Below are 113,504 nucleotides of genomic sequence, written 5' to 3' on the forward strand. Positions count from 1 at the left end.
GAGGCAGCAGCGCGCGCAGCACGAGTTCGTCGCCGTCGACCGCGCCGGGCACCCGGATACCGGGGATCGCCTCGACCAGCGGCGCGAGCGCCGGGTCGGCCCCGAGGACCCGCGTGACCGCCTCCGGATCGGCGTCGAGGTCGAGCAGCCGCCGCATCCTGGCCACCGCGCTGCTGAGGTCACGCAGGTCGGTGAGCCGCAGGTCGCAGCGGACGTGGTCGTCCTTCGCCGTCAGCCACACCACACCGGCGCCGTGTGCGAGCCGCAGCGTGCGGGCAAAGGCGGTCACTCCGGAATCGTCGCGCGTCACGTGCTCGACGCCCGGAACGGCCCGGTCGGCCAGGAAGGTCAGCACCCCGTCCGCGTCGAACGGCTTGCGGAACGGCAGCCGCAGGCTCAGCCTGGTCCCGGTCGGTGTTTCGTCCGCCTTACGACGCCCTCGACGCAGACTCGCCGCGCGAAGCTGCGAAGGAGTCGTCGCGAACACCTCGCGGATCGTCTCGTTGAACTGGCGGACGCTGGAGAAGCCCGCCGCGAACGCGACGTCGGTCAGCGGGAGTCCGGACATCTCGATCAGCAGCCGCGCCGAGTGCGCCCGGTGCGCCCTGGCCAGGGCGAGCGGACCGGCGCCGAGTTCCGCGGTGAGGACGCGCCCGAGCTGGCGTTCGGAATAGCCGAGCCGTCGCGCGAGCCCCGGAACGCCGTCGCGCTCGACGGTTCCGTCCGAGATGAGCCGCATCGCCCGCGCGGCGAGGTCGGCCCGGATGTCCCAGTCGGGCGAGCCGGGGACGGCGTCGGGGAGGCAGCGGCGGCAGGCGCGGAAGCCGTTCGACTGCGCGGCGGCCGAGGTGGGGTAGAAGCGGACGTTCTGCTGCTTCGGCGTCGACGCGGGGCAGGACGGGCGGCAGTAGATCCCGGTGGTGGCCACGGCCATGATGAACTGGCCGTCGAACCGGGAGTCACGGGCGGCGACGGCGCGGTAACACCGTTCGGTGTCGCGCCACACGGCCCGTTCGGCCAAGATCTGCTCGGTCATGACACCGATCGTGCCACCAGGTCGGGGGCTCGGCTGGCGGAAATCCGACACGGCGATCAAGGCCTCGGCGGATGGGGTGGCGGGCGGCACGTAGACTTCCGGCCCGTGAGTCTCACCCTCGGCATCGTCGGCCTGCCCAACGTCGGCAAGTCCACCCTGTTCAACGCGCTGACGCGCAACGACGTGCTCGCCGCGAACTATCCGTTCGCGACGATCGAGCCCAACGTCGGCGTCGTCCCGCTGCCGGACCCGCGGCTGGACGAACTCGCCAAGGTCTTCAACTCCGAGCGCACCGTGCCGGCCGTCGTGTCCTTTGTGGACATCGCGGGCATCGTGAAGGGCGCGTCCGAGGGCGCCGGGCTCGGCAACAAGTTCCTCGCGAACATCCGCGAGGCCAACGCGATCTGCCAGGTCGTCCGGGTGTTCGACGACCCGGACGTGATCCACGTCGACGACCGGATCGACCCGGCGAGCGACATCGAGACGATCAACACCGAGCTGATCCTCGCCGACCTCCAGACGCTCGACAAGGCGCTGCACCGGCTCGAGAAGGAAGCGCGGACCAAGAAGGAAGCCAAGCCCGCCCTCGACAACGCGGTCAAGGCCAAGGAGATCCTCGACGAGGGCCGGACCCTGTTCCAGGCGCAGAAGGAGGTCGACTTCGAGGCGCTGCGCGAGCTGAGCCTGCTCACCACGAAGCCGTTCCTCTACGTCTTCAACGCCGACGAAGGCATCCTCACCGACGAGACCCGCCGCGAAGAGCTGGCCAAGATGGTCGCTCCCGCGGACGCGGTGTTCCTCGACGCGAAGGTCGAATTCGAGCTGCTGGAGCTGGACGACGAGGACTCCGTGCGCGAGCTGCTGGAGTCCGTCGGCCAGCACGAGCCTGGCCTGTACTCGCTGGCCCGCGCCGGTTTCCACACCCTCGGCCTGCAGACCTACCTGACCGCCGGCCCCAAGGAGTCACGCGCCTGGACGATCCCGCAGGGCGCGACCGCCCCGCAGGCGGCAGGCGTGATCCACACCGACTTCGAGCGCGGCTTCATCAAGGCCGAGGTCGTCTCGTTCACCGACCTGATCGAGAACGGTTCCATGGCCGCGGCCCGGTCCGCGGGCAAGGTGCGCATGGAGGGCAAGGAATACGTCATGTCCGACGGCGACGTGGTGGAATTCCGCTTCAACGTCTGATTCCGGCGTGCCCGCTCACACCGCAGGACGCTGTGGCCGCAACTGAGCGGGCGAAGCAGGGCAGAGCGGCGCGTCAGTTCTCAAGCAATCGGGTTATGTCTTCGAGTTGAGCGCTGAGGTGCTCCCACGGTCGGTTGAGGTCGAGGGTTTTCGCACTGATTCGGTTACCTTGAACTACGACGTCCAGGTCAGGTTGCTCTGCGGCGTCGGTCCGCGCGTAGAGAAGCAGTCCGCTGACGGATCCGTCGCGCCGGGTGTCCTCGTCCAGTACACCAGCGCGTCGAACTCCCCGGCCTCGTATTCGGAGACCGGTGCGTCGTATCCCGGCCGTTCAACGGTCGGAGTCTTCCCCGCGCGGTTGTCGGCCAGAGGTCCGAGACCGGCGTGCCCCGCGACGGTGGAGGAATGGGGACGCTGACGTTCCCATTCCTCCACCGTCGACTTCGGCGTCCGCTCTAACGCGCCTTACCACTCACGAGCGTCGCTACTTCCGCAGCAGGTTGTACGCCGCCGACCCGATCAGCTCCAGCGAAACCTGAAGTCGTTCAAGGGAAACGTTGTCCTTGATGGTGTCTTCCGGCGTGTGGTAGGTCGGCTCCAGCAGAGCCGGGCCGCTCTCACCGCGCCAGCTGAAGTTGCCCGACGCGATTCCGCGCTCGAAGAACGGCACGTGGTCGCTCGAACCGCGCGCGACCGGGCCTTTGACCCGAGGGTCGTAACCGAGCCGCTTGGCGGCGGCGTTGACGGCCGCGGTCGTGGCGTTGTCGGCACCGTCGACCGAAAGCAGCCAGTAGGTGATCGCCGGGTCCCAGCTGGTGGCGACCATGTCGTTCTGGAAGCAGCCCGCGATCCGCTTGGCCTCCGGGTCGGACAGGTTCGAGACGTAGTGCCGCGAGCCGATCAGCCCGTACTCCTCCGAACCCCACAGCGCGAACCGCAGCGTCTTGTTCGTCGGCAGGTACCGCAGAACCCGTGCCAGCTCCAGGCACAGGACGGTGCCGCTTCCGTCGTCGTTGGCGCCGGGCGAGCCGGGGACGCTGTCGTAGTGCGCGGTCACCATGACCACGCCGTCGTCCTTGCCGGGGAAAGTGGCGGGCCGCTCGGCGATGACGTTGTACGACGTCAGGTTCTTGTGGTGCGTGGCCGTCGCCTTCACCTTGACCGAGCCCTTGGCGAGCCGCTCGCGCAGCCGCTCCACCTGCACCTGCGCCAAGCCGAGCACCGGGATGGTGACCGGCGTGGCGAGGGTCGGGGAGAACGCGGACAGCTTGCGCGCGGGGTCGGCGCCGATCCGGCCGAGCAGCACGGCGTCCGCTCCGCGCTGCGCGGCCGTCAGGTACGCGTCGGCCTTGTTCGTCACGGCCGCGATCAGCACGATCTTGCCGGTCAGGTCATCCGGAAGCGTGGTCCCGTCACCGGCGTCGACGACGACGGCTTCGCGCGTGACGTCCTGCGCGCCCTGCGGCGACGAGCCGGTCTGCCAGCTGTCGCGTCCGATCGACAGGCCGCCGAGGAACTTGTCGGCGATCGGGAACGGCTGCAACGTGACCTGGTAGCGCAGTTCGCGCAGCACCTTCGCGATGTAGTCCCTGGCGCGCAGTTCGCCCTCGGTGCCGGCGATCCGGGGGCCGATCCTGTCGCTGAGCACCCGCAGGTGCTCCAGCGCCCGCCGCGACCGGACCCGCGCGATCACCGGGTAGTCGCCGAAGTCCAGCGACGGCGGGAACTGCGCGCCCGGACGCTGCTGCGTGGCCGCGGCGGCGGTGCCGGGGTTCAGCCCGATCGTCGCCGCGCCCGCCAGAGCCACCGCACCCGCGAGCACTTCACGTCTGCGCAGACCTGCCATGGAACACCCCTCACTTCTCGGAGAATCTTCGTTCGAGTAGCTAAGAGTCACGAGGCCGCCAGAGCAACCTCCGATCGTCCCCTTTTTCCGGTTCAGCCCACGGTCACCCGGCGGTAGGCCTGTGAGACGGCGGCGACAACGCGGAACGGGCCGAAGTCGCCTGGGTCGGCGAGCCGTCCCCGGAACGAACCTTCGAGCAGGGCTCCGACCAGGATGCCCACCGGCGCGACGATGCCGAGGAAGAGGATCCAGAAGCGGCAATCGCGCCTACGCGGCAGAGCGTGCTACCAGAGTGGTATCATCAGGGTATGGCCATGACCTTGAGGTTGAACGATGAGCAGGAGCGCGCCCTCGCCCTGCTGGCCGAAGCCGACGGCGTGAGCAAACACGAGGCGACCGTCCGCGCCATCACCGAGGCGGCCGCGCGCCGCGTCCGTGACGACCGTGTCCGGGCGCTGTCCAAGGACGGCCGGGAGCGCTACGCCGCTCTGCTCGACCGTCTCGCGCAGTGATCGAGTACCTCACCGTCGAAGACCTCCTGGCGCTCGCGGAAGACCTCCGAGTGCCCAAGATCCGCGATCTCGGCCTGCTCGACTCCGCCGCGCACCGGCCACAGGCGTCGTTAATGGGCCGGGACGCTTATCCGACGCTGCACGAGAAGGCGGCGGTGCTGCTGGAGTCGCTGGCGCGCAATCACGCGCTGATCGACGGCAACAAACGCCTCGCCTGGATGGCCACGTTCGTTTTCTACGGGCTGAACGGCCACGATCTCGACGCGCCGGAAGACGACGCGTACGACCTCGTGATCGCGATGTCCATCGGCTCGCAGAGGTACGCCGACGCCGCGGTGAAACTGGCGGTGTGGACCAAGCCGCTCGGGTAGCTTCGAACAGGTGAAGCCACTGAGTCCCGACATGTTCGCGCCAGGGTGCCCGTCGAAGCTGACGCCGTTCCGGATCGGCGACAAGTGGGCGGGTCTGGTCGTGCTGTGCCTGGAAGAAGGCCCGCGCCGGTTCTCCGAACTGCGGGTGCCCTTGAAGGCTGTCACCGCGAAGGTGCTCACAGAGACTCTCCGGGCACTGGAGCGCGACGGCATGATCACGCGGACGGTGTACGACGAGACGCCGCCGCGAGTGGAGTACGAACTCACCTCGCTCGGCCGGACGTTGTTCGAGCCGATGGAGGCATGCCGGGAGTGGGCGGCGAAGCACCTGCCGGAGCTTGTCGCGGCACGCGAGGCCTACGCGGACTAGCCGAGCAGGCCGAGCACGACGATCGTCAGCAGCGTGATCGCGGTGGCGAAGGCGGTCACCCAGGCGCGCTGGGCGGCGGTGATGGAGGCGTTGTTCACGGCGGTCCCCTGGGGAGAGAAGCGACAGGTCCGCCGTGAACAGCGCGTTGATCAGGCTCCGTGTTACTTTGCCGAGGTCACTGTGTCGAAGATCACTGATCGTGCTGATGATGCCGGTCGCGTGCGGTGTACCAAAGCACTCCGGCAGCGGCCGCCACCATCGCGCCGAATGCGGAGAAGCCCACCACGATCGCCTGCGTCATCATTCGTCCTTTTCTCGTCGGTCGTACTGGGTAGACGTCCGGGAAGTGGTCTCGTGGCGCGGTCGAGGCGGAGGTCACACGGCGTCGAGGACCCCGTCGATCTGCGACGCGAGTGAGAAGTCCTTCTCCGTCAGCCCTCCGGCGGAGTGCGTGCTGAGCCGGAACGTCACGGTCCGCCAGCGGATGTCGATGTCGGGATGGTGGTCGGCCGCCTCCGCCAGTTCGGCCACTTCGCCCACCACTTCGATGGCCTTCGGGAAGGTCGGGAGGTTCGCCGTCCGCTCGATCGTGACGCCGTCACGGGTCCAGCCGGAGAGCTTGGTCACGGCCTCGTCGGCCTGCTCGTCGTTCAAGATTTCCGCCATGACTCCATCGTGGTACGTCGTCGGCTACGCTGCACGTTTGCCACGGGTGGTCCCCCCTTGAAAACGCAGGAGGCTAGATGAAACGCGCCCTCCGCACGCTGGTTGCGGCTGGCACGGTGGCGGCCCTCGCCGCGGGCTGCTCGCTCTCCGGGACTCCGGGGAACGACCCGCAGGCACCGGCGACGGTCACGCTCGTGACGCACGACTCGTGGCTCGCCCCGCAGGAGGTCCTCGACGCGTTCGAGCGGCAGTCCGGGATCAAGATCTCCGTGCTCAAGCAGGGTGACGCCGGCGCGCTGACCAACAAGCTGGTGCTGACCAAGGCGAATCCGATCGGCGACGTCGCGTACGGCATCGACTCGACGTTCGCCTCCCGCGCGCTCGCCGAGGGCGTTTTCGAGCAGTACACCAGCCCTGAGGCCGATCGCGGGCCGCAGCGCTACTCCGTCGACCCCGAGCACCGGCTCTCCGCGGTCGACCTCGGCGACGTCTGCGTCAACGTCGACACCCGGTACTTCGCGGAAAAGGGGATCCCGGAGCCGAAGTCGTTCGCGGACCTGGCCGACGCCAAGTACAAGGACCTGATGGTCGCCGAGAGCCCCGCGACGTCGTCGCCGGGGCTGGCGTTCCTGCTCGGCACCGTCGCCCAGTTCGGCGAGCAGGGCTGGCAGGCGTACTGGACGCAGCTGAAGGCGAACGGGCTCAAGACGGTCAGCGGCTGGGAAGAGGCCTACACCAAGGAATTCTCCGGCTCCTCGGGCAAGGGCCCTCGGCCGATCGTCGTCTCCTACGCCTCTTCGCCCGCCGCCGAACTCGGCGACGACGGCAAGCCGCGGACGAAGGCGCTGCTGGACACCTGTTACCGCCAAGTCGAGTACGCGGGCGTGCTGGCGGGTGGCAAGCAGGTCGAAAAGGCCCGCAAAGTGGTGGACTTCCTGCTGTCCCAGCAGTTCCAGGTGACCGTGGCGAGCACCATGTACGTCTACCCTGCCCGCCAGGGTGTCGAACTCCCGCAGGGCTGGGCGCAGGCCGCGCCGCTGCCGCAGCAGCCGAAGACGCTCGAACCGGCCAAGATCCAGGCCGGTCGCGAGCAGTGGATCGCCCAGTGGCGCACGCTACTCGAAGGTTAGGCACCACCAGGCTGACGTACCGGGGAGCCGGGCTGGCCGCACTCGCCGTGCTGCCGCTCGGTTTTCTCGTGGTGTTCTTCGCCTGGCCGGTCGCGGCGATCATCGGCCGGGGTTTCGGGTCCGGCGGGGTCGGCACGGCCATCGGCGACCCGCTGACCTGGAGACTCGCGGGATTCACCGTGGCGAGCGCGGGCGTTTCGACGATCGTCGCGGTGCTCGCGGGCCTGCCGGTCGCGTTCCTGCTCGCGCGGGTGCGGTTGCCGGGTGTCTCGCTGGTCCGGACGCTCGTGCTGGTGCCGTTCGTGCTGCCGACCGTCGTGGTCGGGCTGGCGTTCCGCGCGCTCTGGCCGGACGGCGGACTGCTGCCTTTGGTGCTGGCCAACGCCTTCTTCAACGTCGCCGTCGTCGCGCGCACGGTTTCCGGGCTGTGGAGCCATCTCGACCCGCGCACCGTGGACGCCGCGCGGGCTCTCGGTGCCTCGCCGTGGCGTGCGTTCCGTTCGGTGACGCTGCCCGCGCTCGCGCCGGCCATCGCGTCCTCGGCCGCGGTGGTGTTCCTGTTCTGCGCCACCAGTTTCGGGGTCGTGCTCATTCTCGGCGGGGCGAAGTTCCGGACGCTGGAGACCGAGATCTACCTGCGCACGGTCGAACTGCTCGACCTCTCCGGCGCCGCCGCGCTGTCGCTGGTGCAGTTCGCCGCCGTCGTCGCCGCGCTGGTGGTGGGCGCGCTGGCCAGGCGCCGCCGGGAGAACGCCGTCCGGTTGCGCTCGCGGTCCGAGACCGCGCGGCGGCCGAGAGGCGGTGAGTGGTGGGCCGTTTCCGCCGGTCTCGCGGTGATCGCGCTCCTGATGACTCCGATCGTGGCACTGCTCGTCGAGTCGGTGTCCACTTCGGACGGCTGGAGCCTCGCCGGTTACGCGGCGCTCGGCGGCCAGGGATCCCGTGGCGCGCTGCAGGTCTCAGGCTGGGACGCGGCGTCGATGTCCCTGCGGACGGCGTTCGACGCCACGATCCTGGCGATGATCGTCGGCGTGCTGGCCTCGGTCGTGCTGGTGGCGTTGCGCCGGACACCGGGCAGGCCGGCGCGGGGGCTGGGCGAGACGATGGACGCGGCGCTGATGCTGCCGCTGGGTGTTTCCGCGGTGACCGTCGGTTTCGGCTACCTCATCACGCTCGACGCGCTGCCGGGCGACCTGCGGACGTCGCCCTTGCTGGTGCCGCTCGCGCAGGCACTGGTGATCATCCCGCTGATCGTGCGGATGGTGCTGCCGGTGCTGCGGTCGGTCGACGTCCGGCTGCGGCAGGCCGCCTCGACGCTCGGTGCGAGCCCCGGCCGGGTGTGGCGCGAGATCGACCTTCCGCTGACGGCGCGTTCGCTGGTCGCGGCGGCCGGTTTCGGTTACGTGGTCGCGCTCGGCGAGTTCGGCGCGACGAGCTTCCTGGCCAGGCCGGACGCGCCGACGCTGCCGGTCGCCGTCGCGACGCTGATCTCGCGGCCGGGTGAACTGAACAACCAGATGGCCTACGCGGCCTGCGCGCTGCTCATGATCGTGACCGTGGTGGCGGTGGTGCTGATCGACCGGTTCGGCGCGGTCCGCGGGCAGAATTCGGTAGGGGAGTTCTAGTGTCGCTGTCGGTACGGGATCTGACCGTCCACTATGGATCTTTCGCGGCCGTGAAGGACGCCAGGCTGGACATCGCCGACGGCGAGGTGCTGGCGTTGCTCGGCCCGTCCGGTTCGGGGAAGTCGACGCTGCTGCGGGCGATCACCGGACTGGAACCGCTGACCTCGGGCGCCGTGCGGTGGGACGGTGAGGACCTCGCCGGTGTCCCGGTGCACCGGCGGGGGTTCGGTCTGGTGTTCCAGGACGGGCAACTGTTCCCGCACCAGGACGTCGCTTCGAACATCGCGTTCGGCCTGCGGATGCACGACGTCCCGCGCGGCGAGCACGCGGAGCGGGTCCGCGACCTGCTGGACCTGGTCGGGCTCGAGGGTTACGAGCGGCGGCGGGTGACCGAATTGTCCGGCGGGCAGGCGCAGCGGGTGGCGCTGGCCCGCGCGCTGGCGCCGGAACCGCGGTTGCTGCTGCTGGACGAACCACTGTCCGGTTTGGACGCCGGGCTGCGGGAACAGCTGGCCATCGACCTCGCGGCGTTGTTGCGGCGCGGCAAGATCACCGCGCTGCTGGTCACGCACGACCAGGAAGAGGCGTTCACCCTCGCCGACCGGGTCGCCGTGCTGGACGGCGGCGAGATCCGGCAGGAGGGCGCGGTGCGCCGGGTGTGGCGGCAGCCGGTGGACGAGGGGGTGGCGCGATTCCTCGGCGTCACGACGTTCGTCGACGGCGAGGCGACCGGCGGGGTGGTGCGGACCGCGCTCGGCGAGGTCGCGTTGCCCGACGTCAAGGACGGCGCGGTGCGGCTGGGCCTGCGACCGCACGGTCTGCGGGTCTCCCGGGGCGGCGTCGAGGGTGCGGTCACCGCGGTGGTGCACCGGCGTGAGCACGTCCGGCTCGTGGTCGCGCTCGGCGACGAGTCCACTGTGGACGCCGTCGCGCCGGTCACGGCCGATCTCCGCCCCGGCGACACCGTGCGGCTCGCTCTGGATCCGGATGGCGTCGCCCAACTCCCGCAATTCGTCCTCTAGTTGCGGTAGTTGCGTGTGCAAGTACCGCAACTAGAGGACGAAACGCGGGGTCGGGTGTCACCCGTCGCGGGTGGTGAGGCGTGCGTAGGCGATCGAGAGCCCGATGGCGATGTAGCAGGCGGCGCGGAGAGCGCCTTCGCCGAGCAGCGTCGTGTCCAGCGGGTCCATCAGCACCGACGCCGGCGCCTGCGCCCAGTCCTTGTTGAGCAGGAACGGATGCAGCCACGACACCGCGTCCAGGAAGCCGAGGATGGTGAACACGATCGTCCCGGCCAGCAGCGAGGCGACCACCAGCATCGGATGCTCGGTGAACGACGAGATCGCGAGCGCGACCGCGCCGACCGCCCACAGTTGCAGCGTCACCCACAGCGCCACGAGCAGGAGCCTGCCCAGTGCGTCCCAGACACTCAGCGTCGAACCGGTGAGGGTGAACATCGAGTCGGTGCCGCTGATGATGAGCCCGGTGACGAAACCGGTGAACGTCATGGACAGCACGGCGATCACCGAAACCGTCGCGACGCCGAACGCCTTGATCGTGAGCAGCCTGCCGCGGCCGACGGGGGCGATCAGCCAGCCCCGCAGCGTCCCGTGCGCCGCCTCGCCGGCGATCGCGTCCGCCCCGGCCATCGCCGACGCGAGCGGGAGCAGCAGCGCCAGCGTCATGGTCAGGGCCGCGACCGGCAGGATGAACCCGTTGTTGATCGCGGAGGCGAGCAGTGCGCCGTCCCCGTCGCCGCCACCGTTCGCCTCCGACGGGTCGACCAGCGTCAGCGCGGCCCCGATCACGATCGGGATCAGCGCGAGCAGGCCCAGCACGGCCAGCGTGCGGGGCCGCCGGAAGATCCAGCGCAGTTCGGCGCGATACAGCCGGAGCAGGCCGACGCTGTCCTGGCCGGTCCGTGCCGCGGGAATCGCGGCCGAAGCGTGGGTCACGACTCTCCCTCACCGTCTACAGTGGACTCCGGCTGGGTCAGCCGGGCGAACAGGTCTTCGAGCCCGGTCCGCGCCCGCGCCGCCTCGTGCACGGCCACCCCGGCCGTCACCAGATGACGCAGGACGTCGGGCGCTTCGGCCGCGGTGAGGTCCACCCGGACGCCGTCCGGCGTGAGCCTGCTGCCGATCCTGTTCTCCCGCAGCGTTTCCACCGCGAGTTCGGCGTCAGGCGTCCGCACCAGCAGCGCCGCGTTCCCCGACTCCAGCAGTTCCGCGAGCTCGCCCTGGGCGATCACGTTCCCCGACTGGAGCACCGCGACGTGTGTGCAGGTCGCCTCGACCTCGGCCAGCAGATGCGAGGACACCAGCACGGTGACCCCGTCGGCGTGCAGTTCGGCGATGATCCGGCGGATCTCCCTGGTACCGGCCGGATCGAGGCCGTTGGTCGGCTCGTCGAGCACGACCATCCGCCGCGGCACGAGCAACGCGCTCGCGAGCCCCATCCGCTGCTTCATCCCCAGCGAATAGCCCTTGAAGCGCCGGGTGGCGGCGTCGGTCAGGCCGACCCGCTCGAGCGCCGCGTCGACCGCTCCGGGGATCCCGGCCGAGGCCAGCCTCGGTTCGGCCGCGGCGACGCGCAGCAGGTTGTCCCGTCCGGAAAGAAAAGGGTGGAAACCCGGCCCTTCGACCAGCGCGCCGACGTCGGGCAGCGCGTGCGCCGCCTCGTCCGGCATCTTCTTCCCGAAGAGTTCGACCTCGCCTTCGGTGGGCCGCACGAGACCGAGCAGCATCCGGATGGTCGTCGTCTTACCCGAACCGTTGGGGCCGAGCATCCCCAGCACGGCGCCGTCGGGAACGTCGAGGTCGACGTGGTCCACGGCCACCGTGCGGCCGTAGACCTTGCGCAGGCCCCTGGTGCGGGCCGCCATGGGTACCGCCGGAGCGGACGCCTCCTGAGAGACGCCCGCCCCGGCTTCGAACGTTGTGGTCACTTCGCGGCCAATGCCTCGAAGAGGACCTGCTCCGGCACCGCGCCGACGGCGTAGCGGCCGTCGTCGGTCAGCACGCCGCTGCCGACCTTGGTGGTCACCAGCCAGCCACTGCCCCAGGCACCGCTGACCGGCTTGGCGAACCGCGAAAGCAGCGCCTTCGGGTCGACCGCGCGGCCGTCCTCACCCTTGGCCTCGCCTGCCTTCGCCAGCGCGTCGGCCGGGATCTTGCCGGTGATGGCGGTGTCCCAGCCGTCGCCGACGACCTTGAGGTCGGACTTCGCCTGCTCGGCGAGCTCGCGGCCCTTCGGGTCGACCTCGGCGGTCTTCTCGGTCACCTTCGCGCCCTTCGGCGGGGTGAACTCGAAGTTCGACGCGGGCTGGTTCGCGAAGTTGATCTCACTGAAGGAGACCTCCAACGCCGGCGAGGAGGTGCCGTTGGCCAGCACCGTCAGCCGCAGTGGCATCCGGGTCTGCTCGTCGACCGCGACGCGGATCTCGCGCAGGAGCGTCCGCTCGGCCGGCTTCGGCGTCAGCACCAGTTCGTACGCGGACCGGCCCGCCACCGACGACGTCCCGTCGACGGCGATCGTGCTGGTCTCCCGCACCTTGCCGAGCAGTTCCGAAGCCACCGTCGCCGGGTCGACGGCCTGGCCCTCGACCTTGTTCTGATGCTCCTTGGCCAGTTCGGCCGGGATGGTCACCTTGGTGGCGGAGTTGTCCTTGGAGTTGTACTCCCAGACGGTCTGGCCGTTCCGGACGATGGTCTGCTGGCTCGAGCCCTCGGTGAGCGAGATCTTGCTCTTGCCCGCGCCGTCGGTGGAGACCTGCGCCGAGTCGATGCTGAGCGCCGACACCCCGGGAAGCGTGCTGCCGACCTGGGGCAGGCCGAGGTCGTTGTTGACCTTGACCTTCCCGTCGAACGACGACGGCTTCGCGTTGAGCGTGGACTGCACCAGCTCTTCGGCGCTGATCTGCGGCAAGATCGGCGCGTCACCCGCGGTGGCGGGCATCGCGACGACGGCGAGCCCGCCGACGCCGAGTGCCGTTCCCACCACCGCCGCGGTGATGGCCTTCCTCTTCGGATCCATGCTGTCTCTCCCTGGTTCCCCGAACCCCAGTGTGTTCGGGTCTTGGCGACAACGCTTCCCCGGAAACGCTGAGATACCACTCAGACTCCGCCGCCGGAGCTGAGATGGCGCTGAGAGCCCGCGCGTGAGCTGGTGAAAGCGTGAATGATAAGGAACGTGAAACCTCGAGTACTGGTGGTCGACGACGAGCCCGGCGTGCGCAAGGCGCTGCAGCGCGGGCTGCGCGCCGAGGACATGGACGTGGTCACGGCGGCCGACGGGCCCAGCGGCCTGCGGCTCGCGCAGACGGGCTCCTTCGACGTCGTCCTGCTCGACATCATGCTTCCGGGTCTTTCCGGCTACCGCGTCCTCGAACGGCTGCGCGCGCTCGGCGTCACCACGCCGGTGCTGATGATCTCCGCGAAGGACGGCGAGGTCGACCAAGCCGATGGCCTCGACCTCGGCGCCGACGGCTACCTGGTGAAACCGTTCTCGTTCGTCGTCCTGGTCGCGCAGGTGCGCGCGGTGCTGCGGCGGGCGTCTCCGGACGCGATCCGCGGGCCGCTGCGGATCGGCGCGCTCGAAGTCGACCGGAGCCTGCGCCAGGTCCGCTACGACGGCGTCGAAGTGGCGTTTAGCCCCCGTGAGTTCGCGCTGCTGGAAGTGCTGGCCGGCCGGGCGGGAACGGTGGTCACCAAGGACGAACTGCTGCGCGCCGTCTGGGGAGACGAGCAGGCCGCGACCCGCAACGTCGTCGAGGTCTACGTCGGTTACGTGCGCCGCAAGCTCGACGCCGTCGGCGCGGGCGCGCTGGTCCGTACCGTGCGCGGGCACGGCTACCTGGCCTCGGACGCGCAGCTCGACGAGGTCATCGCCCCGGCGGGACAGGGGTGATCGGGTCGCCGTCTTGGTGGCGCCGCCGTTCGCTCCAGGTCCGGATCACCCTTCTCACGGCCGCCGTCACGCTCGGGTTCTTGCTCGGCCTGGCCGCGGTCGCCGGGGACAACCTCCAGCCGCTGCTCACCGAATCGGTCGACAAGGAACTCGGCGCCCAGCTGGACACCGCGAAGGCCGACGTGGTGGCGGGGCGGCCGCCGACGGCCTCGGCGGTCACCGTCCGGGTGCTCGACACCGGCGGCGGCCCGGTGGACGGCGTGCCGCCCGCGAATCTCGGGCCGCCGGAAGTCCGCGCGCTGAAGGCGGGCGAATCGATCACGACCGGCGGCGAAGCCAGCTGGCGCTGGGTGGGGACCGTGGTCACCGCGCCCGACGGGCAGCAACGGCTGGTCGTCGCCGGTGCGGGCCTGGTCGGTTTCGCCACCGCTGTGCGTTCCGCCGGGCTGTGGCTGTTCGTGGTCGCGTCCGTCGGGGCGGTGGGCGCGGGGATCGCGACGTGGCTGCTGGTGCGGTTCGCGTTGCGGCCGGTGGCCAGGATGCGCGGCTCGGTGCGGGCGCTCCCGCCGGGCGCGCGGCTGCCGCTGCCCGATTCGCACGACGAACTCCGCGCGCTGGCCGAAGAGTTCAACGCCCTGCTGGCGCGTCAGGAAGAGGCCGCCGAGCGGCTGCGGCGGTTCACCGGCGACGCCGCGCACGAACTGCGGTCGCCGGTCGCGTCGATCCGCGTGCAGGCCGAGGTCGCGGTCGCCAACCCCGATCCCGAACTCTCGCAGGAGACGCTGTCCGACGTCCTCGAGGAGGCGGAACGGCTTTCCTCGCTGCTCGACGGGTTGCTGGCGCTGGCGAGGTCGGACGCGGGAGAGGTGCCGCCCGCGGAACCGGTCGAGCTGGTGAGCGAGGTGCGGGCGGCGGTCGCGCGGATGCCCGCCGGCGCGCCGGAGATCCGGGTGAGCGGCACGGTCGGCACGGCGTGGGCGCTGGCGACGCACGCCGAGGTCGAACTGGTGCTGAGCAATCTGCTGCGCAACGCCTGCCGGTACGCGCGCGGGGAGATCGTGGTGTCGGTGCTCGCGGCCCGGTCCACCGTGCGGGTGGTGGTCGACGACGACGGGCCGGGCATCGAGCCGGAACACCGCGAGCGGGTCTTCGACAGGTTCTACCGCGTGTCCGATTCGCGGGCGCGCTCCTCCGGCGGCACCGGACTGGGACTGGCGATGGTCGCGGAGGCCGTCCGGCGGCGCGGGGGGCGGGTGCGTGTCGGCGAATCACCCGATGGCGGGGCACGCTTCCAGATCGTCTGGCAGGCGGCACGGCGGTCGTAGGGTGGGGCGCGTGGTCATCGTGGGCGCCGCCATCGTGCGGAACGGACAAGTGCTGGCACAGCAGCGGGCTTGGCCCGCCGACCACGCCGGGCAATGGGAATTGCCGGGTGGACGGGTCGAGGACGGTGAAAGCGACGAGGCCGCTTTGGCGCGTGAATGCCTGGAGGAGCTGGACGTCGCGGTGACGGTCGGGGGCCGGGTCGGCGAGGACGTCCCGTTGCCGGGCGGGAAGGTGCTGCGGATCTACGTCGCGTCGCTGGTCTCGGCGGGGGACGAGCCGCGGGCGGTGGAACACAAGGACGTCCGGTGGATCTCCACCGCTGAACTCGACGACCTCGACTGGCTGCCCGCGGACCGCGTCCTCCTGCCCGCCCTCCGCGCTCTGTTGCTTCCCGCGTGAAGGCCCCTTTCCCTCGGCTCCCTCGGCGTCGAGCGCGGCCGAGCATGTCGCGAAAGCCACTTTCGGGACATCAGACGTCTCGAAAGTGGCTTTCGCGACACAGCCACCCGCCAGTCGCGAGAAGACCTAGACGCGGTGATGCCCCCAATGTTCATGGGAGACGGTGAGCGCCCCGAATGAGGCATTGGGGCGTCAGCCCCGGGCTGCGGACGGACAGCTAAAACCGCCTGACGCGGCCAACACGTCGGCGGTATCGATGTGTTTCCGGCACGTTCGCCCTGGTTGGGGCCATCATTTACTTGAGGATACGGTCAAACTAGACGCTGGCGGTCATTTCTCCTTGAAGAGCGTCCTCTGCGGCTGAGCCGCGTGAAGGGGGCCTTCACGCGCGTTCAGCCCGCGCCGATGAGCCGCAGTGCGGACCGGAGCCGGTGCTCACCGCGTTCCGCCGCCCGGACGGCACCCGCTTTCCGGACCCGGTCCAGCTCACCGGGGTCGGCGAGCAGCGCCAGCGCGCGTTCCCGGACCGGCCGCAACTCCTCGATGAGTGCCTCGGAGACGGCCTCCTTCACCTGCCCGTAGGAGTCGTACCGGTCGGCAAGGACCTCGGGTTTCTCCTTGACACAGGCCGCGAGGATGTCCAGCAGGTTCGCCATCCCCGGCCGGGTTTCCGGCGCGTAGGCGGGCTTCGACCCGCCGTCGGTCACCGCGCGTTTCACCTTCCGCCTGACCTGGTCGGCCTCGTCGAGGACGAACACGACCCCGGCCTCCTCCCGCGTCGATTTCGACATCTTCCGCGTCGGCACGGCGAGGTCCATGACTCGGGCACCGGCGGGTGGCAGCACCGCCTTCGGCATGGTGAACACGTCGCCGTAGGTGGAGTTGAACCGCTTCGCCAGCGTTCTCGCCAGTTCGACGTGCTGCCGCTGGTCCTCGCCGACGGGGACTTCGTCCGCGCCCTGCAAGAGGATGTCCGCGGCCATCAGCACCGGATAGGTCAGCAGGGACAGCCGGACGCCCGCCTGGCCCTTCGACTTCTCCTTGAACTGGATCATCCTGGCGGCCTCGCCGTAGTTGCAGGTGCATTCGAGGACCCAGTTGAGGGCGCCCAGTTCGCGGGCTATGTCGGATTGCACGAACACGCGGTCCGGCTCGATCCCGGCCGCGATCAGCACGGCCAGCTGTTCGGAAGCCATCGAGCGCAGCTTCGCCGGGTTGTGCGAGTTCGTCATGGCGTGCAGGTCGGAGACGAAGTACAGGTCGTCCGGCCCGCCCTCGTCCGCCCAGCGGGAAATGGCCCCCAGGTGGTTCCCGACGTGGACGTGGCCGGACGGGGTGATCCCGGACAACCTGATCATCTGCCTTCTTCCTTCCGGATTCGGGCCGCCCCGGGGTCCGGGCACGAAAAAGGCCGCCCGGTGGGGCGGCCTGGTGGTGCGCTCGTGTGGTTCAGCGCAGGACTGCGGGGCCGCCGGAGGGCGGCCACCACTGAACGTTCCGCGTGCGCATGCCGACGATGGTACGCGACCCCCGCGAGCAGTCCTCTGGTTGCGGGGGTTCGACGGCGAATGATCGCGACCAGAGGACTACTCGCGGAGAGGAAAAGGCGTGAGTCACTCATTCCGGGCACGTCGCGTCAACACTTCATATCGGCTTCAGTAGTACGCCCGTCACATGGGAGATCCGGGTCTGCCTTCATCTCATGTATGTCGTCCTGCTGGCCTACACGGCGCCCATCGAAGAAATCGACTACGTGCTCCCGGATCACGCCGAATGGCTGACCCGGCAGTACGAACGCGGCAATTTTCTGGCCTCCGGCAGACGCGACCCGCGCATCGGCGTCGTCATCATCGCCAGGCCCATGGCCAGGGGAAAGCTGGACGCGATCCTCGCGACCGACCCCTTCTCGGTCAAGCACATGGCCGCCTACGAGGTGATCGAATTCTCGCCGACCCGGACCGCGCCGGAACTGCGGTCGGTCAACGAGGCGGTGGCGCGCTGACGATCTTCTAAGCCGCTTTCGCGATCTTCGTCTTCGCTTTTTTGAGGGCGAGGACGGGGCATTTCCCGCACCGTGACTTGGACCGGCAGCATTTCTTCTTGACCTTGCCGGACTTCATCCACTTGCGTACGAGTTTGTGCGGATCGTCGGGTTTCTTCTTGCCCACGCGCGCTCCTCGTCGGACTTCGTCGGCGACGCCCGCCACGACCGTCACGCAGGTGAGCCTACCGATCTTGGGGCGTGGGGCTGCTCACAGCCGGGCTACCGGTATCCTGGTGTGGTCCGCGTATGGCCAAAGCCGGTCAAGCGTGTCTCCAATGTGCGAGCGCGGGCACCTCACCCGAACTTGAAACCTTTGGAGCCTTCGCGTGCCCGCAGCCAGCGCCACCGCAGTCGATGCCGGCCGCCCGTCCGGCAAGACCCGGCCCGACCTGCGCAACGTCGCCATCGTCGCACACGTCGACCACGGCAAGACAACCCTCGTCGACGCCATGCTCCGGCAGTCCGGCGCCTTCGAGGAACGCGCCGAACTCGTCGACCGCGTGATGGACTCCGGGGAACTCGAGCGGGAAAAGGGCATCACCATTCTCGCGAAGAACACCTCCATCCACCGCGAGACCGAGAACGGCCCGGTGACGATCAACGTCATCGACACCCCCGGCCACGCCGACTTCGGCGGTGAGGTCGAGCGTGGCCTCGCCATGGTCGACGGCGTCGTCCTGCTGGTGGACGCCAGCGAGGGGCCGCTCCCGCAGACCCGGTTCGTGCTTCGCAAGACCCTCGAAGCCGGTCTTCCGGTCATCCTCGTGGTGAACAAGACCGACCGCCCCGACGCCCGGATCTCCGAGGTCGTCGAGGAGACCCACGACCTGCTCCTCGACCTGGCGGGTGACATCGAGGACGCCGACCTCGACGCGATCCTCGACCTGCCGGTCGTGTTCGCCTCCGCGCGAGCGGGCAAAGCGGGCCTCGAGCAGCCCGCCGACGGCGCGGTGCCCGAGAGCGAGAACCTCGACCCGCTGTTCGAGACCCTGCTGCGTCACGTGCCGCCGCCCTTCGCGGACAAGGAAGGCCCGCTGCGCGCGCTGGTCACCAACCTCGACGCGTCGAACTTCCTCGGCCGGATCGCGCTGATCCGCATCCACTCCGGCAACCTGCGCAAGGGCCAGACCGTGGCGTGGATGCGCGAGGACGGCACCATCCAGAACGTCCGGATCTCCGAGCTGCTGGTCACCGAGGCGCTCACCCGCGTCCCGGCGACCGAGGCGAGCGCGGGCGAACTGGTCGCCATCGCCGGCATCCCCGAGATCACCATCGGCGACACCCTCGCCGACGTCGAGAACCCCGAGGCGCTGCCCCGGATCGCCGTCGACGAGCCCGCCATCTCGATGACCATCGGGGTCAACACCTCGCCGCTGGCCGGCCGCAGCGGCGGCGACAAGGTCACCGCCCGCCTGGTGAAGGCCCGGCTGGACCAGGAGCTCATCGGTAACGTCAGCATCAAGGTGCTGCCGACCGAGCGCCCCGACACCTGGGAGGTCCAGGGCCGTGGCGAGCTGGCGCTGGCCATCCTCGTCGAGCAGATGCGCCGTGAGGGCTTCGAGCTGACCGTCGGCAAGCCGCAGGTGGTCACCCGGATGATCGACGGCAAGCTGCACGAGCCGTTCGAGCGCCTGTCGATCGACGCCCCCGAAGAGCACCTCGGCGGCATCACGCAGCTGCTGGCCGCCCGCAAGGGCCGCATGGAGCACATGGGCGGGCACGGCTCGGGCCGCATCAAGCTCGACTACGTCCTCCCGGCGCGTGGCCTGATCGGTTTCCGCACCGACTTCCTCACCGAGACCCGCGGCACCGGTATCGCGAACCACGTGTTCGAGGGCTACTTCCCGTGGGCCGGCGAGATCCGCACCCGTCACTCCGGTTCCCTGGTCGCCGACCGCTCCGGCCCGATCACCGCGTACGCGATGATCCAGCTGGCCGACCGCGGCACCTTCTTCGTCGAGCCGGGCGCCGAGGTGTACGAGGGCATGGTCGTCGGCGAGAACCCGCGTGCCGAGGACCTCGACATCAACATCACCAAGGAGAAGAAGCTGACCAACATGCGTCAGTCCTCCGCCGACGTGATGGAGACGCTGGCCCGCCCGCGCAAGATGGGCCTGGAGGAGGCGCTGGAGTTCTGCTCCGTCGACGAGTGCGTCGAGGTCGCCCCCGACGTCGTCCGGATCCGCAAGGTCACGCTGGACGTCAACCAGCGCGCCAAGGAGCGCAACCGCAACAAGAACCGCGGCTGATCCACTCAGCGAACGCCGAAGGGCGCCTGGTCACTCATCGTGATCAGGCGCCCTTCGGCGTTTCCGGCCGCGCACTGGTCACGCAGAGTATTCGATCGGGCGTTCTTTGGTGAATAAAGCCTTTCCCGGCAATTCTGCCGGGAAGGCCGTTCTCCTTTTTGGACGGTGTTCACAACGCCGGAACGGCTTCCCGGCGCGGCGAGAGGACGGCCGCGAAGACCGTGCCGAGAACGCCGACACAACCCAGCGCGAAACAAACGATCCTAAATGCGTCCGTATAGGACTCGCCGGAGAGCTTCCCTCCGGTAATCGACGCGAGAACGGCGCCGACAACCGCGATGGCGATCGTTTCCGTCGCCAATCGTGCGGTGGTGAACATTCCGGCCGCCGTTCCGGAATGTTCCGGGCCCGCGGAACCGATTGCCAAACCGTCCAGCAATCCCATCGTCAATCCCGTGCCCGCCCCGACCAGAACGAGCGGGACGAGCAACGAGAGCACCCCCGACGACGAGTTCATGGTCATCAGCAGGAAGGCGCCCGCCCCGCTCACCGCGACCGCGCCCGCGACGAACCAGGACGACGGCAGCCGCCGCGCCAGCGCGGCCCCCACGGCCGGGAACAGGACGGTCGGCGCGGTCAGCATCAGCAGCCACAGCCCGGCTTCCCCGGCGCTGAGCCCGACCACCTCGATCAGGTACGACGGCAGGTGGACCAGCAGCGGCACCAGGATCGTCACCAGCGCGCCCGCCGCGACGGCGAGCGAGGTGAACCCGCGGTTGGCCAGCAGCGCGAGGTCGAACAGCGGGTCCGCGCGGCGGCGTTCCACCAGTGGGAAGGCGACCGCGAACACGACGGCCGCCACCAGGGTGCCCACGACGAGCGGATGACCGAAGCCCAGTTCGCCCGCTTCGACCAGGCCGAAGATCAGCAGCCCGATCGCGCCCGTGAAGAGCGCTGCGCCCGCCCAGTCGATCCGGCGCCCGGCGGTACCGCGAACGTCCGGCAGAAGCGGCGTGAGGGCGAGTACGAGGCACGCGACGGCGGCCGGGGCGCCGAACACGGCCCGCCAGCCCATCAGATCAACGAGCAGGCCGCCGATCGACGGCCCGAAGGCGAGCCCGATCCCGAGCACCGTCCCGACGAAGCCGAACGCCCGCGTCCGCGCCGCGCCCTGGAAGGTTTCGGTGAGGATCGCCAGCCCGCCGGTCACCGCCGCGGCCGCGCCCGTTCCCGCGATGAGCCGGACGACGTCGAGGACGACGATGTTCCCGGCGACCGTCGCCGCGATCCCGCCACCGGCGAACAGCGCGAGACCCGCCACGTAGATCCGCCGTCTACCCACGACGTCGGCCAGAGAGCCCGCGAAGACCAGGAAGCTCGCGAAGCAGGCGTTGTAGCCGTTGACGACCCACTGGGTGGCCGCGAGGCCCGCGTCCAGGTCGTCCGCGATGTCCGTCAGGGCGACGGACGCGCCCGTGATGGTCAGCGGGAAGGTGAACGTGGACATGAGCACGACCACGAGGACGAGCGCGCGTTTGGTCACTCGCGCAAGCTAGCGGCGGTCACTTCGCCGGGCTAAGCGTTTTCCCGGGCCTTGAGCAGGAACCTCACGGGGCTCCCGGACGTCCACCGAACGGGGGACCACCTCCGGTCGCGCGCCGACCGGGCCGATATGGGAATCTCGCTGCGTCGGCACCGGCCCCCGTGGCAGCATGGCGGGGGAAAAAATCGGGAGGATTCAGGCGTGCGGGTAGTGAACACAGCGGCGCCCATACTGGCGTGCGCGGCCGTGCTCCTCGCCGCTTGCAGCAACACCCCGCCCCCACCCGTGGTCAGCTCGTCGGCCTCGCCGGTGAGCACCTCGACCACGAAGGCGCCTTCGCAGGTCGTCGTGGGTGTCGACGACGTGCTCGGCGCCTACAACCCGCACAATCTCGCCGACGCCTCCCAGGTGACGTCGGCGCTTTCGCAGCTGCTGCTCCCGTCGGTGTTCCGCCCGAAGGACGACGGCCGTGTCGAGCTGGACAAGAACCTGATGAAGTCCGCCGAGGTCGTCTCGCAGCAGCCGTTCACGGTCGCGTACACGATCCGGCCGGACGCCTCCTGGTCCGACAGCGCGCCGATCGCCGCCGAGGACTTCGCCTACCTCCGCGAAGCGATGCGCGACCAGCCGGGCGTCATCGGCGCCGCGGGCTACCGGCTGATCTCCGACATCCAGTCGCGTGAAGGCGGCAAGCGCGTGGAGGTCACGTTCAGCAAACCGTATCCGGGCTGGCAGACGCTCTTCGGCAACCTCCTGCCCGCCCACCTGCTCAAGGACGCCCCAAACGGCTGGCAGGGCGCGCTGGCGACGACGTTCCCGGCCGTCGGCGGGCCGTACTCGATCAAGGGACTCGACACCGCGCGCGGAGAGGTCGTCCTGGAGCGCAACGAGCGCTATTGGGAGAAACCCTCCGCGCTGGACCGGATCGTGCTCCGTGCGGCCGATCAGGATGGCACACTGGCCGCCCTGCGCAGCGGCAACGACCAGTTCGTGATGACCAGGGCCGACGGCAACGCCCTCAAACGGCTCGGCGAACTGGGTTCCGCCGTCCAGCTGCACACGGTCGCCCGCCCCACGGTCGCGCAGATCCTGCTGCGGCCGGTGAGTTCGACGCTGTCGGATCCCCAGGTGCGCGAGGGCGTCACCGCGCTGATCGACCGCGGCAAGCTGATCACCGAGGCGGCGGAAGGCGGTCCGTCGGACAAGCTCCGCGCCGACGCACAGGCCCGGGTCCCGTCCACCACCGGTTTCCAGCCGACGATCCCGGCCCCCGGCCCGCCGTCGACGGCCGATCCGGCCAAGGGCGAGGAACTCCTCGAATCCGCCGGGTACACCAAGGAAGCCGGGACCTGGCGCAAGAACGGGAAGAACCTCTCGCTGGTCGTCGCGTCGCCCGCGAAGCAGGAGCCGTACGCGACGATCGCCAAGGAGCTGACGGCGCAACTCGTGGCCGCGGGGATCGAGGTCAACGCGATCGCGCCGCAGCCGAGGGAGCTGTTCTCGACACTGCTGGCCATGCCGGTGCTCAATGGGGTGCAGCAGACGACGCCGGAGGGCGCGGGCAACGTCGGCATCGACATCGCCGTGATCGGCCAGGTCACCGGAGGCGCGGACGTCGCGTCGGCGCTGGCGTCGGCCTTCGGCTGCCGCCCCGATCAGCTCGCCGACAAGACCAAGGCGGTCGTCCCGGGCAACCCGCTGGGCTTCTGCGACCCGGCCCTGCAGCCGTCGATCGACGCCGCGCTGACCGGAACCACGCCGGTCGCCGACACGCTTTCGACCCTGGAACCGGAATTGTGGCGCCGGAATGTGGTCATTCCGTTGTTCCAGCTGGCCGATACCCTCGCCATCGGCTCTGGTATTTCCGGAGTAACCGCTGGTCCTCCTATGGTGGGCCCTTTCGGGTCGGCGGTGAACTGGACGCGGGGTCCGAAGTAGCCGATTCGAGTCCGAGTCGCCCCCTGGAGGGTGACTTCTCCCGGCACGTTCGAGTGGCTGATCGATTCCTCAAGGTAACCACTGTATTTCTCGATGTCAGCCGCAAGTTACCCTTTGGTCACGATCGCCCCGGAACTGGTGACTGTTCGTGCATTTCCTTTCTAGCGTGCACCCGCAGTGCGCCAAATGAGTGTTGCTTGGCGTGTCATAAGCTCCGGGCCATCTCACCGGAGCGGTGTGGGGTCCTGTTCCGATCTCAGGAGCCCAGTGCTAGGAGGGCACACTTCATGAGGAAGTCCAAGGCAGTCTCCGCCTGGTCGCTGGTCGCGGCCTCCGCGCTTGTGCTGAGCGCATGCAGCGGTGGCGACAGCGGCAGTCCCGACCAGAACGGGTCGTCGACCGACATCAAGGCCATGGCGCTCGGCAAGGCGCAGAACGGCGAAAACTTCAAGCTCGCGGACACCCCGGGGTACGAAGGCACCGTCACGGTGGGCATCGACGACGGGTACTCGGGCTACAACAACGACACGCCCGACACCAACACGTCGTACAACAACTACATCCTGACCACTGTGCTCTCTGGCTCCCTGGTGCTCGACGGCAACAACAAGGTCTTGATGAACAACGACGTGCTGGACTCCTGGACTGTCACGTCGAAGTCGCCGCAGGTCGTCGAGTACAAGATCAAGCCGAACGTCAAGTGGTCCGACGGTCAGGCTTGGGACTGTGACGACTTCTACCTGGCCTGGCTGTCCCACAGCGGCAAGGCCAAGACCGCGGACGGCAAGCAGGCCTTCCTGTCCGCCTCGACCACCGGCTACCAGCTGATCGACCAGGCGACCTGCAAGGACGACCTGACGTTCGAGACCAAGTACACCGAGCCGTACCTCGACTACAAGGGCCTCTTCGGCCCGCCGGCCATGATGCCGGCGCACGTCCTCGAGGCGCAGACCGGCATCGCGGACATCACCAAGCTGGCCCCGACCGGCGACGGCGCCGAGTTGAAGAAGGCAGGCGACTTCTGGACGAACGGCTGGAAGGGCTTCAAGGCGGACGTCATGCCCGCCTCCGGCCCGTACAAGATCACCGCGTTCGACGCCAACCAGAAGGCCGTCACGCTCGAGAAGAACCCGAGCTGGATCGGTGGCAAGGGCGGCCCCTCCAAGATCGTCGTGAAGGCGATGGAGGACACCAAGGCCATGGCGACCGCGCTGCAGAACGGTGAGATCGACGTCGCCGCTTCGACCCAGCCCGACGCCACCGCCGCCGGCACCCTGAAGGGCCTTTCCGCTCAGGGCGTCACCTACGGTTCGGCCTCGCAGCTGACCTTTGAGCACATCGACCTGAACTACAAGCGCATGTTCAAGGACAAGAACCTGCGCAAGGCGTTCTTCGAGGTGGTCAACCGCCAGGAGATCACCGACAAGCTGCTCAAGGAGGTCCAGGCCGACGCGACCCCGCTGAACAGTGTCGTGTTCATGCCGGGCGAGCAGGGCTTCAAGGACCTGTACGGCAGCAAGGCCGGTCTCGGCGCCGACGCCGCGGCCAAGACGCTGACCGACGCCGGTTGGGTCAAGGGTGGCGACGGCATCTTCGCCAAGGACGGCCAGCGCGCGTCGTTCAAGATCTCGCACAACCAGAACGCCCGCCGTCAGCAGACCGTCGAGATCATCATCTCGCAGGCCAAGGCCGCCGGTATCGAGATCACGGACGACCAGGACGCCAACTTCCTGAAGGGTGGCCGCCTGGCGGCCAGCGACTACGACGCCGCGCTCTTCGGGTGGTCGCAGCAGCCGTTCAAGGCCGAGGCGAAGTCGATCTACATCACCCGTGTCGACGACAGCAGCCAGAACTACCAGGGGCTGTCCAACTCGACGATCGACTCCTCCTTCGAGGCGGCCGTGAAGGCCACCGACGAGGCTTCGCAGGTGGAGAACTACCAGAAGGCGGACCAGGCGATCGCGGACGAGTACGCGACGCTCCCGCTGTTCCAGACCCCGTCCATGTGGGCGTTCAAGGGCATCGACCGCACTTACATGCAGTCGTACAACGGTGTCCTGTGGAACGCCGGTGAGTGGGAGCAGAAGAAGTAGGGCTTCCGCCCCGCTTTTTCACCACTCGCTTACGCGATCCTGGTGGTAGGGGGCCCGGCCACAAGCCGGGCCCCCGTACCCGCCGGAAGTAGCTGTTGACCGTAGGGTTACCGCCACTACGGTGGACAACCGGGCAGCGGTCCAGCACTTCGGCGGCCAGGCCCGGATGAGGAGCAGTTCGTTGAACCTGGTGATCTACATTCTTCGCCGTCTGGCGATTTCGATTCCCGTCCTGCTGGTCGGGACCTTTCTGTGTTTCATCATGGTCGCCGGCACCGGCGACCCGCTCGCCGAGCTGAAGAGCAACCCGGCCATGAACCCGCAGGTACTCGCGGAAACGGCCTCGCGGCTCGGGCTCGACCAGGGCATCATCCCCCGGTACTTCTCGTGGCTCGGCAACTTCATCACCGGCGACTGGGGCGTTTCCATCGCGCAGGGCAACGCGCAGGCCCCGGTGTTCCCGAAGGTCATCGCCGCGTTCGAGGTCACCTTGAAGCTCGTCGTCGGAGCCGAGATCCTCGCGCTCATCCTCGGCGTTCTCGTCGGCGTGGTCGCGGCGGTCAAGCAGTACTCGATCCTCGACTACGTCGCCACCACGCTGGCCTTCCTGCTGTTCTCGATGCCGATCTTCTGTGTCGCGATCGTGCTGAAGGGCTACGCGATCCAGTTCAACGGCTGGGTACGGGACCTGGGACTGTCCGATGTGCTCGGTAATCCCTGGATTCGCACCACGAGTCCGGAATCGCTGAATTTCGACGGTCCAGGCGGTTTCCTGGCCAGTTATGTCGGCGCGTATCTGCTGCCGACGTTGTCCATCATGGCGATCAGCTTCGCCGCGTACAGCCGGTTCCAGCGCGCTTCGATGCTGGAGACGCTGAACGCGGACTACGTGCGGACGGCGCGCGCCAAGGGACTCGCCAACGGCCGGGTCATCTTCCGCCACGCCTTCCGGAACGCGCTCATCCCGGTGACCACCCTGTTCTCCGTCAACTTCGGTGCCGTGCTCTCGGGCGCGATCATCACCGAGACGGTGTTCAACTGGAACGGCATGGGCAAGCTGCTCGTAGAAGCCGTGATCAAGAGCGATACCCAGGTGATGATGGGGTGGCTGGTGCTCATCGCCGGCAGCATCATCATCGCCAACCTGATCGCCGACCTGATGTACGGCATCCTGGACCCGAGGATTCGCGTTGGCTGACTTGAATTCCCTTATCGCGGCGGATTCCGCCGAAGGCAAGGTCGCACCCGAAGCACTACCGGAGCCCCGGAGCCAGGGCAAGCTGGTCCTGCGTAAGTTCCTGCGTCACAAGCTCGCGATGGTCTGCACGGCGATCCTGCTGCTGCTCGTGCTGACCGTGATCATCATGCCGATCTTCTGGCCGTACAGTTACGAGGACAGCTCCTTCCCGTCCTTCGCCAAGCCCAACGGGGACTACCCGCTCGGGACGACGCAGGTCGGCAAGGAGATGGTGTCGCAGATCCTGCGCGGCACCCAGTACTCGCTCCTGATCGCGCTCATCGTGTCGATCGTCGCCACCACCATCGGCACCGTCTTCGGCGCCATGGCCGGCTACCTGCGCGGCTTCACCGACTCGGCGATCTCGCGCGTGACGGACCTGTTCCTGATCGTCCCGCAGATCGCCGCCGCCGCCATCCTGGCGAAGGTGTTCGGTGGCGGTAGCTGGTACATCGTCGCGATGGTGCTGGCGGCCTTCGGCTGGATGCCGATCGCGCGGATCGCCAGGGCCGAGTCGATGTCGCTGTCCCAGCGTGAATTCGTGGACGCGGCTCGCGCGTCCGGTGCCGGGACGCTGCACATCGTGTTCAAGCACCTGGTGCCGAACATGGTCGGCCTCATCACGGTCAACGCGACCCTCGCGATCGCGCAGGCCGTGCTGATCGAGGCGGCGCTGTCCTTCATCGGGCTGGGGGTGCAGCTGCCGGACACCTCGCTCGGCCGCGTCATCCTCGAGAACTACTCGCAGCTGCAGAACCGGCCGGCGTTGTTCTTCGGCCCGTTCATCGTGCTGGTGCTGATCTCGCTGACGATCAACTTCATCGGTGACGGCCTGCGGGACGCCTTCGACCCGCGGCAGCGGAAGATGAAGGCGTAACACCCGCTTCACGTGTGAAGGCCCCCTTTCCCTCGGCTGTGCCAAGGGAAAGGGGGCCTTCTCACGTCCGCCCGGGGGGGCGTGGCGTCACTTGGGGCCCAGGTGTACAGGAAGGCCCCTTTCCTTGCATCCAGCGCAAGGAAAGGGGCCTTCCTGTACTTCCAGAGGTCAGTCGGCCACGGGGGCGAGCTTGCCCGCCTCCCAGGCCGCGCGCCGCTCGGCCTGCAACACCGGGTCGGCGACCGGGGCGGCCGAGAGCAGACGGCGGGTGTAGTCCTCGCTCGGCGAGTGCAGCACCTGGTCACGCGTGCCGACCTCGACCAGCTTGCCGTACTGCATCACCGCGACGCGGTCGGCCAGCAGGTCGACGACGGCGAGGTCGTGGCTGATGAACAGGCAGGCGAACTGCAACGAGCGCTGCAGGTCCAGGAACAGGTCCAGCACCCGCGCCTGCACCGAGACGTCCAGCGCCGAAGTCGGCTCGTCCGCGATCAGCAGCGCCGGGTCGAGCGACAGCGCCCGCGCGATGGCGACGCGCTGGCGCTGGCCGCCGGACAGCTCGTGCGGGTACCGGTTGCGGTAGTGGCCGCCGAGTTCGACCTTGTCCAAAAGGGACGTCACGCGCTCGTTCAGCGCCTTGCCCGCCAGGAACTTGTGCAGCACCATCGGCTCGGCGATCGACTCGCCGATGGTCATCTTCGGGTCGAGGGTGGACGCCGGGTCCTGGAACACGATGGAGAAGTAGCGGCGCAGCGGGCGCAGGTCCTTGTTGGACATGTTCGTGATGTCCTTGCCCGCGATCGACACGGTGCCCGCGGTCGGGGTCAGCAGGCGGATCGCGCAGCGGCCGACGGTCGACTTGCCGGAACCGGATTCGCCGACCAGGCCGACGATCTCGCCCTTGGCGATGCTCAGCGAGACGTCGTCCACCGCGCGGTTCTTCGCCTGGCCGCGGCGGCCGGGGTACTCCAGCACGAGGTTCTTGATCTCGAGCGCGGGCGCGTTCTCCTCGATCACGGCCGCGAGTTCGCTGTCCTCGAGCCGGATGTCCTCGGCGATCCTCGAGGCTTCTTCACTGTCGGCGGAGATGCCGCTGTCGTCGAGAAGACGGCGTCCCTCGGGACGCTGGCCGAGCACGGGGACCGCGGCGAGCAGCTTGCGGGTGTAGTCCACCTGCGGCGACGCGAACAGGTCGCGCACCGGCGCCTGCTCGACGATGGTGCCCTGGTACATCACGACCACGCGGTCGGCGAGGTCGGCGACCACGCCCATGTCGTGCGTGATCAGCACGATCGCGGTGTTGAGGGTGTCACGCAGCTTGCGCAGCAGGCCGAGGATCTCCGCCTGCACGGTCACGTCGAGCGCCGTGGTCGGCTCGTCGGCGATGATCACCTTCGGGTCGCACGAGATCGCCATCGCGATGACGACGCGCTGGCGCAGACCGCCGGAGAGCTGGTGCGGGTACTGCTTGAAGCGCAGCGGAGGATTCGGGATGCCGACCATCTCCAGCAGCTCGATGGCGCGCTTGTCGGCGGCTTCCTTCGAGATGTCCTGGTGCGAGCGGAGCGCCTCACGCAACTGCCAGCCGATGGTGTAGACCGGGTTCAGCGCGGTCATCGGCTCCTGGAAGATCATCGCGACCTCGTTGCCGCGGATCTTCTGGAGGTCCTTCTCCTTGAGATCGGCGAGGTTGCGCTCGCCGAGGCGGAGCTCACCCGCGATCCGGCTCGTCTTCGGGAGCAGCCCGAGCACCGACATCGAGGTCACCGACTTGCCGGAACCGGACTCGCCGACCACCGCGACGATCTCACCAGGCTTGACGTCGAATCCGATGCCCTTGACGGCGTCGACCACGCCGCCGTCGGTCGGGAACGAGACGCTCAGGTCGGAGATGGACAGAACCGAACCCGACACGCCGCCGAGGTCCGACGATGCTGCTTCAGTGCTCACCAAGATGCCCTTCGTGGGGGTACATATGGTCACGGCACCCGGCCATGACTGTGTCAACGCGCCCTCGGCGTTAAAGAGTGCCTCGGACGTGCGCGAGGATAACCGAGAGTCGCCCGACTAAGGTCGGTGCTCGGGCCTTCCGTTCCCGACACCCTATAAAGGAATGCGCGCCGTGTTCGAATTAGTCTTCAAGCCGTGATCTCCGATCGGCCCAAATTACTCCTAGTACACGCCCATCCGGATGACGAGAGCATCACCACCGGTGGCACCATCGCGCGCTACGCGGCCGAAGGCGCTGACGTGACCGTTGTCACGTGCACACTCGGCGAGGAGGGCGAGATCATCCCGCCGTCCCTCGACGGCCTCGGTTCGTGGGCTTCCGATCAGCTCGGCGGTTACCGCGCGGGCGAAGTTGCGTCGGCGTGCGCCGCGCTCGGCGTCTCCCGGCACCGGTATCTCGGCGGCATCGGCCGCTGGCGCGATTCGGGGATGGCCGGGACGCCTTCCGCGGCCCATCAGCGCGCGTTCTCCGGGGGTGACATCGAGGAGCAGGCGGCCCAGCTCGCGGAGATCCTCGACGAGGTGCGGCCCCAGGTCGTCGTCACCTATGACGCCTTCGGGGGTTATGGCCATCCCGACCACATCCGCGCGCACGAGATCACGATGGCCGCCGCGCCGAAGGCCGAATCGGTCGAGCGGGTGTTCCACACGGTTTCTTCCCGTGACGCCGTCGCGGCCGGGCTCGCCGCCCTGCGCGGGCGTTCGGCGTTCCGGGTACCCGAAGACGGCGAACTGCCGGTGACGCCGGACGAGACGATCACGACCGTCCTCGACGTCGGCGCGCACATCCCGGCGAAAGCCGCCGCGCTGCGGGCGCACGAGACTCAAGTCAGCGTGCCCGCTCCGCCGCGCCTCGCGGACCACTTCGCGCTGAGCAACGACGTCGCGCAGCCGATCACCCCGAACGAGTACTTCGTGCTCGCCCACGGACCGGCCGACGGCGCCGCCGCGGACCTGTTCGGAGGACTCGCGAAGTGACCGTGCCGTCACAACCGCTGACGCCGGGACGGCGCTGGATGCTGGCGCTGCTGTGCTTCGACGCGTTCCTGCTCGGGCTCCTGGAGCTGTTCTTCCTTCCGCTGCGGCTCGACGGGATCGTGCTGCCGGGGCTCGGCGATGCCCCGTTCCCGGTGACCGTCGTACTCGCCGTGATCACGACACCGCTGCTGGTGAGGACGACCGCGAAAGTGGTCCGGCCCTCCTTTTCGGTGATTCCTCTGCTCGTCTGGGTACTCGTCGTACTGGGGATGGGCGTGACGGGCCCGGGTGGTGATCTGGTGCTGGTACAGGACTGGCGGGCGCTGCTGCTGATCGGCGGCGGGGCGTTGCCGGGCGCGCTGGCGCTGGGCGGAGGCCTTGGCACAGCGGCGAAGGCCGCCAAGGGAGGCAAAGATGAGTGAAGCGATTTCGGATCGCCAGGTCGTGGCGGTGCTGCGGCCGTTCGTCCGCGCCTGCGGTCCGATGGTGGACGCGCTGCGTGAAGCGGATCCGTTCGGCCTTCAGGCCAGGGGACGGCGTGAGGACGCGCTGGAAGGCGTCGAGCCCAAACTGAAGGACAAGCTGCTCGACGGCATCACCTCGGTCAAGGTGCCCGGCACCGCGGCCTGGGCGGAGATGACGAACTACCAGCGGACCGCCTGGTGGGTGAACCGGGTCGGCCGGGTCACCGCGCTGGTCACCGCGATTCCCGGGCTCGGCGGCGCGCTCGCCGACAGGCTGCCGGTGCAGGACGCGCTCGGTTCCGCGTCCCAAGGGATCCTGTTGTGCGCGATCGCGGGGGAGTACGGCGTGACCGACGTCGGCGCCCGCGTGCGGCTGATCGCGTGGGTCCTCTTCGAACGCGACATCGACCCGGCGATCGCCGCGGGCAAGCATGCCGAACACGACAAGGCCGCCGAAGACGACGAAGCGGCGAAGCTCACCGAAGAACTCAACGAGTCGAAAAAGAAGCACGGCAAGATCACCCTGAAGGCCGCCGCGGGCACGCTGTGGCGACTCGGCCGGGGGTTGCTGGGCATCGTCGACGAACTGGAGAAGCGGCCTCGTGGCCGTCTTTTCCACCGGGCGCTCGGGAAGCTGCCGGTGGTCGGCATGGCGGGCGACTACCTCGGCGAGCGGTCCGGCCTCAAACGGGTCTGGAAGCGGGCGCACGAGTGGTTCACCGAGCACCCCGACGGCACCTGGACTACCTCCAGAACATGAACGCGTCCTGACCGTACTGCGAGGCGAGCCTGAAACCGCCGACGGAGTCGAAGAGCACGTAGGACACGTCCCACAGCAACGGGGCGGCTCCCGGCACACCGAACAGCACGGCGAACAGGATGAGCGGCGCCCACGGCCGGGCCTTCGCGCCGAACTCGCGCGCGCCGGGCGAAAGATACGGCTCGACCGCGCCCCAGCCGTCGAGACCGGGGATCGGCAGGATGTTTAGGAGGAACGTGACGATCTGAAGCAGCGCAAGGAACGAGAGTCCGATCACGAGCCCGGACGCCATCGGCACCAACCCGACGACGAGGGTCAGCACGACGCCGACGGCGAGGTTGCTCAGCGGCCCGGCGAGCGACACCCACGACTGGACCCCGCGCGACCGCAGGCGCCCGTGTTCGATCCAGACCGCGCCCCCCGGCAGCGGGATGCCGCCGATGACGAGGAATACCAACGGCAGGACGATGGACAGGATCGGATCCGTGTATTTCCGGACGTCCATGGACAGATAGCCCTTGTGGGCGACGCTGTGGTCGCCACCGCGGAACGCCACGATCGCGTGCCCGAACTCGTGCAGCGTCAGAGACGCCACCCAGCCTCCGGCGACGAGCAGGACCACGCCTGCGATGGTCAGCACGTCGTACTTCTGCGTGAAAATCAGGGTCTGGTCGCCGAAAGCCGCCAGTACACCGCCCAGAACGGTGACCGCGAGGATGCCGAGGAAGATCGGGCTTGGCCGCACTGCTGATCTCTGCACCCCACCAGTCTTCCGTATGCCCGATGTGAAGTTCTCGGCGTGTCCCCTTGCGCTCCCGCGCCCGGGTATCCCCCGAACTCGCTACTCCGCTTGACCTGACCGCACTACACGGGTGTAATCACAGTGATGTCATTCGTCGCTGGAAGGGGGCGGCGGATGGTGTTTCAACACCGCCAGCCTGGGGAGTGCGTGGACAGCGAGGAGGCGGACGTGCGGTTGGAAGCAGATGGAAGGGAATGGGGGCAAGTCGTGGGTTGGGGTGAGGTCCCGGAGCAGCAACTGGGCGATCTCACCGAGCTTTTCGACGATGCCTCCGCGGAAGAGCAGGACTGGCAGGAACGGGCCCTCTGCGCGCAGACGGACCCGGAGGCGTTCTTCCCGGAGAAGGGCGGCTCCACCCGCGAAGCCAAGCGGATCTGCCTCGGTTGCGAGGTCAAGGACGAGTGCCTCGAGTACGCCCTCGCGCATGACGAGCGGTTCGGTATTTGGGGCGGGCTCTCCGAACGTGAGCGTAGGAAACTGAAGAAACGAGCCGTGTGACGGCGATCTCCGGCACCGTCAGTGCGCCGGAGATCGCTTCCTGCCCCGCATCCACATAGTGGGGCCACCAACGGGTGACAGGGTCGCGTCGTAGGGTGGCGGCACTCGACGTCGCCGCCACATCTGGAGTGCCCGTTGTCTCGCACTGCCGCGTCACCTGTGCCGCGTACGGTCCCCGTTCTGGCCATTGTGGTCTGTCACAACGGTGAGAACTGGTTGCCACTGGCGCTTTCCGCGCTGCGGCGCAGCGGTGTCCGGCCCCGGCACGTGCTGGCCGTCGACACCGGTTCCACTGACCGGACCGCGCGAATCCTCACCGATGCCGCCGCGGCCGAAAGGGTCGCGGGCGAGGCGCCGGTCCTCGATGGAATCCTCACGCTTTCGAGTGACGTGGGCTTCGGTGCCGCGGTCGGCGAGGCCGTCGAGCACGCCGTCGAACGCTGGGGTGATCCCGGCGGCTGGGTCTGGTTGCTGCACGACGACTGTGCGCCGGAACCCGACTGTCTCGAGAACCTGTTGACAGCGGCCGAAAACGAGCCGGCGGCGACGGTGCTCGGTCCGCTCGCGGTGGACTGGAGCGACCCGCGGCTGATCGTCGAAGCCGGGCTGTCGACCGACGCCATCGGCCACCGGCAGCAGATCTCGCCCGAGGAGACCGTCACCGCGGTGCTCGCCGTGCCGAGCGCGGGATCACTGGTGCGGCGCGAAGTCTGGCACGACCTCGGCGGCTTCGACCCCGGTTTTCCCTTGCTGCGCGAGGATCTCGACTTCGGCTGGCGGGCCAACGCCGCGGGTGGCCGCGTGCTTTCGGTGCCGTCGGCGCGGCTTCGGCACGCCCGCGCGCTCAGCACCGGGCAGCGGGAACCGGACGTGCTCGGCTTTTCGCTCGCGACGGCGAACCGCGTGCACGGGCTCCGGGTGTTCCTCGTCAATTGCTCCCCGTTGTCGTTCTGGTTCGGCTTGATTCGAATCCCGCTCTTCGCGTTGTTGCGCGCGCTCGCGTTCCTGCTGTCGCGCCGCACCGGCGAGGCGGGCGCGGAACTGGCGGCGACCTGGTACCTGCTGCGTGGTCGCGGCGGCCTTCGCACGGCCCGCGCCGAACGCCGGAAGACCGACCGGCCCGGCGACGTCCGTGGTCTCTTCACCGGGCGGATGACGCGCGTGCGCAACGCGGTCCGCGCCGGTGTCGTCGGCCTCGTCCGGCGCGGCGTCGAACGGGACTTCGCCCTCGGGACCGTGCCGGAGAGCGCGGAGCAGGAGGGCGCCTGGATTCCGCCGGAAGCGTTGAAGTCCGGGCAAGATCGCCCGGTCGGCCCCGGCGCGCTGCCCGCGGGGGCGATGCGCGGGGTCGGGTCGCGGGGGACCGGGCTGCGGCGGCCCAGCGCGATCGTCGCGGTCGCCGTTCCCGAGCGTGTCACCGAGAAACCCGCTCCGGGCAGGCCAAAACCGTCGCCGGTACCGCGTGACGGCGGGCGGCGGCCGGAGCCGGAACTCGTCTTCGTCGAGGTCGACCGGAAACGGGTGCTCAGCGCGACCTTGTTCGCGCCGCCGGTGATCGTGCTCGCCGTGCTGACGGCGCTCGCCTTCGCGGTCAACGGGTCCCGGCTCGGGCTGGACCTCTTCGGCGGGAAACTGCTGCCGGTCGGCGGACTCGGCGAGATCTGGTCGTCGTATCTCGCGCCGTGGCACGCGATCGCCGGCGGGACGGCGAGTCCCGCGCCCGCGACGCTGCCGGTGCTGGGCACCCTCGGAGCGATCTTCACCCCGATCGGGGGGCCCGCGGCGCTGGTCGCGATCCTGCTGATCGGTGACATCCCGCTCGCCGCCCTGAGCGCGTACGCGGCCACTCGGCACCTTCGCGTGCGTCGCTGGGTGCGCGCCGTCGTCGCGGCGGCGTACGGCGTGCTGCCCGCGGCCACGGCTTCGGTCGCTCAGGGGCGGCTCGACGTCGTCGTCGTGCATCTGCTGCTGCCGCTGGTGATCGCGGGCATCGTCGGGCTGCTGGTCCGTGTGGATTCGCGCTGGCTGCACGTCTCCGCGCTGAGCGCGATCGGGCTGGCGCTGATCGGTGCCTTCTCGCCGCTGGCGCACGCGCTGGCGTTGGTCGGGCTGGTGATCGGGTTCGTGGTGCTGCCTTCTCCGACCGGGCTCGCGCGGCGGATCGCGTCGGTCGGCATCGTGGTCTTCCTGCCGCTGGCGCTGCTGCTGCCGTGGCCGAGTGTGCTGCTGCGGCATCCGGAACTGGTGCTGCACGGGCTCGGCGGTGGTGCGACGGCCGCGTCCGGCGCCGATCTCGCCGGGCTGGACCCCGGCGGTCCCGGCGCGTGGCCGATCGGGGTGGTCCTGGTCGCGGCCGCGATCGTCGCGCTGGTGGTCCGGCCGTCGAAGGGCGCGGGCGGCGGTGTCGCGGTCGTCGTGCTGGGCGCGCTCGGTCTGGCGGCGGTGCGGTTCGTGGCGGTGACGCCGATGTCGGGCGGCCCGCACGCGACCGGGTTCGCCGGGGTGCCGCTGCTGGTGATCGGCGCGGGGCTGCTCTGGACGGTGCTGGCCACCTGGCAACGTGGCGGGACCGGGGTCGAACCGGCGCCGTGGCTGGCGAAGGTCACCGCCGTCGCCGGGGTGCTCGTGCTGCTGGCGCTGGCGACCGGTGCGGTCGTCGCCGGCCGGGAAGGCCCGCTGCGATCGGGTGAGCGCCCGTCGCTCGCCGCCGACGACCTGGCTTCCAGCGGACGCTCGGTGCTGGTCGTGGGTGAGCCCGTTCGGCAGACCGGGGGCCGATTGCCGCTCTACGGCGACGACGAACTCGCGCCGACACCCGGCAGCGCGGACCGGCTGGCCTCGTGGCGCCGGGACCTGCTGACCGGCACGCCGGACGCGGTGAAGCAGGCCTTCGCGGCCGCCGCGGCCTCCGGTGTGCTGTACGTCGTGCTGCCCACTGGTGCCGATGGCGGCGCTTTCGTCGAAATCGCGCGTGATTCGGTGGTTCCGGCGGCGCCGACCTCGGACGGGCGACCGGTGCTGCGGCTGCTGCCCGCGGGCGGTCAGGTGGCGCTGATCTCGCCGGAACTGGCGCAAGCTGCCGTGACCGGGAAGGTCGCGCCCGGCGTGTCCCCAGGGGTGGTGCCGGTGCAGGCCGGCTTGCCGGACGTGCGGGTGCGCGTCTCGGAAGGCCCGACCGGGCGGCTGCTCGTGCTGGCCGCGGAGTTCGAGGCGGGCTGGCAGGCGAGCGTGGACGGCAAGGCCGTGCCGATCGTGCGGGCCTGGGGCCACCAGGTGGCGGTCTCGGTGCCTCCGACGCCTTCGGAGGTGGTGGTGGAGCACCAGGGCACGACGCGGAACCTGTTGCTGCTGGCGCAGATCGCGGCGGTGCTGTTCACGCTGCTGACCGCTGTGCCTACGCGGCGGCGACCTTCTTGAGGCTTCTTCGGCGCTTTTCGGGTGTTTTGGTGCTTTCCGGTGCTTTCCGGTGGCCTTCAGGACACTGCTGACTTGCCTCTGCTCGGCTGGCTCCCACTTCCTCCGCCCCGCCGCCGCTCCACCCGATCCAGCTTCGCCGCCGCCTCCGCCCCGCGCCCCACCTCTGCCCCCTTGGCGTCGCTCCGCCTTCGCCCGCTGCCCCCTACTCGAGTGCCCCCAATGCCACATTGGGTGCACTCAACGCCCCCAATGCCACATTGGGTGCACACCCGTCTCCCGCGACGCTCCCCTTCACAGCCCCCAGCAGCGAGTTGTCCACAGCCCGACCCACTTGTGGACAACTTCGCCCCCGATGCCCGTTTCCCCAGGTCCCGTCGGTCCTTGCCGATACGCTGGGCTGGGGACGCCCCCCGGGAAGGGCGGGGGCTGCGCGGAGCGCGGCGAGTGGGTGGGGGTCAGTCGCCTTCGATGACGTCGGGTTCGACGCCGAGGTAGCCCGCGACCTGTTCGACGAGGACGTCGTGGACGAGTTCCGCGAGTTCGCCGGGGTCCTTCGCGCGTGCTTCGAGGGGGCGGCGGTAGAGGACGATGCGGGCACGCGTCGGGAGTCCGGCGCGGTCGACGCCGGCGGGCACGAGCCGCGAGAGCGGGACGGCGCCGTCGTGCAGCACGCCGTCCACTCCGGTCGGTGCGCCATCCGAGCGAACTTCGGGGACGTCGTCGACGGCGACGTCGAGCTTCGTCAGCTCGTGCCGCCACCGCGCTTCGATCGGTTCGAGCGCGTCCAAAACCAGTGCGTCGAACCTTTCCGCCCTGCTGGCGGCGGCGGGAAGGGTCGACGGATACAGCGCTCCGCGCAGGCCCCGGCCGTGCCGGTCCCGGCGCATCCGCCGTCGCTGTCGGGAATCACGAGCCGTCGCCACGAACCGAAGGGTACGCGCTCGGCGAGTCGAAGCGCGTGTCGCCGGTACGCCGCGCCCGCGACGCGCTATCGTTCTCGATCGTGCGGAGCGTACGAAAGTGTTCGCGAACGGGTTGCCTCGAACCCGCTGTCGCCACGCTCACGTATGCCTACAGCGATTCGACCGCCGTCGTGGGCCCACTGGCCACCGCGAGCGAGCCGCACTCCTATGACCTCTGCGAAGCCCACGCCCTCCGGCTCACCGTGCCCAAGGGCTGGGAAGTCGTCCGGCACGAAGGGGCCTTCGCCGCTCCCGACCCGTCCGCCGACGAGCTGACCGCGCTGGCCGAGGCCGTGCGCGAAGCGGGCCGCTCCGACAAGCCCGCGCCCGACCCCGAACCCGAGGGACCGTCGGGCAGACGCGGCCACCTGCGCGTCCTGCCCGGCCGAGCCTGACGCGAGGGCCCGCCGGTAGGCTTTCGAGGCGCCAGAGGGCGTTGTAACGAGACTATTGGCGGGGAGCAGGCGTGCCAGACCTTTCGGGCATCGTGAAGGCCTACGACATTCGCGGCGTGGTCGGTGAACAGCTGGACGCGGCGCTTGTCCGCGACCTCGGCTCGGCGTTCGCCCTGTTGATCAAACCCGAGTCGGACGCGATCGTCATCGGTCACGACATGCGCGACTCCTCGCCGGAGCTGTCCGCCGCGTTCGCCGACGGCGTGACCTCGCAGGGCCTCGACGTGGTGACGATCGGCCTCGCCAGCACCGACCAGCTGTACTTCGCGTCCGGCTCGCTGAACCTGCCGGGCGCCATGTTCACCGCCAGCCACAACCCGGCGAAGTACAACGGCATCAAGCTGTGCCGCTCGGGTGCCGCACCGGTCGGCCAGGACTCCGGTCTCGCGGAGATCCGCGACACCGTCGAGCAGGGCGTACCCGCCTTCGTGGGCCAGCGTGGCTCCGTCACCGAGAAGGACGTCCTCACCGACTACGCGGCGTACCTGCGCAAGCTCGTCGACCTGTCGGGCAGCCGTCCGCTGAAGGTCGTCGTCGATGCGGGCAACGGCATGGGCGGCCACACCGTGCCGACCGTCTTCGCGGGCCTGCCCATCGAGGTCGTGCCGATGTACTTCGAGCTCGACGGCACCTTCCCGAACCACGAGGCCAACCCGCTCGACCCGAAGAACATCGTCGACCTCCAGGCGAAGGTGCGCGAGGAAAGCGCCGACGCGGGCTTGGCCTTCGACGGTGACGCGGATCGCTGCTTCGTCGTCGACGAGCGCGGCGAGCCGGTGTCTCCGAGCGCCATCACCGCCCTGGTCGCGGTCCGTGAGCTGGAGAAGGAGCCGGGCGGCACCATCATCCACAACCTGATCACGTCGAAGGGAGTGCCGGAGATTGTCGCCGAACACGGCGGCAAGCCGGTGCGCACCCGGGTCGGGCACTCGTTCATCAAGGGCGAGATGGCCAAAACCGGCGCGATCTTCGGTGGAGAGCACTCCGCGCACTACTACTTCCGCGACTTCTGGCGTGCCGACACCGGCATGCTGGCCGCGCTCCACGTCCTCGCCGCCCTCGGCGAGCAGTCGGGCCCGCTGTCCGAGCTGACCGCCGAGTACTCGCGTTACGCGGCTTCCGGCGAGATCAACTCCACCGTGGACGACCAGGTCGCGCGCATGATGGCGGTCAAGGACGCCTTCGGCGCGCGCGACGGCGTCGAGATCGACGAACTGGACGGGCTCACCGTGCGGCTTCCCGGCGGCGGCTGGTTCAACCTGCGCCCGTCGAACACCGAGCCGCTGCTCCGCCTGAACGTCGAGGCCGCCGACGCCGAGGCCGTCCGGGCGCTGACCGAAGACGTACTGGCGATCGTCCGTGGGTAACGAATGTGTCGTGAAAACACCCATAGAGATGTCCCACAGGTAGGGAGTGAGCATGGCCGTCACGCTTGACGCACAGCTGCTGGAGATCTTGGCCTGCCCGTCCCCCGATCACGCACCGCTGCGGACGGGGACGACGGCCGACCCGGAGGCCGACGCGCTCACTTGCACGGAGTGCGGTCGGGTGTATCCGGTCCGTGATGGAATCCCGGTACTGTTGCTGGACGAAGCCACCGAGCCGACGAACCCGGATGGCGCCCATGCCGACAGTCCCTGACGAGTCCCTGCTCGACGATCCCGCGAGGCTGGCCGAGGCCGACACCGCGGGGCTCCTCCGTGCCGCGGCGATGGCGGGCGCCCAGGTCAGGGCGACCGCCGAAGCCGCGGCCGAACTCGAGCTGAGCGATCGGCTGGACGTCGGGCGCCCGCGCTCGCTCGTGCTGATCGACCGGCCCGGCGTCAGCCGGACGCTGACCAGGCTGGTCGCCGCGCTGCTGACCCCGGCCTGCCCGGTGCCGGTGGTCGTCGCCGAGGTGGTGCCCAGCTGGATCGGCGCCCTCGACGTCGTCTTCGCGCACACCGACGACGCCGGTGACCGTGAGCTGGCCGCTTCGCTGGAGCGTGCCGCCCGGTTCGGCGCGACGGTCGTGCTGTCCGGTCCCGGCGAGGGGCCGGTCGCGGCCGCCGTCGCGGGCAAGGGAGTGCTGCTCGCGCCGAGGATCCCGGTCCCGCCGGAGATGGCCTTCCCTCGCGGGCTCGCCGCCGCCCTGCTGACCGCCAACGCGCTCGGCCTGCTGGTGGCCGATCTGGAGCAACTCGCCGACCATCTCGACGCGGAAGCCGAGAAGGACTACCTGGCCAGGGACTCGTTCGCGAACCCGGCCAAGGCGATGGCGCTGAAGGTGGCCGAGCGCCAGCCGCTGCTGTGGGGGCTGGACCCCGTCGCGGTCGCTGTCGGCGAGCACGCCGCCCACGCGTTCGCCGCCCACGCGGCACTCGTCTGTGACGTGGAGGACTACCGCCAGGCCTTGGCCAGGCCCGCTTTGCGGCGGGCGGCGTTGTCCGGGAGCGTGGATCGCGATATCTTCGCGGACCCGGAGGAGGGGGTCGGCTCGACGCCGAGGGTGCTGCTCCTCTCGGTTCGGACGGGGCCGGCCGCGGAGGCGGCTCGCTACCAGGCGGAAGACCTGCTACCCGGTGCGGATGTGATCGCCCCGGCCGAAGAGATCGAAACGGACGAGATCGTGCGTGCGGCCGTTCTCGCGCTGCGTTTCGAGCTGGCCGCGGTCTATCTGGGGCTGGCCGTCGGCAGCATCGGCGGCGCCGGGAGGTACACGCCCGCAACGGCGTGAGCCCCGCGCGCGACGTGAGGAAATGAGGGCCGGCACCACCCGTGCCCGGCGAGGAGTTGAGGTGACAGTGGAGCTGCTGCGCAATGCCGTGCGGCCCTACGCGTGGGGATCGAGAACGACGATCCCCGAGCTGCTGGGGCGTCCGGTGCCGGCGCCGCATCCGGAGGCGGAGCTGTGGATGGGTGCCCACCCCGGTGACCCGTCCCACGTCATCGGCCCGGACGGCACCGAGCGGAGCCTGCTGGAGCTCGTCGAAGCCGATCCTGTCGGTCAGCTCGGCACGACCTGCGCCGGGCGCTGGGGCGGCAGGCTGCCGTTCCTGCTGAAGATCCTCGCCGCCGAAGAGCCGCTTTCGATGCAGGCGCACCCGTCCGCCGCACAGGCGGCGGAAGGGTACGCGCGCGAGGAGTCGGCCGGGATCCCGCGCGACGCCTCGAACCGCAATTACCCGGATCCGACGGCGAAGCCGGAACTCGTCTGCGCGCTGACCGAGTTCCACGCGCTCGCGGGTTTCCGCGACCCGGAACGCACGATGTCGCTGCTCAAGGCGATCGAGACGCCAGGGCTGGCGAAGTACGCGGTGCTGCTGGAAGCCCAGCCGGATCCAGCCGGGCTGCGCGCCCTGTTCACCACCTGGATCACCCTGCCGCAGGCCGCGCTCGACGAACTGCTGCCCGAGGTCCTCGATTCGTGCGTCAAACACGTCCAGGGACGCGGCGAGTTCGACGTCGAATGCCGGACCATCCTGGAACTCGGCGAGTCGCATCCGCGGGACGCGGGCGTGCTCGCGGCGCTGCTGCTCAACCGCCTCACCCTCAGCGCGGGCGAGGCGATCTACCTGCCCGCCGGGAACCTGCACCTGTACCTGCACGGCACCGCGGTCGAGATCCTGGCGAACTCGGACAACATCCTGCGCTGCGGGCTGACCCCCAAGCACGTCGACGTGCCGGAGTTGCTGCGCGTCGTCGACTTCGCGTGCGGCGAGATGCCGGTGCAGAGCGGCACCGAAGAGGCCAGGATGTCGGTGTATCGCACCGACGCGCCGGAGTTCGAGCTGTCGCGGATCGAGTGGGGGGCCGGTGACGACGGCGAGGTCGCCGTCCACGACATCGGCCCGCAGATCCTGCTGTGCACCGCGGGCGCCCTGCTGGTGACCGCCGACGACGGCGAGCAGGTCGAACTCCGCCGTGGCCAATCGGTGTGGCTCCCGGCCGCCGACCCCGCCGTCCGCGTCCGGCCGCTGTCCGGCGAACGCACCCAGGTCTTCCGCGCCACCGCCGGCACCTGCTGACCTCTCCGCGTTTCGTCCTCTAGTCGCGGTCCTTGCGCATGCAAGGACCGCAACTAGAGGACGAAACGCGTTCTTGGCCGAAGTGTGTGCGTTCCGTGTGGTGGGTTCCGCGACTATCGACCGAAGGGGTGACCCTGCGGTTGTCGTCGGCTCGTCCCGATCCGGGTCGGCGACTCACCGTGGGTGATTTCCGGGAGGTGCTCGTCTGAGGGGTAGGGCACCCCCCGGTCAGGCCGGGGCGGGTTCGGTGAGTGACAACAGCAGCCGGACGAGGGTCGAAGCGTTGGCGTCGTGGGGGACTTCCAATCGCTTCGCCTCTTCGCCCGCCGCCTCGGCCGCTCTCGTTTCCCCGACGGCCTCGTAGGCCCGGCGCAGCACGTGCAGGGTGAGGCCCGTCGCGGGTTTCCCTCCCATGGCACGGAATTCGTCGAGACAGTGGCGCAGGACGGGAATCGCGCGATCGGCCCGGCCGTCGCCGATCCAGCTCGCCGCGATCGCGCGGGTGCAGGAAAGTTCCCGCGGCCGTTCTTCGAGCGCGCCCGCCAGCCGTCGCGCGTTCTCATACGCCTTCACCGCGCCGACGCGCCGCCCGGCACCGGCGAGGATCGCGCCCTGGGTGCGCAACGACTTGGCCAGCGCCGATTTCGCCGTCGTCCGGCGCAGCACCCGGACCGATTCCTCGATCGTCTCCAGCGCCTCCTCCTGGCGGCCGTCGAGCATCAGGGACCACGAAAGTCCTTGCAGGGCGACACCGAGCTGGCGTTCGTCGCCGCATTCCCGCGAGCGCGCGAGGATCCTGCGGTCGATCTCCAATGCCTCGGAGATCTTGCCGAGCCGGTGCAACGCCGCGGACTCCGCGTGCCGCGCGTACGCTCCCGGCCCGGTCGCCTCCACAGTGGACAGTTCGCGGGCCTGAGTGGCCGCGTGCAGGGACTCCCCGGCCCGGCCGAGGCCGACGAGGCAGCGAGCCAGATTCGTCTCGACCCACGCCTGCGTGGAACTGTCGCCCAGCTCCGCCAGTTCCTTCGAGCATGCGCGGTAGCCCTCGACGGCGCGTTCGTACTCGCCGCGCGCGTGCAGCAACACCGTCAGGTTCGCCTCGGCGACGACCGCGATATGCCTGTCGTCCGCTTCGCGAGCGGCGTCGCGCAAGGTCTCGTACGCCGTCCGCATGTCGGTGTAGTGGCTGTGCAGGTACAGGTACGCGCTCAGCCTTTCCAGAATTCGCAACGCTTTCCGCCGCCAGCCGACCGCGCACAGCGACGAGACGGCGGCGACCAGGTTGGCCCGTTCCACGGAGAACCACGTGCCGGGGTCACGCAGCAGCCGCTCGACCAGTTCGGCCGCCAACGGCTGTGTGGGCACTTCGTGATCGGACAACGGCATCGGCACCGTCCTCGGCAGGCGGCGGGCCGCCGTGTCGGCGAGGCACAGTGCCGCATCCGACACCTTCGTGACGCTGGCCACCCGCTCGGCGTGGGTCTCCAGTTCACGGCCGAGTTCCGTGGCGAACACGCGCACGAGGTCGTGCACGCGGAACCGCTGCTCGCCCGTCGGGTCGAGACCGGTGGCTTCGAGCAGGCTGGCCTCGACGAGTTCGTCCAGTGCCTCCTCCGCTTCTTCGTCGGCGGTGTCGTTGATGAGGGTCGACACCGCCCACGCCGGCAGGTCGAGGGTGCGGCAGCGGCCGATCAACCGGAACGCGCGCCGCGCGGGGAGGCTCAGCGCTTGATAGCTCAACGCGATGCTGCCGCGCACCTGGAGATCGCTGACCTGGAGTTCGTCGAGGCGCGAGACCTCGTCCTCCAGCTTCCCGGCGAGTTTCCCGAGCGGCATGCCCGGCCGCATGGCGAGCCTGCTGCCGGCGATCCGCAATGCCAGCGGGAGATTTCCGCAGGCTTTGGCGATCCGCTCCGCGTCCGCGCGTTCGGCGTCCACCCGATCCGGCCCGGCCAGCCGCTCCAGCAGGGTCATCGCTTCGGCGCCGGACAGCGGGGCGAGGTGGAGGCGACTCGCCCCGGCGAGCCCGGAAAGCCGTTGCCTGCTGGTGATCAGGACGGCGCTGCCCGGCGTTCCCGGCAGCAGCGCGCGGGCCTGCTCGGGGCTCGCGGCGTCGTCGAGCACCACGAGGACCCGCCGATCGGCGAGACGGCCGCGATAGACCGCCGCCCGCGCCTCGACGTCGTCCGGGATGGCGGGACCGGTGACCCCCAGCGCGCGCAACAGGTCGCCGAGGACGTCGGCGAGGTCGCGCGGGCTGGAGGCGCCGGCCAGCGGGACGAACAGCTGTCCGTCCGGGAAGGACCGGCGGAGCCGGTGCGCGGTGCTGACCGCGAGGGTGGACTTGCCCGCGCCGGGTTCGCCGGTGATCACCGCGACCGGGACACCCGTGTCTTCACCGAGCAGCCCGGAGAGTTTCACGATCTCGTTCTCGCGGCCGGCGAGATCCGCGATGTCCGGCGGCAACTGGCAGATCGGGAAGATCGCCGCCGCCTTCGTGGACGGCACCGGATCCTCACCGCGCAACACGGCGGCGTGCACGCGGCGGACCTCGGCGCCGGGTTCCACGCCGAGTTCCTCGACGAGGGTGGCGCGCAGTGCGCGGTGGACGGCCAGTGAATCGGCCTGCCGCCCGGCGCGGTGCAACGCGATCATCAGCTGGGCGGCGAGCCGTTCACGCAGGGGATGTTCGGTGATCATCACCTGGAGTTCGCCGGTGAGCTCGCCGTGTCTGCCGTCGGACAGTTCGGCGTCGACACAGTCTTCGAAGGCCGCGAGGCGTTCCGATTCGAGCCGGGCGACGTCCGCGTCGAGCCGGGGGATGTGCAGCCCGGACAGGACCGGCCCGCGCCATTCCGCCAGCGCGCGGCGATAGTGCGCCGAAACACGAGCCGCCGGATCACCCGCCCGCGCCGCCGCCCTCCCCGCCGCGACGGCTTCGCGGAAGGACAGCAGATCGAGGTCTGCGGGCTCGACCACCAGCCGGTAGCCGCGAGGATCCCGCTCGATCTCCAGCCCCTCGAACCGCGCCCGCAGCCGGGAGACGTACGTGTGCAGATTCGAGGCGTACGACTTGGGCGGCGTCTCCGGCCAGAGAGCCTCGACCAGGGCGTCGACCGGGACGGACGAGTTCGCGTTCAGCAGGAGGACGGCCAGCAGGGCACGCTGATGATCGCCGCGCGGCGTCGTGCGCCGCCCGGGCGGGCTTTCGATCGTCAACGGTCCGAGCACGCCGAATCGCGGCACGGGCACCTCCCCAGGTCATGAGAGGGGCGAGACTAGCGAGGGGGGCCGACAATTCTGTGACCTGTCCCGCCCGGCGCGTACGGGCTCATCTGCACTGCTAGCCTTCGAACCCGGCATATCGGGACACCATTCGGGGAGTTGCACGTGTCTGCAGGTGGCGGAACCAAGGCGATCATCGCCGCGCTCGTGGCGAACGCCGGAATCGCGGCCGCGAAATTCACCGGCTACCTCATCACGGGGTCGTCTTCGATGCTCGCCGAGGCCGTGCACTCGCTCGCGGACACCTCGAACCAGGGCCTCCTGCTGTTGGGTCAGAAGACCTCGCAGCGCAAGGCGACCCGCACCCACCCGTTCGGCTTCGGGCGAGACCGGTACTTCTACTCGTTCATCGTCGCGCTGATGCTCTTCAGCCTCGGCTCGGTGTTCGCTCTGTGGGAGGGCGTTCACAAGATCAGCGAGCCGGAGGCCCTGACTTCGCCGCTGGTGGCGGTCGGCATCCTGGTGGTCGCGATCGGGCTGGAGTCGTACTCCTTCTACACCGCGATCCAGGAGTCGAAGAAGATCAAGGGCGACGCGGGCTGGTGGGCCTTCATCCGTCAGGCCAAGACCCCCGAACTGCCGGTGGTGCTGCTGGAGGACGCGGGCGCGCTGCTCGGCCTGGTCTTCGCGCTCGCGGGTGTCGGGCTTTCGGTCATCACCGGCGACCCGGTGTGGGACGGCATCGGCACCGTGACGATCGGTGTGCTGCTCGGCATCATCGCGATCATCCTGATCATCGAGATGAAGAGCCTGCTGATCGGCGAGGGCGCCTCTCCCGCTGACCTCGACACGATCGTCGACGAACTCGCCGCCGGCAAGGTCGAGCGGGTCATCCACATCCGCACCCTCTACATCGGCCCGGACGAGATGCTGGTGGCCGCGAAGCTCGCGCTGGTGCCCGGCCTGGAGACCGCCGATATCGCTCAAGCCATCGATGACGCCGAAGCGCGTGTGCGCGCGAAGGTGCCGACGGCGAAGCTGATCTACCTGGAGCCGGACCTGGACCGCTCGCTGGCCTGAGGCTCTCCCGATGCCATGAACGGCCCGTTACTTGCCTGTGTGGGGTCGTCTCCCCAGGTGCAGGAAGGGCCTTCCTGCACTCCAAGCGACCACCTGGACCGGACGCCCCGGAGCAACTGTCCGTATTCCGCCGATCACCGTCGCGACCTCCGCATACTTCGTTGCTCTCCCACCGCGCTCCCGTCACGGCCGGGCGATAGGGTCCCTTGAACCGCAGTCAGGTGTAGGAGGTCAAGGGTGCCCGGAAACGGTCTGTGGCGTACGAAGTCCATCGAGCAGTCCATCGCGGACACCGACGAACCCGGGACCAAGCTCAGGCGGAACCTGGGCGCGTGGGATCTGACCGTCTTCGGTGTCGCGGTCGTCATCGGCGCCGGGATCTTCACCCTCACCGCCCGCACGGCCGGTGACTTCGCGGGCCCGTCGGTCTCGCTCGCGTTCGTGTTCGCGGCCATCGCCTGCGCGCTGGCCGCCCTCTGTTACGCGGAATTCGCGTCGACCGTCCCGGTGGCCGGGAGCGCGTACACGTTCTCCTACGCCACGTTCGGCGAGTTCATGGCGTGGATCATCGGCTGGGACCTCATCCTGGAACTCGCGGTCGGCGCGGCCGCGGTGTCGAAGGGCTGGTCCGCCTACCTCGAAACCGTGCTCTCCTACATCTTCGGCAAGGGCACGAAGACGACGTTCGAGATCGGGCCCGTCCCGGTCGACTGGGGCGCCTTGCTGGTGGTGCTCGTGCTGGCCACGCTGCTCGCCGTCGGCACGAAACTGTCGTCGCGCTTCTCGATGGTGATCACCGGGATCAAGGTCGCGGTGGTGCTGTTCGTGATCGTGCTCGGCATCTTCTACATCAAGGGGTCGAACTACACCCCGTTCGTCCCGGACGCCCAGCCCGCCGGTGAGTCGGCGGCGACCGGGGTCGACCAGTCGCTGTTCTCCTTGGTCGCCGGTGGCGGCAGCAGCGCGTTCGGCGTCTTCGGTCTGCTGGCCGCGGCGTCGCTGGTGTTCTTCGCGTTCATCGGGTTCGACATCGTCGCGACCACCGCCGAGGAGACCCGCAACCCGCAGAAGGCCGTGCCCCGGGGCATCTTCGGCTCGCTCGCCATCGTGACGGTGCTGTACGTCGCCGTGTCGCTCGTGGTCGTCGGCATGGTCAACTACAAGGATCTCGCCACTTCGGCTGGCGACGGCGGCAAGAAGACGCTCGCGTCCGCGTTCGCGGCCAACGGCGTCGACTGGGCGGCCAACATCATCTCCGTCGGTGCCCTCGCCGGTTTGACGACCGTCGTCATGGTGCTGATGCTCGGCCAGATCCGGATCATCTTCGCGATGTCGCGTGACGGCCTGATGCCGCGTGGGCTGGCGAAGACCGGGGAGAACGGCACTCCGAAGCGGGCGACCATCGTGGTCGGTTCGCTCGTCGCGGTCGCGGCGACGTTCTTCCCGGCGGACAAACTGGAAGAAATGGTCAACGTCGGCACGCTCTTCGCCTTCGTTCTCGTTTCCGCGGGCGTGCTGGTGCTGCGCAAGACCCGGCCGGATCTGCCGCGCGCCTTCCGGGTGCCCTGGGTCCCGGTGATCCCGATCCTGGCGATCATCGCCTGCGTCTGGCTGATGCTGAACCTGACCGTGCTCACGTGGCTGCGGTTCCTGGCCTGGATGGCACTGGGCGTCGTCATCTACTTCGCCTACAGCCGTCGCAATTCGCTGCTCGGCAAGCAGAACAAGGGCGAGGTCCCGACGTCCGTTTCGGACTGATCTCTCTCGTTTCGGCGGCCCACCATTCCTCTGTGGATGGTGGGCCGCTTTGTCGGGGGCCCCGGTTTCGGTGTGAAATCGGTGTGCGATAGCGTCCGGTCTCTGCCTCACCCTGACGGGTGAACGGAACTCGTGTAGAAGCACCGCGAGTTGACCTTCATCCCTCGAATGAGGCACCACGCTTTGCTCGTTTGTCCCCCGATCGGTACAGGAGAGCTCTGAATGCAGATCATGTCCGGACGGCGCGTCCGTTCCGCCGTCACCGTTGTCGCACTGGCGACCGCCGTCCTGCTCGGCACCGCCGGTTCGGCGCTGGCCTGTCACTCCGATGACGACCGCGCCAAGCCGATCCCCGGCAACATCAGCAAGTGCGAGCAGGTCAAGGCCGGCGGCAAGGCCCTGTCCGACGAGGACTTCAAGTTCACCGGTGGCGCCGGTGAGAAGCGGCTCAACATCACCGGCCTCGGTGAGGGCGTCAAGGTGACCGCGATCGTCGTCCTCGGTGGCGACGACGGCTACAACGTCTACGAGCCGGGCAAGCGCAAGCTCGCCGACACCCCGCCGTGGACCGAGTTGCGCGCGCCGTTCAACCGCGACGGCAGCAAGGCGAACATCGACAAGTGGTACGCGTGCGGCGAGAAGGCCAAGCCGACCGAGCAGCCGAAGCCGACCGAGCCGACGAAGACCTCGACGGTCAAGCCGCCGACGACCGCCCCGACCACCACGGACAAGCCGTCCGAGACCTCGGCTCCGTCGAGCACCGCGGTTCCCGCCCCGAACGTCGGCGGTAACGGTGGCAACGGTGGCGGCCTCGCCGACACCGGTTTCGACAACGCCTGGCTGCTGTGGGCCGGTGGCCTGCTGGTCCTGGCCGGTGCCGGTGTCCTGGTCCTGCTGCGTGTGCGCCGCAAGGCCAACTGAAGCTAGCTGATTGCGCGTGAAGGCCCCCTTTCCTCGGCTCAGTCGAGGGAAGGGGGCCTTCACGCGAGTCGAGGGTCAGCGGCCTTCAGCGCATCTGCGGGAAGTCCCCGAACAGCGATCCCTGCTCACCCCGAGGGTTCGTGGGGCGGGGACGGCCGAGTCCGGCGGCCATCGCGACGGCGTTGTCCCATTCGGCGTCGACGACGTAGTCCGTGTGCTTGAGGACGCCCGGCGCCCAGCGGTGCCGCCCGGTCGGTCCGCGCATCGGGTCCGGCAGCCAGTGATCGCCGCCCAGCACCAGGACACCCTGTTCGTCGGCCTCCGCGGCCAGCGGCCCCGTCCCGCCTCCCGGCAGATAGCCGTCGCCCAGCAGTTTCCCGGCCACCACGCGATGCCGCCACGTCGTGACGCCGCCGCCGAAGATGTCCGTGCCGCGGCACAGCGCCCGCCAGCGGCCGTCGAGATCCTTGTACAGGTCCGAGAGTTGCGCCTGCGGCAGCATCGCGGGGAAGGCCCGCTGGTAGCCCCATTGCAGTGGTGAGCCCGCGGTCAGCAGCCCGACGCGGTCGCGGTCCTCCGGCGGGAGGTCGGCGATCACCCGCGCCGCGGCGAGCACGGTCAGCAGGCTGCCTAGGTTGTACCCGGACAGCACGACCCGCGTGCCCGGATCGGCCAGATGTTCCTTGACGCGGTCCGCGAGTTCCGGGACGACCCTGAGCGCGTAGCTCGGCGGAACGGTCGGATGGGCGGCACGCGGCCAGAAGCACACGAGATCCGCCAGCGCGCCGAGGTGACGGCTGCGTTTGGGCGTCGTCGCGGCGGCGAAAACGACCCGCAGCAGCCCCGCCGCCAGCGCGCCGAGCGCGAACACGCCGATCGCCGACAGCGTCGAGAACCAGCCGGGCAGCTGCCCGAAACCGAAGCGCAGCACCAGGAGAGCGCCGCCGCCCGCCGCCATCGCCAGCGCGACCACCAGCGCGAGATGGTGCAGATGCTTGCGTTCCCACGAGGCACGCGCCCAGACGCGGGCGGCCTCCTCTTCCTGCTCCTTGCCGATCTCCATCAGCGCGACGATCTTCGGGACGCCGCGCCGTAGCCGCCGCAGCGGGACGGCCACCGCGAAGCCGAGGATTCCGAGCACCACGGCGAGCGCCAGCCCTGCGCCCCACAGCACGGTCACCAGGACGTAGGTGTCGGGCAGCCGGAGATCGCTCGCGCCGACCAGTTGCCGCAGCGCGACCGCGAGTCCCGCGCCGAAGCCGCCGCCGAGCAGACCGGCGAGCGCGACGACCGGCGCCGCCGCCCAGCCGCCGAGCCAGGGCCGCAGCCGGTGCGGCAGGTGCTTCCAGGTCGACCGGCCGAGCAGGGCCGCCGGGACGAGCATCAGCGCGAACAGCGCGGTCACCACCACCATCGCCGCGCCCAGCGCCTCGACCGTCCCGTCCGCGCCGCCGAGCCCGCCACCCGGAAGTCCCGCGGGCAGCGGCGTGCGGCGGACGACGGCGATCCCGACCAGCGCGACCGCCAACGCGATCAGCCCGCCGCGGATCACCGGGCCCGCCGAGAAACCGACCGTCGACGCCACCAGCGCGGCGAGGACGAGCGTCAGCGCGCAGATCCAGACGACCAGGTCGAACGTCGTCGTCGGCAGCCGGAACGGCCCGCCGAGCAACGGAAGCGCGACACAGGTCAAGGCGGCGACGGTGTGCAGCGTGCGCAGGCCCGGCGTCCGCGGCATGTCCTGCGGTTGCAGCGGGGCCGGACTGTGGACGCGGTGCAGCCTGTTCCGCGACCGCCAGTCCGACGACGGGATCCGGTCGAGCACGAAGATCAGCGCCAGCAGCGGCACCACCCCGATCGCCGTCCGCAGCGGCGCGAAATCCCGCAGGAACGAGGGCGCGCCCGCGAGACACGGTGAACCCGGTGCGAGGCATTGCGCGGCGAACAGGTCGAGCGAGACCACCGCGAGCTGGCTGATCAGCAGCATCGTCAGCAGCAGCGAGGCCACGCGCAGGATCGCCCGGCACGCCGTGCCGAGTATCGCCGCGAACCGCTTGCCCTCCGGGACCGGCGGCAGCATCCAGTGCGCGACGTTCGCCAGTGAGAACGGGAACAGCAGCGCCCAAGTCGCCTTCGCCGCGCCACCGGAGGTCATCCCGCTCCACAGGTAGCCTTCGAGGATGCGCGGGATCGAACGACCGAGCGCGGGCAGCACCGGACCGGGAGCGGGGCGGCGCAGCCGGTCCGACGGCCGGATCAGCCTGCCGATCCCGTCGCCCGCGACGTCCACCACCGACGTCGAATCCAGCAGACTTTCACCGCTCGTGCCCACTAGCCCGGGTACGCGTATTTCGACGACGCGGGTATCGGGACCCGGCATGACCACGGTGAAGGCCTCCAAACTGTTCAGTGGGCTTTGAGCCGACAACGGTACTGTTCTGTTGTCATCCAACCTTGGAGGAAGCGCGCATATGACCCCCGAAAGCGTTGCCAAGCGGCACGACACCCGCAACGGCATCGAGTTCGCCGTCGCCGATCTCGAGGCCGCCGAGTTCGGCCGCAAGGAGATCCGCCTCGCCGAGCACGAGATGCCTGGCCTGATGGCGCTGCGCCGCGAGTACGCCGAGGTGTATCCCCTGCGGGGAGCCCGGGTCTCGGGCTCGCTGCACATGACGGTACAGACCGCGGTCTTGATCGAGACCCTCGTCGCGCTGGGTGCCGAGGTGCGCTGGGCCTCCTGCAACATCTTCTCCACGCAGGACCACGCCGCCGCGGCGGTCGTCGTCGGCCCGCACGGCACCACCGAGGAGCCCAAGGGTGTGCCGGTGTTCGCCTGGAAGGGCGAGTCGCTGGAGGAGTACTGGTGGTGCACCGAGAAGATGCTCACCTGGGACGGCGAGGGCCCGAACATGATCCTCGACGACGGCGGCGACGCCACCATGCTGGTGCACAAGGGAACCGAGTTCGAGAAGGCGGGCGTCGTCCCCTCTCCGGACGAGGACACCTCGGACGAGTTCCGCGTGTTTCTCCAGTTGCTGAGCGCCTCCGTCGCGGCAGACACCGGCAAGTGGACCAAGATCGGCGAAGGCATCCGCGGGGTCACCGAGGAGACCACGACCGGCGTGCTGCGGCTCTACCAGCTCGCCGCGGCCGGTGAACTGCTGTTCCCGGCGATCAACGTGAACGACGCCGTGACCAAGTCGAAGTTCGACAACCGCTACGGCATCCGGCATTCGCTGATCGACGGCATCAACCGCGGCACCGACGTCCTCATCGGCGGCAAGGTCGCGGTCGTCTGCGGTTACGGCGACGTCGGCAAGGGCGCCGCGGAATCGCTGCGCGGCCAGGGCGCGCGGGTGATCGTCACCGAGATCGACCCGATCTGCGCGCTGCAGGCGGTGATGGACGGCTACCAGGTCAAGAAGCTGGAGAACGTCCTCGGCGAGGCCGACATCATCATCACGACCACGGGTAACAAGGACGTCGTGCTCATCGAGCACATGGCGCGTATGAAGCACCAGGCGATCCTCGGCAACATCGGCCACTTCGACAACGAGCTCGACATGGCGGGACTCCAGCGCTACCCGGGCATCCGGCGGATCAACATCAAGCCGCAGGTCGACGAGTGGGTCTTCCCGGACGGCAAGAGCATCATCGTGCTGTCCGAGGGCCGTCTGCTGAACCTGGGCAACGCGACCGGGCACCCGTCATTCGTGATGTCGAACAGCTTCTCCAACCAGGTGATCGCGCAGATCGAGCTGTTCACCAAGCACGAGGAGTACGACAAGGAGGTCTTCCGCCTCCCGAAGAAGCTCGACGAGAAGGTCGCGAAGATCCACCTGGACGCGCTCGGCGGTGAACTCACGAAGCTGACCAAGGACCAGGCGGAGTACATCGACGTGGACGTCGAAGGTCCCTTCAAGACGGACCACTACCGGTACTGACAGCTCGGTCTCGGGAGTGCTCTCTTCTCTCGGCTGAGCCGAGGGAAGAGAGCCTCCACCTGCCTGGGGAGGTGCCGGGAGGGCCGACTCGCGAAGACGACCACGCGCCACGGAGGGCATTGGTCAGGCGGGTCATGAGTGTCCTGAAGGCCACCTTCAGGACAGCCAGACCCGCTCACACCTGTCCACCCACCGCAAGTAGAGGACTACTTGCGGTGGGCCACGCCGGTCTGAAGACCGCCGGCCGCCGCTCGTGAGTGGTAAGGGTTGGGTCAAGGGTGTTTTAGGTACTTGCTGCGGTGCGTGGGTGGCGATGTCGCGTGATCAGCGGGACGACTCGCGTGATGGGTTGGACGACACGCGTGTCCAAAGGGACGACTCACCGCGTAGCCGCACGCGCTAGCGCCACTCGACCTCGATGCCGGCCAGCCCAGGCCCGGCGTCACTGAAGAACCCGCTGGTGACGCCGCCCATGTCGAGCGGCAGCTCTTCGGACTCGACGGGCACGGCGTCGTCGCGCGTCCGGAACTGCCGGGTGCAGCGGGCGGGCAGCGCGCCGAGCGCGAACTTCAGTTGCACCAGGTAGCTCGAGCACTGGTCCCGCAGCATCCGGAAGTACCCGGGCGACGCGGTGCCCGAGTCGTCGCGGACCTCGAAGCAGAACACGTGGATCTCGCCCTCGGCGAGTTTCCGGTCGAAGAGCAGTTCGGTAGCCATCGTCTCGGCCTCGGCGTTGCGGCGGATCCGGCCGACGCGGCAGCCCTCGGCGGTGATCAGCTCGACGTCGCCGATGTCGCAGCCGGGGTCGCCGTTGTAGACCGTGACGTACCGGTCCGGGCCGTGCCGCCGCGCCCGGACCGCCAGCCGGGTGTGCAGGCTGACCTGGCGGTGCGCGGCGTCGAAGGTGATCGTGTCGTGCACCGAGAGCATCTCGAGGTCGGCGTTGTAGCGGTTGGACGACGGGTACGCGCCGAGTTCGGCCAGCAGCTGGTCGACGATGGAGCCCATGTCACCGGACCGGATGTCGTGGAACGACGCGGCCATCTGGTGTCCGCGTGCCCGCGTCGTCCGCGGCCCGATCAGCACGACGAGCGCGTCCGCGGGCAGTTGCAGCACCGATTCCAGCGCACGGACCGCCGGGAGCGCCTTGGGTACCTCCGGCTGGCGCAATCCGCGTTGCCAGTAGCTCAACGTCGACTGTCCGATTTGGACGCCACGGAGCCCGAGGTGTGCGCGGAGCCGGGCGAGAGAGAGACCGCGATAGGCGATCGCCTGCCTCAGCGCGTGGTGGAATTCGCCGCTGCGCAGCGCCTCGACCAGCTCCTTGGGCAGGGCTTCGAGCGGTTGACGGCGCGTGCCGTCGATGATCGTCGGGGTGTCCCAGTCCGAGGCATGCTTACCCGCCGAGGACGCATCAGCTCCAGTCGAGGCATGCTTTCCCGCCGAGGACGTATCAGCACCGTCTCGTGTCACCGCTCGTCCCTTCACCAGACCAGTGTGTGCGCTGAGCGTGAACACCGCGGAACGTTCACGTTAGCAGCGCACTGTGAACACTACGTCCCCCGTTCGGGGTGGTTGACCCCGGAAGAGTGACCGTTCCGGGGTGCGGAAACGCCCCGGAACGGTCCGTCCCGCCGAGTGCCCATCTTGCTCAGTGTGAGCCTGCTGTTCACCGTGGTGACCACATTGGTTCGCCATGGTGACCAGGAGGCCCGTTGTGCCTGTGTTCTCGAGGAGGGTTTGCGCCGCCGGCGCCGCGAGTGTCGCGGCGTGGCTGGCGATCCAGACCCCGGCGAGCGCGGTGCCCTCGCCGTCGGACCGGCAGAACCCCATCGCCATGCAGGTGCAGGAGAAGTCCCAGTGGTGCTGGGTGGCTTCCGGCACCACCATCGCGGCGCGCCACGGTGTGACCGTCGCCCAGAACGAATTCTGCCGGATCGCTCACGACGAGCGTCGCCGGGAGTGCGCCGACCGCCCGGGGACGCTGGACGACGTCCGGCACGCCTTCGGCAAACTCGGCTTCTCGGACCCGGGGAAATACGTCAAGGGGCGCATCGGGTACGCCGCCGTCCGGGAGCAGACCGGTTCCGGCCGTCCGGTGCAAACGCGGGTCGGCTGGGCCTCGGGCGGGGGGCACACGCACGTGCTCTACGGCTCCGACCTCGGCCGGAAGTGGGTCGCGTGGGGGGATCCGCTGCCCACCGGCAACCGCTACAACTGGTCGACCTACGACTTCTACGCGGGCAACAAGTCCTTCACCTGGACCCACACGCTCACCGGGATCCGGCGATGAGCGCGCGGCGGTTCCTCGGACTCGCCGGGCTGGTCGCGGCCGCGCTGCTGCTGTCGGCGCCCGGAGCGCGCGCGGACCAACTTTCCGGTGAAGATCTCGCGGCCGCGAAGGCGGCTGCCGACGACCCTACGCTGCGTGCCGAGATCGGCCGCTTCTTCACTCAGACGGGTGGTTCGAGTCATACGCCGTCGGTCAGCGTCGTCGACGAATCCGTCCCGGTTTACGAGCTTTCGAGGGAGTTCGTCGCCGGTGACGGCGCGGTCGCCGGGCAACTCGCCTACGTCGCCGTCCCGGTGACGGCGTCCGACGGGCAGACCGCCACCGTCTGGTCGGTCCGCGGCGGCGACGGCGTCTGGCGCGTCGGCAACATCGCCTCGGGTGACCGGGAAAGCGCGCTGGCCCGGCGGCTGCCCGCCGGCGCGACGCTGCTCCACGAACCCCAGGTCGACGCCTGGTACGCGCTGCGCGAAGGCCGGGTGATCCTGCTCGACTCGGGCGCCAGCGGCTACACGGCCGGTGCTTCGGCCACCCTCGCGGAGTACCAGAAGACGGTCTCCGGCCGGTACGGCGCGATGCTCGCGGGCTCGCCGTACGCCCAAGAGGGCAAGGCGGGCGGCTACAACGCCCAAGTGATGCCTCGCGGTGATGGCGGACCCGCGCCCGACGCGCAGGACACCGGCTTCGTTCCGCTGCTGATCTGCGGCGGCTTGCTCCTCATCGGTGTCGCGGGCTTCTTCCTGCACTCGAAGCGGCGCATCCCCTAGCGGACCGGTGGGCCGGACGTGAGCTGACCCGTCTGGCCCGCCGGTCGACCACCTCGCCTTATCCATCCATGCCCCCGCCACAGCCCTCAAGCGAACCGCTTCGCGGTGCTGGCCATTCCATCCATGCCCCCGCCGCCGCCCTCAAGCGAACCGCTTCGCGGTGCTCGCCATATCCTGGGCCCGTGGGACGACTCGTGGTGATCGAAGGTCTGGATGGTGCGGGCAAGCGCACGCTCGCCGACGCGCTGACCGGTGCGCTGAACGCGGCCGGAGCGAGCGTCACGTCCATCGCGTTCCCGCGCTACGGCGAAAGCGTGCACGCCGACCTCGTGAAGGAAGCGCTGCACCGCGGGCACGGCGACCTCGCCGACTCGGTGTACGGCATGGCGATGCTTTACGCGCTCGACCGCCGGGGCGCGGCCGACAAGATCCGCGCCCGCCTCGCCGATCACGACGTCGTGCTGCTCGACCGGTACGTCGCGTCGAACGCGGCGTACGGCGCCGCCCGCCTCCACCAGGGCGCGGACGGCGAGTTCGTGCGGTGGCTGCGGGAACTGGAGATCGACCGCTTCGGCCTGCCAGTACCGGTCGCGCATTTGCTGTTGCGGGTCACCACCGACGTCGCCGCCGAACGTGCCCAGCGCAGGGCGGAGAGCGACGCCGATCGCGCCCGCGACTCTTTTGAGACCGACGACGCGCTCCAGAAGCGATGCTCCGTGGTCTACGACGAACTCGCCGCGACAAGCTGGCTCGCGCCCTGGCACGTCCTCGACGGCGCCGCCGGTGTCGACACCCCTGCTCTCGCCACCGAACTCCTTCGCAACTAGTCCTCTAGTTGCGGTCCTTGCGTGTGCAACTACCGCAACTCGTCCTCTAGTTGCGTGAGTAGCCAGGTGTGGAACTCGCCGATGTGATGCTCGGACGGCATCAGCACCCCGCCGCCGCGGTAGGCACGGGACGCCATCGCGGGCTGGCAGCGTTCGCAGGCGTCGAAGTCCTGTTCGTTGACCCGGTGGAACAACTCCACCGACCGCGACACGTCCCGGCCCGACGCCATGACCTCCTTCGAGTACAGCCAGTCGCATTCGACGACCGTCCTGTCCGCTGCGAGCGGGTACATCCGGTGGAAGATCACGTGGTCCGGCACCAGGTTCACGAACACCTGCGGCCGGATGGTGATCGCGTAGTACCGCCGGTCCTGGTCGCTCGCGACACCGTCGAGCCGCTCGAAGCCCGCACCGCCGTCGATGGTGAACCCGTCGACGTCCTCGCCGAATTCGGCGCCGTGCCCGACGTAGTACTGCGCCGCGTACCCGTCGGCGAACTCCGGCAGCACCTCGGTCAGTTCCGGGTGGATCGTCGCGCAGTGGTAGCACTCCATGAAGTTCTCGACGATCAGTTTCCAGTTCGCCTTGACGTCGTAGGTGATCCGCCGCCCGACCGAAAGCCCGTCCATCCCGTAGCGCTCGATCGATTCCAGGTCACCCAGCCGCTCCCGCACCGCGCCTTCGACATCAGCCTCGAACGACGGCGGATCCGCGGCGAGGCAGATCCACGCGTAGCCCAGCCATTCCCGCAGCCACACCGTGTGCAGGCCGTACTCGGCGCGGGAGATGTCCGGCAGGTTCGCCAGATTCGGCGCCGCGATCAGCTTTCCGTCGAGCCCGTACGTCCACGCGTGGTACGGGCACTGGAACGCGCGTTCAACCGTGCCCGTCTCTGCCGTGCACAGCCGGGCTCCGCGATGGCGGCAGACGTTGAGGAACGCCCGCAGCCCGCCGTCCCTGCCCCGGCTGACGATGACACTCTCCCGTCCTATGTGGATGGTCCGGAAGTCGCCCGCCGACGGAAGGTCCGCCGCTCGGACCGCGCAGAACCACTGGCGCTCGAAGATCTTTTCCTGTTCGGCCGCGAAGATCGCGGGATCGGTGTAGTAGCCGCCGCCCAGTGTCGGGATGAGGCTCGTCATCTCGGGACTCCGGTGAACCGGGCGGGATCGAACAGGGCGATCGGCTGCGCGGTGGCGCCGTCGACCACCAGGTCCGCCAGCACCTCGCCGATCACCGGCACGAATTTGAAGCCGTGCCCGGAGAACCCGCAGGCGACCACCACTCGATCGCGGGTGGGAAGGCGGGAGATGACGAAATGCTCGTCGGGGGTGTTCGTGTACATGCAGGTCGCCGCGCGCCGGAACTCGCCGGGCAGCGACGGCATCTTCCGTCCGACGAACTCCGAGATCTCGTTGACCTCTTCGGCGTGCACCGTCCGGTCGATGGTCTCCGGCGTGCACAGCTGACCGCCGCGGAAGAACGCGACCTTCACGCTCCCGGCGTCGTCGTGCGAGGGGAAACCGTAGAACTGGCGGCCTCCCTCGTTCTCCCAGACGTAGATCGGATGCCGTTCCGCGCGGAACGGCTCCGCCCCGCCCGAGGGTGCGAACCAGTACTGGACCTGGCGTTCGATGGTGAAGTCGATCCCGAGCTCGGTGAGCAGCCGCGGTGCCCAGGCACCTGGGCAGATCACCAGTTGTTCCGCCGTGTAGAAGTTCTGTGACGTCCCGACCCGGACACCGGTGGACGTCTGGTGCCACGAAAGGACTTGCTCCTCGTGCCGTAGTTCAGCCCCGGCACGCGCGGCGAGTTGCAGATGCGCCGCCACGCTGCCTTCCGGCACCACGAATCCGGCGTTCTCCTCGTAGAGCGCGATCTCGTCGTCGGCGGGGTTCATCGTCGGGAACCGGCGCCGGACTTCGGGCGCGTCCCAGATCTCGTGCGGCAGCTCCCATCGCCGGGCGCTGGCGAGGCTTCCCGACACCGTCCGCGAATCCGGGCCGCCGAGCATGATCCCGCCGCAGCGGGTGAAGATCTTCCGGCCGGAGTCGCGTTCGATCCCGTCCCACAGTTCGTGTGCCCGCAGCAGAAGCGGGACATACGCGGGGTCCTCGAAGTACGCCTGCCGCGTGATCCGCGAGCCGCCGTGGCTGGATCCGAGGTTGTGCACCGGCGCGAACTGGTCGATGCCCAGCACGCGCTGTCCCCGCCGGGTGAGCCGGTACGCGGCCGCGCTGCCCATGCCGCCGAGGCCGATGACGATGACGTCGTAGTGGCTCATGCGGCACTCCTGATCCGGGTCATACCGGCGTCGAACAGCGGCTCGCTCGCCACGACGGCGGGGATCCGCTCGCCGAAGTACTCGATCTCCAGCGGCCTGCCCGGCACCGACAGTTCCGCCGGGAGCCAGGCGTACGCGATGTTCTTGCCGACCGTGTACCCGTAGGCGGCGCTGGTGACGTATCCGGCGGGGCGGCCGTCGGCGTACACCGGTTCCTTGCCGAGTACGACGGAATACGGGTCGTCGACGGTGAGGCAGGTCAGTTTCCTGGTGACCGTTTCCGCCGATCGACCGGCCAGGGCGTCCCGCCCGATGAAGTAACCCTTGTCCATCCGGACGGCGAATCCGAGCCCCGCCTCGTACGGGTCGTGCTCGGCGGTGACGTCCGTGCCCCACAAACGATAGCCCTTCTCCAGCCGCATGCTGGAGAACGCGTCGCGGCCGGCGGCGATGATGCCGTGTGCCTGCCCGGCGTCGGAGAGCGTGTCCCACAGTTCGCGGCCGAGGTCGGCGCTCGTGTACAGCTCCCAGCCGAGTTCGCCCACATAGGACAGTCGCATCGCGGTCACCGGCACTTGGCCGACGTACGCCTGTCTCGTCTTGAAGTAGCCCATCGCCTTGTGGGAGAAGTCTGTTGTGGACAGTGGTTGCAGGACGGCCCTGGCGAGCGGCCCCCACAGGCCGATACAGCAGGTTCCCGGCGTGGTCTCGTGGAGCTGCGCGGCGCCGTCGCGGGGCAGGTGCCGCCGGAGCCAGTCGACGTCGATGTTGCCGTTGACGCCGACCTGGAACCGCTCGGCGCTGATCCGGGCGACGGTCAGGTCGCTGCGCACACCGCCGTCCTCGTCGAGCAACAGCGTGTAGGTGACCGAGCCCGGCTTCCTGTCGAGCTGGTTCGTGGTCATCGTCTGCAAGAACGGCAACGCGCCGGGGCCGGTGACCTCGACGCGTTTCAGCGACGTCAGGTCGAACATCGCGACCCGCCGCCGCGCCACCAGTGCTTCGGCGCCGCAGATCGGGGACCAGTAACGCGCGGCCCAGTCGTTGCGCGCCGGAACGCTCTCCACTTCGGGCAGATCCCCGTTCGCCTCGTACCAATGCGGCCGCTCCCAGCCGCCCGCTTCGAGGAAGAACGCGCCGAGCCCGGCCTGCCGCTCGTAGAACGGGCTCGTCCGCAGCGGGCGCGGTTCCTCCATGGGCTGCAGGGGATGGACGACGTCGTAGACCTCGGCGAAGCTCTGGCAGCTGCGGGCCAGCACGTAGTCCGGGGCCAGCTGGACCGGCTCGAACCGGGCGAGGTCGCAGCCGTGCAGGTCCGCGCCGGGCTGCCCGTCGACCAGCCAGCGCGCCATGGCCCGCGCGACACCGGCCGAATGCGTGATCCAGACGGCTTCGGCGACCCAGAACCCGTCGAGGCCGGGGTGCTCACCCAGCAGCGGCATCCCGTCCGGGGTGAACGAGAACAGGCCGTTGATGCCCTCGTCGACCTTGGTTTCGCCCAGCGACGGCAGCAGGTCGACGGCGGCGGCCCAGGACTCCTCGAAGTCCGCGGGCGTGAACGCGAGTTCCGACGGCATGCCCTCACCGGCGCCGATCTCCTTGACGGGCAACGGCATCGGCCGGTGCCCGTACGCGCCGATGCCGATCCGGTCGCCGTGCTCGCGGAAGTAGAGGTCGGCGTCCTGATGGCGCAGGATCGGCCGGGTCGCGCCACCGAGCCCCGGCAGGGGACTGGTCCGCGCGTACTGGTGCGCCATCGGGACCAGCGGGATCGCGAGGTCCACCAGTTCACCGAGCAACGGCCCCCACATGCCGGCGCACGAGAGCACGATGTCCGCGCGAAAGCTCCCGGCCTCGGTGGTGACGCCGGTGACCCGCCCACCCGTGCTTTCGACACCGAAGACCTTCTGCCGCGCGAGGAACTTCGCGCCGCGCCCGATCGCGCGGCGGGCCTGCGCCTCGGCCGCCCGCAGTGGTTCGGCGAGGCCGTCGGAGGGAACGTGGAACCCGCCGAGCACCTTGGCCTGATCGAGAAGCGGATGCAGCGCGGCGCATTCGCCCGGCTCGATCAACCTGCTTTCGATCCCCGACGCGGTCGCCCAGCCGTGCCGCCGCTTGAGATCGGCGAGCCGCTGCGGCGTCGTGGCCACCTCCAGCCCGCCGACCGGCCGGAAACACGGCCGCCCGTCGAGTCCGAGCGCGCCGTATTTGGCGACGGTGTACCGGGCGAATCCGGTCATCGTGGCGCAGCCGTTGGTCTGGAAGACCAGGCCGGGGGCGTGCGAACTGGACCCGCCGGTGGTGAACAGGTCGCCCTGCTCCAGCACGGTGAGATCGGTCCAGCCGCGTTCGGTCAGCTCGTCGGCGATCGCGCAGCCGACGATGCCGGCGCCGATCACGACCACGCGGGGTCTGGGGGCCATGGTGAGGGGAACCTCCTGCCCGCCCAGAGTGTCCACAATGGACACGTGGGCATCGGGGTGACAGGCGCTGTTGCGGAAAATGCGCGGTGTTCCGTCTTCAGCAACAAAGTGCGGCACGTGCGGGCGCGTTGTCAAGAGTCCGAAACGGTCGCCCTCTTCAACCCCCGCGTGTTATGAACGGACCTTTCATAACAAAATTTGTTATGAAAGGTCCGTTCATAACACGCTGCGGGGCCGTGACAGGGCCGGTCACGTCACTCCGCGAAGTACCCCAGCTGAGCCGAGAGATCCGCGGAAGCCTCCGCCAGTGGCAGCACGATCTGCCGCACCCGCTGTTTCGAAAGCCGGTACGACGGACCGGAAGCGCTCATCGCCGCGACGACGTCGCCGCCGGGGCCCAGCACCGGCACCGCGACCGCGTGCATCCCCAGCTCCAGCTCCTCGAAACAGGCCGCGTACCCGTCCTCGGCGACGCGCGCCAGTTCCGCGGTCAGCTCTTCGGGGTCGATCGTGGTCCGCGGCGTGAACTGTTCGAGTTTCCGCCGGAGCAAGCGTTTGCGCTCGACGTCGCCCATGGACGCGAGCAGCACCTTCCCGCTGGAGGTCGCGTGCAGCGGCGTGCGCTGGCCGGTCCAGTTCTGCGTGCTGATCGCGGCCGAGCCGCGGGCCTGGCTGATGTTGATCGCGACCCCGTCGTCGGCGATCGCGATGTTGACCGTCTCGCCGAGCGTCTCGGCCAGGCCCTCGCACGTCTGCCTGCCGAGTTTCGCCAGATCCATGCGGGCGGTGGCGGCGCCGGCGAGCCGGACGACGCCGAAGCCGATCGCGTATTTCCCCCGCTCGCCGAGCTGCTCGACGAGGCCGCGGTTCTCCAGGACGCTCAGCAGGCGGGAGGCCGTCGACTTGTGCACGCCGAGTTCGCCCGCGATCTCGGTGATTCCGGTTTCCCCGTTGCGCGCCAGCAGTTCGAGCACGCTGATCGCGCGGTCGACCGACTGCACCTGACTGGGCGTTGCGTTCCCCGCGTCCTGGTTCCGCATGACGCAACAGTAGCCGTTTCGCCCGCATCCGCTCGGCTGAGTGGGCGAATCCCTTGACGTACCGGCCCCCCGGGAGTGATTGTTGCGTAGAGCACGTCTTGTCTCGTAATGCGCAACATCAACAACCGCCGGTCCTTTCCCGGAGGCCCCGATGATCCGTGCCTGCTCCGTCTCCGAACTGCCCGAGGGTGAGGCCCTCCGCCTGGAGGGCCCCGAGCCCGTCTCGGTCTTCCACTCCGAGGGCGGGTATTACGCCATCGACGACACCTGCACCCACCAGGACGCGTCGCTCGCCGACGGCTGGATCGAGAACTGCTTCGTCGAATGCCCGCTGCACGCCGCGCGGTTCGACCTGCGGACCGGCGTCCCGGCTTGCCTGCCCGCGACGGACGCCGTGCGCACGTACCCGGTCGTCGTCGCCGACGGGGTGATCTACGTGGACACCGAGGCGCGCCGGGACGTGGCTTGAGAATCAGTGGCTTGAGAACCGTCGCCGTCGTCGGGACCTCATTGGCGGACTTCGTTCGGCGCAGGAGTTGTGCTCGCGGGGTTTCGACGGACGGCTCGTGATGATCGGCGCCGAACCGCCGTACGACAGGCCACACTGTCGAAGGACTTCTTCCTGGGCAAGGTTTCCGCCGAGGATCTTGCGCTCGACGGCAGCACGATCGCCGCGGACGGCTAGGTCATCGCGACCGGCGCGGCTGCCAGAACCCTCGACGCGGCAAGGAATTTGAACGGCGTTCACACCTTGCGGACGCTCGAAGACGCCGTCGGCTTGAAGCGGGATCTCGCGCCGGGGCCGTCTTCGGTGGTCGTCATCGGCACCGGACTCATCGGCGCGGAGGTCGCGTCCGCATGCCGCCTGCTCGGCCACGAAGTCACCGTGATCGAGGCGATGCCCGTCCCGCGCCCCGGTCGTCGGCCCGGAAATGGGCACGGTGTGCGGTGGAGTGCGCGCGGAAAGCGACGACCGGCTGATCTCGTCATCGCCGGAGTGGGGGCGCGGCCGGTCACCGAATGGCTGACCGGCTCCGGACTCGCCGCCGACGACGGGGTGCTGGTCGATTCCGGCTGTGTCACAGCGAATCCCCGAGTGATCGCGGTGGGTGACGTCGCGCGGTACCACCGCCGTCCGCGCGGCAGGCGGATCCGCGCCGAACACTGGACGGCCGCCGGCGAGCAGGTGGGTGTCGCGGCGAGAACCTGCTCGCCGGTGCGACCATCACGCGTTTCGCACGACACGGTCACTTTTGGTCCGATCAGTACGGACACCGGATCCAGTTCGCCGGAGTGGCCACCGAAGACGTGCGGATCGTCGAAGGCGAAGGCGCGCTGACCGGCGTCTTCGCGATCGACTCCCCACGGCCGTTCACCAGGCTTCGGCGTGCTCTCCAGAGGACGATGGCCCTACTCGGATGGAGCAATTTGCCCGATTCGATGATCTTTCTGGTGGTCACATCGCCGGGTCGCGCGCTCGCGCGGGGAAACTAGTGCGAACATAGGTTTATGAAGGCACGTGTTCTGGTCGTCGACGACGACCCTGCTCTCGCGGAGATGCTCACCATCGTGCTGCGTGGGGAGGGGTTCGACACAGCCGTCGTGGCCGACGGCTCACGGGCGCTGCCCGCGCTTCGTGAGCTGAAACCGGATTTGGTCCTCCTCGACCTCATGCTGCCCGGGATGAACGGCATCGACGTCTGCAAGGCGATCCGGGCCGAGTCCGGCGTGCCGATCGTCATGCTCACCGCCAAGAGCGACACCGTGGACATCGTCCTCGGGCTCGAGTCGGGAGCCGACGACTATGTGGTCAAGCCCTTCAAGCCGAAGGAACTCGTGGCCCGCGTCCGCGCCAGGATGCGCCGCACCGAGGCCGAGCCCGCCGAGTCGCTGACGATCGGCGATCTCGCGATCGACGTCCCCGGCCACGAGGTGACGCGGGAGGGCAAGGCCATCCCGCTGACCCCGCTGGAGTTCGACCTCCTGGTCGCGCTCGCGCGGAAGCCGCGGCAGGTGTTCACCCGCGAGGTGCTGCTCGAGCAGGTGTGGGGTTACCGCCACGCCGCCGATACCCGGCTGGTGAACGTGCACGTCCAGCGGCTGCGTTCGAAGGTCGAGAAGGACCCGGAACACCCCGAGGTGGTGTTGACCGTTCGCGGCGTCGGGTACAAGGCAGGCCCGCCGTGATCGCCCCGTGAGAGGACGCTTGCCAAGGCTCGCCCAAACCACGATGCGCCACCTCCGGCGCATCGTGGTTTTCGTGCGCCGCAAGGTCGTCTCGTTCAACGAACTCTGGCGGCATTCGCTGCAGTTCCGGGTCACGGTGTCGACGCTGGCGCTGTCTTCGGCCGTGGTGTTCGTGCTGGGCATGGTGCTGCAGAACCAGATCACCGAACGGCTGGTCGAGACCAAGCAGAACGCGGCGATCGCCCAGACCAGGGCGGTCGTCGAGACCGCGGCCAGCGAACTGATCGGCGTCGGCACCGAAAGCCCGGAAGCGCTGACCGCGCGGATGAACAACGCGCTGAAGAAGATCTCCAGCACGACGACTTCGCAGGACGGCGCCGGATCGGCCGCGGGCACCTTCGAGCCGGTGCTGGCCGCGGGCGGCCGCGACCAGTCGAGCCGTCCGGTGGCCGCCGGTCCCTATGAAAAGGTGCCCGTCCGGCTGCGCCAGTTCGTGGAGACCGAGCAGGTCAGCCACCTGATCCACACGGTCTCCGAACCGGACGGCGGCAAGACGACGTATTTGATCGTCGGCGCCCCGGTGTCCACGATGATCAACCCGCTCCAGCTCTACCTGCTGTACCCGCTCACCAGCGAGCAGAACACCGTCTCGACCGTGCAGAACACGCTGCTCGTCGGTGGTCTCGTGCTGCTGCTCCTGCTGGCCGGGATCACGAACCTGGTCACCCGGCAGGTGGTCCGGCCGGTCCGGCAGGCCGCCGCGGCGGCCGAACAGTTCGCGGGCGGGGATCTGGACCAGCGGCTCGCCGTGCTCGGTGAGGACGATCTGGCCAAACTCGCCGTGTCCTACAACGGGATGGCCGCGAGCATCCAGCGGCAGATCCGCCAGCTGGAGGATTTCGGCGGCCTCCAGCGCAGGTTCACCTCCGACGTCTCGCACGAACTGCGCACCCCGCTGACCACCGTCCGGATGGCCGCCGACGTGCTGCACGCGTCGCGCGAGCAGTTCCCGGCGGGTCTCGCCCGCTCCACCGAACTGCTGGTCGACGAACTCGACCGGTTCGAGGCCCTGCTCGGCGACCTGCTGGAGATCAGCAGGCTCGACGCGGGTGTCGAGGAGCTCTCGGCGGAACTGATCGACGTCCGGCCCATCGCGACCAGGGCCGTCGAACAGGTCAGGGTGATCGCCGGGAACGCGGGCAGTTCGGTCGAGCTGGTGCTGCCGGACGAGGAGGCGGTGGCCGAGGTCGACGCGCGCCGCGTCGAGCGGATCCTGCGCAACCTGCTGGCCAACGCGGTGGACCACAGCGAGGGGAATCCGGTGGTGCTCACACTGGCGGTCAACGAGACCGCCGTCGCCATCACCGTGCGCGACCGCGGTGTCGGGCTGCGCCCCGGCGAGGCGGAACTGGTGTTCAACCGGTTCTGGCGCGCCGACCCGTCCCGCAACCGCCGGACCGGCGGCACCGGGCTCGGCCTCGCGATCAGTCAGGAGGACGCCCGCCTGCACGGCGGCGTGCTCGACGCGTGGGGCGAGACCGGCCACGGCGCCTGTTTCCGGCTCGCGCTGCCGCGGCAGCAGGACACGCCGATGGGGGAGAGCCCGCTGGTCCTGCCGCCGCCCGATCACAAGGCGACCGATACGCACGGTTCGTCGTCCGGACTGCTCGAAGTCCGGCCCGCCCCCGACGCGATCCTCGCCGAGCCCGAGGAGGTCGGCCGATGAAGCGGCTGCTGACCCTGCTTGCGGTGTTCCTGCTGGTCGCCGGCTGCGCGAACATCCCGCTCGAATCCCAGCCCATGGTCGTTCCCGGGGACAAACCCGCGCAGGCCCCGGTGGACGTCCCCGAACCGCAGGCCGGGATCGACTCGCTGACCGTCACCCGCCAGTTCATCCGCAACTCCGCGACGCCGGGCACGGGCAACGCCGACGCGCGGGTCTACCTCGACGACGAAGCCCGCCGGAACTGGAAGCCGTCGCCAGGGCTGACGATCATCGACAACACCTTCGGCACCGTCTACGACACCTCGTCGCCGACGGCGAACCCGGATGAGCAGGTGGTGAACGTCCGCGGGTTCAAGCTCGGCAACCTGAGCCCCGACAGCGCGTTCATCCCGGTGAAGGCCGAGTACTCGCAGCAGTTCAAGCTGCGGAAACAGCCGAACGGCCAGTGGCGGATCGTGGATCCGCCGCAGGAGCTCGCCGTCACCGACAAGGATTTCACGACCAACTACTTCCGGGTGCCGATCAGCTTCTACTCGCCCGACTCCGGCGCCTTCGTCCCTGACCTCCGGTACATCGCGGCGAAACCGCAGGCCGGGCTCCCGGGCCGGGTGATGGACCTGGTCCTCCAGGGGCCGTCGGAAGGGTTGAAGGGCGCGGTCAAGGACCTGCTCGGCGGCCAGGTGGCCACCGAGACCAACGTGCGAAGTACGGACGACGGGACGCTGGACATCGCCTTGACCGGGATCGGCGGGGCCAGCCTCGCGGACCGGAACCTGATCGCCGCGCAGATCGTCCTCTCGTTGCAGACGGTGACGCTGAGCCGGATCCGGCTGCTGGCCGACGGCACCGCGCTGGTCCCGGACCACGAATACTGGCGTTCGAACGAACTTCTCCCCTACAACACGGAGATCGTGCCCAATTCGGAGCTGCCGGGGCTGATGACCGTGCACGGGCGGGTCCGATCGCTCGGCGACGGGGCGCCGGTCGGCGGGCCCGCGGGCAACGGCGGGTACAAGGTCATCAGCGGCGCGCAGTCCGTCGACGGCAAACGGCTCGCGGTGGTCGAAGAACGCGACGGCAGGCAGTGGCTCCGGGTCGGCGACCTCGGCCGCGACCTCGCTTCGGTGGATCTGTTCGGCGGCAGCCTGAGCCGGCCCACCTGGCGGCCGGTCGCCCGCGGCGGCGGGGTTTCGGGCGAGGTCTGGACGGTCGTCGACCACAACACCGTCGCCAGGGTCACGCTGGCCGCGGACGGGCGCTGGGTGAAAGCCGGTGTCGACGCGACCATGCTCACCGGCCTCGGCCAGGTCACCGAACTGCGCCTTTCCCGCGACGGGTCCCGGCTGGCCGCGGTGGTCAACGGGCAGCTGGTGGTCGCCTCGATCGTGCGGACGGCGGACTCGGTGGCGCTGCGGTCACCGCGGAAACTGCAGGAACGCGACCTCAAGGACGTCGTCGACGTCGACTGGGCGACCCAGGACCACCTGATCGCCGCGACGTCGTCGAACACGCTGCCGGTGGTCAAGGTGCCGCTGGACGGGCAGCGGATGGACACCTTCAACAGCTCGAACCTGACCCCGCCGGTGCACGGCGTCACCGCCGCGCCGAGCAGGCAGAACCTGGTCGCGGACGCGGGTGGGCTGTGGGTGGCGTCCGAACTGGGCGAGGTCTGGCGGCCGCAGGCGCATACGGTCACCGACGCGGATCCGTTCTATCCGGGCTGAGGAGCTTCGGCCTCTTTCGTCACTTGGCATCTCGGGCGTGGCCTCAGGGAGCTGACACCTTCTCCTCGACTGCTGTCGTGAAAGGTCCCCTTAGGGCGAAAAGTGTCCTAAGCGGACCTTTCACGACACAGCGTGCCCCGGAACTGTCGGTCCCCGCCGTCACCCTCGAGTCATGTCCAAATTTCTGGATCTCCTCATCCCCGCCCACTGCGCGTCCTGCGGGGCACCCGGCGCTCCTTGCTGCGCGACCTGCCGGACCGTTTGGGGTTCGCTCAGCGAGATCACCCGCGCCCCGACGATCGGTCTCGTGCCCGTCTACGCCCTGGCCCGCTACGCCGACGAAGCCCGCCGCCTGATCCTCGCCTACAAGGAACGCGGCCGCCGCGACCTCGCGCCGTCCTTGGGCGAAGCCCTCGCCGAAGCCTTGCCGCACCTGCCCGCGCCGGAAGCGGGCCCCTGTCTCGTCCCGGTCCCGTCGAGACGGTCGGCGTCGCGTGTCCGAGGTGGCCCCCACGTCCAGCGCATGGCCGAGGAGTGCGCGAAAGTGCTGGCGAGCAAAGGAAATCCGGCGACAGTGGCCCCTGCCCTCAAGCTCGAGGCAGGGGTCCGTGACGCCGCGAGGCTCACCCGCGCCGAGCGGGCGGTGAACCTCGACGGCCGCATCCGCCTGGTCCAGGAAGCGTGCCCCGCGCGGGTCATTCTCCTTGACGACGTGATCACAACCGGAGCGACGGCCGCCGCTTGTACCCGCCTGTTGGACATAAGCGGAATTCAGGTTTCCGCGGTGGTAGCGCTGGCCGCCGCCGGGTGATCGAGGGTCGCCTACAAGAGTGATGAATGATCGGGAACGAGAATGGGTATCAGGGCGTTGACGGGATATGAGGCAGCTTCCGGGGAACACTCCAACGGCCCGCCACTCCACCGGGGTGGCGGCGGATTCCCTCGGCAGCGTCACCCTCGGCTTTTTCCTGTCCGAAAGCTTGCGCCGTCCGCGTGAAAACAAAGCACCGGGACGACGTCCGACAAGCCGGATCGCCCCGCTGCGCACACCGCCGTCGTCGCGTGCGGTAACGAGGTCTCACGTCCTGACATCCCCCGGCTCGGGGGCTGTTGCTCGCGGCGTGTTACAGCTAACGTGCAGCGCTATCAGCAATCCCGGCAGGCAGGGAGGTGACCAGCCCATGTCCCTGGCGCCGGAGCCGCGCTGAGTCCGCGCTCGGACATCCGACACGAGACGTCGTGGCCGCATGCCGAGTTCCCTCATCGCCCGCCATCCGGGCTTCGTCCCCGCTTTACCGGCGCCTTAGTGAACACATCTACAGCTCGCAGTCATTTCAGCGAGGGAGGTCGTGTATGGACATCGTCGTTAAGGGCCGCAACGTGGAGGTGCCCGACCACTATCGGGCACTCGTCAGCGAAAAGCTGACCCGGCTTGAGCGCTACGACAAGAAGGTCATCCGTTACGACGTGGAGCTCTTCCATGAGCCCAATCGCCGGCAGTCGAAGAACTGCCAGCGCGTCGAAATCACCGGGAAGGGCCGGGGCCCCGCCGTACGCGCCGAAGCGTGTGCAGGCGACTTCTACGCAGCGCTGGATTCCGCACTGAACAAGCTCGAGAGCAGATTGCGGAAGACACACGACCGCCGGCGCGTGCACTACGGCCGCAGCCGCCCGGAATCCGTCGCCGAGGCGACTTCGATGGCGGCCGCCGGTGGCATGACCACCGACACCCGGCATCTGGCGGGTACCGCTGTACTCGAAGCGCCCGAGGCCGGACCCATGGCCGACGGTTTCGCTGTCGGGAGCGGTGACGACTTCGAGATGCCCCAGCAGCAGCGCTGGGATGACGGGGTGACCGAACACCAGCCCGGTCGCGTCGTCCGCGAGAAGAAGCACGACGCGGACCCCATGACGGTCGATCAGGCTCTCTACGAGATGGAACTGGTCGGTCACGACTTCTACCTGTTCAACGACTCCGACGCCGGATGCCCGAGCGTCGTCTACCGGAGGCGAGGCTTCGACTACGGCGTCATCCGGCTGAGTTAGCCGGAGGCCTCCGACACCCCTATCGCCCATGACGGCGGCCCGCACATGATCGCGTGCGGGCCGCCGCCGTGTCCGGCCCCCAGGTCCCGACGGACGGTGCGTGCGCGAACACCGAGGTGTTCCCTACGATGGGGTCGGACGGTGGTGTGTGACCAGTGCACCACCGCGTACGAGATTGCCCGGGACCGGCTCGGGTGCGATCACAATCAGCTAGTGAGGTCGACCGGATGGTGCTGAACCGCCTGCTCCGCGCGGGCGAGGGCAAGATGGTGAAGCGGCTGCGCAACATCGCCGATCACATCAACACCCTCGAAGACGACGTCAAGGGACTTTCGGACACCGCGCTGCGGGCCAAGACCGACGAGTTCCGTAAGCGGAACGCGGACGGCGAGTCACTCGACGACCTCCTGCCGGAGGCGTTCGCGGTGGCGAGGGAGGCGGCCTGGCGCGTGCTCGGCCAGCGGCCCTACGACGTCCAGGTGATGGGCGGCGCGGCGCTGCATCTCGGCCAGGTGTCCGAGATGAAGACCGGTGAGGGCAAGACCCTGACCCAGGTGCTCCCGGCGTACCTGAACGCGCTGTCCGGCAGGGGCGTGCACGTCATCACGGTGAACGACTACCTCGCCAAACGTGACGCCGAGTGGATGGGCCGGATCCACCGCTTCCTCGGCCTCGAGGTCGGCATCATCCTGGCCGACCAGACGCCCGAGGTCCGCCGCCAGCAGTACGCCGCCGACATCACGCACGGCACGAACAACGAGTTCGGCTTCGACTACCTCCGCGACAACATGGCGTGGAGCCTCGAGGACTGCGTGCAGCGCGGCCACAACTTCGCGATCGTCGACGAGGTCGACTCGATCCTCATCGACGAGGCCAGGACGCCGCTGATCATCTCCGGCCCGGCCGACCAGTCCTCGCGCTGGTACGTCGAGTTCGCCCGGATGACGCCGCTGATGAAGGTGGACATCCACTACGAGGTGGACATCCGCAAGCGCACCGTCGGTGTCACCGAAAAGGGTGTCGCCTTCGTCGAGGACCAGCTCGGCATCGACAACCTCTACGAGGCCGCGAACACGCCGCTGGTCGGTTACCTGAACAACGCGCTGAAGGTCAAAGAGCTCTACAAGCGCGACAAGGACTACATCGTCCGCGACGGTGAAGTCCTCATCGTCGACGAGTTCACCGGCCGCATCCTGCACGGCCGCCGCTACAACGAGGGCATGCACCAGGCGATCGAGGCCAAGGAAGGCGTCGAGATCAAGGCCGAGAACCAGACGCTCGCCACGATCACGCTGCAGAACTACTTCCGGCTGTACGACAAGCTGGCAGGCATGACCGGTACCGCCGAGACCGAGGCGGCCGAGTTCCACCAGACCTACAAGCTGGGTGTGGTGCCGATCCCGACCAACAAGCCGATGGTCCGCGCCGACCAGGCCGACCTCATCTACAAGACCGAGCAGGCCAAGTTCGAGGCCGTCGCCGAGGACATCGCCGAGCGGCACGAGAACGGCCAGCCGGTGCTGGTCGGCACCACGAGTGTCGAGAAGTCCGAGCACCTGTCGAAGCTGCTGCTCAAGCTGGGGGTCCCGCACGAGGTCCTCAACGCCAAGCACCACGACAGGGAAGCGCTGATCGTCGCCCGCGCCGGGCGCAAGGGCGCGGTCACGGTCGCCACCAACATGGCGGGCCGCGGTACCGACATCGTGCTCGGCGGCAACCCGGACATCATCGCCGACGAGGTGCTGCGCGCCCGCGGTCTCGACCCGGTGGAGCACTCCGAGGAGTACGAGGCGGCCTGGCCGAAGGTGCTCGAAGAGATCCAGGCGGAGACCAAGGCCGAGGCCGACGAGGTCCGCGAGGCGGGCGGGCTGTACGTGCTCGGCACCGAGCGGCACGAGTCGCGCCGGATCGACAACCAGCTCCGCGGTCGTTCCGGCCGTCAGGGCGACCCGGGTGAGTCCCGGTTCTACCTGTCGCTCGGTGACGAGCTCATGCGCCGCTTCAACGCGACGATGGTCGAGCGGGTCATGACCACCATGCGGCTGCCGGACGACGTGCCGATCGAGCACAAGATGGTCTCCAAGGCGATCAAGAGCGCGCAGACGCAGGTCGAGCAGCAGAACATGGAGATCCGCAAGAACGTCCTCAAGTACGACGAGGTGATGAACGAGCAGCGCAAGGTGATCTACGCCGAGCGCCTGCGCGTCCTCGAGGGCGAGGATCTTCGCGAGCAGATCGAGCACATGCTGGTCGACGTCATCAACGCGTACGTCACCGAAGAGACCTCTTCGGGCTACGCGGAGGACTGGGACCACGAGAAGCTGTGGACGGCGCTCAAGACGCTGTACCCGGTCAAGGTCACCTGGGACGACCTCACCGCGGACGACGACCTCGACGCCAACGGGCTGCGCGAGGCGCTGCTCGAGGACGCGCACCGCGCGTACGACGAGCGCGAGGCCGAGATCGACGCCAAGGTCGGCGAAGGCGCGATGCGCAGCCTGGAACGCCAGGTGATGCTCACCGTGCTCGACCGCAAATGGCGTGAGCACCTCTACGAGATGGACTATCTCAAGGAGGGCATCGGCATGCGGGCCCTTGCCCAGCGCGACCCGGTCATCGAGTACCAGCGCGAGGGTTACGACATGTTCCGCGCGATGCTGGAGTCGTTGAAGGAGGAGGCTGTCGGCTTCCTGTTCAACCTCCAGGTCGAGCAGGCCGAGCCCGCCGCGCCGTCGCCGGAGTCCGCGTCCGCGCTGCCCGCCGGTGTCGGCTCCGGGAACGGCCAGGCCGCCAACGGCAATGGACGGCACGCCCGTCCGACGCCTCCGCAAGGTCCGGCGACCGACACCGAATCCGTGCCGTCCGCCTTGCGGGGCAAGGGACTCGGCGGCGGTTCGCAGTCCGGGCTGACCATGTCGGGCCCGTCCGAGGACGGCGGCGTCGAGTCGCATTCGGACAGTGACGGCAGCGACGGCGGCGACCAGAGCGGAACCCGCCGGGAGCGTCGTGCCGCGCAGCGCGCCTCCCAGAAGAAGGGCAAGAAGGGCCCGCGCCGCTAACGACCGTCGAAGGGGTCCTCACCGCACGCGCGGTGAGGGCCCCTTCGTCATGCGGCGATCCGGAGCGAGGAGACGCGACGCGGCGGCTTCAACAAGTTGAAGCGAGTACACACCCAGCCTGTCGACGTCCGTTCGAAGCGGGCGGCCAGCGCGAGGCAGCGATCGTTCTGTTCGACGGTCGCGCAGGCCTCGATGACGCCGTCCGCCGGATGACACAGGTGGATCGACTTCGGCCGGTAGCCGCCCGGCGGACGGCGGCGGCCGCGGTCGAGCAGCGCGCTGTGGAGCGCCGGGTCGAGGATCGGCTGGACCTGGACCGCCGGACGGCGTCCGTCACAGGCTTCGAGAATGGTAGTCAGCAGCCTGCCCACCTGTCGTCCGTCCAGCGTGTCGGGTGCTTGCCGGGGCTCCGGTGCCTCCGCGAACCGTTCGCCGGCCAGCGGCAGGTCCAGCATGAGCTGGTTGTCCGGCGGCGACACCCGGTGCATCAGCCTGTTCGGACGGCCCGCGAGCCGGTACGGCGGTTCATACGGTTGCAGCCGTCTCACTGCGTACGAAGTCATCAGGTCGTCCCCCTCCGCGGCCCCTTCGGCCGCGCCCAGCAGTTAAGGGACCGGCGGTGGGCCGCACGGCGACAGGAACCGCCCGAGAGGATGAAACGGGCGGCGATCGCTTGCGGTCGCGCGCGGGTACGGTGGGCTGGTGCTGAAGGGGCTGGTCGTCGACTACGTCGGGGTGCTGACGGACGCGGGAGCGGACGAGCTGTACGCCTTCCTGCGGGCCGTCAGGTCACGCGGCATCAAAACGGCCTTGCTCTCGAACGCTCCCGGCGCGTCGGACGAGGCCAAGCGGTCACTGGACCCGTTCTTCGACGCGCTCGTCTTCTCCGGCGAGGTCGGCGTGGCCAAACCCGAACGCGACGTCTACCTGCTCACCGCCGGGCTGCTCGACCTGCCGGCGAGCCGGTGCGTGTTCGTCGACGACGCCGCGCACAACGTCCGTGCCGCGGTGGCGGCGGGGATGACGGGGGTGCACCACACGTCGGTCGAGGAGACGCTGACCGAGCTCGGCGCCCTGTTCCCGGAGAACCGCTAGCCCCTCGCGGCGCTGCCCCGGCGGACCAGCTCGAACGACAGCACGGCGGCGGCCGCGGAGACGTTCAGCGACTCGACCTCGCCCGGCATCGGGATCGACACCCACTTCGTCACCAGCTCGCCGACCTCGGCGCCGACGCCGTTCGTCTCCCCGCCCAGCACGAACGCCGCGCGCCGCGGCAGTTCGACGTCGAACACCGAAGCACCGGCCGACGCGCCCAGCGCGTAGATCCCGTACCCGGCTTCGGTGAGCATTTCGGCGGCCTCGCGCGCGCTGCCGCACCGCAGCACCGGAGCGCGGAACGCGACCCCGGCGGAGGCCTTGACCACCATCGGATCGAGGGCGGCGACCCCGCGCCGCGGCACCACGACACCCGCCAGCCCGGCGGCGGTCGCCGTGCGCAGGATCATCCCGACGTTCGCCGGGGTGGTGATCCCGTCGAGCAGCAGCACCCGCGACGGCGGCCTGCCGTCGGACAGCGCCGAGTGCAGCGACCGCATCCGCGGCGCGACGACGTCGGCGAGCACACCCTGGTCCTGTTTACCGTTGCCCGCCAGCACCTTGACGCGATGCGCGCTCGCTCGCCGCACCGGGACCCCGGCGGCCTCGGCGGCACGCTGGATCTCGGCGGCGTTCGGCCCGCGCACGGTGTCGGCGAGAATCACCTTGTCCACCTCGAGCGCCGTGTCGTCCAATGCCTCGAGCACCGGTTTCCGGCCGTACACCGTCAGGAACCGGTCCTTCGGCGAGATCACCGACTCATCACCCACACCGGCGAGTGTCCCACTGTGTAAGGATCGGCTCATGCCCGACCGCCTCTCCGCGCTGGACGCCTCGTTCCTGTACGTGGAAGACCACTCGACCCCGATGCACGTCGGCGGCGTGGCGATCTTCGAACGACCACGCGACGGCGTCACCTACGAGCGGCTGCTGGACCTGATCGGGCAGCGACTGGCGTTCCTGCCGCGCTACCGGCAGCGGGTGCTGGAGGTGCCGGGTCACCTCGCCCGGCCGGTGTGGGTCGACGACGTCGACTTCGACCTCAACTACCACGTCCGCCGGTCCGCGCTGCCGCAGCCGGGCTCCGACGGCCAGCTGTTCGATCTCGTCGCGCGGCTGATGTCGAGGCGGCTCGACCCGGGAAGGGCGCTCTGGGAGGCGTACTTCGTCGAGGGGCTCGCGGGGGACCGGGTCGCGCTGGTGACCAAGACGCATCAGTCCGTTGTGGACGGGATCGGCACCATCGATCTCGGGCAGCTGATCCTCGACGCCACCCCGCAGGAGCCGGAACCGTTCGACGACAACTGGCATCCACGGCGGGAACCGAGCCGCACCCAGCTGATCCTCGACGCCGTCGCCGAGACCGTGCAGCGGCCGACGGAACTGGTGGAGAACGTCCGCTCCATCGCCCACGACGCCACCGCGATGGCGGGCAAGGTCACCGAAACGGTCGGTGACGTCGCGTCGGCGCTCAAGACCATGGTCAGTCCGGCGCCGTCCGGGCCGCTCAACGTCCGCACCTCCGGCGGCCGCATGTTCGCCGTGGTCCGCACGCGGCTGGAGGACTACCGCAAGATCCGCGCCGCGCACGGCGGCACGGTCAACGACGTCGTGCTCGCGGCGATCTCCGGCGCGCTGCGGGAATGGCTGCTCTCCCGCGGGTCGAGCCTGACCGCGACGACCACGGTGCGCGCGCTGGTCCCGATGGCCGTCCGCGACGCCGAGACGGCCGAGTACTCGACGCCCGCGCTGCTCGGGAACCAGGTCGACGCCTACCTGGTCGACCTCCCGGTCGGTGAGCCGAACGCGGTCCTGCGGTTGCAGCACATCGGCCACGCGATGGCGGATCACCTCGACTCCGGCCGGTCGGTCGCCGCGCGCGGACTGCTGACCGTCGGCGGTTTCGCGCCGGCGACGCTGCATTCGCTGGGCGCGCGGGCGGCCGGGTCCATGTCGGGGCGCATCTTCAACGTGCTGATCACGAATTCGCCGGGCCCGCAGGTGCCGCTCTACGCGGGGCAGGCGAAGATGGTGGAGATGTTCCCGGTCATGCCGCTGGTGCGCAATCAAGCGCTGGCGATCGGGGTCACCTCGTATCACGGTGGTGTCTACTTCGGACTGAACGGCGACCGCAAGGCCGTGTCCGATGTGGACCTGCTCGCCGGGATGATCGAGGAATCGTTGGAAGAGCTGAAGGGTGCGCACTGGTGAGGGTCTATCTACCGGCGACGATCGCGATGCTTCGTGACCTCGAAACCGCCGGAGAGTTCCGGGCTCGGAGCGGCACGGGCTTCGCGCTGACCCCGGCGTTGCGGGAGTCCTACGCCAGCGGATCCGACGAAGAACTGGAGTATGCCGCGCTGCTCGACGCCGCCAGGGCGTCGCTCCGGCTGATCGCGGCCGAGGAGAAGCCCGAGCCGAGGCGGGTGGTGATCTCGGCCGACATCGAAGAGGTCACGCTGCGCCCGGATCTCGACGCCGCCGTCGTCCGGCTGGCCGGGCCGGTCGCGATCGCCGACGTCGCCGCGATCCACGTCGACGCGGCCGAAGCCGCCGAGTCCGTGCAGGCCGCCGCCGCGGTGATCGACCAGGCCGACCTCGGTGACCCGGACGCGGAGTTCACCCTCGGCGACGCCGAAGACCACGAACTCGCCTGGTACGCCCCCCAAGAACTCCCCTTCCTGCTGGAACTCCTTTAACCCCTTCTGCTTCCCCCGCGTTTCGTCCTCTAGTTGCGGTACTTGCGTGTGCAAGTACCGCAACTAGAGGACGAAACGCGGCGTGGGAGGGCTAGAACCAGGAAGGGCCGGGAGTCGGGCGTTCGGGGCGCCAGCCGGTCGCCTCGGTGAGCCTGGTCGAGACGACGCGTTGCGAACGCGCCAGCACCGACATCAGGCCCAGCCGGTTCGCCAGCCACTTCGGCAGCGCGTGCGGCCGCCGGACACCGGCCGCGGCGGCCATCGCCTCGCCGAGTTCCCGCTTCCGCACCGGATCCGCCGCCAGGTTGTAGACGCCGCTCGGCGCCCGCAGCGCCGCGATCGCGCCCGCCGCCGCGTCGTCCGGGTGGATCGCCGCGGTCCAGTCGGCCCGGCGGCCGAAGATCAGCGGCGAACCGCGCCGCGCGGCCGCCAGCATCGCCGTGGTCATCGCGTCGTCGGAGACCAGCAACCCGATCCGCAGCCGGATCGCGGTCCGGCTCTCGTCCGCCAGTTCGGCGACGTTCGCGTGCGCCACGGTCGAAGACGCGATGTTGCCGCGCAGCGCGAGTGGCGCGTCCTCGTCGAGTTCGGTGTCACCGCCGTCGGCGTAGACGAACGAAATCCCTTCCTGAACCACGATTCCCAGCTCCCCGACCCGTCGAACGGCGGCCGCGAGCGTCCGGCTGCCCTCGATCCGCAGACGGTCGTTCTCCGCCCAGCCGGACAGCGTCATGGCGTGGCGCGCGTCCGGGATCCGGGTCGCGACGTTCACCACCGCGTCGTGCCCGCGCAGGGCCCCGGCCAAGGAATCGACGTCGAACAGCGACCCTGTCACCGGCTTCGCGCCGGTCGCGTGCACGGCCGCGACGCGGTCTTCGCCGCGGGCCAGCCCGCTCACCTCGTGGCCCTCGGCCAGCAGGCGCCGCACCAGCGGCCGCCCCAGTACCCCCGTCGCCCCGATCACCATCACACGCATGTTCGTCCCTCCTGTCCGCCTACCCGATCTGGACGGGACGGACGCCGGGAACGTGACAGGGTCAGCCCGCCGGGATCTCCCCGATCTCCTCCGGCGGCGGCGCCTGGATGTCGGCTCGCGTGTCCCATTCGGTGTAGCGCGTGACGATCCGGGCCATCGCGGCGTCCGGGACGCCCGAAGCGGCGAGGACGGGGGCGAGGTCGAGGGTGATCCGCACCGGACGGTGCGCTTCGTCGAGCCAGATCTCCATGGGGATCTTCCCGAGCTTGCCGTTCAATTCGCCGAGGGCCTCCGCCGACAACCCGGCGGGCAGATCGCCGCCCAGCGCGGCCATGTCGACGTCCAGCCGGTAGTGCTCGGTGGACCCGCCGTCGAGTTCGGCGTGCCCGGATTCGGTGAGGGTGCCCGCCCGCCGGACCTGGTCGAGCGCGCGGCCGGGGTCGTTCTGCTTCGCCAGCTGGTCGATACTGCCGCCGAGGACCTGGGAGAACGGGTCGGCGCCGACTGTGCCGTTCTTGGAGACCTTGACCCAGGGTTTCCCGCTCGGGACGTCCTCACGTGCGCTCTCCGGGACCTTGGCGAAGACGACCTTGTCGACCAGCCGGAGTTCGAGTGGTTCGCCGAGGAAGTCCGTGGTCATGGCCAGCGCGGTACCCGCTCGCGCGACCCGCGCCTGCCCTTGGCTCTTCGAGCGCATCGCCCCCGCCGTGACGTCGGTGGCGAACTTCGCGGCCTTGCCGTCGATGGCGGACGTGACCCCGTCGGCGAGCGCGCGGGCGTCGGCGAACGAGACGGTTTCGCCGTCACACGCGCCGAGCAGCGCGCCGAGTACGAGCACGACGGCGGGCAGGGCCGTTCTCCGCATGAGGACCTGCTTTCAAAGGCGGGCGCTCAAGCGAAACACAACCGGGGACCTCGCCCCGATCGGGGGAGGGATCAGCGGCTGTCGCCGACCGCCTCGGGCGGCGGCGCGATGATCACCACATCCGAGGCCCAGCTGTCGTACTTGACCGTGGCCTTGCCGACGGTGACCCGCACCGGGCGCTGTTCGGCGTCCAGCCACACCTCGGCCGGGGCACCACCGAGATCGAGGACGTAGTGCGTGGCGGCCGTGCCGTTCACTTCGGTCTGTTCGGATTTGATGACCTTGCCGGACTCCGAGATCCGGTCGATCGTGCGTGTCGGATCCAGCGTCTCCACGACGTTCGTCATCAGCTCGCCGTTGGCCGCGGAGAGCGCGTCCTTGCCACCGGCGGTGATCTTGACCCATTCCTTGCCGGTCTGGAGTTCCTGGACCTGCGCGTCGGACAGGTGGTAGTAGAGGACGCCGTCGGCGAAGATCAGGTCCCGTTTCTCACCGGCGATCTCGGCGACCATGGAGAACTTGCTGTTCGGCCCTTCGTAGAGCCCGGAACTGGTCACCACGACCTTGCGGCCGTCCTCGGCGGTGGTCTCCAGCGCGATCTTCGACGAGCGGGCCTTCTGCGTGCCCGCGGCGGCGGCCGAGGCCAGCTGCGCCGCGTCGCCGACCGGTGGCGCCGCCGGTTTCTCCGCGCCGGAACAGCCTCCCAGCAGCAGGAGCGCGGTACAGACGGCGGCGAATCCGGTGGCACGCATAGGACTCCCTCGGGTGAATGGTCTGTACCACCACCGTAGTGCCTGTCGCGTGAATTTCCACCGTCCGATTGTCGGGAGTGGTCTGGCCGCCCATCGGTTCGATGTAGTCGGCGACCTCGCCGTCGGGCGGCGGGGTGACGTCGACGGCCGTGCCCCAGTCGCTGTAGGTGCAGGTCGACTTGGCTTCGCCGGTCTCGGGCGACCCCATCCCCTTCGCGAGCGAGGTCATGTCCATGGTCGTCTTCACCGGAAGCTGCTCGGCGTTGAGCCACAGCTCGGCCGGGACCCGCGGATCCTTGCCTTCGAGCCGCTTCGCCTCGATCTTCGAAGCGGGGCCGTCGTAGTACGCCAGCAAGGTGCCCGTGACCTTGGTGTCTCCGGCCACGGAGTTGATGGTCGTCTTGGAGGACTTGGTCTTCCTCGTCCCCTGCTTCACGGCCTGCCGCAGCCCGTGACCACGAGGGTCAGGGCCGCGGCCGCCGCGATCAGCTGAGCGGGCGACGCATCAGCGGCCGCCGGCCTTCTTCATGATCTCCGCCATCTCGCCGACCTGGTCCGCGGGCGGTGCGGTGATGTCCACCGGGACACCCCAGTCGGTGTACTTGACCGTGGTCTTGGCGACACCGTCACCGGGGGCGCCCATGGCCTTCACGAACGCGGTCTGGTCCGAGACGACCTGCACCGGCAGCTGGTCGGCGTTGAGCCACAGCTCGGTGAGGATGGTGACGTTCTTGCCCGCGAGCTTCGCCTTGAGCTGGTTCAGGGTCTCGGCGGGCAGCGGGATGCCGATCTCACCCATGATGAGGGCGATGGCCTTCTCGGCCTCGATCTCGATGACGTAGTGGTTGGTCTGCTCACCGTTCAGCTCGACCTGGTCCGACTTCGTGATCTTGCCGGCCTTCGAGATCTGTTCGAGGACGCGAGACGGGTCGCTGTCCTTGACGGCCTTCGACATCATCTTGCCGATCAGCTGCGAGATCGGGTCCTGGCCGTCGGCCGCGATCTTCACGTACGACTTGTCGGTCTTCAGCTCGGCCTTGTCGGCCGCGTCGAGCTTGAAGAACAGCGCGTTGTCGACGAACAGCATGTCGAGCTTCTTGCCGTCGCTGTCCATGATCAGCGAGAGCTTGCTGTTCTCGCCGTCGTACACGCCCTGCCCGGACGCCGTGTTCTTCTGGTCGCCCGCGACGGTCTCCGTCGTCACCTTGGACGACTTGGCCTTCTTGGTGCTCTCCTTGGTCAGCGCCGAGAGCTGGATCGGGTCGCCGAGCGGCGACGAAAGCGAGCTCTTCGCTTCGGAAGGAGCAGGTGCGGCCGTGCCCGGCTGCTTCTCGCCACCGCAGGCGGACAGCGCCAGGACGGCGGCCGTGGTGATGGCGGCGAGCATGGTTACGCGCTTCAAGGGGACCCCTCAGAGAAGTTGATCTAATCCGAACGGGTTATCGCGCGCGGGCGAAATTAGTTACCGATCGTCGTCATGTCCAGCTCGGGACCCCAAAAGGCGGCGTAAAGAGCCCAATCGTTCCGGACTTGCATGACCCTCGGTGACCACGTCGTCGAGCGCGCAGTCCGGATCCGAGGGCGGTCCGAGGTGCCCGCAGGCCGAGGGACACTCCTCGGCGGCCGCGGCGAACTCCTCGAACGCGAGCACGATGTCGTCGGCGGTCACGTGCGCCAGCCCGAACGAGCGGATGCCGGGGGTGTCGACCACCCAGCCACCGCCGGGCAGCGGGAGCGCGACCGCCGCGACCGACGTGTGCCTGCCCTTGCCGACCGCGCTGACCACGCCCGTCGCCAGTCCGGCGTCCGGCACCAGCCGGTTGACCAAAGTGGACTTCCCGACCCCGGAATGTCCGACCAGCGCGGTGACCCGGTCCTTGAGCCGCCCGGCCAGTTCGTCCGGATGCTCGTCGTGCCGGGTGACCACGGCGGGGATGTCGAGCCCCGCGTAGCCGGCGAGGAGTTCGTCCGGGCTCGCGAGGTCGGCCTTCGTCAGGCACAGGACCGGTTCGAGACCACCCGCGTAGCAGGCGACGAGGCAGCGGTCGATGAACCCGGTACGCGGCGGGGGATCGGCGAGCGCGGTCACGATCAGCAGCTGTTCGGCGTTGGCGACGACCACCCGTTCGTAGGGATCGGTGTCGTCCGCGGTCCGGCGGAGCACGCTGGACCGCTCATCCACCCGGATGATCCGGGCGAGGGTGTCCGGTTTGCCGCTCACGTCGCCGACGATGCCGACGGTGTCCCCGACGACGACCGAGACCCGGCCCATCTCCCTGGCCCGCATCGCGGTGACGACGCGCTCCGGATCGCCGTCGATCGCGCAGGTCCAGCGGCCGCGGTCCTTCCCGACGACCATCGCGGTGGAGGCGTCCGCGTGCTCGGGGCGGCGTTTGCTGCGCGGTCTGGTGCCCTTGCCGGGACGGATCCGCACGTCGGATTCGTCCAGCCTGCGCCAGTCCTTGCCCGTCAAACCGCCTCCTGCTCTTCGAACACCGCGGAAGAATGATCCCATGCCGCTCGCCATCGACTGGCGAGCGTGTAACGATGACTTTTCGAAGAGGAGGTTTTCGCATGTGCGGGCGTTATGCCGCGACCAAGGACCCCGCCGCGCTGATCGACGAATTCGCCGCGGTCGACCTGACCGAAGGCCGGATCCGGGCCGATCACAACGTGGCGCCGACCAAGGACGTCGCGACCGTGGTGCAGCGCCACCCGCGGGACGCCGACGGCGTGGTGCTCGAAGACGAACCGCCCGTCCGTTCGCTGCGGATGATGCGCTGGGGCCTGGTCCCGTTCTGGGCCAAGGATCCCGGAGTGGGCTCGAAGATGATCAACACCCGCGCCGAGACGGCCAAGGAGAAGCCGTCCTTCAAGAAGGCGGTCTCCTCGCGGCGGTGCCTGGTCCCCGCCGACGGCTGGTACGAGTGGCGGCGCGACGGCAAGGAAAAGCAGCCCTTCTTCATGACCGGCCCCGGCGACGGGTCGCTCGCGTTCGCCGGGATCTGGGAGACCTGGCGGCCGAAGGACGACAAGGACGCCGACCCGCTGATCACCTTCTCCGTGATCACCACGGACTCGGTCGGCAGGCTCACCGACATCCACCACCGCATGCCGCTGCTGATGCCGCGGGAGAAGTGGGACACCTGGCTCGACCCCGACCTGCCCGACGTCAGCGAACTGCTCCTCCCGCCCGCCGAGGACCTGGTCGACACGATCGAGCTGCGGCCGGTGTCCAGCCTGGTCAACAACGTCCGCAACAACGGCCCGGAGCTGCTTGACCGGGTCGAACCGGCCACGGAGAGCGCGCTCTTCGACCTGCCGAGCTCATGACGAAGCTGGAGATCGACACCGCCTACGGCCCCGCGCGGGCCGAGCTGCACTGCGCCGAGGAGGGCGTCGCGGTGCTGATGCTCGGCCACGGCGCGGGCGGCGGGATCGGCGCGAAGGACCTGGTCGCGGTCACGCGGGCGGCGCAGGCGGCAGGCGTGCACGTCGCGCTCGTCGAACAGCCGTACCGGGTGGCGGGCCGCCGCGCTCCCGCTCCCGCCACGCAACTCGACACCGCCTGGCTCACCGTCGCCGACGAGATCTCCGAGCGCTTCGACGATCTCCCGATCGTGTTCGGCGGCCGGTCTTCCGGGGCCCGCGTCGCCTGCCGGACCGCCGCGGCGGGGCAGGCGGTGGCGGTGCTCTGCCTGGCCTTTCCCGAGCATCCGCCGGGGAAGCCGGAGAAGACCCGGCAGGGTGAACTGGACGCCGTCGAGGTCCCGACCCTGGTCGTCCAGGGCGAACGTGACCCGTTCGGCCTGCCCAAGGCGGGGCCGCATCACGAGATCGTGGTGCTCAAGGGTGACCATAACCTCAGCGCCGACCTCGACGGCGTGTCACGCGCGGCCGCCGAGTGGCTCGAGCGCGTGCTGCGGCCGCTTGCCTGAAAGCCGTCGCCGGGCGTAGTGCACGGTGACCGCGGCCAGCAGCGGGCCCCAGAGCAGCAGCGGGGCGTAACAGGCGGCCATGACTGCGCCGTAGACCGGCGAGTCCTCCCAGCTCCCCTGAGCCATCGAAGAACCGGCCTCCGCCCAGCCGAACAGTCCCTGGACACCGAGCGCGGTCAGTGCGACCGCGCCCGCGGCCGCCGGGACGATCGCCGCGAGTGGCGGGATCGGACGGCCACGCAGGCCCGGGATCCAGCGCGGCCACACCTCACCCCACGGCCGGACGAGCCCGAGGGTGAGGAACGCGAGGGCTTCGGCGAGGAGACTCAGGCCGAAGACGTAGGCCGTGCCCCAGCCGGGGATGCCGAAGTCCTCCAGTCCTCGCGCGGTGAACCCGACCGGGAGGCCGAGCCCCATCGCGATCCGCCACAGCCCGGAGGGCAGGGTCACCAGCAGTGTCGCGTGGGCGGCGAGGTTCGCCCATCTCGGGACGTCGGGCACGGTCTTGGTCATTTCGCTGGCTCCCCAGGAGTCGTCGTTCGCTTACCGACGACGATTCCTCGGACGGGGCCCGTGATCTTCCCGCTCCGGACCGACCACCCTCCCTCGTGAGGGTGAACCCCCACCGCCGCAATTCGTCCTCTGGTTGCGGTAGTTGCACGCGCAAGGACCGCAACCAGAGGACGAAACGCGGGAGATCAGCCGGCGATGGGGGCGACGACGGCATTGGTGAGCCGCACCAGGTCGCCCGGCGCGAGTTCGACTTCCAGGCCGCGGCGCCCGGCCGAGCAGTGCACGGTCTCGAACTTCTCCGCCGACGCGTCGATCACCACCGGGAGACGGCTCCGGTGCCCGAGCGGCGAGATCCCCCCGAGCACGTACCCCGTCGCGCGCTGCGCGGCCGCGGGGTCGGCCATCTTCGCCTTCTTCCCGCCCGCGGCGGCGGCCAGCGCCTTCAGGTCCAGCTGGCCGGTGACCGGCACCACGCCGACGGTCAGTTTCCCGTCGACCTCGGCGACGAGAGTTTTGAACACCCGCGCGGGCTCGAGTCCGAGCGCTTCGACGGCTTCGAGGCCGTACGATTCCGCCCGCGGATCGTGGTCGTAGGCGTGCAGAACGTGCGGCACCTTCCGCTTCGCCAGCAGCGCCGTCGCCGGGGTTCCCTTGCCTGCCATGGGCGGAGTCTACGAGCGCGCCGGGAATGCCCGGCCGGGCGCCGCTGTTGACCCGGATGTGTCCACCACACTCGAAGCTCCCCGAATCCTGATCCCGCGCACGCCGGGCGGCCAGGTGATCCGTCCGCGCGTAAACTCGACGTCGTCTCATGCGCACAAGCGCATCGACGCCGATCGAGAAGGGAACGGTTTGCCGAGCACGCAGAATCCCGCGCCGGACACGGGCACGGACGCCGAAGAGGCGGCCGCGCGGGCCGAGCGCTTCGAGCGGGACGCGATGCCCCTGCTCGACCAGCTGTACTCGGCCGCCATGCGGATGACCCGGAATCCCGCCGACGCCGAGGATCTCGTCCAGGAGACGTATCTGAAGGCGTACGCGGCCTTCGCGTCCTTCAAGGCGGGTACGAACCTCAAGGCGTGGATGTACCGCATCCTCACGAACACCTACATCAACGGCTATCGCAAGCGTCAGCGCCAGCCGGTGCAGCAGCCCACCGAGGAGATCACCGACTGGCAGATCGCCAAGGCGGAGAGTCACACCTCCAGCGGGCTGCGCTCGGCCGAGGTCGAGGCGATGGACAACCTGCCCGACGCCGACGTCAAGGAAGCGCTGCAGAAGCTGCCGGAAGAGTTCCGTCTCGCGGTCTACCTCGCCGATGTCGAAGGTTTCGCGTACAAGGAGATCGCCGAGATCATGGAAACGCCCATCGGCACCGTGATGTCCCGGCTGCACCGCGGTCGCGCCCAGCTCCGTGACCTGCTCGCCGACGTCGCCCGTGAGCGGGGCTTCATCCGCGCGGAAAAACAGCAGGAGGTGGCGGGGCGATGACCGACGACTACTGCAGCGGCGCGGACGACAAGGTCAAATGCGAGGAAGCGCTCGCCGACATCTACCTGCTCTTGGACAGGGAATGCAGCGCGGAACGCGACGCGGCCCTGCGCAAGCACATCGAGGACTGCCCGCCATGCCTCGAGGAATACGGCATCGACGAGCACATCAAGCAGCTGCTCGCCCGCAAATGCGGTGGCGATCACGCGCCGGACGACCTCAAGTCCCGGCTGCGGGCCTCGATCCGCCAGACCGTGCAGACCAAGGGCGCGATCACCATCGAGCGCACCGAGGTCAAGATCGAGCAGACCTTCGAATAACCCGGCTCGAACACACGGAGGCCCCCGTACCGATCGGTACGGGGGCCTCCGTGTGTCTGATCGATGATCAGGAGTTGGGCTTCTTGCCGTGGTTCGCGCCGTTCTTCTTACGGTCGCGACGCTTGCGGGCGCGCTTCGACATGTTTCACTCCTTGTCCAGGTGGCCCTCGCGGGGTGATACGACACCGCTGGGCCAGGGTCAACCTCTCCAGTGTGTCATGCGGCCCTCACCCTGCTTGGATGGGGACGTGTCCACCCTTTCCGATCTGCTCGCGGAGAACACCGGCATGTCCGGCGAGGCCGCGGATCATCTCCAGACCGTGGTCGCCGAATGGCAGCTGCTGGCCGACCTGTCCTTCGCCGATTTCCTGCTCTGGGTCGCCGTCTCGGAAGAGCTTCAGCCCGACGGCGGCGACTACGTCTGCGTCGCGCACGCACGCCCGACGACGGCGCCGACGGCCCATCCGGAGGACGTCGTCGGCTCCCGGTTCACCGTGGACGAGCACCCGCAGCTGGCCAAGGCGAGCCGCGAGGTGCGGGTCTGCCGCGAAGAGGACCCGCATTGGTACCGCGACCTGCCGATGCGCCGCGAGGCCATCCCGGTGGTGTTCAGCGGCACGGTGATCGCCGTCCTCAGCCGCGAGACCAACCTGGCGGCCTCCCGGGTGCCGAGCCCGCTCGAGATCGCCTACCTCGGCAGCGCCGGTGACCTGTGCCAGATGATCGTCGACGGCACCTTCCCCAGCCCGGGGAACCAGACGGACACGCACACCAGCCCGCGGGTCGGCGACGGCCTGATCCGCCTCGACCCGACCGGCACCGTGGTCTTCGCCAGCCCGAACGGGTTGTCGGCCTACCACCGGATGGGGCACGAGTCCGATCTCGTCGGGCAGCGTCTCGCGCCGCTGACCAGGTCGCTCATCCGTGACCCGTTCGACGCGACCGAGGTGTCGCACCGGATCATCGAGGCACTCGACGGCAAGCCCAGCAGCCGTACGGAGGCGGATTCCCGCCGCGGCGCCGTCGTGCTGTTCCGTGCGCTGCCGCTGCGCCCGGCTGGGCAGGCAGCGGGCGCGCTGGTGCTGGTACGCGATGTCACCGAGGTGAAGCGCCGTGACCGCGCCCTCCTTTCGAAGGACGCGACCATCCGCGAGATCCACCATCGGGTGAAGAACAACCTGCAGACCGTCGCGGCGCTGCTGCGCCTCCAGTCGCGCCGCACCTCCAGCGAGGAGGCGCGGCTGGCGCTCGGTGAGTCCGTGCGCCGGGTGTCGTCGATCGCGATGGTGCACGAGGCGCTGTCCATCTCGGTGGACGAGCGGGTCGATCTCGACAAGCTGCTCGACAACGTCCTCCCGATGGTCGGCGAGGTCGCGACGGCCGAGTCGCAGGTCGGGCTTTCTCGCAAGGGCTCGTTCGGCGTCGTCGTCGCCGAGATCGCGACGCCGTTGGTGATGGTGCTGGCCGAACTGGTCCAGAACGCCATCGAACACGCGTTCCCCGGCGGACGGCCGGGCAAGGTCGAACTCGAGGTGGAACGGTCGGCCCGCTGGCTCGACGTCGTCATCCGCGACAACGGGCGCGGACTGCCCTCGGGCTTTTCCCTGGAACGCAGTGACGGTCTCGGGTTGCAGATCGTGCGGACGCTGGTGGAGTCGGAATTGCGCGGCTCGCTGTCCCTTCGCGGACTGCGCGGGGAGCCCGACGAATCCGGCGGCCGTCGGATGGGAACCGAAGCGGCGCTGCGGATCCCGCTGTCACGACGTCTCTAATGGACTGTCCCGTGTGGACTGTCCATCCCGGACACGTTTTAGGGCCGGCGCCTGAAGAGAAGATGGCGCCGGCCCTGTAACGGTTCCGCGGGAGGACTTGGACAAGTCCGGTGAAGCCCTACCCCCGTGGGGGTGTGTCGGCCTCGCTTGTTAAGCTCAACTCGGGTACGTATCACCTCACGACACGGAGGCGCAAAGCCACCGCACCGCGGGATTGCCCGAAGCTTGGGTGTTACCTGCTTCTTTGGATATGCGCTGTTTTGTGAAGCTGCTGAGTCTTGAAAGACTCAGGCGGAGGTACGCGTGCCGATGTGCGTACGACGGCGCTTCAGGGCCCGTCGCTCATCCTCGCTCATCCCGCCCCACACGCCTGCGTCCTGCCCGCTGGCCAAAGCCCAAGCCAAGCAGTCGGAAGCGACGGTGCAACGGTGGCACACGGATTTCGCCTGAGTTACCTGCGACAGAGCAGGACCGCTGGTTCCCACCGGGAAGAACAGCTCGGGGTCCTCGTCTCGGCAGGCCGCGTCATGGCGCCAGTCCATGTTTCTGAGCTCCTTCATAACGGCGCGGTACTCCGCGCCATAGTCGTCATGGCGGTCGTTTTTTTGGGTGCTTGTGAATGCTTTCACGAAGCACCCGTTTCGACAAGGGTTTTCTGAAGATCGGTGAGTCAGCTCACCCGGCCGAGCGACGTGTCTGACCTGCGGTTTCGTTCCGAAACAGTCTCCCCGGGGGAAGGCCGATGCGGTGAGCGGAGGTTCTGCGTCGATGAGCGGCAGGTTGCACTTTGCCGCAGGCGATCAGCGGTCCGGTGCTCAGACGGTCACTGTCAGTGCACGCGGAACGCTGAAGAACTCCACTCGCTTCCGCTGGCCGACGAGGTCGCCGTCCACCTGGAAGTTTACCGGTTCAGCAGCGTCGATGCGGATCATCGGGAGGTCATCGTGACGAAGGAGACGTCGTCCGCGTTGGTCGCTCTTCGTGAGCAATGCCTGCCGTACATGCTTGAACACGGTGGGCAATCGCAGACCGCTCAACGCGAACAGGCCCAATCCGGTGTCGAACGAGCTGCCCGGATTGAGATGGACGGGACGCTCACCGAGGTAACTCCACGGATCGGTGTTGGACACGAAAGCGGTCAGCACTTCGGTGGGCTCTTCACCCGGGATCCGGACGGTGAGGGGCGGGCGGCCGAGCGGAGGCCGCAGATGTGACGCCACCGCTGCCCTCAGGTAGAGCCCCGCGGTGGTCTGCTTGCCCCGTCGCTTGGCCACGCGGCCGACGACGTCGGCGTCCCAGCCCATACCCGCGTTGAAGGTGAACCAATGGCCGTCGGCGAGCCCGAGGCCGACTTGGCGGCTCCGGTCGTTCTCGATGGCGTTGAGAAGCTGATGCGTCGCTTCCACCGGGTCGTGCGCGATCCCCAGGGCGCGGGCGAAGACGTTCGCCGAGCCGCCCGGCACGACCCCGAGCATGGGGACGTCGCCGATTTCGGCGGGAACGCCGTCGGCGTCCGCGAGCAGACCGTTGACCACTTCGTTGACCGTGCCGTCGCCGCCGTGGGCGACCACCAGGTCGATCCCGTCGCGGGCGGCGGACCGCGCCACGGCCATCGCGTGGCCGCGGTAGTCGGTCTCCACCACGTCGAGCTTGACCTGGCTGGCCAGCGCGTGCGCCAGCACGTCACGGCCACCGGCGGTGGTCGAGGTGGCCTGGGGGTTCACGACGAGGATGGCACGCACTACCGCAGGGTAGGTGACGCCGGCCCGAAGAGGGGAGCGTCAGGTGACGCGAAGCTCAATGCCCGTGCGTCCTCGAAGCAGCACCGTATGACCCCTGTGGCGGGCGTTCCTCCTCATCGTGCTGCTGTTCCGCCGCTCGTCGTGACAAGTGCACCCGGGCCGACCGCCCGCTCATCGACGACGCCTCCAATTCTTCTCACCCGGCGGCCTGGGGAAACCGGCCGACCGGGTGGCATACGATCGAAAGTGCTCACGTACGGTGACCCGCCCTGGTGGAGCGCCGTGTCCGGAAGCCTGGAAGGCTGTTTCGCCGTGTCCATCGCCGACAAACTCTCGCCCGCGCCCCGTGAAGTCCGCCTCGCCGGGGCCGTCACCGCGCTGCCGGGGCTCGCCCTGATCGTGTTCGCGATCCTGCTCTTGATCAACGGACAGGCCGGACCGCGGAACCTCCTCGCCGAGGTCGCCTACTACCTCGTCCTCGCCGCCGGAACGCTGGCTTGCGCGGCCGGACTGGTGCTGGGGAAGACCTGGGCGAGGTCGCCCGGCGTGGTCGTCGCGCTGATCCTGGTCGGGGTCGGCTGGTACGGCGCGGGCCCGTCCGGGCAGCCGGCGTGGGGGGTGCCGCTGGGGCTGATCGGCGTCGCCGTCGTCGTGCTGCTGTTCCGCCGCCCGTCGCGTGCGTGGGCACTGGGGCTGCGGGAAGGCGAGACCGAGGAAGAGGCCGCCGAACGCGACGGCGCCGCGGGTCGCGCGGCCCGTCGAGAACGTGAGGAACGGGACTCCTGACCGGACCCCGCCCCTCCGTCACCCTCGACGGACAGGCCGCGCCTGGCTGTCAGATCCCAGCCGCGGAGCCCGGCAAAGTCATAGCCGCAGGTTGGCGTCGGTTCTGGCGTCGGGACGACCTGGCGTGTCGCGAAAGCCACTTCCGGGACGTCTGGTGTCCCGAAAGTGGCTTTCGCGACACGAGCATCGTCGCCGTGCGGGTCAGATGCTGCCCTGCTGTCCATCTGAGCGGGGGACGTGTGCACCCTCAACGGTGGCTGTTAAACCTGGGCCGCGAGAGCCTTCAGGGGTTCGTCCGTGAGCCGGTCGACGGTCCACTCGTCCATCGGCACCGCGCCGAGCGACTTGTAGAAGCCCTGAGCCGGGTTCCAGTTCAGCACCGACCACTCAAGACGGGCGTAACCGCGCTCGACGCAGACCGCCGCCAGGGTGGCCAGGAGCGCCTTGCCGAGGCCGGAGCCGCGCTGCTCGGGGCGGACGTAGAGGTCTTCGAGATAGATGCCGTGCACGCCGCGCCAGGTGGAGAAGTTGAGGAACCAGAGCGCGTAACCCACGATCTCGCCGTCGACCTCGGCGACGTGCCCGAACAGTGCCGGTGCCTCGCCGAACAGCGCGGTGCGCAGCTGCCCGGGAGTGAGGTGGCATTCGTCGCGAGCGCGTTCGAACTCGGCGAGGTCGTACACGAGCTGGACGACGGCGTCGACGTCTTCCTCACGGATGCGGCGGATTCGCTTGTCGGCCACGATCAGTCCTCCGCGGTGGGGAGCAGGTTGAGGTGCTCGATCTGGGGCTCGCCGCGCTCGTCGCCGAGCACCGCGACGCCGGCCGGGTCGAGTCCGAAGTGGACGCCCGCCGTCGACGGCAGCCCGATCCAGCGCGCGACCAGGACGCGGCTGAAGTGCCCGTGGCCGACCAGGATCACGTCACCCTCGCCGAGCGGCTCCCGGACCCGTTCGATCAGCTTGTCCGCGCGGGCGTTGACGTCCTCCGCGCTTTCGCCGCCGGGGATCGGGTGCGACCAGACCGTCCATCCGGGAACCGTCTCGCGGATGACCGGCGTGGTGACGCCTTCGTAGTCGCCGTAGTCCCATTCGGCCAGCTCTTCGATGACTTCGTCGACGCGCAGTCCCGCCAGCTCGGCCGTCCGGAGCGCGCGGGTGCGGGGGCTGGAAAGGACGAGCGCGGGATTGCCGCCGAGCACCGCGCGCAGGGTGCCGCCCGCCGCGCGGGCCTGCCCTTCGCCCGCGGGGGTGAGCGGGATGTCGGTGCGCCCGGTGTGCCGTCCGTTGACGGACCACTCGGTCTGACCATGCCGGAGAAGGAAGAGCCGATGTGCCACGGTTGCGAATATAGCCTGCGGTCCGGTTATGCTACTGGCGAGTAACATGATGAGGAGACCGTGATGGCGCAGAACCCGACGTACGCGATGTGGAACCGGCTGGCCGGGAAGCCGGTCGGCAAACAGCTGTTCTCGGCGGCGATGTGCCTGCGTGTGCCGTACTTCCGGACGGTGCTCCCGTCGGTGCGCGAACTGCGTCCCGGCCGGTGTGAGGTGACGTCCCCGAAGTGGTGGGGTGTTTACAACCACATCAAGACTTTCCACGCGATCGCTGCCTGCAACCTTGCCGAGATCGCCATGGGGATGCTCGCCGAGGCGACCGTCCCGACGACGCATCGCTGGCTGCCCAAGGGGATGACGGTCGCCTACGTGGCGAAGGCCGAGACCGGCCTGCGGGCCGTCGCCGAACTCCCGGAATCGCCGGAATTCGGCGACGAGGGCTTCGAGCTCCCGGTGCCGGTGACGATCACGGACGCGAACGGGAAGCCCGTCGTGACCGCGACCATCACCGTCTGGGTGACCAAGAAGAAGTGAGGTGCCCGCCTCTCCTCGCGTTTCGTCCTCTGGTTGCGGTCCTTGCGCGTGCAACTACCGCAACCAGAGGACGAAACGCGGCGGAGTCAGAGGGGTTTGAACTGGACGTAGGTCACCTGCTTGAAGGTGTTCGCCCCGCTCGGTGACGGTAGTCCGAGCAAGTGGTCGGCTACTTGCGCCAAGTGTCCGCAGCCTGTGGCGCGCGGTAGCGCGAGCTGGGTGTCGACGACGCCGAACTTCACCGTCGTAGGGTTCTGCGAGATGACCTCGAAGGGTACGGCGGGATCGTCCTTGACCACGGAGTGCAGTGGCGCGTCGAGGGTGCCGACCGTGCATCCCTTGGGCAGCAAGGGATGCCGCAGGACCGCGTAGAGGTCCAGTTCGCCGCGACGTTCGTCGTCCGACAGAAAGTCCGAGTAGCCGCCGTACTTTAGCTGCATGGCCGCGCCGAAAGTGCCGCGGATCCGGGCGGGAGCGTGCCGCAGTTCGCCGAACACCTGCGCGTACTTCCTGTCCACTTTGCCTTCGGAGAACGTCAGCCGCAGTTCCCCGAGCGGGATCTCGCGGTCGCCGATGGTCAGGACTCCCTGGGAGACAAAAGCTTCGCACCGCCAGGTTCCCGGGTCGGCGTTGGCGGGCGGGGCCGGGCATGCGGAGAAGTCGAAGTCGGGCAAGGGGGACGGCACGGCGGAGGCGTGGCCGGGCAGGACGACGAGGGCGGCGGCGGACAGCGCGGCCGCGGCCGCGGCGAGAAGGCGTCTCATGACCGGAAAGACTGGCCCGTGCCGGTCTGGCTCACATCGGGGAAGTCCCCCAAGGGATCCCGGAAATCGCCACGTTCGAGTGAAAATAAACGGCGTTTACCCTGCTGACGCGAATCTCCTTCGGATTCGGCCTTGAGGGTGCCAGGACCGGCGGGTGATCATCGGCCCATGTCCCCACTGTCTCGCCGCAAGTTCCTCGGACTCACCGCCCTCAACTCCGCCGCCGCTCTCGGCCTCACCACGATTTCCCCCGCGCGGGCCGAAGAAACGACGCCGGGCTTCTCGACGGCCGTCGTCATCGGCACCGGGTACGGCGCCGCGGTCACCGCGCTCCGCCTCGGCGAAGCCGGGATCCCCACCGTCATGCTCGAGATGGGCAGGCTGTGGAGCGACGCCGGTCCCGACGGCAAGGTCTTCTGCGACATGCTCGAACCGGACCGGCGGGCCGCGTGGTTCACCAGCCGCACGCAGGCCCCGCTCGCGTCCTTCCTGTGGCTCGACCTGGCCAACCGGGACATCAAGCGGTACCCCGGTGTCCTCGACAGGGTGAATCACGGCGACATGTCCGTGTACGTCGGACGAGGGGTCGGCGGCGGTTCGCTGGTCAACGGCGCGATGGCCGTGACGCCGAGGCGGTCGTACTTCGAGGAGATCCTGCCCGCCGTCGACGCGGACGAGATGTACGGGACGTACTTTCCCCGGGCCAACCAGGCGCTCGGGGTGAACCACATCGACCCGCACTGGTTCGAAACCTGCCGTTCTTACCAGTACGCGAGGGTTTCGCGGAAGGCGGCGGCGCGAGCGGGCCTCAAGACGGTGTTCGTGCCCAGCGTCTACGACTTCGAGTACATGAAACGGGAAGAAGCGGGCACGGTGCCGCGGTCGGCGCTCGCTTCGGAAGTCATCTACGGCAACAACCACGGCAAGCGTTCCCTCGACAAGAGCTACCTCGCGGCCGCGCTGGGCACCGGGAAGGTGACCATCAAGACGCTGCACCAGGTCCGCGGGATTACGCGCCGGACCGACGGCACCTATGTCCTGACCGTGCACGAAACCGCCGAGGACGGCGCTGTCGTGGCGAGGAAACAGCTCGGCGCGAAGTACTTGTTCCTCGGTGCCGGCAGTCTCGGTTCGACGGAACTGCTCGTGCGGGCGCGTGAGACCGGGACGCTGCCCGAGCTGAACGACGAGGTCGGCCGCGGCTGGGGGACCAACGGCAACGTGATGCTGGGCCGTGCCAACCACGCGTGGGATCTCGGCGGCTCGCTGCAGTCGGGGATGCCCGCGCTCGGCATCGACGCGTGGGACGACCCGGTGAACCCGGTCTTCGCCGAGGTCGCGCCGGTGCCGGCCGGGATCGAGACGTGGCTGAGCCTGTATCTGGCGATCACGAAGAATCCCGAACGCGGCCACTTCACCTACGACGCCGCCAGCGACTCCGCGCGACTGCGGTGGAGCGCCGCGCAGGGCAAGCCGTCGATCGACGCGGCGAAGTCGTTGTTCGACAAGGTCAACCGGGCGAACCGCACGATCTACCGGAGTGACCTGTTCGGGGACACCCGGTCGTTCGAGGACCGGTTCACTTATCACCCGTTGGGTGGTTTGGTGCTGGGTGAGGCCACCGACCTGTACGGCCGGGTGAAGGGCTATCGGAACCTCTACGTGACCGACGGATCGCTGATCCCGGGCAGCACCGGGGTGAACCCCTTCGTGACGATCACCGCGCTGGCGGAGCGGAACGTGGAACGGGTGCTGCGGGAGGACGTCCTCGGCTAGCTCTCGGCCCGCAACTTCTCGTAGTGGGCGACGCAATCGTCGTATCGCGGCAGCAACCCCTGCTCCAGGGCCTCCTTGAACCAGGGCGCGGCAGTGTCCTTTTCGGACACCGCGGCTTCGAGGTCGCGCGGCCACGGCAGGTCGAGGTCGGTGTCCATCGGGTTGATGCCGTGCTCGCCCGCCGGGTTGTACGGCTCGGAGCAGAGGTAGGTCATGACCGTGTCGTCTTCGAGCGCCATGAAGGCGTGGCCGAGGCCTTCGGCGACGTACACCGCTTTGTACTCGACGCTGTCGAGCAGCACGGATGTCCACTCGCCGAAGGTCGGCGAGCCGACGCGGAGGTCGACGATGACATCGAGCAGCGAACCGCTCGGGCAGTAGATGTACTTCGCCTGCCCGGGCGGGGTGTCCGCGAAGTGCAGCCCGCGAACGGCGCCGCGCCGGGAAACGCTGGTGTTGGTCTGCGCCAGGCGAAGCCGGTGCCCGACCGCTTCGACGAACGCCTCCTCTTGGAACGGCGCCACGAACAGGCCGCGGTGATCGGGGAAAACGCTCGGGGTGAACTCGAAACAGTCGGGGATGCTGAGGCGCCTGGCTTGCATACCTCAATGCTAGCCAGCCGTTCTCAAGCCGGACGGACGTCTTGCTATACCTCTCTTGAGCTGCGGAAAGCCGGTTCGGTTTGTGACATGAACCGCACCAGAGGGGCACACTGGTCCGTACGCCTGTCACAATGATCCGACCGCTGCGTCCGCGGCCGTCGCCACACCCACGGCACCGATGGCCGATTGGACGCTTCGCCGACAGGCCGGCGCTACCGCGCTGGGCTGCCGTGTCGGAGGACGAGTTACCCCGGATGGCAGGGCCATGCCCTTTCCGGCCTGCCCATCCACCAGTTCCCCCGCTCGCAGTCCCAGGAGAATTCCAGTGACTTACGCTCGAATCGAGACTTCGCCGTCCATAGACACGGCCGAAGCAATGACGGGAAACACGATGACCACGCCAGTGACCGACATCGAGATCTTCGCAGGGCACCAAGGCGGCAAGCTCTCCGTGGCCGCGACGCGCCCGATCTCCTCGCCCCGTGACCTTTCGGTCGCGTACACGCCTGGTGTGGCGAAGGTCAGCCTGGCGATCGCCGAGGACGCGGCCAAGGCGAAGCGGTACACGTGGGCGGACAGGCTGGTCGTGGTGGTCAGCGACGGTACGGCGGTGCTCGGCCTCGGTGACATCGGCGCGAGTGCCTCGCTGCCGGTCATGGAGGGCAAGTCGGTGCTGTTCAAGACCTTCGGCGGGCTCGACTCGATCCCGCTGGTGCTCGACACCACCGACGTCGACGAGATCATCGAGACCCTGGTCCGGCTGCGCCCGTCGTTCGGCGCGGTGAACCTGGAGGACATCTCGGCGCCACGCTGTTTCGAACTGGAGGACCGCCTGAAGGAGGCCCTCGACTGCCCGGTCATGCACGACGACCAGCACGGCACGGCGATCGTCACGCTGGCCGCGCTGCGGGGGGCGAACCAGGTCCTCGGCAAGGACATCTCCGGCCAGCGCGTGGTCGTCTCCGGAGCGGGCGCGGCGGGTGTGGCCTGCGCTCGGATCCTGCGGAACGCCGGGGTCGCGGACGTCACCGTGCTCGACTCGCGCGGCATCATCCACGAGGGCCGCGAGGGCCTGAACCCGATCAAGCGGAAGCTCGCCGAGACCACGAACACCTCCGGGCTGCGCGGCGGCCTCGGCGAGGCGTTGAAGGGCGCCGACGTCTTCCTCGGCCTGTCCGGGGCGACCATCGACGAGACCCTGCTGGCCGGGATGGCCGACGACGCGATCGTGTTCGCACTGTCCAACCCGGACCCGGAGGTTCACCCGGCCGTGGCGTCGCGGTACGCCAAGATCGTGGCGACCGGGCGCAGCGACTTCCCGAACCAGATCAACAACGTGCTGGCGTTCCCCGGCGTCTTCCGCGGTGCGCTGGACTCCGGCGCGCGGGCGATCACCGAGAACATGAAGCTGGCCGCTGCCGACGCGATCTTCTCCGTCGCGCAGGACGACCTGGGCCCGGACCGCATCGTCCCGAGCCCGCTGGACCCGCGCGTCGCGCCCGAGGTGGCCGCCGCGGTCGCGAAGGCCGCCGAGGCCGACGGCGTGGTGTGACCGGTCCTTTCGTGGCCTGAAGCGTGTTATGAAAGGTCCGTTCATAACAAGATTTGTTATGAACGGACCTTTCATAACATCGGGGGTTGCGCAAAGTGCGCGGTCCTCGAGGACCCCCGGGTCCCTCAAAGTTCCCCTCACTCGTCTCGGAACATCACTTTGAGTGTCGCGGCACCGCCAGTCACAGCGGCCGCGCGTGAAGGCCGCCCACCGCCCATGATCCCGATCGAGGTCGCGCGCGGCTCAGCCGGTCGGGATGGACAGGTCGGCTCCGGCGGCGAGTACGGAACCGGTCAGCTGTGAGCCGGGCGAGTGGATCGTGCAGTGCACAGTGCGCACGCCGCGTTCCCAGCCGACGCGCTCGGGTCCCGCGTAGCTCAGGTATGCGTCGGCACCGACGGCGTCAAGCCGGGAGCGGTCCACGTTCTTGGCCATGATCCGCTCGCATTGGGTCAAGGCCTCCGCTTTCAGTTTCTCTTCACCGGGCCAGGGGCCGTCCGGCGCGGTGAAAGTCCCGATCACCTCGGTGCTGTGCGTGCCACCGCACGCGGTGAGTTCGACACTGGTGTAAGTGCCGTTGACCGCGGGCTGCTCGAAGCATTCGCCCGGCTTCAAGGTGCATACGTTGGCGTAGCCGGGCGACGGGGTCGCGCAACCTGAGCTCGGCGGGCTCGCGGTGTAGTGGACCGGGTCCGCCATGGTGTTCCCGAGCAGGGCGACCCAGCCGACGGTCCAGACCCCGGCGGCCGCGAGGCCACCGATCGCCAGACCGCGGCCCGGTCGCTTTCCCGGACCGGTCTGGGTGAGCGCGACGATGCCCAGGATGATCGCGGGCAGCAACGCCAGCGGCAGGCACCCGACCAGACCCAGTACGAGCGCGGCTATCGCCAGGCCGCTGGTCTTGTGTTGTCGCGGCGGGTAGGGAGGTCCGTACGGCGACGCGGGCACGCCGATCGGTGCATACGGTCCGCGCGGTTCGTTCATGGGGCCGAACCTAGGTACGGTTCCATGAAGTTCCGATGACAGCCGCCGCTCAGCCGAGCAGTTCCGCCAGCCGGTGCCGTGGCAGGTCGATCAGCCGGGCGTCCGTCAGATCCGCTGGAACGTCAAGTGAGACGTTCGCCAGCCGCGCGTGCGCCCTGGTCAGCAGCTCATCGGGATGGTCGATGGCGTCCGCGACGACGATGGCGTGCCGGTTGTCCGGGGTGCTCCGCAGCAGCCGCAGCCGGTACTTCGCCCCGACGAGCCGGTGGAGCGCGCCCTGCGCCTCGGCGTTCGTCAGGTCCGGATGCGAATTCGGGACCAGGAGCGCGAGCCGCCGCGCGTTGGTGCCCAGTAGTGTCCTCAGCAGCCACGGGCCGGGGTCGGCCGAAAGATCCATCGCGACCGCGTCGCCTTCCGGTCCGGAAACAGACCAGTCGACCGGCCGCGACTCCAGCGCCAGCCCGCCCTCGATGGCGATTTCGTGCAGCTTGTCCAGCAGCGACGGCTTGGCCGCGCCGGCGGACTCCACCGACTGCGGTCCGTGCGTGTAGATCGCCGCCTTTCCTTTGCCGCCGCGGTTCTTCTTCGATTTCGCGGTCGGCTGGCAGACGTAAAGATCCGCCGCGCTCCCGATCGCCTGTGCCCCGAAGTACCGGTTGAAGTCCGGCAGGATCGCTTCGAAGGTCAGTCCGAGCGTCGCGAGCGCCCGCTGCACCTGGGCACCCAAAGCGGGATGGCGGGGGCTGTAGCCGTAAGCGAGCAGGAGTCGCCCGTCCGAGGGTTCGGTGAGCGCCTGGACCCCGCGCGCCGCGAACAGGCCCATTCCTTCGGGGGTGTAAGGCGGATCACTGAACACGAGATCCATCCGGCCGGTCACCGACGGTGGCAGCCCGACGCGCAGATCCGTGTGCAGGGTGCGGATGGACCGTTCACTGAGTTCGTCGATGTAGGCCAGCACCCGGTCGTCGAGATCGACGACGGTGAGGTCCGCGTCGGGCCGCAACGCGCGCACGGCCAGTGAAGTGAGGTCGTGGTCACCGAGGAACAGCAGCTTCGCCGTGTCGAGGTCGTAGCGGTCGTCCAGCCACAGCGCGCGGTTCAGCACGGTCTCCGGCGTCGCCTGCACGTGGTCGAGCGCGGACAACGGCGGCGGCACGTTCTCGACGTAGCTGGTGATGGTCTTCAGCAGGTCGGGGTCGGGTTTCCGGTCCCGTGGCTCGAAGCGCGCGTATTTCTCGCGAGCGGCGGGGGCCAGCCGGACGCGGGACTCGTTCCGTTCGAGGTCGTCGCCGAGCGCGTTCAGGACGTCTTCGACACTCCGGCGTGGCGCGGTGCTGATCCGGACCAGTTCGCCGAGGTCACGCCAATCCGTCCGGAGCAGGAAAATCACCTGATGGAGCGGTCGCACGTGGACACCGTGCGCCGCCAGGACGTCATCGACGAGAGAACTCACAGCGCGCAGCCTAGTGAATCGATCCCTGAGACACCGTGCCAACAGGGCCGATGTGGGCTACGGTTTTTCGACCAGACATGGGGAGAGACGCGTGACTATCGAGTTCCGTGGCGTGACCAAGCGGTATCCGGACGGGACGGTCGCGGTCGACGACCTGAACCTCACCGTGGAGGACGGCACCATCACCGTCTTCGTCGGGCCGTCCGGTTGCGGCAAGACCACGTCGCTCCGGATGATCAACCGCATGGTCGAGCCGACTTCGGGCGCCGTACTGCTCGACGGCAAGGACGTCAGCGACGGCGACCCGGCGCTGCTGCGCCGCGGCATCGGCTACGTCATCCAGCACGCAGGCCTCTTTCCACACAGGACAGTCCTGGACAACGTCGCCACCGTGCCGCTGCTGTCCGGCTGGGACAAGGGCAAGGCACGCAAACGCGCGGCCGAGCTACTGGAGACCGTCGGCCTGCCCGCGGAACTCGGCAAGCGGTACCCCGCACAGCTTTCCGGCGGCCAGCAGCAGCGGGTCGGCGTCGCCAGGGCGCTCGCGGCGGATTCGCCGGTGCTGCTGATGGACGAGCCGTTCTCCGCGGTGGACCCGATCGTCCGCGAGGAACTGCAGGACGAACTGCTGCGCTTGCAGTCACAGCTGGGGAAGACGATCGTGTTCGTCACCCACGACATCGACGAGGCCGTGCGGCTCGGCGACAAGATCGCCGTGCTCCGCGTCGGCGGTGTGCTCGCGCAATACGGCACGCCGTCGGATGTGCTGCGGCATCCCGTCGACGACTTCGTCGCGTCGTTCGTGGGCAAGGACCGCGGCTATCGTGGCCTTTCCTTCCTTTCGGCGGACGGGATCGTCGTCGAAGAGATCAAGCGGGTCGAGGTCGGCAAACCGGTTCCCGGGCCGTCCGACGAATGGCTGGTCGCGGTCAACGCCGAAGGGCAGCCGCGCGGCTGGCTGCGTCCTGGATCCACAGTGGACGGAGCGCTCGCCGAAACCGACCTCGCCGCGGGTGGATCGCTGTACGTCCAGGGATCGCCGATCCGCGGCGCGCTCGACGCGGCGCTCTCGTCGCCCGCGAGCCTCGGCGTCGTCGTGGACGCCGACAACAAGGTCCTCGGCGTGGTCAGAGCCAAGCAGGTTCTCGAAGTGATCGAAGCGCTGCCACTGGGTTCCTGATGGGAGACTTCTTCGCGGAACTCGGGCGCTACCTCGCCAGCGCCAACAACCGTTCGCAGTTCTTCGGTGACCTCCTCGACCACATCTACCTTTCACTGGTGCCGCTGGTGCTGGGCCTGGTGATCGCGGTACTGGCCGGCTGGCTCGGCCACCGGTTCGCCCCGGTGCGGTCCGTGTTGCTGGTGGTGTCGAACCTGCTCTACACGATTCCGTCGCTCGCGCTGTTCGTCGTGATCCCCGGCATCATCGGCTCGAAGATCCTCGACAGCGTCAACGTCATCGTCGCGCTGACCATCTACACCTCCGCCCTGCTGGTGCGCCCGGTGCTGGACGCGCTCGACGCCGTCCCGCCGCACGTCGTCGCGGCGGCCACCGCGGTCGGTTACAAACCGGCGCGCAAGTTCCTCACCGTCGAACTGCCGCTTTCGGTGCCGGTGCTCGCGGCAGGCGTCCGGGTGGCCTCGGTCAGCAACATCAGCCTGGTGAGCGTCGGCGCGCTGATCGGCACCGGCGGGCTCGGCGTGCTGTTCACCGACGGTTTCCAGCGCGAGTACTTCTCGCCGATCGTCGTCGGCATCGTCGCGACGCTGCTGCTGGCGCTGATCGTCGACCTGTTGCTGGTGCGGTTGCGGAACGTCCTCACACCCTGGGACCGGGTGGCGACCACGGCGGGGGCGAAATGATCGGCGACGTCCTGAACTGGTTCGGCGACCCTGCCCACTGGCAGGGCACGGACGGCATCCTCAACCGGCTGCTCCAGCATCTCGGCTACACCCTGCTGGCCTTGGTCTTCGCGCTGATCATCGCGATCCCGCTCGGGCTCTACGTCGGGCACACCGGCCGTGGCGCGGTGCTGCTGGTGAGCGGTGGCAACGCGATCCGCGCGCTCCCGACGCTGGGCCTGGTGACCTTCCTGTTCCTGATCTTCACCGAAAGCGGGATCTCGACGGTCATCGGGCTCGTGGTGCTCGCCATCCCGCCGATCCTCGCCGGAACGTACGCGGGTTTGCAGGCGACCGACCACGGCGTGGTCGACGCGGCGCAGGGGATCGGAATGACCGGCTGGCAACGGTTGTGGAAGGTCGAGGTACCCATCTCGCTGCCGCTGGTGCTCGGCGGGGTCCGGAACTCGGTGCTGCAACTGGTCGCGACGGCCGCCGTGGCCGCCTATGTCGGACTCGGCGGGCTCGGCCGGTTCCTGCTCGACGGACTGGCCATTCTGGACTATCCGCAGGTGGTCGCGGGCGCCGTCCTGACGACGTTGCTCGCCGTGGTGCTGGACCTCGTCCTGGCAGGCGTCCAGCGGGCGCTGGTACCCAAGGGAGTGCGGCTGGCGCAGGCCGCGAGCGGGAAGAAGGCGAAGGTATGAAGCGGACGGTGGCGGCTCTGTGCGCCGGGATCGCTTTACTCGCGACGGGTTGTGGTAACCCGTTGGCGGGCGGCGGCGAGGGCGGCGCGACCGGCGACATCATCATCGGTGCTTCCGACGTCGGGGAAAGCCTTCTGCTGGCCCAGATCTACGCGGGCGCGCTGCGCAACGCGGGCGCGGAGGACGTGACCGTCCGGCCGCCGGTCGGCAGTCGCGAGGTCGTCGTCAAGGCGCTGCAGGACAAGTCGCTTTCGGTGGTTCCGGACTACAGCGGGAACCTGTTGCGCTACTTCGACAAAGACACGCAGGCGACCACTTCGCAGGACGTCTACGCGCAGTTGAAGCAGAAGCTGCCGTCCGGCTTCGAGGTGCTCGACCAGGCGCCGGCCGAGGACAAGGACCTTCTGGTGGTGCGCAAGGAACTCGCCGATTCCGGGGTGCAGACCTTTTCCGATCTCGGCGAGCGCTGCAAGGAGCTCGTGCTCGGCGGCCCCGGCCAGTGGAGCAGCCGCTGGAAGGAAAAGATCAAGACGCTCTACGGCTGTGAGTTCGCCGAGATCCGCACGACCGACACCGGCGGCCCGGTCACGGTCGCCGCGCTGAAGTCCGGCGCGATCCAGGTCGCCGACCTGTTCAGCACGTCGTCGACGATCGCCGCGAACGGGTTCGTGCCGCTCGTGGACGACAAGAACATGTTCCCCGCGCAGAACATCGTGCCACTGGTCGCGAAGGGGACGCTGTCCCCGCGGGAGACCGAGGCGCTGAACCGGGTCTCGGCGGCGCTCACGACCGATCAGCTGACCGAGTTGAACGTCCAGTTCAGCGAGGAGAAGCGCAACCCGCTCGACGTCGCCGAGGAGTTCCTGCGCCGGAACAACCTCCTCGCGCCCTCCTGACCCCCGCGATTCGTCCTCTAGTTGCGGTAGTTGCACGCGCAACTACCGCAACTAGAGGACGAATCGCGGGGGGTCAGAGGCGGTCGAAGGCGGGCGAGTAGTGGAAGTCGCCTCGGAGATCTTCGGTGTACGCGCGGAGTGTGCGGACCTGGAAATGCGGCGCCCATTCCGCGACCGGCGGCGTGATCCCGAGGGGCTCGGCGAGTACGAAGCCGAAGCGGGAGTAGTAGTTCGGGTCACCGAGCAGGACGACGGCGCCGTAGCCGAGCGCGTCGGCCGCGCCGAGTACAGCGTGCACGAGAGCCGAGCCGACGCCGGACTTGTGGTGCGCGGGCAGGACGCCGAGCGGACCGAGGCCGACCGCCGACTTCTCGTCGGAGCCGAGCCTGGCAGGGCTGCAACAGACATGTCCGGCGACCTCGCCGTCGCGTTCGGCCACGATGGACAGTGCGCCGGGCAGATCGCCGTCCTCACGGAGTTCGTCGACGAGTTTGGCCTCGACCACCGGGACGCTGTGTTTCGCGAACGCGGCCAGATGGACGGCGTGGATCGCCTCGCGGTCGGCCGGGGTTTCCTGTCGGAGCAGCATGCGCCGAGTGTGCTCCATCCGAAGGTAGGATGGAAATCGATTTCCGGCCCGCCGGTTCGCGACTTTAGTAGGCGGCCATCCGTGTGCACTTTCACGGCGGTGAAACGACCGGTGGGCGGAAGAATGGCCACGAGATGTGCGGATCCCCAATTCTTCGTGGGCCGTACGGGCGCAAAACGCGACTAAAGGCGGGGGCTGAACGGGGCTCGAGCTGCGCCGACGTGACGTCCACTACTACCGAGATGTCCGTAATGCAAGGTCTTCCTTGGGGTGAATCCGCCACTTAGTCTCAGCCTGCGCTCCTAAGTAGAACGCGCTTCACCTCTGAGAACACCCTAAACGATCCGGCGGGCCGCGTCATGTCCGTGGGTCGACCCTGCCTGGGAGGAATATCTTGAACAATTCCCTGGGAACCCTGAAGAGACGACTGCCCGCTTTCGGTGTGGCGGCGGCTGTCGCCGTGCTGACCGCGCTCGGCGGCGCGACCGTCGCTTCGGCCGCGGAAGGCTCGATCGTCAACGCCGGCAGTGCCAAGGCGATCAAGGACAGCTACATCGTCGTGCTGAAGGACGGCACGTCGGTCGAAGCCGCCTCGAAGAGCCTGACGAACCGCCACGGAGGCACGGTCGAGAAGACCTTCGCGTCCTCGGTTCGCGGCTTTTCCGGCGCACTGACCGAAAAGCAGGCGAAGCGCGTCGCCGCCGACCCCGCGGTAGCCTACGTGGAGCAGAACCAGACGGTCTCGATCTCGGCGGATCAGCTGAACCCGCCGTCTTGGGGCCTGGACCGGGTCGACCAGCAAAGCCTTCCGCTGGACCAGAAGTACAGCTACAGCACCACGGCGTCGAACGTCACCGCGTACGTCGTCGACACCGGCATCCTCACCACGCACCCCGACTTCGGCGGTCGCGCGACCCACGGCCGTGACACCGTCGACAACGACAACGACGCCACGGACTGCCAGGGCCACGGCACCCACGTCGCCGGCACCATCGGCGGCACGGCGCACGGTCTGGCCAAGGGCGTCAAGCTCGTCGCCGTCCGCGTGCTGAACTGCTCCGGTTCCGGCACGACCGCCGGCGTCATCGCCGGTGTCGACTGGGTGACCGCGAACGCCGTCAAGCCCGCCGTCGCGAACATGAGCCTCGGTGGCGGCGCTTCGGCGACCCTCGACCAGGCCGTCCAGCGGTCGATCGCGTCGGGCGTCACCTACGGTGTCGCGGCCGGTAACGACACCGGTGCCAACGCGTGCAACGTGTCGCCCGCCCGTACCCCGGAAGCGATCACGGTCGGCTCGACGACGAACACGGACGCGCGGTCGAGCTTCTCCAACATCGGCACCTGCCTCGACATCTTCGCGCCGGGCAGCAACATCACGTCGACGTGGCTGAACAACGGCACCAACACCATCAGTGGCACCTCGATGGCGACCCCGCACGTCGTCGGCGCGGCGGCCCTGTACGCCTCCGCCAACCCGTCGGCCACGCCGAAGCAGGTCCGTGACGCGCTGGTCGCCAACGGCACCAAGGACAAGGTGACCAACCCGGGCACCGGTTCGCCGAACGTGCTGCTCTACACCGGTACCGGCGGTGGCCCCGGCCCCGAGCCCACGCCTTGTGGCACGCAGACCAGCAGCGGCGCCGTCGCCATCCCCGACGCCGGTGCCGCGGTGACCAGCACGGTCACCGTCGCGAACTGCGCCCGCAACGCCTCGGCCACCACCAAGGTCGCGGTGAACATCACGCACACCTACGTCGGTGACCTGGTCATCGACCTGGTCGCGCCGGACGGCACCGCGTACCGCCTGAAGGGTTCGAACAACGACTCGTCCGACAACATCAACACCACGTACACCGTCAACGCCGCGGCCGAGGCCGCGAACGGCGCCTGGAAGCTCAAGGTGCAGGACGTGTACCAGGCCGACACCGGCACGCTCAACAGCTGGTCGCTGACCCTCTGATCCACTCCTGAAACACGTGAGGCCCCCTTCCTCCTGCTGGGAAGGGGGCCTTCCGTATTGGACTGTCCTCAGTGGATAGTCAGCGACCAGGATCGGATTCACGGCCAAGTGCACTTCCCTGACCTGTGTCTTTGTCAGGATCGTCACGGTTGAGGCGCCACCTTTGCCTTGCTGTCATAAGGTTTTTTCACGGTAAGGACGTCGATTGTCGGACGGGTGATGCGCTTTCCTCGAAAGACTGACTTCGCTGACCAAGCCTGGGCTTGGCAGGGCACCGGGAGGATGCTGCTAATTCCGTAGCCGGCTTTCGGTATTTCGGGAAAAGGGGTGGGCAGGATGGCTGTGCTCGTGGAGAACCAGGTCGACGGACCGAATTGCTACTGCGCGGGCTACGTGGTCCCCGCCCAGAACGGTGCGTCGAGGGGGTCCGAAGCGGTCCATCCGCTGGCGGCCCTGCGGGGCACCTTGAGTGAGGACTCCCATCAAACCCTGACGATCGTCGTCGACCACGACGTGCCCTTCATCATGGGCAGCGTGACAACAGCGGACGGAAGCTACCCCGCCGGGGTCAACGTCACCTTGACGGACCCCGGTGGCAATCGGGTGGGGCCCAGTCAAACCCATGCCCGGTTCGTCATGTGCGACGACAACGACCCGACGATGCTGCAAAGCTGCATGATCCGGACTCCCATGGTGGGTACTTGGACCGTCACGGTGGCGAACGCCGACGACACCTCCTACGTGTTCTTCTCCACGATGCCGACCGCTGCGCAGTACACCACCATCTACGACACGCTGACCCCGCTCGCCGACGCCGAAGTGCTGGGGGCGGGCCCGGACGGGGTGGGGGCTTGCTGGGGATGCAAGATCACCTGCTGGGTCGTCGCCGTCGCGGTCGCCATGCTGGTCACGCTCGGCACCGCGTTCATCGTGGTGGGTGCCGGCCCGGTGGTGGGCTTGGTGGGGTTGATGGCGTCCGTGGGGGTCGCCCTCTCGGAGGCGGGAGCCGTGATCGTCCTGCAGACCCTGCTGGCCGGGGCGGGTGCCACAGTGGCCATCATCGTGCTCAACATGTGCACCTGGGTGAACGCCTGCCCGAACGGGGTCACGGCGGCGATCACCAGCCCGGCGGCGGGAACCACGGTCAGCGGGATGACCGGCGTGGTCGCCACGGCCACGAACGCCGCCACGGTGGCGTTCTACGTCGCCCAGCAGACGCTCGTCGGCACCGCCACGTCCGGGCCCGACTGGACCGTGGACTGGGATACCACCAAGTCCTCCAACGGGGGACATACGGTGTCGGCCTTGGCCACCGGACCGAACGGGGCCGCCTGGTCGGATCCGGTGAAAGTCGAAATCCGCAACTAGTTGCGGCGTTCGTCCACTAAGGACCGTCGTGAGGCTCTAACCTCAGCGTATGCAGCCCGGACCGCCCTATCAGCAGGGACCTCAGCAGCCGTATCCACCGCAGGGCTATCCGCAGCAGGGATACCCTCAGCAGTACGGGTATGGCGCGCCGCCGCCGAAGAAGTCGAACACCGGCCTCATCGTCGGGATCGTCATCGGCGCGGTGGTGCTGCTCGGTGGTGGTGGGGTCGGAGCCTTCTTCCTGCTCTCCGGCGATTCGAGTTTGAGCGCGTCTTCGTCGCCGACGTCGTCCAAAAAGGCCGGACCGCCGGACAAGTACACCGCCATGCCCGGTTGCGAGAAGATCGGGACCGGGGTGAGGAACCTGCCGCCGCTCGAGACCCCGAAAGGCGAGGAGCCGGCGAGCACCTCGAACAACGAGATCGTCTACACGCGCTCGTTCTGTACCTGGCGTGAACCCAACGCGCCTTCGGCCATGGTGGGCATGTACCTGTCCAAGTCCAAGGAGCCGGGTTCGGGTGCGGGGGAGGCCTGGGCCAAGGCCTCGATCGAGAACGCCGTCGACGCCGGCGGCGTGCTCATCCCCACCATGGCCAAGGCGACCAAGGCCGTGTACGCGAAGCTCGATTCCGCGAGCCAGTGCCAGATCAAGTTCCAGCAGGGCAACGTCGAGGCGGAGATCATCGTGACCGGCCCCGATCCGTCCGGGACGGTCAACCAGACGACGTGCAAGGAGAACGCCTTGAAGGTCGCGAAGGCGACCTCCGAGGCGATCGGCTAGCCGACTTCCACGACCTGGACCTGTCCCGTCGGCCCGTCGCCGAACGGGTTGTCCCAGCCGTGCCACTCGGCGGCGAGGATGTAGAGCGAACGTCCGTCCTCGCCGCCGAGCGTGCAGGCGAAGCAGCCTCGATCGGTTTCGACCTTCTGAAGTACTTCGCCACCTTCGCGGACCCGGACGCAGTACTTGCCCGCCACGTCCGCGTACCAGACGGCGCCCTCGGCGTCGAGGCAGATGCCGTCGGGGTGATCGTCGCCGAGTTCGGCCCACACCCGCCGTCCGGACAGTGATCCGTCCTCGGCGATGTCGAACGCGGTGAGCCGGTTGCCGTACGACTCGGCGACGATCAGCGTCGAGTCGTCGGGTGTGATGGCCATGCCATTGCCGAAGAGGATGCCGTCGGCGACCTGGCGGGCTTCGCCGTCCGGGGTGACGACGGCGATGACGCCGGGCGCCTGGAGGTCGTGGAAGCCGTTGACGAAGGCGTTGCCGCGGCTGTCGACGACGAGTTCGTTCCAGAGCGCCGCGACGGGGGACAGGTCGGCGTAGGTGCTCAGGTCCGCGTTGAGCAGGCGGGCTTCCGGGCCGGAGATGATCAGGAGACGGCCGTCGGGGAGCCAGTCGATCGAGAACGGCATCGTGGTCGGCACGTTCGCGATGACCTCGCTTTCGCCGTCCGGGGTGACGGCGAGGACCTGTCCGGTGCCCCAGTTCGCCAGCCAGACACGGCCGTCGTGCCAGCGGGCGGATTCGGGGAGCTTGAGGCCGTCGAGCAGGGTTTTCATGGTGTCTCCTTCGGTCGTTTACCCCTATACGAACGGGGCCCACCGGTTTCGACACCCAACTACAGGAAGGCCCCCGTTCTCGCGCCAGGCGCGAGAACGGGGGCCTTCCTGTACTTCTCAGGCGATCAGTCGAACGCCCGCGCGATCAGCGCCTTCTGCTCGACCTCGTGCACCTTGGACGAACCGGCCGACGGGGCGGCCATCGGACGACGCGACACGACGTCGAGGCTGGAGAACACCTCCGGGAGCTTCCTCGGCAGGTTCAGGCCGAAGAACGGCCACGCGCCCTGGTTCTCCGGCTCCTCCTGCACCCAGACCGCGGGAGCGCCGTTGTAGCGCTCGAGCGCCGCCACCAGCTTCTTCTTCGGCAGCGGGTAGTACTGCTCGACGCGCACGATCGCGATGTCGTTCGCCTCGCGCTTCGTCCGCTCGGCCGCCAGTTCCCAGTACAGCTTGCCCGACGTCAGCAGGACCTTGCGCACCTTCGACGGGTCGACGACGGCGTCGTCGATGACCGACATGAACTTCGTCTGGCCGGTGAAGTCCTCGACCGCCGAGGTGGCGGCCTTGTTGCGCAGCATCGACTTGGGGGTGAAGACCACCAGCGGGCGGTTCACTCCGTCGAGGGCGTGACGGCGGAGGAGGTGGAAGTAGTTCGCCGGGGTCGACGGCACGGACACGGTCATCGAGCCTTCGGCGCACAGCGAGAGGAAACGCTCGATGCGGCCGGAGGTGTGGTCCGGGCCCTGGCCTTCGTGGCCGTGCGGCAGCAGCAGCACGACGTCCGACAGCTGGCCCCACTTGGCCTCGCCGGAGGAGATGTACTCGTCGATGACGGTCTGCGCGCCGTTGACGAAGTCACCGAACTGCGCTTCCCACATGACCAGCGCTTCGGAGTTGGCCACGGAGTAGCCGTACTCGAAACCGACGGCCGCGTACTCGGACAGCGCCGAGTCGTAGATCATGACGCGGCCCTGGCCCTCGGCAAGGCTCGCCAGCGGGGAGTACTCCTGGCCGGTCTTGCGGTCGATCAGCACCGAGTGGCGCTGGGTGAAGGTGCCGCGGCGGGAGTCCTGGCCGGAGAGCCGCACCAGGCGGCCCTCCATGGCCAGCGAACCGAAGGCGAGCAGCTCGCCGTACGCCCAGTCGATGCCGCCTTCGCGGGACATCTTGTGGCGGCGTTCCATGACCGGCTTGACCCGCGGGTGCGGGGTGAAGCCCTCGGGCACGTTGAGGAACGCGTCGCCGATGTGCTCGATGACCTCGGCGGTGGTGGCGGTGGGCACCTTGGCCGGGACCTGCTGCTCCTCCTCGACCGAGGGGCTGGCCTTCGCCGGGTGCTTCTCCAGTTCGCGGACCTCGTTGAAGACGTGCTCCAGCTGGCTGGAGAAGTCACGCAACGCGGCTTCGGCCTCTTCGACGGAGATGTCGCCGCGGCCGATCAGCGATTCGGTGTAGGTCTTCCGGACCGAACGCTTCGTGTCGATGACGTCGTACATCGCCGGCTGCGTCATCGAGGGGTCGTCGCCCTCGTTGTGCCCGCGACGGCGGTAGCAGATCAGATCGATCACGACGTCCTTGTGGAACGCCTGGCGGTAGTCGACGGCCAGCTTGGCCACCCAGTGCGCGGCCTCCGGGTCGTCGCCGTTCACGTGGAAGATCGGCGAGCCGATCATCTTCGCGACGTCGGTGGCGTACTGGCTCGACCGCGAGTGCTCGGGCGCGGTGGTGAAGCCGACCTGGTTGTTGACGATGACGTGCACGGTGCCGCCGGTGCGGTAGCCGCGCAGCAGCGCCAGGTTCAGGGTCTCGGCCACGACACCCTGGCCCGCGAAGGCCGCGTCGCCGTGCATCAGAACCGGGAGGACGGTGAAGCCCTCGCCACCCTTGTCGAGGATGTCCTGCTTCGCGCGGACGATGCCTTCGAGGACCGGGTCGACGGTCTCCAGGTGCGACGGGTTCGCGGTCAGCGACACCTTGGTCTCGCCGTCGCCGAACATGCGGAAGTACTTGCCCTCGGCGCCGAGGTGGTACTTCACGTCACCGGAACCGTGCGCCTGGCCCGGGTCGAGGTTGCCCTCGAACTCCTGGAAGATCTGCGCGATCGGCTTGCCGACGATGTTCGCGAGCACGTTCAGGCGGCCGCGGTGCGGCATGCCGATGACGACCTCGTCGAGTTCGTACTCGGCGGCCTTGTCCAGCAGCGTGTCGAGCAGCGGGATCGCCGTCTCGCCGCCTTCGAGGGAGAACCGCTTCTGCCCGACGTACTTGGTCTGCAGGAAGGTCTCGAACGCCTCGGCGGCGTTGAGCTTCGAGAGCACGTACTTCTGGACGGCGGGGTCCGGCTTCTCGTGCGGGATCTCGACGCGGTCCTGGATCCAGCGCCGCTCCTCGGGGTCGAGGATGTGCGTGTACTCGATGCCGACGGTGCGGCAGTACGAGTTGCGCAGGACGCCGAGGATGTCCCGCAGCTTCATCCGCTCCTGGCCCGCGAAGCCGCCGACCGGGAACTCGCGGTCCAGGTCCCACAGGGTCAGGCCGTGGGAGAGGACGTCGAGGTCGGCGTGGCTGCGCTGCCGGTAGTTCAGCGGGTCGGTGTCGGCCATCAGGTGACCGCGCATGCGGAAGGCGTCGATCAGCTCGATCACGCGCGCGGTCTTGTCGACCGGGCCGTCCGGGATGTCGGCGACCCAGCGGATCGGCTCGTACGGCAGACGCAGGCTGGTGAAGACGTCGTCGTAGAAGCCGTCCTCGCCGAGCAGCAGCTCGTGGATGCGCTTGAGGAACTCGCCCGACTCCGCACCCTGGATGATGCGGTGGTCATACGTCGAGGTCAGCGTCATGATCTTCGAGACGCCGAGGTCGACCAGGGCCTTTTCGCTGGTGCCCTCGAAGTGCGCCGGGTACTGCATGGCGCCGACGCCGATGATCGCGCCCTGGCCCGCCTGGAGCCGCGGCACCGAGTGGTTGGTGCCGATGCCGCCGGGGTTGGTCAGCGAGATCGTGGTGCCCGCGAAGTCGTCGGCGGTCAGCTTGCCGTTGCGGGCCTTCTTGACGATCTCCTCGTAGGCCTGCCAGAACTGCATGAAGGTCATGTTCTCGGTGGCCTTGATGGAGGCCACGACGAGCGTGCGGGAGCCTTCCTTGCCCTTCATGTCGATCGCGAGACCGAAGTTCACGTGCTCCGGCGTGATCGCGAACGGCTTCCCGTCGATCAGCTGGTAGTGCCGGTTCATGTTCGGGAAGTTCTTCAGCGCCCGGACCATCGCGTAACCGATGAGGTGCGTGAAGGAGATCTTGCCGCCGCGCGTGCGCTTGAGGTGGTTGTTGATGACGATGCGGTTGTCGGCCATCAGCTTCGCCGGGACGGCACGCACACTCGTCGCCGTCGGCACGGACAGCGAGGCGTCCATGTTCTTCGCGATCGCGGCGGCCGCGCCACGGAGCTGCTTCGACTCCGGCTCGGCGTCCTTCTCGACCGTCTTGGCGGGAGCCTTCGCGGGGGCGGCCTTGGGTGCGGCGGCCTTCGCTTCGGTCTTCGGGGCGGGCTTCGCCGGTGTGGCGGCCTTCGCCTCGTTCTTCGGAGCGGTCTGCTTCGCGGCGGACTCGGCGTTGCGGACCGTCTGCGGCGACGGCGTGGAGGCCTGACCGTTGGTGCCCGAGCCCTCCTTGGCGGTCTCCGTGGAGGTCTGACGTGCGTCGTCCGCCTTGGTCTGCGCGGCCTGCGTTGGCTTGAAGTCCGCGAAGAAGTCGTGCCAGGCGGCATCGACTGAGGTGGGGTCGGCGAGGAACTGGTCGTACATTTCCTCGACAACCCACTCGTTGGGGCCGAATTGTGACGCAGGGCTGCTGCTGGACACGGCTTGGACTCGCCTCTATCCGTCTCGAGATCTTGAACACCGCTGATGCGCCTACCAGGCTAACCCCCTCGGTGGCAGCCGTGTGATGGAACTGGCCTGTGTGAGGCGTGGCGCACTAGGTGATGGGTCACTGTCTCGATCAAGAGATCGAAAATAGGTCACTCGCCGGAGCGGTCCGCCGCCGTCCGGGGGAGCAGGGGACCTTTGCTGTCGTTTCACGGTCCGTGCAGGTCAGGTCACTGTTTGGTCGGTGAAGGTTGGCGGAGTGGTCGTGCCGGGACAGCCTGGAATTCACGTCTGGGCGTTTTGCTGGGTGAAGGATGCGGCCGGTGTCGTGCCGGCCGCCGATCACCCGCGAGGTGGTGGCAGGCGATGTGGCTGGACGAGTGTCCGTCGTTCTGGGACGAGGGACGGGTGCGCCCGTTGGTCACCCAGTCCGGCAAGGTCGTGCTGAGGTGCGACTCGTGCGCCGCGGTCTGGCCGACGCTCTCCGATTTCAAGGAGATGGAGCACGTCGAGCCCGACGAGCCGGACTGGGTCGTGGCGGCCGGGGTGCACGTCCGGCCCGGGACCTTCCGGTGGGCGTCGGCCCAGGACCTGGAGGTCGCCGGGATGAGCGGCCTCTCGTGGCGCTCCTAAGCGGGGTACGGACGCTCCGCGGGTAGCAGCGCTTCGGCATCTTCGATGCGGTTCGCGGCGACGAGCGCGCCGACCTCGCGCATGGTCGGGGTGACGTCGGTGACCGCCGTGATCCATTTGTCGACATAGCGATCGACGGCCTCGCCGCTCAGCCCCATCTGGAGCGAGCGGTGCTTCAGGGGGCCGAGGCGGATGCTCCGCTCGGGATCCCACTGGATGCGGACCGGGCTGGCCTTGACCTCGCGTCGCCACGTTTCCCGGTCGGGGTGGACGTCGGGGTCGTAGTGGCTGAGCGCCGCGTGTTCGAGCGCCCACTCGAAGCCGTCGCGAGTGATGTCGAGAGCGAGTACGCGCTCCTGGCCGGGCTTGGCGCCCCAGCCGCAGCGGTACGCCATCCAGAGGAAGGACGGCTTGATCCAGGTCATCCGTTCGCGTTTGAACGGCGGCACGAAGGTGCCTGCCTCGAGGGCGGCGTCGGCGATGACCGGGGAATAAGCCTGATAGACGCGGATCGTGGTTTCGGTGTGGACGGCACGGATCTGCCGCGCCGGGATTTCTTCATTCATTTGCCGCTCAGCGTGACAGGCGCCGGGACTGGGCGCGAGCGAAATCGTCGCCGGGGGAGTGTGCGGGTGGTCCGCAAGTAGTCGGCTGGTTGCGGTGGTTTAGCCCAGGGACCACAGGCGTGCGTAGTGGCCGTTCGCGGACAGGAGTTCCGTGTGCGTGCCCTGCTCGATGATCCGGCCGTGGTCCAGCACCACGATTCGGTCCGCCTTGGCGGCGGTGGCGAGGCGGTGCGCGACCACGAAGGTCGTGCGGCGGCGCGCGAGTTGTTCGGTCGCGCGCAGGACGGCGGCTTCGGTGGACGGGTCGAGGGCCGCGGTCGCCTCGTCGAGCAGGAGGACGTCCGGGTCCACGAGTTCGGCGCGGGCCAGTGCGACGAGTTGCCGTTGTCCCGCCGAAAGCGAACGTCCGCGTTCACCGACGGGCTGGTGGAAACCGGCGGAGAGCGCGGCGACACCGTCGAGGGCGCCGACGGACCGGACCGCCTCCTCGACCTCCGCGTCGGTCGCGGAAGGCCTGCCGTAACGCACATTGTCCGCGACGGTCCC

The 113,504-nt window shown here is 68.9% G+C and carries 107 protein-coding genes (2 of these 107 only partly in view); 63 read left to right on the forward strand and 44 right to left on the reverse strand.

Annotated elements, in window-relative coordinates; translation table 11 throughout:
* On the reverse strand, positions 1–1,036 hold the 5' portion of the coding sequence (locus tag BS329_RS12540) for a DNA-3-methyladenine glycosylase 2 family protein (RefSeq protein WP_076160258.1). It extends 431 nt beyond the left edge of the window; only the first 1,036 of its 1,467 coding nucleotides appear in the window; it begins with the start codon at positions 1,034–1,036; its stop codon lies off the left edge, out of view.
* A 105-nt stretch (positions 1,037–1,141) separates the two neighbouring features.
* Between BS329_RS12540 and ychF the strand changes: the two genes are divergently transcribed.
* Complete coding sequence (ychF, locus tag BS329_RS12545; RefSeq protein ID WP_076159621.1) at positions 1,142–2,224, forward strand: redox-regulated ATPase YchF; 1,083 nt, start codon at positions 1,142–1,144, stop codon at positions 2,222–2,224.
* 174 nt (positions 2,225–2,398) lie between these two features.
* Here ychF and BS329_RS12550 read toward each other — a convergent pair whose 3' ends face one another.
* The 3 genes from BS329_RS12550 to BS329_RS45155 all read right to left on the reverse strand — a co-directional run bounded on the left by BS329_RS12550 (position 2,399) and on the right by BS329_RS45155 (position 4,291).
* Complete coding sequence (locus BS329_RS12550) at positions 2,399–2,659, reverse strand: hypothetical protein (RefSeq protein WP_076159624.1); 261 nt, start codon at positions 2,657–2,659, stop codon at positions 2,399–2,401.
* Positions 2,660–2,708: 49 nt separating this feature from the next.
* Positions 2,709–4,070 (reverse strand): M20/M25/M40 family metallo-hydrolase, encoded by a 1,362-nt coding sequence (locus BS329_RS12555; protein ID WP_076159627.1) that lies wholly within the window; start codon positions 4,068–4,070, stop codon positions 2,709–2,711.
* Between the two features lie 92 nt (positions 4,071–4,162).
* Positions 4,163–4,291, reverse strand: coding sequence for a hypothetical protein (locus BS329_RS45155; RefSeq protein WP_279628146.1), 129 nt, complete (start codon positions 4,289–4,291; stop codon positions 4,163–4,165).
* 87 nt (positions 4,292–4,378) lie between these two features.
* Here BS329_RS45155 and BS329_RS12560 point away from each other — a divergent pair, with 87 nt between their 5' ends.
* The 3 genes from BS329_RS12560 to BS329_RS12570 are packed head-to-tail and all read left to right on the forward strand — an operon-like array spanning position 4,379 to position 5,323.
* On the forward strand, positions 4,379–4,582 hold the full coding sequence (locus BS329_RS12560; RefSeq protein ID WP_016337139.1) for a hypothetical protein: 204 nt from the start codon (positions 4,379–4,381) through the stop codon (positions 4,580–4,582).
* Positions 4,579–4,953: a type II toxin-antitoxin system death-on-curing family toxin gene (locus BS329_RS12565; protein WP_076159630.1), complete on the forward strand. Its 375-nt coding sequence runs from the start codon at positions 4,579–4,581 to the stop codon at positions 4,951–4,953. The genes BS329_RS12560 and BS329_RS12565 overlap by 4 nt, the downstream gene beginning before the upstream one ends.
* Before the next feature lie 31 nt (positions 4,954–4,984).
* The gene (locus BS329_RS12570) at positions 4,985–5,323 is read left to right on the forward strand and encodes a winged helix-turn-helix transcriptional regulator (RefSeq protein WP_076159633.1); all 339 of its coding nucleotides are present in this window, start codon (positions 4,985–4,987) and stop codon (positions 5,321–5,323) included.
* Between the two features lie 375 nt (positions 5,324–5,698).
* Here BS329_RS12570 and BS329_RS12575 read toward each other — a convergent pair whose 3' ends face one another.
* Positions 5,699–5,989 (reverse strand): 4a-hydroxytetrahydrobiopterin dehydratase, encoded by a 291-nt coding sequence (locus tag BS329_RS12575; RefSeq protein WP_076159636.1) that lies wholly within the window; start codon positions 5,987–5,989, stop codon positions 5,699–5,701.
* Positions 5,990–6,066: 77 nt separating this feature from the next.
* Between BS329_RS12575 and BS329_RS12580 the strand changes: the two genes are divergently transcribed.
* The 3 genes from BS329_RS12580 to BS329_RS12590 are packed head-to-tail and all read left to right on the forward strand — an operon-like array spanning position 6,067 to position 9,766.
* Complete coding sequence (locus tag BS329_RS12580) at positions 6,067–7,119, forward strand: thiamine ABC transporter substrate-binding protein (RefSeq protein WP_076159638.1); 1,053 nt, start codon at positions 6,067–6,069, stop codon at positions 7,117–7,119.
* 11 nt (positions 7,120–7,130) lie between these two features.
* Positions 7,131–8,744: an ABC transporter permease gene (locus BS329_RS12585; RefSeq protein ID WP_208619206.1), complete on the forward strand. Its 1,614-nt coding sequence runs from the start codon at positions 7,131–7,133 to the stop codon at positions 8,742–8,744.
* Entirely contained in the window at positions 8,744–9,766 is a 1,023-nt protein-coding gene (locus tag BS329_RS12590) for an ABC transporter ATP-binding protein (protein WP_076159644.1), read from the forward strand. Before BS329_RS12585 ends, BS329_RS12590 begins: the two co-directional genes overlap by 1 nt.
* A 57-nt stretch (positions 9,767–9,823) precedes the next feature.
* Here the strand turns inward: BS329_RS12590 and BS329_RS12595 are convergent, their stop codons facing one another.
* The 3 genes from BS329_RS12595 to BS329_RS12605 are packed head-to-tail and all read right to left on the reverse strand — an operon-like array spanning position 9,824 to position 12,779.
* Entirely contained in the window at positions 9,824–10,699 is an 876-nt protein-coding gene (locus BS329_RS12595) for an ABC transporter permease (RefSeq protein WP_076159647.1), read from the reverse strand.
* On the reverse strand, positions 10,696–11,691 hold the full coding sequence (locus BS329_RS12600) for an ABC transporter ATP-binding protein (RefSeq protein WP_076159650.1): 996 nt from the start codon (positions 11,689–11,691) through the stop codon (positions 10,696–10,698). Before BS329_RS12600 ends, BS329_RS12595 begins: the two co-directional genes overlap by 4 nt.
* On the reverse strand, positions 11,688–12,779 hold the full coding sequence (locus BS329_RS12605) for a LolA family protein (protein ID WP_076159653.1): 1,092 nt from the start codon (positions 12,777–12,779) through the stop codon (positions 11,688–11,690). The genes BS329_RS12600 and BS329_RS12605 overlap by 4 nt, the downstream gene beginning before the upstream one ends.
* Positions 12,780–12,923: 144 nt before the next feature.
* Here BS329_RS12605 and BS329_RS12610 point away from each other — a divergent pair, with 144 nt between their 5' ends.
* The 3 genes from BS329_RS12610 to BS329_RS12620 are packed head-to-tail and all read left to right on the forward strand — an operon-like array spanning position 12,924 to position 15,377.
* Complete coding sequence (locus tag BS329_RS12610) at positions 12,924–13,652, forward strand: response regulator transcription factor (RefSeq protein WP_076159655.1); 729 nt, start codon at positions 12,924–12,926, stop codon at positions 13,650–13,652.
* Positions 13,649–14,977 carry an ATP-binding protein gene (locus BS329_RS12615; protein WP_076159658.1) on the forward strand — a complete coding sequence of 443 codons (1,329 nt, stop codon included), beginning with the start codon at positions 13,649–13,651 and terminating at the stop codon, positions 14,975–14,977. The genes BS329_RS12610 and BS329_RS12615 overlap by 4 nt, the downstream gene beginning before the upstream one ends.
* Positions 14,978–14,987: 10 nt before the next feature.
* Positions 14,988–15,377: a (deoxy)nucleoside triphosphate pyrophosphohydrolase gene (locus BS329_RS12620; RefSeq protein ID WP_076159661.1), complete on the forward strand. Its 390-nt coding sequence runs from the start codon at positions 14,988–14,990 to the stop codon at positions 15,375–15,377.
* A 392-nt stretch (positions 15,378–15,769) separates the two neighbouring features.
* Here the strand turns inward: BS329_RS12620 and trpS are convergent, their stop codons facing one another.
* Positions 15,770–16,735, reverse strand: coding sequence for a tryptophan--tRNA ligase (trpS, locus tag BS329_RS12625; RefSeq protein WP_076159664.1), 966 nt, complete (start codon positions 16,733–16,735; stop codon positions 15,770–15,772).
* A 344-nt stretch (positions 16,736–17,079) separates the two neighbouring features.
* Here trpS and BS329_RS12630 point away from each other — a divergent pair, with 344 nt between their 5' ends.
* Positions 17,080–17,379 carry a YciI family protein gene (locus tag BS329_RS12630; RefSeq protein WP_076159667.1) on the forward strand — a complete coding sequence of 100 codons (300 nt, stop codon included), beginning with the start codon at positions 17,080–17,082 and terminating at the stop codon, positions 17,377–17,379.
* A 7-nt stretch (positions 17,380–17,386) separates the two neighbouring features.
* Here BS329_RS12630 and BS329_RS12635 read toward each other — a convergent pair whose 3' ends face one another.
* Positions 17,387–17,593, reverse strand: coding sequence for a hypothetical protein (locus BS329_RS12635; protein ID WP_076159670.1), 207 nt, complete (start codon positions 17,591–17,593; stop codon positions 17,387–17,389).
* Between the two features lie 154 nt (positions 17,594–17,747).
* Here BS329_RS12635 and typA point away from each other — a divergent pair, with 154 nt between their 5' ends.
* On the forward strand, positions 17,748–19,670 hold the full coding sequence (gene typA, locus BS329_RS12640; RefSeq protein WP_076159673.1) for a translational GTPase TypA: 1,923 nt from the start codon (positions 17,748–17,750) through the stop codon (positions 19,668–19,670).
* A gap of 169 nt (positions 19,671–19,839) precedes the next feature.
* Here the strand turns inward: typA and BS329_RS12645 are convergent, their stop codons facing one another.
* On the reverse strand, positions 19,840–21,213 hold the full coding sequence (locus BS329_RS12645; RefSeq protein ID WP_076159675.1) for an MFS transporter: 1,374 nt from the start codon (positions 21,211–21,213) through the stop codon (positions 19,840–19,842).
* 228 nt (positions 21,214–21,441) lie between these two features.
* On the opposite strand from BS329_RS12645, the gene BS329_RS12650 reads away from it, so the two are divergent.
* From BS329_RS12650 to BS329_RS12665, 4 genes are all read left to right on the forward strand, one after another.
* Positions 21,442–23,151 (forward strand): ABC transporter family substrate-binding protein, encoded by a 1,710-nt coding sequence (locus tag BS329_RS12650; RefSeq protein WP_425266361.1) that lies wholly within the window; start codon positions 21,442–21,444, stop codon positions 23,149–23,151.
* A 287-nt stretch (positions 23,152–23,438) separates the two neighbouring features.
* Positions 23,439–25,244 carry an ABC transporter family substrate-binding protein gene (locus BS329_RS12655; RefSeq protein WP_076159679.1) on the forward strand — a complete coding sequence of 602 codons (1,806 nt, stop codon included), beginning with the start codon at positions 23,439–23,441 and terminating at the stop codon, positions 25,242–25,244.
* Between the two features lie 181 nt (positions 25,245–25,425).
* Positions 25,426–26,442, forward strand: a complete 1,017-nt coding sequence (locus BS329_RS12660; protein WP_076160260.1) for an ABC transporter permease — start codon at positions 25,426–25,428, stop codon at positions 26,440–26,442.
* Positions 26,435–27,358, forward strand: coding sequence for an ABC transporter permease (locus BS329_RS12665; protein ID WP_143252983.1), 924 nt, complete (start codon positions 26,435–26,437; stop codon positions 27,356–27,358). Before BS329_RS12660 ends, BS329_RS12665 begins: the two co-directional genes overlap by 8 nt.
* A gap of 168 nt (positions 27,359–27,526) precedes the next feature.
* Here the strand turns inward: BS329_RS12665 and BS329_RS12670 are convergent, their stop codons facing one another.
* Positions 27,527–29,308, reverse strand: coding sequence for an ABC transporter ATP-binding protein (locus BS329_RS12670; protein WP_076159683.1), 1,782 nt, complete (start codon positions 29,306–29,308; stop codon positions 27,527–27,529).
* Between the two features lie 195 nt (positions 29,309–29,503).
* Here BS329_RS12670 and mshB point away from each other — a divergent pair, with 195 nt between their 5' ends.
* From mshB to BS329_RS12685, 3 genes are read left to right on the forward strand one after another with little or no spacing between them, the layout of a single operon-like run.
* The gene (gene mshB / locus BS329_RS12675) at positions 29,504–30,346 is read left to right on the forward strand and encodes an N-acetyl-1-D-myo-inositol-2-amino-2-deoxy-alpha-D-glucopyranoside deacetylase (RefSeq protein WP_076159685.1); all 843 of its coding nucleotides are present in this window, start codon (positions 29,504–29,506) and stop codon (positions 30,344–30,346) included.
* Complete coding sequence (locus BS329_RS12680) at positions 30,343–30,768, forward strand: hypothetical protein (protein WP_076159687.1); 426 nt, start codon at positions 30,343–30,345, stop codon at positions 30,766–30,768. The genes mshB and BS329_RS12680 overlap by 4 nt, the downstream gene beginning before the upstream one ends.
* The gene (locus BS329_RS12685; protein ID WP_076159688.1) at positions 30,761–31,570 is read left to right on the forward strand and encodes a hypothetical protein; all 810 of its coding nucleotides are present in this window, start codon (positions 30,761–30,763) and stop codon (positions 31,568–31,570) included. Before BS329_RS12680 ends, BS329_RS12685 begins: the two co-directional genes overlap by 8 nt.
* On the opposite strand, the gene BS329_RS12690 is transcribed toward BS329_RS12685, so the two are convergent.
* Complete coding sequence (locus BS329_RS12690; RefSeq protein WP_076159691.1) at positions 31,554–32,315, reverse strand: site-2 protease family protein; 762 nt, start codon at positions 32,313–32,315, stop codon at positions 31,554–31,556. The two genes, BS329_RS12685 and BS329_RS12690, sit on opposite strands and share 17 nt — an antisense overlap.
* Positions 32,316–32,486: 171 nt before the next feature.
* On the opposite strand from BS329_RS12690, the gene BS329_RS12695 reads away from it, so the two are divergent.
* Both BS329_RS12695 and BS329_RS12700 read left to right on the forward strand, forming a co-directional pair.
* Positions 32,487–32,870 carry a WhiB family transcriptional regulator gene (locus BS329_RS12695; RefSeq protein ID WP_007028952.1) on the forward strand — a complete coding sequence of 128 codons (384 nt, stop codon included), beginning with the start codon at positions 32,487–32,489 and terminating at the stop codon, positions 32,868–32,870.
* 135 nt (positions 32,871–33,005) lie between these two features.
* Complete coding sequence (locus BS329_RS12700; RefSeq protein ID WP_076159694.1) at positions 33,006–36,287, forward strand: glycosyltransferase family 2 protein; 3,282 nt, start codon at positions 33,006–33,008, stop codon at positions 36,285–36,287.
* A 455-nt stretch (positions 36,288–36,742) separates the two neighbouring features.
* On the opposite strand, the gene BS329_RS12705 is transcribed toward BS329_RS12700, so the two are convergent.
* On the reverse strand, positions 36,743–37,174 hold the full coding sequence (locus BS329_RS12705) for a metallopeptidase family protein (RefSeq protein ID WP_076159697.1): 432 nt from the start codon (positions 37,172–37,174) through the stop codon (positions 36,743–36,745).
* A 116-nt stretch (positions 37,175–37,290) separates the two neighbouring features.
* Between BS329_RS12705 and BS329_RS12710 the strand changes: the two genes are divergently transcribed.
* The 5 genes from BS329_RS12710 to manA all read left to right on the forward strand — a co-directional run bounded on the left by BS329_RS12710 (position 37,291) and on the right by manA (position 41,711).
* Positions 37,291–37,644, forward strand: a complete 354-nt coding sequence (locus tag BS329_RS12710) for a DUF3499 domain-containing protein (RefSeq protein ID WP_074038239.1) — start codon at positions 37,291–37,293, stop codon at positions 37,642–37,644.
* A 71-nt stretch (positions 37,645–37,715) separates the two neighbouring features.
* Entirely contained in the window at positions 37,716–39,071 is a 1,356-nt protein-coding gene (locus tag BS329_RS12715) for a phosphomannomutase/phosphoglucomutase (RefSeq protein ID WP_076159700.1), read from the forward strand.
* A 52-nt stretch (positions 39,072–39,123) separates the two neighbouring features.
* Positions 39,124–39,345 (forward strand): Trm112 family protein, encoded by a 222-nt coding sequence (locus BS329_RS12720; protein WP_076159703.1) that lies wholly within the window; start codon positions 39,124–39,126, stop codon positions 39,343–39,345.
* Positions 39,329–40,420, forward strand: a complete 1,092-nt coding sequence (locus tag BS329_RS12725) for a hypothetical protein (protein ID WP_076159706.1) — start codon at positions 39,329–39,331, stop codon at positions 40,418–40,420. The genes BS329_RS12720 and BS329_RS12725 overlap by 17 nt, the downstream gene beginning before the upstream one ends.
* A gap of 67 nt (positions 40,421–40,487) precedes the next feature.
* Positions 40,488–41,711 carry a mannose-6-phosphate isomerase, class I gene (gene manA, locus BS329_RS12730; protein ID WP_076159709.1) on the forward strand — a complete coding sequence of 408 codons (1,224 nt, stop codon included), beginning with the start codon at positions 40,488–40,490 and terminating at the stop codon, positions 41,709–41,711.
* A 228-nt stretch (positions 41,712–41,939) separates the two neighbouring features.
* Here the strand turns inward: manA and BS329_RS12735 are convergent, their stop codons facing one another.
* Entirely contained in the window at positions 41,940–44,957 is a 3,018-nt protein-coding gene (locus BS329_RS12735) for an AfsR/SARP family transcriptional regulator (RefSeq protein ID WP_076159712.1), read from the reverse strand.
* Positions 44,958–45,101: 144 nt separating this feature from the next.
* Between BS329_RS12735 and BS329_RS12740 the strand changes: the two genes are divergently transcribed.
* The 3 genes from BS329_RS12740 (at position 45,102) to BS329_RS12750 (ending at position 48,695) form a co-directional block, all read left to right on the forward strand.
* Positions 45,102–46,016, forward strand: coding sequence for a cation diffusion facilitator family transporter (locus BS329_RS12740; RefSeq protein WP_076159715.1), 915 nt, complete (start codon positions 45,102–45,104; stop codon positions 46,014–46,016).
* A 237-nt stretch (positions 46,017–46,253) separates the two neighbouring features.
* Positions 46,254–47,774 (forward strand): amino acid permease, encoded by a 1,521-nt coding sequence (locus tag BS329_RS12745; protein ID WP_076159718.1) that lies wholly within the window; start codon positions 46,254–46,256, stop codon positions 47,772–47,774.
* A gap of 222 nt (positions 47,775–47,996) precedes the next feature.
* On the forward strand, positions 47,997–48,695 hold the full coding sequence (locus BS329_RS12750) for an LPXTG cell wall anchor domain-containing protein (RefSeq protein WP_076159721.1): 699 nt from the start codon (positions 47,997–47,999) through the stop codon (positions 48,693–48,695).
* A gap of 85 nt (positions 48,696–48,780) precedes the next feature.
* On the opposite strand, the gene BS329_RS12755 is transcribed toward BS329_RS12750, so the two are convergent.
* On the reverse strand, positions 48,781–51,075 hold the full coding sequence (locus BS329_RS12755; protein ID WP_076160262.1) for a hypothetical protein: 2,295 nt from the start codon (positions 51,073–51,075) through the stop codon (positions 48,781–48,783).
* A gap of 91 nt (positions 51,076–51,166) precedes the next feature.
* On the opposite strand from BS329_RS12755, the gene ahcY reads away from it, so the two are divergent.
* Entirely contained in the window at positions 51,167–52,639 is a 1,473-nt protein-coding gene (gene ahcY / locus BS329_RS12760) for an adenosylhomocysteinase (protein WP_076159724.1), read from the forward strand.
* Between the two features lie 399 nt (positions 52,640–53,038).
* Here the strand turns inward: ahcY and BS329_RS12765 are convergent, their stop codons facing one another.
* Entirely contained in the window at positions 53,039–54,007 is a 969-nt protein-coding gene (locus BS329_RS12765) for a hypothetical protein (protein ID WP_084749631.1), read from the reverse strand.
* Between the two features lie 355 nt (positions 54,008–54,362).
* Between BS329_RS12765 and BS329_RS12770 the strand changes: the two genes are divergently transcribed.
* From BS329_RS12770 to BS329_RS12780, 3 genes are all read left to right on the forward strand, one after another.
* Positions 54,363–54,932 carry a papain-like cysteine protease family protein gene (locus BS329_RS12770; RefSeq protein WP_084749599.1) on the forward strand — a complete coding sequence of 190 codons (570 nt, stop codon included), beginning with the start codon at positions 54,363–54,365 and terminating at the stop codon, positions 54,930–54,932.
* A complete protein-coding gene (locus BS329_RS12775; RefSeq protein ID WP_076159730.1) occupies positions 54,929–55,696 on the forward strand; it encodes a hypothetical protein in 768 nt (255 codons plus the stop codon). The genes BS329_RS12770 and BS329_RS12775 overlap by 4 nt, the downstream gene beginning before the upstream one ends.
* Positions 55,697–55,890: 194 nt before the next feature.
* Entirely contained in the window at positions 55,891–56,523 is a 633-nt protein-coding gene (locus BS329_RS12780) for a dTMP kinase (RefSeq protein WP_084749601.1), read from the forward strand.
* 29 nt (positions 56,524–56,552) lie between these two features.
* Here BS329_RS12780 and BS329_RS12785 read toward each other — a convergent pair whose 3' ends face one another.
* The 4 genes from BS329_RS12785 to BS329_RS12800 all read right to left on the reverse strand — a co-directional run bounded on the left by BS329_RS12785 (position 56,553) and on the right by BS329_RS12800 (position 62,270).
* On the reverse strand, positions 56,553–57,665 hold the full coding sequence (locus BS329_RS12785; RefSeq protein ID WP_076159736.1) for an aromatic ring-hydroxylating oxygenase subunit alpha: 1,113 nt from the start codon (positions 57,663–57,665) through the stop codon (positions 56,553–56,555).
* A complete protein-coding gene (gene solA, locus BS329_RS12790) occupies positions 57,662–58,807 on the reverse strand; it encodes an N-methyl-L-tryptophan oxidase (RefSeq protein WP_076159739.1) in 1,146 nt (381 codons plus the stop codon). Before solA ends, BS329_RS12785 begins: the two co-directional genes overlap by 4 nt.
* Positions 58,804–61,230: a GcvT family protein gene (locus tag BS329_RS12795; RefSeq protein ID WP_076159742.1), complete on the reverse strand. Its 2,427-nt coding sequence runs from the start codon at positions 61,228–61,230 to the stop codon at positions 58,804–58,806. Before BS329_RS12795 ends, solA begins: the two co-directional genes overlap by 4 nt.
* 254 nt (positions 61,231–61,484) lie before the next feature.
* Positions 61,485–62,270, reverse strand: coding sequence for an IclR family transcriptional regulator (locus BS329_RS12800; RefSeq protein WP_076159745.1), 786 nt, complete (start codon positions 62,268–62,270; stop codon positions 61,485–61,487).
* Between the two features lie 151 nt (positions 62,271–62,421).
* On the opposite strand from BS329_RS12800, the gene BS329_RS12805 reads away from it, so the two are divergent.
* From BS329_RS12805 to secA, 9 genes are all read left to right on the forward strand, one after another.
* Entirely contained in the window at positions 62,422–62,739 is a 318-nt protein-coding gene (locus BS329_RS12805) for a bifunctional 3-phenylpropionate/cinnamic acid dioxygenase ferredoxin subunit (protein WP_076159748.1), read from the forward strand.
* Positions 62,740–63,003: 264 nt separating this feature from the next.
* Positions 63,004–63,609 (forward strand): FAD-dependent oxidoreductase, encoded by a 606-nt coding sequence (locus BS329_RS41830; RefSeq protein ID WP_076159751.1) that lies wholly within the window; start codon positions 63,004–63,006, stop codon positions 63,607–63,609.
* Positions 63,549–63,764, forward strand: coding sequence for a hypothetical protein (locus BS329_RS45375; RefSeq protein WP_425266362.1), 216 nt, complete (start codon positions 63,549–63,551; stop codon positions 63,762–63,764). Before BS329_RS41830 ends, BS329_RS45375 begins: the two co-directional genes overlap by 61 nt.
* 15 nt (positions 63,765–63,779) lie before the next feature.
* A complete protein-coding gene (gene mtrA / locus BS329_RS12820; protein WP_005150760.1) occupies positions 63,780–64,457 on the forward strand; it encodes an MtrAB system response regulator MtrA in 678 nt (225 codons plus the stop codon).
* Positions 64,458–64,500: 43 nt separating this feature from the next.
* Entirely contained in the window at positions 64,501–66,183 is a 1,683-nt protein-coding gene (gene mtrB, locus BS329_RS12825) for an MtrAB system histidine kinase MtrB (protein WP_076159757.1), read from the forward strand.
* The gene (locus BS329_RS12830; RefSeq protein WP_076159760.1) at positions 66,180–67,907 is read left to right on the forward strand and encodes an LpqB family beta-propeller domain-containing protein; all 1,728 of its coding nucleotides are present in this window, start codon (positions 66,180–66,182) and stop codon (positions 67,905–67,907) included. The genes mtrB and BS329_RS12830 overlap by 4 nt, the downstream gene beginning before the upstream one ends.
* 172 nt (positions 67,908–68,079) lie before the next feature.
* Entirely contained in the window at positions 68,080–68,718 is a 639-nt protein-coding gene (locus tag BS329_RS12835; protein WP_076159763.1) for a ComF family protein, read from the forward strand.
* A 542-nt stretch (positions 68,719–69,260) separates the two neighbouring features.
* A complete protein-coding gene (gene hpf / locus BS329_RS12840; protein WP_076159766.1) occupies positions 69,261–69,953 on the forward strand; it encodes a ribosome hibernation-promoting factor, HPF/YfiA family in 693 nt (230 codons plus the stop codon).
* Between the two features lie 227 nt (positions 69,954–70,180).
* Positions 70,181–73,012 carry a preprotein translocase subunit SecA gene (gene secA / locus BS329_RS12845; RefSeq protein ID WP_076159769.1) on the forward strand — a complete coding sequence of 944 codons (2,832 nt, stop codon included), beginning with the start codon at positions 70,181–70,183 and terminating at the stop codon, positions 73,010–73,012.
* Positions 73,013–73,059: 47 nt separating this feature from the next.
* Here secA and BS329_RS12850 read toward each other — a convergent pair whose 3' ends face one another.
* Positions 73,060–73,575, reverse strand: coding sequence for an Rv3235 family protein (locus tag BS329_RS12850; RefSeq protein WP_084749603.1), 516 nt, complete (start codon positions 73,573–73,575; stop codon positions 73,060–73,062).
* 139 nt (positions 73,576–73,714) lie between these two features.
* On the opposite strand from BS329_RS12850, the gene BS329_RS12855 reads away from it, so the two are divergent.
* On the forward strand, positions 73,715–74,107 hold the full coding sequence (locus BS329_RS12855) for an HAD-IA family hydrolase (protein ID WP_076159772.1): 393 nt from the start codon (positions 73,715–73,717) through the stop codon (positions 74,105–74,107).
* On the opposite strand, the gene BS329_RS12860 is transcribed toward BS329_RS12855, so the two are convergent.
* Entirely contained in the window at positions 74,104–74,877 is a 774-nt protein-coding gene (locus tag BS329_RS12860) for a TrmH family RNA methyltransferase (RefSeq protein ID WP_076159775.1), read from the reverse strand. The genes BS329_RS12855 and BS329_RS12860 overlap by 4 nt on opposite strands.
* A gap of 34 nt (positions 74,878–74,911) precedes the next feature.
* Here BS329_RS12860 and BS329_RS12865 point away from each other — a divergent pair, with 34 nt between their 5' ends.
* Both BS329_RS12865 and BS329_RS12870 read left to right on the forward strand, forming a co-directional pair.
* Positions 74,912–76,318 (forward strand): WS/DGAT/MGAT family O-acyltransferase, encoded by a 1,407-nt coding sequence (locus tag BS329_RS12865; protein ID WP_076159777.1) that lies wholly within the window; start codon positions 74,912–74,914, stop codon positions 76,316–76,318.
* Positions 76,315–76,806: a DUF6912 family protein gene (locus BS329_RS12870; RefSeq protein WP_143252984.1), complete on the forward strand. Its 492-nt coding sequence runs from the start codon at positions 76,315–76,317 to the stop codon at positions 76,804–76,806. The genes BS329_RS12865 and BS329_RS12870 overlap by 4 nt, the downstream gene beginning before the upstream one ends.
* Before the next feature lie 91 nt (positions 76,807–76,897).
* Here the strand turns inward: BS329_RS12870 and BS329_RS12875 are convergent, their stop codons facing one another.
* The 3 genes from BS329_RS12875 to BS329_RS12885 all read right to left on the reverse strand — a co-directional run bounded on the left by BS329_RS12875 (position 76,898) and on the right by BS329_RS12885 (position 79,399).
* Complete coding sequence (locus tag BS329_RS12875; RefSeq protein ID WP_076159779.1) at positions 76,898–77,782, reverse strand: NAD-dependent epimerase/dehydratase family protein; 885 nt, start codon at positions 77,780–77,782, stop codon at positions 76,898–76,900.
* Between the two features lie 61 nt (positions 77,783–77,843).
* Positions 77,844–78,647 carry an SCO4651 family lipoprotein gene (locus tag BS329_RS12880; protein ID WP_076159782.1) on the reverse strand — a complete coding sequence of 268 codons (804 nt, stop codon included), beginning with the start codon at positions 78,645–78,647 and terminating at the stop codon, positions 77,844–77,846.
* Positions 78,648–78,718: 71 nt separating this feature from the next.
* Complete coding sequence (locus BS329_RS12885) at positions 78,719–79,399, reverse strand: SCO4651 family lipoprotein (RefSeq protein WP_076159785.1); 681 nt, start codon at positions 79,397–79,399, stop codon at positions 78,719–78,721.
* A 179-nt stretch (positions 79,400–79,578) separates the two neighbouring features.
* Here BS329_RS12885 and BS329_RS43325 point away from each other — a divergent pair, with 179 nt between their 5' ends.
* On the forward strand, positions 79,579–79,743 hold the full coding sequence (locus tag BS329_RS43325) for a hypothetical protein (RefSeq protein WP_158075775.1): 165 nt from the start codon (positions 79,579–79,581) through the stop codon (positions 79,741–79,743).
* A 161-nt stretch (positions 79,744–79,904) separates the two neighbouring features.
* Here BS329_RS43325 and BS329_RS12890 read toward each other — a convergent pair whose 3' ends face one another.
* On the reverse strand, positions 79,905–80,801 hold the full coding sequence (locus BS329_RS12890) for an SCO4651 family lipoprotein (RefSeq protein ID WP_084749605.1): 897 nt from the start codon (positions 80,799–80,801) through the stop codon (positions 79,905–79,907).
* Positions 80,802–80,861: 60 nt separating this feature from the next.
* Positions 80,862–81,872 carry a ribosome small subunit-dependent GTPase A gene (rsgA, locus tag BS329_RS12895; protein ID WP_076159791.1) on the reverse strand — a complete coding sequence of 337 codons (1,011 nt, stop codon included), beginning with the start codon at positions 81,870–81,872 and terminating at the stop codon, positions 80,862–80,864.
* Between the two features lie 101 nt (positions 81,873–81,973).
* Between rsgA and BS329_RS12900 the strand changes: the two genes are divergently transcribed.
* Positions 81,974–82,732: an SOS response-associated peptidase gene (locus BS329_RS12900; RefSeq protein WP_076159794.1), complete on the forward strand. Its 759-nt coding sequence runs from the start codon at positions 81,974–81,976 to the stop codon at positions 82,730–82,732.
* Positions 82,729–83,337: an alpha/beta hydrolase family protein gene (locus BS329_RS12905; protein ID WP_076159797.1), complete on the forward strand. Its 609-nt coding sequence runs from the start codon at positions 82,729–82,731 to the stop codon at positions 83,335–83,337. The genes BS329_RS12900 and BS329_RS12905 overlap by 4 nt, the downstream gene beginning before the upstream one ends.
* On the opposite strand, the gene BS329_RS12910 is transcribed toward BS329_RS12905, so the two are convergent.
* Positions 83,287–83,850 (reverse strand): hypothetical protein, encoded by a 564-nt coding sequence (locus BS329_RS12910; protein ID WP_076159800.1) that lies wholly within the window; start codon positions 83,848–83,850, stop codon positions 83,287–83,289. The two genes, BS329_RS12905 and BS329_RS12910, sit on opposite strands and share 51 nt — an antisense overlap.
* A gap of 185 nt (positions 83,851–84,035) precedes the next feature.
* On the reverse strand, positions 84,036–84,512 hold the full coding sequence (ybaK, locus tag BS329_RS12915; protein ID WP_076159803.1) for a Cys-tRNA(Pro) deacylase: 477 nt from the start codon (positions 84,510–84,512) through the stop codon (positions 84,036–84,038).
* Positions 84,513–84,702: 190 nt separating this feature from the next.
* On the opposite strand from ybaK, the gene BS329_RS12920 reads away from it, so the two are divergent.
* Together BS329_RS12920 and rsrA are read left to right on the forward strand one after the other, a co-directional pair.
* Entirely contained in the window at positions 84,703–85,341 is a 639-nt protein-coding gene (locus BS329_RS12920) for a sigma-70 family RNA polymerase sigma factor (RefSeq protein WP_076160270.1), read from the forward strand.
* Positions 85,338–85,661: a mycothiol system anti-sigma-R factor gene (rsrA, locus tag BS329_RS12925; protein WP_020631335.1), complete on the forward strand. Its 324-nt coding sequence runs from the start codon at positions 85,338–85,340 to the stop codon at positions 85,659–85,661. Before BS329_RS12920 ends, rsrA begins: the two co-directional genes overlap by 4 nt.
* A gap of 67 nt (positions 85,662–85,728) precedes the next feature.
* Here rsrA and BS329_RS45495 read toward each other — a convergent pair whose 3' ends face one another.
* Positions 85,729–85,803: a 50S ribosomal protein bL37 gene (locus BS329_RS45495; RefSeq protein WP_369299112.1), complete on the reverse strand. Its 75-nt coding sequence runs from the start codon at positions 85,801–85,803 to the stop codon at positions 85,729–85,731.
* A gap of 106 nt (positions 85,804–85,909) precedes the next feature.
* Between BS329_RS45495 and BS329_RS12930 the strand changes: the two genes are divergently transcribed.
* Positions 85,910–87,433 (forward strand): sensor histidine kinase, encoded by a 1,524-nt coding sequence (locus BS329_RS12930; RefSeq protein WP_076159806.1) that lies wholly within the window; start codon positions 85,910–85,912, stop codon positions 87,431–87,433.
* A 287-nt stretch (positions 87,434–87,720) separates the two neighbouring features.
* On the opposite strand, the gene BS329_RS12935 is transcribed toward BS329_RS12930, so the two are convergent.
* Both BS329_RS12935 and BS329_RS12940 read right to left on the reverse strand, forming a co-directional pair.
* Positions 87,721–87,975: a WhiB family transcriptional regulator gene (locus BS329_RS12935; RefSeq protein WP_026466945.1), complete on the reverse strand. Its 255-nt coding sequence runs from the start codon at positions 87,973–87,975 to the stop codon at positions 87,721–87,723.
* Positions 87,976–88,248: 273 nt separating this feature from the next.
* Positions 88,249–89,175 (reverse strand): diacylglycerol/lipid kinase family protein, encoded by a 927-nt coding sequence (locus tag BS329_RS12940; RefSeq protein WP_076159809.1) that lies wholly within the window; start codon positions 89,173–89,175, stop codon positions 88,249–88,251.
* 282 nt (positions 89,176–89,457) lie between these two features.
* On the opposite strand from BS329_RS12940, the gene BS329_RS12945 reads away from it, so the two are divergent.
* Positions 89,458–89,961 (forward strand): hypothetical protein, encoded by a 504-nt coding sequence (locus BS329_RS12945; protein ID WP_244197122.1) that lies wholly within the window; start codon positions 89,458–89,460, stop codon positions 89,959–89,961.
* Positions 89,962–90,221: 260 nt separating this feature from the next.
* On the opposite strand, the gene BS329_RS12950 is transcribed toward BS329_RS12945, so the two are convergent.
* Both BS329_RS12950 and BS329_RS12955 read right to left on the reverse strand, forming a co-directional pair.
* The gene (locus BS329_RS12950) at positions 90,222–90,704 is read right to left on the reverse strand and encodes a GNAT family N-acetyltransferase (protein ID WP_076159812.1); all 483 of its coding nucleotides are present in this window, start codon (positions 90,702–90,704) and stop codon (positions 90,222–90,224) included.
* A 2-nt stretch (positions 90,705–90,706) separates the two neighbouring features.
* Complete coding sequence (locus tag BS329_RS12955; RefSeq protein ID WP_076159814.1) at positions 90,707–91,300, reverse strand: acid phosphatase; 594 nt, start codon at positions 91,298–91,300, stop codon at positions 90,707–90,709.
* Between the two features lie 63 nt (positions 91,301–91,363).
* On the opposite strand from BS329_RS12955, the gene BS329_RS12960 reads away from it, so the two are divergent.
* Positions 91,364–91,834 carry a hotdog fold domain-containing protein gene (locus BS329_RS12960; protein WP_076159817.1) on the forward strand — a complete coding sequence of 157 codons (471 nt, stop codon included), beginning with the start codon at positions 91,364–91,366 and terminating at the stop codon, positions 91,832–91,834.
* An 86-nt stretch (positions 91,835–91,920) separates the two neighbouring features.
* On the opposite strand, the gene BS329_RS12965 is transcribed toward BS329_RS12960, so the two are convergent.
* Complete coding sequence (locus BS329_RS12965; protein WP_076159820.1) at positions 91,921–92,598, reverse strand: hypothetical protein; 678 nt, start codon at positions 92,596–92,598, stop codon at positions 91,921–91,923.
* Positions 92,599–92,766: 168 nt separating this feature from the next.
* Between BS329_RS12965 and BS329_RS12970 the strand changes: the two genes are divergently transcribed.
* Positions 92,767–94,374 carry a GMC oxidoreductase gene (locus tag BS329_RS12970; RefSeq protein WP_076159823.1) on the forward strand — a complete coding sequence of 536 codons (1,608 nt, stop codon included), beginning with the start codon at positions 92,767–92,769 and terminating at the stop codon, positions 94,372–94,374.
* Here BS329_RS12970 and BS329_RS12975 read toward each other — a convergent pair.
* Positions 94,371–94,976, reverse strand: a complete 606-nt coding sequence (locus BS329_RS12975; protein WP_076159826.1) for a dTDP-4-dehydrorhamnose 3,5-epimerase family protein — start codon at positions 94,974–94,976, stop codon at positions 94,371–94,373. The genes BS329_RS12970 and BS329_RS12975 overlap by 4 nt on opposite strands.
* Before the next feature lie 391 nt (positions 94,977–95,367).
* On the opposite strand from BS329_RS12975, the gene BS329_RS12980 reads away from it, so the two are divergent.
* Complete coding sequence (locus tag BS329_RS12980) at positions 95,368–96,528, forward strand: NAD(P)-dependent malic enzyme (RefSeq protein WP_244197123.1); 1,161 nt, start codon at positions 95,368–95,370, stop codon at positions 96,526–96,528.
* Positions 96,529–96,771: 243 nt separating this feature from the next.
* Here the strand turns inward: BS329_RS12980 and BS329_RS12985 are convergent, their stop codons facing one another.
* Both BS329_RS12985 and BS329_RS12990 read right to left on the reverse strand, forming a co-directional pair.
* Complete coding sequence (locus tag BS329_RS12985; protein WP_076159831.1) at positions 96,772–97,512, reverse strand: DUF4190 domain-containing protein; 741 nt, start codon at positions 97,510–97,512, stop codon at positions 96,772–96,774.
* 49 nt (positions 97,513–97,561) lie between these two features.
* Positions 97,562–98,965: a bis-aminopropyl spermidine synthase family protein gene (locus tag BS329_RS12990; RefSeq protein ID WP_076159833.1), complete on the reverse strand. Its 1,404-nt coding sequence runs from the start codon at positions 98,963–98,965 to the stop codon at positions 97,562–97,564.
* A 91-nt stretch (positions 98,966–99,056) separates the two neighbouring features.
* Here BS329_RS12990 and BS329_RS12995 point away from each other — a divergent pair, with 91 nt between their 5' ends.
* Genes BS329_RS12995 through BS329_RS13010 form a run of 4 tightly spaced genes read left to right on the forward strand, consistent with a single transcriptional unit; the run spans position 99,057 to position 102,410 of the window.
* Positions 99,057–100,145 (forward strand): ABC transporter ATP-binding protein, encoded by a 1,089-nt coding sequence (locus tag BS329_RS12995; RefSeq protein ID WP_076159836.1) that lies wholly within the window; start codon positions 99,057–99,059, stop codon positions 100,143–100,145.
* The gene (locus BS329_RS13000; protein WP_076159838.1) at positions 100,145–100,828 is read left to right on the forward strand and encodes an ABC transporter permease; all 684 of its coding nucleotides are present in this window, start codon (positions 100,145–100,147) and stop codon (positions 100,826–100,828) included. The genes BS329_RS12995 and BS329_RS13000 overlap by 1 nt, the downstream gene beginning before the upstream one ends.
* Complete coding sequence (locus BS329_RS13005; RefSeq protein WP_076159841.1) at positions 100,825–101,514, forward strand: ABC transporter permease; 690 nt, start codon at positions 100,825–100,827, stop codon at positions 101,512–101,514. The genes BS329_RS13000 and BS329_RS13005 overlap by 4 nt, the downstream gene beginning before the upstream one ends.
* On the forward strand, positions 101,511–102,410 hold the full coding sequence (locus BS329_RS13010; protein ID WP_076159844.1) for an ABC transporter substrate-binding protein: 900 nt from the start codon (positions 101,511–101,513) through the stop codon (positions 102,408–102,410). The genes BS329_RS13005 and BS329_RS13010 overlap by 4 nt, the downstream gene beginning before the upstream one ends.
* A 73-nt stretch (positions 102,411–102,483) precedes the next feature.
* Here the strand turns inward: BS329_RS13010 and BS329_RS13015 are convergent, their stop codons facing one another.
* Positions 102,484–102,999, reverse strand: coding sequence for a GNAT family N-acetyltransferase (locus BS329_RS13015; protein WP_076159846.1), 516 nt, complete (start codon positions 102,997–102,999; stop codon positions 102,484–102,486).
* Positions 103,000–103,393: 394 nt separating this feature from the next.
* On the opposite strand from BS329_RS13015, the gene BS329_RS13020 reads away from it, so the two are divergent.
* The 3 genes from BS329_RS13020 (at position 103,394) to BS329_RS13030 (ending at position 107,108) form a co-directional block, all read left to right on the forward strand.
* Complete coding sequence (locus BS329_RS13020; protein ID WP_076159849.1) at positions 103,394–104,959, forward strand: S8 family peptidase; 1,566 nt, start codon at positions 103,394–103,396, stop codon at positions 104,957–104,959.
* 336 nt (positions 104,960–105,295) lie between these two features.
* Positions 105,296–106,327, forward strand: a complete 1,032-nt coding sequence (locus tag BS329_RS13025) for an Ig-like domain-containing protein (protein WP_076159852.1) — start codon at positions 105,296–105,298, stop codon at positions 106,325–106,327.
* A 49-nt stretch (positions 106,328–106,376) separates the two neighbouring features.
* Complete coding sequence (locus tag BS329_RS13030; RefSeq protein ID WP_076159855.1) at positions 106,377–107,108, forward strand: hypothetical protein; 732 nt, start codon at positions 106,377–106,379, stop codon at positions 107,106–107,108.
* Here BS329_RS13030 and BS329_RS13035 read toward each other — a convergent pair.
* On the reverse strand, positions 107,105–107,893 hold the full coding sequence (locus BS329_RS13035; RefSeq protein WP_076159858.1) for an SMP-30/gluconolactonase/LRE family protein: 789 nt from the start codon (positions 107,891–107,893) through the stop codon (positions 107,105–107,107). The two genes, BS329_RS13030 and BS329_RS13035, sit on opposite strands and share 4 nt — an antisense overlap.
* A 125-nt stretch (positions 107,894–108,018) precedes the next feature.
* Positions 108,019–111,753 (reverse strand): multifunctional oxoglutarate decarboxylase/oxoglutarate dehydrogenase thiamine pyrophosphate-binding subunit/dihydrolipoyllysine-residue succinyltransferase subunit, encoded by a 3,735-nt coding sequence (locus BS329_RS13040; RefSeq protein ID WP_076159861.1) that lies wholly within the window; start codon positions 111,751–111,753, stop codon positions 108,019–108,021.
* Positions 111,754–112,125: 372 nt separating this feature from the next.
* On the opposite strand from BS329_RS13040, the gene BS329_RS13045 reads away from it, so the two are divergent.
* Complete coding sequence (locus tag BS329_RS13045; protein ID WP_076159864.1) at positions 112,126–112,392, forward strand: hypothetical protein; 267 nt, start codon at positions 112,126–112,128, stop codon at positions 112,390–112,392.
* Here BS329_RS13045 and BS329_RS13050 read toward each other — a convergent pair.
* Together BS329_RS13050 and BS329_RS13055 are read right to left on the reverse strand one after the other, a co-directional pair.
* Positions 112,389–112,958: a DUF4291 domain-containing protein gene (locus BS329_RS13050; protein ID WP_076159867.1), complete on the reverse strand. Its 570-nt coding sequence runs from the start codon at positions 112,956–112,958 to the stop codon at positions 112,389–112,391. The genes BS329_RS13045 and BS329_RS13050 overlap by 4 nt on opposite strands.
* Before the next feature lie 99 nt (positions 112,959–113,057).
* Positions 113,058–113,504, reverse strand: partial view of an ABC transporter ATP-binding protein gene (locus BS329_RS13055; RefSeq protein WP_425266359.1) — the 3' end only. Its footprint extends 3,276 nt past the window's final position; the window shows 447 of its 3,723 coding nt (coding positions 3,277–3,723); the start codon falls outside the window, past its right edge; it ends in the stop codon at positions 113,058–113,060.

This window comes from Amycolatopsis coloradensis, assembly GCF_001953865.1.
Taxonomy (GTDB): Bacteria; Actinomycetota; Actinomycetes; order Mycobacteriales; family Pseudonocardiaceae; genus Amycolatopsis; species Amycolatopsis coloradensis.

Excerpts from the sequence above, each read along its gene's own strand:
- BS329_RS12555 (WP_076159627.1), bottom strand. The coding sequence starts at position 4,070 with ATGGCAGGTCTGCGCAGACGTGAAGTGCTCGCGGGTGCGGTGGCTCTG.
- BS329_RS12560 (WP_016337139.1), top strand. The coding sequence starts at position 4,379 with ATGGCCATGACCTTGAGGTTGAACGATGAGCAGGAGCGCGCCCTCGCC.
- BS329_RS12570 (WP_076159633.1), top strand. The coding sequence starts at position 4,985 with ATGTTCGCGCCAGGGTGCCCGTCGAAGCTGACGCCGTTCCGGATCGGC.
- BS329_RS12575 (WP_076159636.1), bottom strand. The coding sequence starts at position 5,989 with ATGGCGGAAATCTTGAACGACGAGCAGGCCGACGAGGCCGTGACCAAG.
- BS329_RS12580 (WP_076159638.1), top strand. The coding sequence starts at position 6,067 with ATGAAACGCGCCCTCCGCACGCTGGTTGCGGCTGGCACGGTGGCGGCC.
- BS329_RS12605 (WP_076159653.1), bottom strand. The coding sequence starts at position 12,779 with ATGGATCCGAAGAGGAAGGCCATCACCGCGGCGGTGGTGGGAACGGCA.
- BS329_RS12610 (WP_076159655.1), top strand. The coding sequence starts at position 12,924 with ATGATAAGGAACGTGAAACCTCGAGTACTGGTGGTCGACGACGAGCCC.
- trpS (WP_076159664.1), bottom strand. The coding sequence starts at position 16,735 with ATGATCAGGTTGTCCGGGATCACCCCGTCCGGCCACGTCCACGTCGGG.
- BS329_RS12630 (WP_076159667.1), top strand. The coding sequence starts at position 17,080 with ATGTATGTCGTCCTGCTGGCCTACACGGCGCCCATCGAAGAAATCGAC.
- BS329_RS12655 (WP_076159679.1), top strand. The coding sequence starts at position 23,439 with ATGAGGAAGTCCAAGGCAGTCTCCGCCTGGTCGCTGGTCGCGGCCTCC.
- BS329_RS12685 (WP_076159688.1), top strand. The coding sequence starts at position 30,761 with ATGAGTGAAGCGATTTCGGATCGCCAGGTCGTGGCGGTGCTGCGGCCG.
- BS329_RS12695 (WP_007028952.1), top strand. The coding sequence starts at position 32,487 with ATGGTGTTTCAACACCGCCAGCCTGGGGAGTGCGTGGACAGCGAGGAG.
- BS329_RS12705 (WP_076159697.1), bottom strand. The coding sequence starts at position 37,174 with ATGCGCCGGGACCGGCACGGCCGGGGCCTGCGCGGAGCGCTGTATCCG.
- BS329_RS12720 (WP_076159703.1), top strand. The coding sequence starts at position 39,124 with ATGGCCGTCACGCTTGACGCACAGCTGCTGGAGATCTTGGCCTGCCCG.
- BS329_RS12725 (WP_076159706.1), top strand. The coding sequence starts at position 39,329 with ATGCCGACAGTCCCTGACGAGTCCCTGCTCGACGATCCCGCGAGGCTG.
- BS329_RS12750 (WP_076159721.1), top strand. The coding sequence starts at position 47,997 with ATGCAGATCATGTCCGGACGGCGCGTCCGTTCCGCCGTCACCGTTGTC.
- BS329_RS12755 (WP_076160262.1), bottom strand. The coding sequence starts at position 51,075 with ATGCCGGGTCCCGATACCCGCGTCGTCGAAATACGCGTACCCGGGCTA.
- ahcY (WP_076159724.1), top strand. The coding sequence starts at position 51,167 with ATGACCCCCGAAAGCGTTGCCAAGCGGCACGACACCCGCAACGGCATC.
- BS329_RS12775 (WP_076159730.1), top strand. The coding sequence starts at position 54,929 with ATGAGCGCGCGGCGGTTCCTCGGACTCGCCGGGCTGGTCGCGGCCGCG.
- BS329_RS12785 (WP_076159736.1), bottom strand. The coding sequence starts at position 57,665 with ATGACGAGCCTCATCCCGACACTGGGCGGCGGCTACTACACCGATCCC.
- solA (WP_076159739.1), bottom strand. The coding sequence starts at position 58,807 with ATGAGCCACTACGACGTCATCGTCATCGGCCTCGGCGGCATGGGCAGC.
- BS329_RS12795 (WP_076159742.1), bottom strand. The coding sequence starts at position 61,230 with ATGGCCCCCAGACCCCGCGTGGTCGTGATCGGCGCCGGCATCGTCGGC.
- BS329_RS12800 (WP_076159745.1), bottom strand. The coding sequence starts at position 62,270 with ATGCGGAACCAGGACGCGGGGAACGCAACGCCCAGTCAGGTGCAGTCG.
- BS329_RS12805 (WP_076159748.1), top strand. The coding sequence starts at position 62,422 with ATGATCCGTGCCTGCTCCGTCTCCGAACTGCCCGAGGGTGAGGCCCTC.
- mtrA (WP_005150760.1), top strand. The coding sequence starts at position 63,780 with ATGAAGGCACGTGTTCTGGTCGTCGACGACGACCCTGCTCTCGCGGAG.
- mtrB (WP_076159757.1), top strand. The coding sequence starts at position 64,501 with ATGCGCCACCTCCGGCGCATCGTGGTTTTCGTGCGCCGCAAGGTCGTC.
- BS329_RS12830 (WP_076159760.1), top strand. The coding sequence starts at position 66,180 with ATGAAGCGGCTGCTGACCCTGCTTGCGGTGTTCCTGCTGGTCGCCGGC.
- BS329_RS12835 (WP_076159763.1), top strand. The coding sequence starts at position 68,080 with ATGTCCAAATTTCTGGATCTCCTCATCCCCGCCCACTGCGCGTCCTGC.
- hpf (WP_076159766.1), top strand. The coding sequence starts at position 69,261 with ATGGACATCGTCGTTAAGGGCCGCAACGTGGAGGTGCCCGACCACTAT.
- secA (WP_076159769.1), top strand. The coding sequence starts at position 70,181 with ATGGTGCTGAACCGCCTGCTCCGCGCGGGCGAGGGCAAGATGGTGAAG.
- BS329_RS12850 (WP_084749603.1), bottom strand. The coding sequence starts at position 73,575 with ATGACTTCGTACGCAGTGAGACGGCTGCAACCGTATGAACCGCCGTAC.
- BS329_RS12865 (WP_076159777.1), top strand. The coding sequence starts at position 74,912 with ATGCCCGACCGCCTCTCCGCGCTGGACGCCTCGTTCCTGTACGTGGAA.
- BS329_RS12875 (WP_076159779.1), bottom strand. The coding sequence starts at position 77,782 with ATGCGTGTGATGGTGATCGGGGCGACGGGGGTACTGGGGCGGCCGCTG.
- BS329_RS12880 (WP_076159782.1), bottom strand. The coding sequence starts at position 78,647 with ATGCGGAGAACGGCCCTGCCCGCCGTCGTGCTCGTACTCGGCGCGCTG.
- BS329_RS12885 (WP_076159785.1), bottom strand. The coding sequence starts at position 79,399 with ATGCGTGCCACCGGATTCGCCGCCGTCTGTACCGCGCTCCTGCTGCTG.
- BS329_RS12900 (WP_076159794.1), top strand. The coding sequence starts at position 81,974 with ATGTGCGGGCGTTATGCCGCGACCAAGGACCCCGCCGCGCTGATCGAC.
- BS329_RS12905 (WP_076159797.1), top strand. The coding sequence starts at position 82,729 with ATGACGAAGCTGGAGATCGACACCGCCTACGGCCCCGCGCGGGCCGAG.
- BS329_RS12910 (WP_076159800.1), bottom strand. The coding sequence starts at position 83,850 with ATGACCAAGACCGTGCCCGACGTCCCGAGATGGGCGAACCTCGCCGCC.
- ybaK (WP_076159803.1), bottom strand. The coding sequence starts at position 84,512 with ATGGCAGGCAAGGGAACCCCGGCGACGGCGCTGCTGGCGAAGCGGAAG.
- rsrA (WP_020631335.1), top strand. The coding sequence starts at position 85,338 with ATGACCGACGACTACTGCAGCGGCGCGGACGACAAGGTCAAATGCGAG.
- BS329_RS12935 (WP_026466945.1), bottom strand. The coding sequence starts at position 87,975 with ATGGACTGGCGCCATGACGCGGCCTGCCGAGACGAGGACCCCGAGCTG.
- BS329_RS12960 (WP_076159817.1), top strand. The coding sequence starts at position 91,364 with ATGGCGCAGAACCCGACGTACGCGATGTGGAACCGGCTGGCCGGGAAG.
- BS329_RS12965 (WP_076159820.1), bottom strand. The coding sequence starts at position 92,598 with ATGAGACGCCTTCTCGCCGCGGCCGCGGCCGCGCTGTCCGCCGCCGCC.
- BS329_RS12970 (WP_076159823.1), top strand. The coding sequence starts at position 92,767 with ATGTCCCCACTGTCTCGCCGCAAGTTCCTCGGACTCACCGCCCTCAAC.
- BS329_RS12975 (WP_076159826.1), bottom strand. The coding sequence starts at position 94,976 with ATGCAAGCCAGGCGCCTCAGCATCCCCGACTGTTTCGAGTTCACCCCG.
- BS329_RS12980 (WP_244197123.1), top strand. The coding sequence starts at position 95,368 with ATGACCACGCCAGTGACCGACATCGAGATCTTCGCAGGGCACCAAGGC.
- BS329_RS12985 (WP_076159831.1), bottom strand. The coding sequence starts at position 97,512 with ATGAACGAACCGCGCGGACCGTATGCACCGATCGGCGTGCCCGCGTCG.
- BS329_RS13000 (WP_076159838.1), top strand. The coding sequence starts at position 100,145 with ATGGGAGACTTCTTCGCGGAACTCGGGCGCTACCTCGCCAGCGCCAAC.
- BS329_RS13005 (WP_076159841.1), top strand. The coding sequence starts at position 100,825 with ATGATCGGCGACGTCCTGAACTGGTTCGGCGACCCTGCCCACTGGCAG.
- BS329_RS13010 (WP_076159844.1), top strand. The coding sequence starts at position 101,511 with ATGAAGCGGACGGTGGCGGCTCTGTGCGCCGGGATCGCTTTACTCGCG.
- BS329_RS13015 (WP_076159846.1), bottom strand. The coding sequence starts at position 102,999 with ATGCTGCTCCGACAGGAAACCCCGGCCGACCGCGAGGCGATCCACGCC.
- BS329_RS13025 (WP_076159852.1), top strand. The coding sequence starts at position 105,296 with ATGGCTGTGCTCGTGGAGAACCAGGTCGACGGACCGAATTGCTACTGC.
- BS329_RS13030 (WP_076159855.1), top strand. The coding sequence starts at position 106,377 with ATGCAGCCCGGACCGCCCTATCAGCAGGGACCTCAGCAGCCGTATCCA.
- BS329_RS13035 (WP_076159858.1), bottom strand. The coding sequence starts at position 107,893 with ATGAAAACCCTGCTCGACGGCCTCAAGCTCCCCGAATCCGCCCGCTGG.
- BS329_RS13045 (WP_076159864.1), top strand. The coding sequence starts at position 112,126 with ATGTGGCTGGACGAGTGTCCGTCGTTCTGGGACGAGGGACGGGTGCGC.
- BS329_RS13050 (WP_076159867.1), bottom strand. The coding sequence starts at position 112,958 with ATGAATGAAGAAATCCCGGCGCGGCAGATCCGTGCCGTCCACACCGAA.